104 protein-coding genes and 2 tRNA genes are annotated in these 111,042 nt (G+C 69.7%); 62 read left to right on the plus strand and 44 right to left on the minus strand.

Going from position 1 to position 111,042, the window contains the following annotated elements; all coding sequences use genetic code 11:
• The 4 genes from E8D38_RS12595 to E8D38_RS12610 form a co-directional block, all read left to right on the plus strand.
• A partial coding sequence (locus E8D38_RS12595) for a TRAP transporter large permease subunit (RefSeq protein WP_140630548.1) occupies positions 1-207 on the plus strand: 207 nt, incomplete at its 5' end.
• 25 nt (positions 208-232) lie between these two features.
• Positions 233-1,126, plus strand: coding sequence for a 4-hydroxyphenylpyruvate dioxygenase (locus tag E8D38_RS12600; protein WP_140630551.1), 894 nt, complete (start codon positions 233-235; stop codon positions 1,124-1,126).
• Positions 1,126-2,013 carry a sugar phosphate isomerase/epimerase family protein gene (locus E8D38_RS12605; RefSeq protein ID WP_140630876.1) on the plus strand — a complete coding sequence of 296 codons (888 nt, stop codon included), beginning with the start codon at positions 1,126-1,128 and terminating at the stop codon, positions 2,011-2,013. Before E8D38_RS12600 ends, E8D38_RS12605 begins: the two co-directional genes overlap by 1 nt.
• Positions 2,014-2,285: 272 nt before the next feature.
• Positions 2,286-2,579 carry a hypothetical protein gene (locus E8D38_RS12610; RefSeq protein ID WP_140630556.1) on the plus strand — a complete coding sequence of 98 codons (294 nt, stop codon included), beginning with the start codon at positions 2,286-2,288 and terminating at the stop codon, positions 2,577-2,579.
• Positions 2,580-2,598: 19 nt separating this feature from the next.
• Here E8D38_RS12610 and E8D38_RS12615 read toward each other — a convergent pair whose 3' ends face one another.
• Complete coding sequence (locus tag E8D38_RS12615) at positions 2,599-3,504, minus strand: AraC family transcriptional regulator (RefSeq protein ID WP_140630559.1); 906 nt, start codon at positions 3,502-3,504, stop codon at positions 2,599-2,601.
• A 101-nt stretch (positions 3,505-3,605) separates the two neighbouring features.
• Between E8D38_RS12615 and E8D38_RS12620 the strand changes: the two genes are divergently transcribed.
• Positions 3,606-4,355 (plus strand): SDR family oxidoreductase, encoded by a 750-nt coding sequence (locus E8D38_RS12620; RefSeq protein ID WP_140630883.1) that lies wholly within the window; start codon positions 3,606-3,608, stop codon positions 4,353-4,355.
• Here E8D38_RS12620 and E8D38_RS12625 read toward each other — a convergent pair.
• The 5 genes from E8D38_RS12625 to E8D38_RS12645 all read right to left on the minus strand — a co-directional run bounded on the left by E8D38_RS12625 (position 4,350) and on the right by E8D38_RS12645 (position 7,829).
• Positions 4,350-4,991 (minus strand): tRNA-uridine aminocarboxypropyltransferase, encoded by a 642-nt coding sequence (locus tag E8D38_RS12625; protein WP_140630564.1) that lies wholly within the window; start codon positions 4,989-4,991, stop codon positions 4,350-4,352. The two genes, E8D38_RS12620 and E8D38_RS12625, sit on opposite strands and share 6 nt — an antisense overlap.
• Complete coding sequence (locus E8D38_RS12630; RefSeq protein WP_140630567.1) at positions 4,988-5,590, minus strand: DNA-3-methyladenine glycosylase I; 603 nt, start codon at positions 5,588-5,590, stop codon at positions 4,988-4,990. The genes E8D38_RS12625 and E8D38_RS12630 overlap by 4 nt, the downstream gene beginning before the upstream one ends.
• A gap of 1 nt (position 5,591) precedes the next feature.
• Positions 5,592-5,885 carry a YciI family protein gene (locus tag E8D38_RS12635; protein ID WP_140630570.1) on the minus strand — a complete coding sequence of 98 codons (294 nt, stop codon included), beginning with the start codon at positions 5,883-5,885 and terminating at the stop codon, positions 5,592-5,594.
• 18 nt (positions 5,886-5,903) lie between these two features.
• Positions 5,904-6,491: a TetR/AcrR family transcriptional regulator gene (locus tag E8D38_RS12640; protein ID WP_140630573.1), complete on the minus strand. Its 588-nt coding sequence runs from the start codon at positions 6,489-6,491 to the stop codon at positions 5,904-5,906.
• Between the two features lie 102 nt (positions 6,492-6,593).
• A complete protein-coding gene (locus E8D38_RS12645) occupies positions 6,594-7,829 on the minus strand; it encodes an ROK family transcriptional regulator (protein ID WP_140630576.1) in 1,236 nt (411 codons plus the stop codon).
• 311 nt (positions 7,830-8,140) lie between these two features.
• Here E8D38_RS12645 and xylF point away from each other — a divergent pair, with 311 nt between their 5' ends.
• The 5 genes from xylF to xylA are packed head-to-tail and all read left to right on the plus strand — an operon-like array spanning position 8,141 to position 14,026.
• Positions 8,141-9,160 (plus strand): D-xylose ABC transporter substrate-binding protein, encoded by a 1,020-nt coding sequence (xylF, locus tag E8D38_RS12650; RefSeq protein ID WP_140630580.1) that lies wholly within the window; start codon positions 8,141-8,143, stop codon positions 9,158-9,160.
• The gene (locus E8D38_RS12655; RefSeq protein WP_246099463.1) at positions 9,157-10,380 is read left to right on the plus strand and encodes a sugar ABC transporter permease; all 1,224 of its coding nucleotides are present in this window, start codon (positions 9,157-9,159) and stop codon (positions 10,378-10,380) included. The genes xylF and E8D38_RS12655 overlap by 4 nt, the downstream gene beginning before the upstream one ends.
• The gene (locus tag E8D38_RS12660; RefSeq protein WP_140630586.1) at positions 10,377-11,162 is read left to right on the plus strand and encodes an ATP-binding cassette domain-containing protein; all 786 of its coding nucleotides are present in this window, start codon (positions 10,377-10,379) and stop codon (positions 11,160-11,162) included. The genes E8D38_RS12655 and E8D38_RS12660 overlap by 4 nt, the downstream gene beginning before the upstream one ends.
• Positions 11,159-12,649, plus strand: coding sequence for a xylulokinase (gene xylB, locus E8D38_RS12665; protein WP_140630590.1), 1,491 nt, complete (start codon positions 11,159-11,161; stop codon positions 12,647-12,649). Before E8D38_RS12660 ends, xylB begins: the two co-directional genes overlap by 4 nt.
• A gap of 54 nt (positions 12,650-12,703) precedes the next feature.
• Positions 12,704-14,026 (plus strand): xylose isomerase, encoded by a 1,323-nt coding sequence (gene xylA, locus E8D38_RS12670; protein WP_140630593.1) that lies wholly within the window; start codon positions 12,704-12,706, stop codon positions 14,024-14,026.
• Here the strand turns inward: xylA and E8D38_RS12675 are convergent.
• The 4 genes from E8D38_RS12675 to E8D38_RS12690 all read right to left on the minus strand — a co-directional run bounded on the left by E8D38_RS12675 (position 13,978) and on the right by E8D38_RS12690 (position 20,299).
• Positions 13,978-15,270 (minus strand): HAF repeat-containing PEP-CTERM protein, encoded by a 1,293-nt coding sequence (locus E8D38_RS12675; RefSeq protein ID WP_140630597.1) that lies wholly within the window; start codon positions 15,268-15,270, stop codon positions 13,978-13,980. The genes xylA and E8D38_RS12675 overlap by 49 nt on opposite strands.
• A gap of 116 nt (positions 15,271-15,386) precedes the next feature.
• Positions 15,387-16,349: a glycosyl hydrolase gene (locus E8D38_RS12680; protein ID WP_140630602.1), complete on the minus strand. Its 963-nt coding sequence runs from the start codon at positions 16,347-16,349 to the stop codon at positions 15,387-15,389.
• A gap of 16 nt (positions 16,350-16,365) precedes the next feature.
• Positions 16,366-19,329, minus strand: a complete 2,964-nt coding sequence (locus tag E8D38_RS12685) for a di-heme oxidoredictase family protein (RefSeq protein WP_246099464.1) — start codon at positions 19,327-19,329, stop codon at positions 16,366-16,368.
• Positions 19,330-19,603: 274 nt separating this feature from the next.
• Complete coding sequence (locus tag E8D38_RS12690) at positions 19,604-20,299, minus strand: response regulator transcription factor (protein ID WP_140630611.1); 696 nt, start codon at positions 20,297-20,299, stop codon at positions 19,604-19,606.
• 173 nt (positions 20,300-20,472) lie between these two features.
• Here E8D38_RS12690 and E8D38_RS12695 point away from each other — a divergent pair, with 173 nt between their 5' ends.
• Positions 20,473-21,123, plus strand: coding sequence for a TonB family protein (locus tag E8D38_RS12695; RefSeq protein WP_181179102.1), 651 nt, complete (start codon positions 20,473-20,475; stop codon positions 21,121-21,123).
• A gap of 53 nt (positions 21,124-21,176) precedes the next feature.
• On the opposite strand, the gene E8D38_RS12700 is transcribed toward E8D38_RS12695, so the two are convergent.
• Positions 21,177-22,502 carry a sensor histidine kinase gene (locus E8D38_RS12700; protein ID WP_140630619.1) on the minus strand — a complete coding sequence of 442 codons (1,326 nt, stop codon included), beginning with the start codon at positions 22,500-22,502 and terminating at the stop codon, positions 21,177-21,179.
• Positions 22,499-23,158 carry a response regulator transcription factor gene (locus E8D38_RS12705; protein WP_140630623.1) on the minus strand — a complete coding sequence of 220 codons (660 nt, stop codon included), beginning with the start codon at positions 23,156-23,158 and terminating at the stop codon, positions 22,499-22,501. The genes E8D38_RS12700 and E8D38_RS12705 overlap by 4 nt, the downstream gene beginning before the upstream one ends.
• A gap of 126 nt (positions 23,159-23,284) precedes the next feature.
• On the opposite strand from E8D38_RS12705, the gene E8D38_RS12710 reads away from it, so the two are divergent.
• Together E8D38_RS12710 and E8D38_RS12715 are read left to right on the plus strand one after the other, a co-directional pair.
• Positions 23,285-24,985 (plus strand): phosphoethanolamine transferase, encoded by a 1,701-nt coding sequence (locus E8D38_RS12710; RefSeq protein WP_181179104.1) that lies wholly within the window; start codon positions 23,285-23,287, stop codon positions 24,983-24,985.
• A complete protein-coding gene (locus E8D38_RS12715; RefSeq protein ID WP_140630629.1) occupies positions 24,982-25,692 on the plus strand; it encodes a phosphatase PAP2 family protein in 711 nt (236 codons plus the stop codon). The genes E8D38_RS12710 and E8D38_RS12715 overlap by 4 nt, the downstream gene beginning before the upstream one ends.
• Here the strand turns inward: E8D38_RS12715 and E8D38_RS12720 are convergent.
• The 3 genes from E8D38_RS12720 to E8D38_RS12730 all read right to left on the minus strand — a co-directional run bounded on the left by E8D38_RS12720 (position 25,661) and on the right by E8D38_RS12730 (position 28,656).
• On the minus strand, positions 25,661-27,097 hold the full coding sequence (locus tag E8D38_RS12720; RefSeq protein WP_140630633.1) for an FAD-binding oxidoreductase: 1,437 nt from the start codon (positions 27,095-27,097) through the stop codon (positions 25,661-25,663). The two genes, E8D38_RS12715 and E8D38_RS12720, sit on opposite strands and share 32 nt — an antisense overlap.
• Before the next feature lie 94 nt (positions 27,098-27,191).
• Positions 27,192-27,473 (minus strand): DUF4148 domain-containing protein, encoded by a 282-nt coding sequence (locus E8D38_RS12725; protein WP_140630637.1) that lies wholly within the window; start codon positions 27,471-27,473, stop codon positions 27,192-27,194.
• A gap of 82 nt (positions 27,474-27,555) precedes the next feature.
• Complete coding sequence (locus E8D38_RS12730) at positions 27,556-28,656, minus strand: hypothetical protein (RefSeq protein ID WP_140630640.1); 1,101 nt, start codon at positions 28,654-28,656, stop codon at positions 27,556-27,558.
• A 126-nt stretch (positions 28,657-28,782) separates the two neighbouring features.
• Here E8D38_RS12730 and E8D38_RS12735 point away from each other — a divergent pair, with 126 nt between their 5' ends.
• The 6 genes from E8D38_RS12735 to E8D38_RS12755 all read left to right on the plus strand — a co-directional run bounded on the left by E8D38_RS12735 (position 28,783) and on the right by E8D38_RS12755 (position 35,013).
• Positions 28,783-29,454 carry a response regulator transcription factor gene (locus tag E8D38_RS12735; protein ID WP_140630643.1) on the plus strand — a complete coding sequence of 224 codons (672 nt, stop codon included), beginning with the start codon at positions 28,783-28,785 and terminating at the stop codon, positions 29,452-29,454.
• Complete coding sequence (locus tag E8D38_RS12740) at positions 29,451-31,019, plus strand: ATP-binding protein (protein WP_140630646.1); 1,569 nt, start codon at positions 29,451-29,453, stop codon at positions 31,017-31,019. Before E8D38_RS12735 ends, E8D38_RS12740 begins: the two co-directional genes overlap by 4 nt.
• Positions 31,020-31,054: 35 nt before the next feature.
• Complete coding sequence (locus E8D38_RS28295; protein ID WP_181179106.1) at positions 31,055-31,993, plus strand: hypothetical protein; 939 nt, start codon at positions 31,055-31,057, stop codon at positions 31,991-31,993.
• Between the two features lie 157 nt (positions 31,994-32,150).
• On the plus strand, positions 32,151-32,699 hold the full coding sequence (locus tag E8D38_RS28300) for a Spy/CpxP family protein refolding chaperone (protein WP_181179107.1): 549 nt from the start codon (positions 32,151-32,153) through the stop codon (positions 32,697-32,699).
• Between the two features lie 132 nt (positions 32,700-32,831).
• On the plus strand, positions 32,832-33,548 hold the full coding sequence (locus E8D38_RS12750; RefSeq protein WP_140630654.1) for a winged helix-turn-helix domain-containing protein: 717 nt from the start codon (positions 32,832-32,834) through the stop codon (positions 33,546-33,548).
• Positions 33,549-33,621: 73 nt separating this feature from the next.
• Positions 33,622-35,013, plus strand: coding sequence for a sensor histidine kinase (locus E8D38_RS12755; RefSeq protein ID WP_140630658.1), 1,392 nt, complete (start codon positions 33,622-33,624; stop codon positions 35,011-35,013).
• A gap of 133 nt (positions 35,014-35,146) precedes the next feature.
• Here E8D38_RS12755 and E8D38_RS12760 read toward each other — a convergent pair whose 3' ends face one another.
• From E8D38_RS12760 to modA, 4 genes are read right to left on the minus strand one after another with little or no spacing between them, the layout of a single operon-like run.
• A complete protein-coding gene (locus E8D38_RS12760; RefSeq protein ID WP_246099465.1) occupies positions 35,147-35,968 on the minus strand; it encodes a TOBE domain-containing protein in 822 nt (273 codons plus the stop codon).
• Between the two features lie 14 nt (positions 35,969-35,982).
• Positions 35,983-36,687, minus strand: a complete 705-nt coding sequence (locus tag E8D38_RS12765) for an ATP-binding cassette domain-containing protein (protein WP_140630661.1) — start codon at positions 36,685-36,687, stop codon at positions 35,983-35,985.
• A gap of 4 nt (positions 36,688-36,691) precedes the next feature.
• Positions 36,692-37,381 carry a molybdate ABC transporter permease subunit gene (gene modB / locus E8D38_RS12770; RefSeq protein ID WP_140630665.1) on the minus strand — a complete coding sequence of 230 codons (690 nt, stop codon included), beginning with the start codon at positions 37,379-37,381 and terminating at the stop codon, positions 36,692-36,694.
• A gap of 13 nt (positions 37,382-37,394) precedes the next feature.
• The gene (gene modA / locus E8D38_RS12775; RefSeq protein ID WP_425462769.1) at positions 37,395-38,174 is read right to left on the minus strand and encodes a molybdate ABC transporter substrate-binding protein; all 780 of its coding nucleotides are present in this window, start codon (positions 38,172-38,174) and stop codon (positions 37,395-37,397) included.
• A gap of 330 nt (positions 38,175-38,504) precedes the next feature.
• Between modA and E8D38_RS12780 the strand changes: the two genes are divergently transcribed.
• A complete protein-coding gene (locus E8D38_RS12780) occupies positions 38,505-40,469 on the plus strand; it encodes a TonB-dependent receptor (RefSeq protein ID WP_181179108.1) in 1,965 nt (654 codons plus the stop codon).
• 22 nt (positions 40,470-40,491) lie between these two features.
• Here E8D38_RS12780 and E8D38_RS12785 read toward each other — a convergent pair whose 3' ends face one another.
• The 3 genes from E8D38_RS12785 to E8D38_RS12800 form a co-directional block, all read right to left on the minus strand.
• Positions 40,492-40,899, minus strand: coding sequence for a hypothetical protein (locus tag E8D38_RS12785; protein WP_140630672.1), 408 nt, complete (start codon positions 40,897-40,899; stop codon positions 40,492-40,494).
• An 813-nt stretch (positions 40,900-41,712) separates the two neighbouring features.
• A tRNA-Ser gene (locus E8D38_RS12795) sits at positions 41,713-41,802 on the minus strand.
• Positions 41,803-41,960: 158 nt separating this feature from the next.
• Entirely contained in the window at positions 41,961-42,785 is an 825-nt protein-coding gene (locus tag E8D38_RS12800; RefSeq protein WP_140630679.1) for a symmetrical bis(5'-nucleosyl)-tetraphosphatase, read from the minus strand.
• A gap of 101 nt (positions 42,786-42,886) precedes the next feature.
• On the opposite strand from E8D38_RS12800, the gene E8D38_RS12805 reads away from it, so the two are divergent.
• A complete protein-coding gene (locus E8D38_RS12805) occupies positions 42,887-44,185 on the plus strand; it encodes a hemolysin family protein (RefSeq protein ID WP_140630683.1) in 1,299 nt (432 codons plus the stop codon).
• A complete protein-coding gene (locus tag E8D38_RS12810; protein WP_140630686.1) occupies positions 44,182-44,940 on the plus strand; it encodes a SapC family protein in 759 nt (252 codons plus the stop codon). The genes E8D38_RS12805 and E8D38_RS12810 overlap by 4 nt, the downstream gene beginning before the upstream one ends.
• A 13-nt stretch (positions 44,941-44,953) precedes the next feature.
• Here E8D38_RS12810 and E8D38_RS12815 read toward each other — a convergent pair whose 3' ends face one another.
• Positions 44,954-45,787 carry an IclR family transcriptional regulator gene (locus E8D38_RS12815; protein ID WP_246099466.1) on the minus strand — a complete coding sequence of 278 codons (834 nt, stop codon included), beginning with the start codon at positions 45,785-45,787 and terminating at the stop codon, positions 44,954-44,956.
• A gap of 136 nt (positions 45,788-45,923) precedes the next feature.
• On the opposite strand from E8D38_RS12815, the gene E8D38_RS12820 reads away from it, so the two are divergent.
• From E8D38_RS12820 to E8D38_RS12875, 12 genes are all read left to right on the plus strand, one after another.
• On the plus strand, positions 45,924-46,880 hold the full coding sequence (locus E8D38_RS12820) for an MBL fold metallo-hydrolase (RefSeq protein WP_140630691.1): 957 nt from the start codon (positions 45,924-45,926) through the stop codon (positions 46,878-46,880).
• 8 nt (positions 46,881-46,888) lie between these two features.
• Entirely contained in the window at positions 46,889-48,580 is a 1,692-nt protein-coding gene (locus E8D38_RS12825) for an FAD-dependent oxidoreductase (RefSeq protein ID WP_140630694.1), read from the plus strand.
• A gap of 11 nt (positions 48,581-48,591) precedes the next feature.
• Complete coding sequence (locus E8D38_RS12830) at positions 48,592-48,801, plus strand: DUF2783 domain-containing protein (protein WP_140630891.1); 210 nt, start codon at positions 48,592-48,594, stop codon at positions 48,799-48,801.
• Positions 48,802-48,823: 22 nt separating this feature from the next.
• Positions 48,824-50,110 (plus strand): homogentisate 1,2-dioxygenase, encoded by a 1,287-nt coding sequence (hmgA, locus tag E8D38_RS12835; RefSeq protein ID WP_140630697.1) that lies wholly within the window; start codon positions 48,824-48,826, stop codon positions 50,108-50,110.
• Between the two features lie 18 nt (positions 50,111-50,128).
• Positions 50,129-51,424 carry a fumarylacetoacetase gene (fahA, locus tag E8D38_RS12840; protein WP_140630894.1) on the plus strand — a complete coding sequence of 432 codons (1,296 nt, stop codon included), beginning with the start codon at positions 50,129-50,131 and terminating at the stop codon, positions 51,422-51,424.
• A 156-nt stretch (positions 51,425-51,580) separates the two neighbouring features.
• On the plus strand, positions 51,581-52,612 hold the full coding sequence (locus E8D38_RS12845) for a TRAP transporter substrate-binding protein (RefSeq protein ID WP_140630700.1): 1,032 nt from the start codon (positions 51,581-51,583) through the stop codon (positions 52,610-52,612).
• 67 nt (positions 52,613-52,679) lie between these two features.
• Complete coding sequence (locus E8D38_RS12850) at positions 52,680-53,174, plus strand: TRAP transporter small permease (RefSeq protein ID WP_140630703.1); 495 nt, start codon at positions 52,680-52,682, stop codon at positions 53,172-53,174.
• A complete protein-coding gene (locus tag E8D38_RS12855; protein ID WP_140630707.1) occupies positions 53,171-54,496 on the plus strand; it encodes a TRAP transporter large permease in 1,326 nt (441 codons plus the stop codon). Before E8D38_RS12850 ends, E8D38_RS12855 begins: the two co-directional genes overlap by 4 nt.
• Before the next feature lie 51 nt (positions 54,497-54,547).
• Complete coding sequence (locus E8D38_RS12860) at positions 54,548-54,796, plus strand: hypothetical protein (RefSeq protein ID WP_140630709.1); 249 nt, start codon at positions 54,548-54,550, stop codon at positions 54,794-54,796.
• 33 nt (positions 54,797-54,829) lie between these two features.
• Positions 54,830-56,074, plus strand: a complete 1,245-nt coding sequence (locus E8D38_RS12865; RefSeq protein WP_140630712.1) for a cation:proton antiporter — start codon at positions 54,830-54,832, stop codon at positions 56,072-56,074.
• A 108-nt stretch (positions 56,075-56,182) separates the two neighbouring features.
• Positions 56,183-57,400, plus strand: a complete 1,218-nt coding sequence (locus tag E8D38_RS12870; RefSeq protein ID WP_140630715.1) for a 6-phosphofructokinase — start codon at positions 56,183-56,185, stop codon at positions 57,398-57,400.
• A gap of 107 nt (positions 57,401-57,507) precedes the next feature.
• Complete coding sequence (locus E8D38_RS12875) at positions 57,508-58,542, plus strand: isocitrate/isopropylmalate dehydrogenase family protein (protein ID WP_140630718.1); 1,035 nt, start codon at positions 57,508-57,510, stop codon at positions 58,540-58,542.
• Here E8D38_RS12875 and E8D38_RS12880 read toward each other — a convergent pair.
• Positions 58,529-59,401 (minus strand): TetR family transcriptional regulator, encoded by an 873-nt coding sequence (locus tag E8D38_RS12880; protein WP_181179109.1) that lies wholly within the window; start codon positions 59,399-59,401, stop codon positions 58,529-58,531. The genes E8D38_RS12875 and E8D38_RS12880 overlap by 14 nt on opposite strands.
• A 173-nt stretch (positions 59,402-59,574) precedes the next feature.
• Here E8D38_RS12880 and E8D38_RS12885 point away from each other — a divergent pair, with 173 nt between their 5' ends.
• Positions 59,575-60,888 (plus strand): PEP-CTERM sorting domain-containing protein, encoded by a 1,314-nt coding sequence (locus E8D38_RS12885; RefSeq protein ID WP_181179110.1) that lies wholly within the window; start codon positions 59,575-59,577, stop codon positions 60,886-60,888.
• On the opposite strand, the gene E8D38_RS12890 is transcribed toward E8D38_RS12885, so the two are convergent.
• On the minus strand, positions 60,817-61,569 hold the full coding sequence (locus E8D38_RS12890; RefSeq protein WP_140630724.1) for a ProQ/FINO family protein: 753 nt from the start codon (positions 61,567-61,569) through the stop codon (positions 60,817-60,819). The two genes, E8D38_RS12885 and E8D38_RS12890, sit on opposite strands and share 72 nt — an antisense overlap.
• A 102-nt stretch (positions 61,570-61,671) precedes the next feature.
• Between E8D38_RS12890 and dbpA the strand changes: the two genes are divergently transcribed.
• Positions 61,672-63,102 carry an ATP-dependent RNA helicase DbpA gene (gene dbpA / locus E8D38_RS12895; protein ID WP_140630727.1) on the plus strand — a complete coding sequence of 477 codons (1,431 nt, stop codon included), beginning with the start codon at positions 61,672-61,674 and terminating at the stop codon, positions 63,100-63,102.
• A complete protein-coding gene (locus E8D38_RS12900) occupies positions 63,099-64,358 on the plus strand; it encodes a DEAD/DEAH box helicase (protein ID WP_140630732.1) in 1,260 nt (419 codons plus the stop codon). The genes dbpA and E8D38_RS12900 overlap by 4 nt, the downstream gene beginning before the upstream one ends.
• Before the next feature lie 128 nt (positions 64,359-64,486).
• Here E8D38_RS12900 and E8D38_RS12905 read toward each other — a convergent pair whose 3' ends face one another.
• Positions 64,487-65,164 (minus strand): methyltransferase family protein, encoded by a 678-nt coding sequence (locus E8D38_RS12905; protein WP_140630736.1) that lies wholly within the window; start codon positions 65,162-65,164, stop codon positions 64,487-64,489.
• Positions 65,145-65,384: a DUF2933 domain-containing protein gene (locus E8D38_RS12910; protein WP_140630739.1), complete on the minus strand. Its 240-nt coding sequence runs from the start codon at positions 65,382-65,384 to the stop codon at positions 65,145-65,147. Before E8D38_RS12910 ends, E8D38_RS12905 begins: the two co-directional genes overlap by 20 nt.
• 149 nt (positions 65,385-65,533) lie before the next feature.
• Between E8D38_RS12910 and E8D38_RS12915 the strand changes: the two genes are divergently transcribed.
• The 4 genes from E8D38_RS12915 to E8D38_RS12930 all read left to right on the plus strand — a co-directional run bounded on the left by E8D38_RS12915 (position 65,534) and on the right by E8D38_RS12930 (position 71,884).
• Positions 65,534-65,962 carry a hypothetical protein gene (locus E8D38_RS12915; RefSeq protein WP_246099467.1) on the plus strand — a complete coding sequence of 143 codons (429 nt, stop codon included), beginning with the start codon at positions 65,534-65,536 and terminating at the stop codon, positions 65,960-65,962.
• Positions 65,963-66,039: 77 nt separating this feature from the next.
• Entirely contained in the window at positions 66,040-67,293 is a 1,254-nt protein-coding gene (locus tag E8D38_RS12920) for a TolC family protein (RefSeq protein ID WP_140630742.1), read from the plus strand.
• Positions 67,290-68,765, plus strand: a complete 1,476-nt coding sequence (locus tag E8D38_RS12925; protein ID WP_140630745.1) for an efflux RND transporter periplasmic adaptor subunit — start codon at positions 67,290-67,292, stop codon at positions 68,763-68,765. The genes E8D38_RS12920 and E8D38_RS12925 overlap by 4 nt, the downstream gene beginning before the upstream one ends.
• On the plus strand, positions 68,762-71,884 hold the full coding sequence (locus E8D38_RS12930) for an efflux RND transporter permease subunit (protein ID WP_140630748.1): 3,123 nt from the start codon (positions 68,762-68,764) through the stop codon (positions 71,882-71,884). The genes E8D38_RS12925 and E8D38_RS12930 overlap by 4 nt, the downstream gene beginning before the upstream one ends.
• 77 nt (positions 71,885-71,961) lie before the next feature.
• Here E8D38_RS12930 and E8D38_RS12935 read toward each other — a convergent pair.
• From E8D38_RS12935 to prfB, 4 genes are all read right to left on the minus strand, one after another.
• Positions 71,962-72,037 (minus strand) — tRNA-Thr (locus tag E8D38_RS12935).
• 50 nt (positions 72,038-72,087) lie between these two features.
• Positions 72,088-73,098: a class 1 fructose-bisphosphatase gene (locus E8D38_RS12940; RefSeq protein ID WP_140630753.1), complete on the minus strand. Its 1,011-nt coding sequence runs from the start codon at positions 73,096-73,098 to the stop codon at positions 72,088-72,090.
• A 9-nt stretch (positions 73,099-73,107) separates the two neighbouring features.
• Complete coding sequence (gene pepN, locus E8D38_RS12945) at positions 73,108-75,780, minus strand: aminopeptidase N (RefSeq protein WP_140630756.1); 2,673 nt, start codon at positions 75,778-75,780, stop codon at positions 73,108-73,110.
• A 27-nt stretch (positions 75,781-75,807) separates the two neighbouring features.
• A protein-coding gene (prfB, locus tag E8D38_RS12950; protein ID WP_140630759.1) for a peptide chain release factor 2 occupies positions 75,808-76,912 on the minus strand; the annotation gives its coding sequence in 2 pieces (ribosomal slippage) (positions 75,808-76,830 and positions 76,832-76,912; 1,104 coding nt in all).
• 193 nt (positions 76,913-77,105) lie between these two features.
• Here prfB and E8D38_RS28965 point away from each other — a divergent pair.
• The 9 genes from E8D38_RS28965 (at position 77,106) to E8D38_RS12990 (ending at position 87,585) form a co-directional block, all read left to right on the plus strand.
• Positions 77,106-77,402 (plus strand): hypothetical protein, encoded by a 297-nt coding sequence (locus E8D38_RS28965; protein ID WP_246099468.1) that lies wholly within the window; start codon positions 77,106-77,108, stop codon positions 77,400-77,402.
• Positions 77,393-77,971, plus strand: a complete 579-nt coding sequence (locus tag E8D38_RS28970) for a tetratricopeptide repeat protein (RefSeq protein ID WP_246099469.1) — start codon at positions 77,393-77,395, stop codon at positions 77,969-77,971. The genes E8D38_RS28965 and E8D38_RS28970 overlap by 10 nt, the downstream gene beginning before the upstream one ends.
• Before the next feature lie 101 nt (positions 77,972-78,072).
• Positions 78,073-78,330, plus strand: a complete 258-nt coding sequence (locus E8D38_RS12960; RefSeq protein ID WP_140630766.1) for a DUF4212 domain-containing protein — start codon at positions 78,073-78,075, stop codon at positions 78,328-78,330.
• A 1-nt stretch (position 78,331) separates the two neighbouring features.
• Complete coding sequence (locus tag E8D38_RS12965) at positions 78,332-80,458, plus strand: sodium:solute symporter family protein (RefSeq protein WP_140630769.1); 2,127 nt, start codon at positions 78,332-78,334, stop codon at positions 80,456-80,458.
• Between the two features lie 98 nt (positions 80,459-80,556).
• Positions 80,557-82,056 carry a DUF294 nucleotidyltransferase-like domain-containing protein gene (locus E8D38_RS12970; RefSeq protein ID WP_140630772.1) on the plus strand — a complete coding sequence of 500 codons (1,500 nt, stop codon included), beginning with the start codon at positions 80,557-80,559 and terminating at the stop codon, positions 82,054-82,056.
• A gap of 37 nt (positions 82,057-82,093) precedes the next feature.
• Positions 82,094-82,291 carry a hypothetical protein gene (locus E8D38_RS12975; RefSeq protein ID WP_246099470.1) on the plus strand — a complete coding sequence of 66 codons (198 nt, stop codon included), beginning with the start codon at positions 82,094-82,096 and terminating at the stop codon, positions 82,289-82,291.
• Between the two features lie 2 nt (positions 82,292-82,293).
• Complete coding sequence (locus E8D38_RS12980) at positions 82,294-85,071, plus strand: sensor histidine kinase (RefSeq protein ID WP_140630776.1); 2,778 nt, start codon at positions 82,294-82,296, stop codon at positions 85,069-85,071.
• 7 nt (positions 85,072-85,078) lie between these two features.
• Entirely contained in the window at positions 85,079-85,450 is a 372-nt protein-coding gene (locus tag E8D38_RS12985; RefSeq protein ID WP_140630779.1) for a response regulator transcription factor, read from the plus strand.
• 86 nt (positions 85,451-85,536) lie between these two features.
• The gene (locus E8D38_RS12990; RefSeq protein WP_219851737.1) at positions 85,537-87,585 is read left to right on the plus strand and encodes a 3'-5' exonuclease; all 2,049 of its coding nucleotides are present in this window, start codon (positions 85,537-85,539) and stop codon (positions 87,583-87,585) included.
• A 31-nt stretch (positions 87,586-87,616) separates the two neighbouring features.
• On the opposite strand, the gene E8D38_RS12995 is transcribed toward E8D38_RS12990, so the two are convergent.
• Positions 87,617-88,534 carry an alpha/beta fold hydrolase gene (locus E8D38_RS12995; RefSeq protein ID WP_140630782.1) on the minus strand — a complete coding sequence of 306 codons (918 nt, stop codon included), beginning with the start codon at positions 88,532-88,534 and terminating at the stop codon, positions 87,617-87,619.
• 75 nt (positions 88,535-88,609) lie between these two features.
• Here E8D38_RS12995 and E8D38_RS13000 point away from each other — a divergent pair, with 75 nt between their 5' ends.
• Together E8D38_RS13000 and E8D38_RS13005 are read left to right on the plus strand one after the other, a co-directional pair.
• Positions 88,610-89,104 (plus strand): GNAT family N-acetyltransferase, encoded by a 495-nt coding sequence (locus E8D38_RS13000; protein ID WP_140630785.1) that lies wholly within the window; start codon positions 88,610-88,612, stop codon positions 89,102-89,104.
• Between the two features lie 60 nt (positions 89,105-89,164).
• Positions 89,165-89,953 (plus strand): tetratricopeptide repeat protein, encoded by a 789-nt coding sequence (locus E8D38_RS13005; protein ID WP_140630788.1) that lies wholly within the window; start codon positions 89,165-89,167, stop codon positions 89,951-89,953.
• Here E8D38_RS13005 and E8D38_RS13010 read toward each other — a convergent pair.
• Positions 89,950-90,699: a 2OG-Fe dioxygenase family protein gene (locus tag E8D38_RS13010; protein WP_140630793.1), complete on the minus strand. Its 750-nt coding sequence runs from the start codon at positions 90,697-90,699 to the stop codon at positions 89,950-89,952. The two genes, E8D38_RS13005 and E8D38_RS13010, sit on opposite strands and share 4 nt — an antisense overlap.
• A gap of 86 nt (positions 90,700-90,785) precedes the next feature.
• Here E8D38_RS13010 and E8D38_RS13015 point away from each other — a divergent pair, with 86 nt between their 5' ends.
• A complete protein-coding gene (locus tag E8D38_RS13015; RefSeq protein ID WP_140630910.1) occupies positions 90,786-92,504 on the plus strand; it encodes an acetate--CoA ligase in 1,719 nt (572 codons plus the stop codon).
• 27 nt (positions 92,505-92,531) lie between these two features.
• Here the strand turns inward: E8D38_RS13015 and E8D38_RS13020 are convergent, their stop codons facing one another.
• Together E8D38_RS13020 and E8D38_RS13025 are read right to left on the minus strand one after the other, a co-directional pair.
• Positions 92,532-92,768: a helix-turn-helix domain-containing protein gene (locus E8D38_RS13020; RefSeq protein ID WP_140630798.1), complete on the minus strand. Its 237-nt coding sequence runs from the start codon at positions 92,766-92,768 to the stop codon at positions 92,532-92,534.
• 9 nt (positions 92,769-92,777) lie between these two features.
• Entirely contained in the window at positions 92,778-93,350 is a 573-nt protein-coding gene (locus E8D38_RS13025; RefSeq protein WP_140630801.1) for a DUF2975 domain-containing protein, read from the minus strand.
• 69 nt (positions 93,351-93,419) lie between these two features.
• Between E8D38_RS13025 and E8D38_RS13030 the strand changes: the two genes are divergently transcribed.
• The 6 genes from E8D38_RS13030 (at position 93,420) to E8D38_RS13055 (ending at position 97,529) form a co-directional block, all read left to right on the plus strand.
• Entirely contained in the window at positions 93,420-94,052 is a 633-nt protein-coding gene (locus E8D38_RS13030) for a hypothetical protein (protein ID WP_140630805.1), read from the plus strand.
• Positions 94,053-94,115: 63 nt separating this feature from the next.
• On the plus strand, positions 94,116-95,177 hold the full coding sequence (locus tag E8D38_RS13035) for an aldo/keto reductase (protein WP_140630809.1): 1,062 nt from the start codon (positions 94,116-94,118) through the stop codon (positions 95,175-95,177).
• Positions 95,178-95,182: 5 nt separating this feature from the next.
• Complete coding sequence (ybaK, locus tag E8D38_RS13040) at positions 95,183-95,671, plus strand: Cys-tRNA(Pro) deacylase (RefSeq protein WP_140630813.1); 489 nt, start codon at positions 95,183-95,185, stop codon at positions 95,669-95,671.
• 23 nt (positions 95,672-95,694) lie between these two features.
• A complete protein-coding gene (locus E8D38_RS13045; RefSeq protein WP_140630816.1) occupies positions 95,695-96,468 on the plus strand; it encodes an FRG domain-containing protein in 774 nt (257 codons plus the stop codon).
• A gap of 51 nt (positions 96,469-96,519) precedes the next feature.
• On the plus strand, positions 96,520-97,173 hold the full coding sequence (gene plsY, locus E8D38_RS13050; protein WP_140630819.1) for a glycerol-3-phosphate 1-O-acyltransferase PlsY: 654 nt from the start codon (positions 96,520-96,522) through the stop codon (positions 97,171-97,173).
• Positions 97,173-97,529 (plus strand): RidA family protein, encoded by a 357-nt coding sequence (locus E8D38_RS13055; protein WP_140630823.1) that lies wholly within the window; start codon positions 97,173-97,175, stop codon positions 97,527-97,529. Before plsY ends, E8D38_RS13055 begins: the two co-directional genes overlap by 1 nt.
• Before the next feature lie 11 nt (positions 97,530-97,540).
• Here the strand turns inward: E8D38_RS13055 and E8D38_RS13060 are convergent, their stop codons facing one another.
• From E8D38_RS13060 to E8D38_RS13100, 9 genes are all read right to left on the minus strand, one after another.
• A complete protein-coding gene (locus E8D38_RS13060; protein WP_140630828.1) occupies positions 97,541-98,002 on the minus strand; it encodes an acyl-CoA thioesterase in 462 nt (153 codons plus the stop codon).
• A gap of 8 nt (positions 98,003-98,010) precedes the next feature.
• Positions 98,011-98,646, minus strand: coding sequence for an L-threonylcarbamoyladenylate synthase (locus E8D38_RS13065; protein WP_140630835.1), 636 nt, complete (start codon positions 98,644-98,646; stop codon positions 98,011-98,013).
• A gap of 229 nt (positions 98,647-98,875) precedes the next feature.
• Positions 98,876-99,832, minus strand: a complete 957-nt coding sequence (locus E8D38_RS13070) for a DMT family transporter (RefSeq protein WP_140630839.1) — start codon at positions 99,830-99,832, stop codon at positions 98,876-98,878.
• Entirely contained in the window at positions 99,832-100,710 is an 879-nt protein-coding gene (locus tag E8D38_RS13075) for a 3',5'-nucleoside bisphosphate phosphatase (protein WP_140630842.1), read from the minus strand. Before E8D38_RS13075 ends, E8D38_RS13070 begins: the two co-directional genes overlap by 1 nt.
• A gap of 81 nt (positions 100,711-100,791) precedes the next feature.
• Positions 100,792-102,012 carry a PQQ-dependent sugar dehydrogenase gene (locus E8D38_RS13080; RefSeq protein WP_140630846.1) on the minus strand — a complete coding sequence of 407 codons (1,221 nt, stop codon included), beginning with the start codon at positions 102,010-102,012 and terminating at the stop codon, positions 100,792-100,794.
• 118 nt (positions 102,013-102,130) lie between these two features.
• Positions 102,131-103,276: a PQQ-dependent sugar dehydrogenase gene (locus E8D38_RS13085; protein WP_140630848.1), complete on the minus strand. Its 1,146-nt coding sequence runs from the start codon at positions 103,274-103,276 to the stop codon at positions 102,131-102,133.
• 101 nt (positions 103,277-103,377) lie between these two features.
• Positions 103,378-105,276 carry a DUF6600 domain-containing protein gene (locus tag E8D38_RS13090; protein ID WP_181179112.1) on the minus strand — a complete coding sequence of 633 codons (1,899 nt, stop codon included), beginning with the start codon at positions 105,274-105,276 and terminating at the stop codon, positions 103,378-103,380.
• A gap of 112 nt (positions 105,277-105,388) precedes the next feature.
• The gene (gene recJ, locus E8D38_RS13095; protein ID WP_140630856.1) at positions 105,389-107,107 is read right to left on the minus strand and encodes a single-stranded-DNA-specific exonuclease RecJ; all 1,719 of its coding nucleotides are present in this window, start codon (positions 107,105-107,107) and stop codon (positions 105,389-105,391) included.
• A gap of 18 nt (positions 107,108-107,125) precedes the next feature.
• Positions 107,126-108,055, minus strand: coding sequence for a hypothetical protein (locus E8D38_RS13100; RefSeq protein ID WP_140630859.1), 930 nt, complete (start codon positions 108,053-108,055; stop codon positions 107,126-107,128).
• A 127-nt stretch (positions 108,056-108,182) separates the two neighbouring features.
• On the opposite strand from E8D38_RS13100, the gene E8D38_RS13105 reads away from it, so the two are divergent.
• Genes E8D38_RS13105 through lolD form a run of 3 tightly spaced genes read left to right on the plus strand, consistent with a single transcriptional unit; the run spans position 108,183 to position 110,924 of the window.
• Complete coding sequence (locus E8D38_RS13105) at positions 108,183-108,932, plus strand: hypothetical protein (protein WP_140630863.1); 750 nt, start codon at positions 108,183-108,185, stop codon at positions 108,930-108,932.
• A gap of 32 nt (positions 108,933-108,964) precedes the next feature.
• The gene (locus tag E8D38_RS13110) at positions 108,965-110,221 is read left to right on the plus strand and encodes a lipoprotein-releasing ABC transporter permease subunit (protein ID WP_140630869.1); all 1,257 of its coding nucleotides are present in this window, start codon (positions 108,965-108,967) and stop codon (positions 110,219-110,221) included.
• Positions 110,214-110,924, plus strand: coding sequence for a lipoprotein-releasing ABC transporter ATP-binding protein LolD (gene lolD / locus E8D38_RS13115; RefSeq protein WP_140630873.1), 711 nt, complete (start codon positions 110,214-110,216; stop codon positions 110,922-110,924). Before E8D38_RS13110 ends, lolD begins: the two co-directional genes overlap by 8 nt.
• Positions 110,925-111,042: the final 118 nt, after the last annotated feature.

A 111,042-nucleotide genomic window follows, 5' to 3' on the forward strand; every position in this document is an offset into this window, starting at 1 on the left:
CTGTTCATCATGAACAACGCCATCGGCCTCATCACGCCGCCGGTGGGCACCGTGCTCAACGTGGTGGCCGGCGTGGGCCGCATGAAGATGGACGCCGTCACCCGCGGCGTCCTGCCCTTCATGACCGCTCAGTTCGCCGTCATGTTCCTGCTCGTGTTCTTCCCTTCGCTCGTGCTCGTGCCGCTCAAGTGGCTCACCGGGGGCTGAGCCCATGCCAGAACAGGAGATCTCCATGAGCCCGACTTCCTTGAATCGCGAGGGTCTCGGCGAAACGCCCAACCCGCTCGGCCTGGCCGGCATCGAATACGTGGAATACGTGACGGCCAAGCCGCAGGCGCTGGGGCACACCCTCGAGCGCATGGGCTTCCGGCCCGTGGCCCGGCACCGCTCCCGCGAGGTGCTGCTGTACCGGCAGGGCGGAATGAACATCGTCGTGAATGCGCATCACGGCGTGCTGCGCGGCTCCAGGGAACCGACGGAAACGCCGCGCATCTCGGCGCTGGCCTTGCGTGTGCAGGACGCCCGGGCGGCCTATGAGCGGGTGCTGTCGCTGGGGGCGTGGGACGTGCCGATGCATGCGCAGGTGATGGAGCTCAACATCCCGGGCATCCACGGCCCCTCGGGCGCCCACATCTACTTCGTGGACCGCTGGCGCGACTTCTCCATCTATGACGTGGACTTCGTGCCGATCCCGACGGTGGAACAGCATCCGCCGGCGCTGGCCGGGCTGCGCTGGTTCGGTGTCGTGCAGTACGTGGGTCGCGAACGCACCGACGACTGGGTGAGGTTCTATGGAGACCTGCTCGGCCTCACGCTGCTGCCGGCCGGCCAGCGCTTCGGCATCATGCCCAAGGGCGCGCTGATGAAGAGCCCGTGCGGGCTCTTCTACCTGCAGCTCGTCGAGCCGCACCCGGCGACCCTGGCCTACGACGAGCAGGAGGAATTCGAGCGCATCGGCCTGGGCGCTGCCGACGTGCCGGCCGCCGTGGCTGCGCTGCGCGCGAACGGCGTGGAGTTCGAGGAGTCGCCGAACCTGAAGGTGACGGAGCGTGGCGCCCTGACGCGCCACGTGCTGCAGTCGGTCACATTCGAGCTGGTGCACGACGAGCGGGGGAGCACGCCGTGATGATCGACGAATTCGGCATGGACACGATCTCGCTGGCCGGGCCGCTGGAGGCCAAGCTCCAGGCCATGCGTTCGGCCGGCTTCTCCCAGGTGATGCTCAACGCCCGCGACCTCGTGGGCCACCCCGAAGGCTGGGAGGCGGCCGCGCGTCTGGTGCGCGAGAGCGGCCTGCGGGTCACCGGGTTCCAGGTCCTGCGCGACTTCGAGGGCCTGTCCGGCCGGCTGCACGCCTACAAGGTCGAGATCGCCAAGCACATGATCGAGATGTGCGCCGCGCTCGGCTGCAAGGTGCTGCTCGCCTGTTCGTCCACGTCGTCCCATGCCAGTGCCGATGCGCAGCAGCTCGCAGGCGACCTGCGCAAGCTGGCCATGCTCGCCTTGCCGCACGGCGTGAAGATCGCCTACGAGGCCTTGTCATGGGGCCGGAACATCAACCGGTTCATGCAGGCCTGGGAACTGGTGTGCGAAGCGGATTTTCCGAACCTGGGCATCGGGCTCGACTCGTTCCACCTGCTCGCCGCCAAGGACCCGCTGGAGGACATAGAGCTCCTGAGTTCGTGGCGCATCCACCTCGTGCAGCTGTCGGACTTCATGTGGCGGGAAGCTCCCACCTTCGAGGAACGGATCGCCACAGCGAGGCACTTCCGCGTGTTTCCGGGCGAGGGCGTGCACACCGAGCAACTGGCCGAGCTGGTGACGCGGCTGGACGAGATCGGCTACAGCGGCGACTACAGCTTCGAGGTGTTCAACGACGACTACCAGCAGATCCCGCTGGCGGCCGTGTGCGAGCGGGCCAGGCGCAGCGCGCTGTGGCTGTCGGAGGACGTGCTGCGCCGTTCCACGCCGCTGGCGACGGACGTCACGCGGCGGCCGGCCGCCAGGGGCTGAACGCGGGCGGCGGCGCCGCCGCCGCCGGTGACGTGACCTCCTGCACGTCTCGAAACACGGCGCCATCGTCTCGTCGGGGTTCCGTCATGACCCTCGTGCCTCCTGCCCCCTACATTGCCCCGCGGCCCGGCATCTGCGGGTGCCGCGCGGGAATCATCGGAGGGCTTGATGCCACGGCAACCAGCCCTGTCACAGGTTGCAGGTGCCGTGCGAGCGAACCCTCCCTACACTGCGCCGGAAGCCGGCAGTTGACCGGTTCCAGGGACGGAATTGTGAGAGACAGCATTCTGCAAATCGGCGCTCCGGCGCCGTCGTTTTCACCGGTGTACTTCGAGCCGGCGCGCACGCCGCTGCGGCTCGAGGACTTTCCCGTCGAGTTGCGGCCGCTCGCCCAGCGCAAGTGCCTGGCCGGCGTGGGCAGCGCAGACGCACCGCTCGTGATGGGCTGGCGGGTGAGCGCCGCCGGGCACGCCGGTGTCGACTTGGCCGCCAGGCGCTGGCTGCTGGAGCAGGGCTTCGAGCAGGTCGGCAGCCAGTGGTTTCTGAGCGACCGCTCCGCCAGGTGACTGCGCGAAGGGCGCTTGCTCACAGCGAGCGCGCATACCGGCTCGGCGCCTGCCCCACGTGCCGGCTGAACGCGGTGCTGAAGGTGCTGGCAGAGCCGTAGCCGACCCTTTCGGCGACCTGGCCGATCGCCAGGCCTTCCCGCCGCAAGAGCCTCTTGGCCAGGGCCATGCGCCATGAAAGCAGGTACTCCATCGGCGGCATGCCGACGGCGCGGGTGAAGCGATCGAAGAAGGCCGATCTCGACAACGCGCTCTTGCGCGCCAGCTGCTCCACCGTCCAGGCGCGTGCCGGGTCGCCGTGCATGAGACGGAACGCGGCGGCCAGGCGCTTGTCCGCCATCGCCCGCAGCAGGCCGGCGGGCGCCTGCTCGCCGGGAGCGGTGCGCAGCGCCTCGATCAGCAGGATCTCGACCAGCCGGGTGAGCACCAGCTCCCGGCCCGGCCGCCGCTCGAGGGACTCCTCCCGCACGAGGCGCACCAGCTGGGGCAGCCGCTCGGAGCCGCGGACGTGCAGCACCGCCGGAAGCAGCGCCACCAGCATTGCCGCGTCAGGCGAGCCGAACTGGAAGTAGCCTCCCAGCATCCGCACGTCGGGCCGGACGCCGCGCGTGCCATGCCGGATCTCGGTGCCGCTCACGTCGGCGGCCGCGGCCCGGGCGTCCACGAGCGCAGGCGTGCCGGGCTCCAGGCTCGTCATCGTGAACCCGGGCGTGGCGGGCAGCAGGATGAAGTCACCCTCGGTGAGCGTCAGCGTGCCCTGGCCGTCGATCGAGAGCCGGCAGCTGCCTTGCAGCAGCGCGCAGAAGCTCGGCAGCCCGAACCGGGTGTAGCGCACGCCCCAGCGCCCGGCGCCGCTGATCACCTTCGAGAACACCGCGCTCGGCTGCAGCAACGAAATCACCTCGGCGAGCGGATCGACGGCCATGCCTGGACTCCTGCAAATGTGCAAAGGACTCTGGATTGTGGATCGTCCGGCGGCGCCGGCCTATCGTGGGTGCCTTCCATCACCCAACGAAAGGCAAACCCATGAAGACCGTTCTCGTCACCGGCTGCTCGTCCGGATACGGCCTCGCAACCGCCCGTCATTTCCATGCGCAGGGATGGCAGGTGATCGCGACCATGCGCAGTCCGCGCCCGGATCTCTTCGAGGGATCGGAGCGTCTGCGTGTCCTGGCGCTGGACGTGACGCAGCCGGCCAGCATCGCGGCCGCGCTCCGGGCCGCCGGGCCCATCGACGTGCTGGTGAACAACGCCGGCATCGGCCTGTTCGGCGCCTTCGAGGCGACGCCGATGGCCACCACCCGAGAGGTCTTCGAGACGAACACCTTCGGCGTGATGGCGATGACGCAGGCGGTGATTCCGCAGTTCCGCGAGCGCCGGCAGGGTGTCATCGTGAACGTGACGTCGAGCGCGACGCTCGCGCCCATGCCGCTGGTCGCGGTCTACACCGCCAGCAAGACGGCGATCGAAGGCTTCACGGCCTCGCTCGCGTTCGAGCTGGAGGCCTTCGGCGTGGCGGTGAAGCTCGTCGAACCCGGCTACGCACCGACCACCCGCTTCGCCGAGAACGGCAGCGAGCGCATGCGCGATCTCGTGCCGCCGGCCTACGCGCCCTTTGCTCAATCGGTGTTCGGCATGCTGACCCGGGTGGCGGAAGTGACGAAGGAAATCGACGTTGCGCATGCGGTCTGGCGCGCGGCCCACGATACGGCAGGGCAGCTGCGCTTTCCGGCGGGGGCCGACGCCATGGCGCTGGCGCGGCACGCGGCTTCATGAAGTGGCGGGTGACGACCCGGCCGGTGCCTCGGGCGGGTGCCCCTGCCGGGCCGACACGCCTTCGACGAAGCGGCCGAACGCGTCGAGCAGCGGTGCTGCGTCGAAGGCGGGGCCTTCCAGCATCGCCAGCGCATGCACCGTGGCTTCCAGCGTCGAAACCTGATCGGCGCGTCGCGCCGCGCGGATCGCGCGGTAGCGGGTCGGCGCCGGTGCGTCCAGCGACAGCCTCGGCAGCGCGGCCAGGGCAGGGTGCTCGAGCAGCATCCGCAGGCTCTTGCGCCATGTGGCGTCGAGCACCACGAGCCGCAGCGGCATGCCCGCCGTCGTGTCCGCCGCCGGCGGTGCCGGCGCGGCAGGCACGTCCGGGTAGAGCAATAGCGTCTGGCGCCCGGGGCGATGCAGCAGCCCCTGCAGCATGTCAGGCGCGAAGCGGTCGCCGACCACCAGCTCGCAGGACGCCAGGGACAGCCGCAGCAAGGTCACGCTGTTCTTCACGTGGCGCTGTTCCTGCGGGTGCTGCAGCACCAGCACCTCGGTGCGGTGGGCCGTCGGCCGGGCCAGCGGGCACAGGCAGGCGGCCTGCGGGCGCAGGCAGCGAGCGCAGACCTGGCGGGGGCGGACGGGCGGACTGTTCACGCCGCCATGGCCCGGCGCGCCTGGTCCGCGATCGGCCGCACGACACACCCGCTCGCATGGTCGTTGATCAGACCCATGGCCTGCATGAAGGCATAGACGGTGGTGGGTCCGACGAACTTCCAGCCGAGCTTCTTCAGGTCCTTCGACAACGCTTCCGCGGCCGGGGAGGTCGACGCGGTCTGCGGCTCGGCGAGCTGGTCGGGCGCGGGCTCGTAGCGCCACAGGAACGAAGCGAGCGACCCCTCGCGCTGCACCAGCGCTTCGGCCATGCGCGCGTTGTGGATCACGGCCTCGATCTTCCCGCGATGGCGCACGATGCCGGGGTTGTCGAGCAGGCGCTGGACGTCACGCTCGCCGAAGCGGGCCATGCGGTGGTATTCGAAGTTCTCGAACGCGGCCCGGAAGTTCTCGCGCTTGGCGAGGATGGTTCGCCAGCTCAGGCCGGACTGGAAGCTCTCGAGGCACAACTTCTCGAACAGGCGGCGGTCGTCGGTGACCGGAAAGCCCCATTCGGTGTCGTGATAGTGCAGGAACTCCGGCGCCGCGGCGCACCACCTGCAGCGCGGCCGGCCGTCGGGCCCGGTGATCGTGGCGCCCATCTCAGGTCCCTGCCATCAGGAAGCCGAGGCGCGCATCGGCCTTGCCTGGCGTGACCTGCGTGATCTCGGCCGCCACCACGTCCTCCGCGACGAACGGGTCGAGTGCGACCCGTGCCTGCAGCGCGTCGCGGGTGGTGTTGTGCGCGAGCACCATGCCGCCGTGCTGGTCGGCGAGGCTGCCGGTCAGGAGGAACACGCCGTCATCGAAACCCTCCTGGATCCAGCGCTGGTGCCCTGCCATGTGCTGAGCCGCCTGCGCCTTGTTTCGAGAGAACCTGAGAAACACACAGAACATGAACCTCCCTCGGTTGCGTCAACGTGATCGCCCGGCCGAAGGCGGCCGCACCGGCTTGCATGCTTCGACCCACTGCAGCATCTGCTCCACCTCGTGCTGCAGGAAGTTCCTGTCGCGCAGCGATTGCGCAACGACAGCCACTCCCTGGGTGCGCGAGAGCAGGTGCAAGGCCAGCTTGTCTGCATCTTTCTTGCACCCCATCTGCTCGAACTGGCCGCGCAGCCACGTCTGGAAGAGCTTCATGATCGCGTTGGCATCGGCCTGCTGCGCATGACCGAGCTTGGTGAGCTCGGTGCAGAGGGTGCCCACCGGGCAGCCGTGCCGCATGATCTTCGCCTGGTTGCGCAACAGGATCGACACGAAGAGCCCGATGCGCTCCTCGGGGCTCGCTCCGTCGCGCTCCCACTGTTTCAGCATCGAGCGGGTTCGCTCCAGGCGTGCGTCGATCACCGCGGCGAGGATCTCGTCCTTGCTCTTGAAGTGGTGGTAGAAGTTTCCGCGGGAGATCTGCACCGCGTCGGCGATGTGCGCGAACGACGTGTGTTCGAAGCCCCGTTCGTAGAACAGGGTGTCCGCCGCATCGACGATGTTCTGGCGTGTGGCCATCAATGACTGAGACGTCTGGATTAGGACGACTGACCTAGATTTCGCGCAAGGTTAGGTCAAGTGTCCTAGCGCTGTCAATGACTGGCTTCCTTCCAGGCGAGTTCAACCTTCGGCGTTCACCCGCAAGGCGATGCTGCGGGTGCCATAGGGCCGCAACAGCGAATGCATCGCGAACGCCGCACCGCCCACTGCGGTGGCCAGCTCGCCGTGGCGGGCCACGCGCACCAGCGGCATCGGCATGCCGGCCTGCTCGGCGAAGCCGGACAGGCGTTCGATGGCCGCATCCATGAAATGCGCGCCGCCCAGGGCCACCGTCTCGCCGCCCAGCACGATCGCCTGCGGGTTGAAGATGGTCCAGGCGTTCTGCAGCAGCACGCCCAGCGCGTCACCCGCATGGCGGAACGCCAGGCGCGCCTTCTTCATGCGCGGGTTGGCCAGGTCGGCACGCAGGGCGTCCCGGTCGATCCGCTCCTGCCGGCCCATGTGCCCCGCTTCATGGGCAATGGACTTGAGCCCCACATAGGCTTCGGCACAGCCGCGACGCCCGCACGAACACGGCCGGCCGTCGATCTGCAGGGTGGTGTGGCCCAGCTCACCGGCGGAGCCGGTGGCGCCGGTGAACAGCGCCTCGTTGAGCACGATGCCGGCGCCCACGCCGATGCCGCAGCTGATGTAGATGAGCGGGTCGTCGGCCGGGCGCCTGCCGAACTCGATCTCGCCGATGGCCGCCAGGTCGGCTTCGTTGTGGCAGTACACCGGCACGTCACCGAGCCGGGCGTGCTCGAGCTCGCGCGCCAGCCGCCGGCCCACCTCCACCTCGCGCCAGCCGATGTTGGGAGCGAACTGCAGCACGCCGCTGACCGTGTCCACCGCGCCGGGCAGGCCCACGCCGACGCCAAGCAGGCGCGAGCCGGACTGGGTCACCTTCGCGGCCTGCGCGGTCACCATCTCCACCAGCTGGTGGCAGGCGCCGTCAGGCGCGCGGTCGATCAACGGCGCCTGGTTCACCTCCTGCAGGTCGCCGTGGACGCTGGTGCTCACCACGCTGATGCTGTCCGGACCCAGCTCCGCGCCGATCAGCGTCAGGCCGTGCCCCAGCAGCCGCAGCGGCGTGGGCCGCCGCCCCAGCGCCCCGGTGACCTGCGCGTCGTCCTCCGCCAGCCAGCCTTCGTCGATCAGCTCCTTGGTCAGCAGGCTCACCGTGGACTTGGTGAGGCCGCTGCGCGCCACCAGGTCGGCACGCGAGATGCCGGGGTGCTCCCGCAGCAGGCGCAGCAGCGCGGTGCGGTTGATGTTCTTCACGAAGCGCTGGTCGCCTGTGATCGGGGTGCTGGGCATAGGGGCGCTGTTCTCCTGTGAGCCGATTCTTGCGCATGCCTGGTGCGCACCCGTGGCGAGCGCCACCCAAAAAGAAGCCGCCCGTGGGCGGCCGAAGATGTCACGGCGACAGGATGACGGACGTCGTGACCTTGGTTCGAGCGGCGATGCCGCGCACGGCCACCCATGGCGCCGAAGGTACGAAGAGCCGGCGCTTCCGCCCATAGGGGAAAACATTAGTTCGAATGTCGATCGAACTAGCTACGCTTCCCTTCCGCCAGCCCGAAGGGGAGCTTCTCGGCTGTGCAGGCAAACAACACAGGAGACAACCGATGAGAGCAACGATCACCCTCGCGCTGGCGGGCATGCTGGCTGTAGGCAGTGCGTGGAGCCAGACAGTGGTCGGCGTGAGCTGGTCCAACTTCCAGGAGGAGCGCTGGAAGACCGACGAGGCGGCCATCAAGGAGCAGCTGGCCAAGCTCGGCGCCACCTATGTGAGCGCCGATGCCGGCGGCTCGCCTGAGAAGCAGCTCGCCGACGTGGACGGCCTCATCGCCAAGGGCGCCAAGGCACTCATCGTGCTGGCGATGGACAAGGACGCCATCGTGCCCGCGCTGGCCAAGGCCCGGCAGCGCAACATTCCGGTCGTCGCCTACGACCGCCTGATCGAGCAGCCCGGCGTCTTCTACATCACCTTCGACAACAAGGAAGTCGGCCGCCTGCAGGCGCGCGCGGTGCTGCAGGCCAAGCCCAAGGGCAGCTACGTGATGATCAAGGGTTCGCCCACCGACCCGAATGCCGACTTCCTCCGCGCCGGCCAGCAGGAGGTGCTCGACGCGGCCTTGAAGAAGGGCGACATCCGGATCGTCGGCGAGGAATACACCGAAGGCTGGAAGCCGGAGGTGGCGCAGAAGAACATGGAGCAGATCCTCACCCGCAACGGCAACAAGGTCGACGCGGTGGTGGCCTCCAACGACGGCACCGCCGGCGGCGTGGTGGCGGCGCTGTCGGCGCGCGGGCTGTCGGGCGTGCCGGTTTCCGGCCAGGACGGTGACCAGGCCGCGCTCAACCGCGTGGCCCTGGGCACCCAGACGGTTTCGGTGTGGAAGGACGCACGCGTGCTCGGTCGCGAGGCCGCGGAAGCCGCGGTGCTCATCGCCGCCGGCAAGCCGGTGCCCGGCACGGTGACCTGGGCCGAAGGCGAGCGCAAGGTGGCCATGACGTCCAAGTTCCTGAAGCCGGTGGCCATCACGCGCGACAACCTCGACGTGGTCCTCAACGCGAAATGGATCTCGAAGGACGCGCTGTGCCGCGGCGTGAACGCCGCCAAGGCGCCGGCAGCCTGCAAGTGAAGTCGCAGAGCCTCGAGGCCGGCTTGCCGCCGGCCGACACCTTCTCGTCGCTGCAGGTGTCGGCGCTCGACGTCCGGCTGGGCGTCATGGCCGCCGTGCTGGTGGTCATGGCGCTGCTGTTCCATGCGCTCACCGGCACCTTCCTGACGCCGGAGAACCTCTACAACATCGCGCAGCAGACGGCGGTGGTGGGCATCGTGGCCACCGCCATGGTGCTGGTCGTGGTGGCCCGTCACATCGACCTGTCGGTCGGCTCGGTGATGGGTTTCGTCGGCGTGCTCATCGCCTACCTGCAGTACACCGGCGGCTGGCACTGGCTGGCCGCCTGTGCCGCCGGCCTGGCCGTTTCGCTGGCGGTGGGCCTGTACCAGGGCTGGCTCACCGCCTACGTCGGCGTGCCGTCGTTCGTGGTCACGCTGGGCGGGCTCATGTCGTTCCGGGGCGCCGCCTTCCTGGTGGCCGACGGCAAGACGCAGCCGGTGACCGACGAGACCTTCCTGGTGATCGGCGGCGGCATCGACGGCGCCCTCGGCGTGGCTGGCAGCTGGACGCTGGCGACCGCGCTCGCCGCGCTGATCGTGTGGCGCGTGTGGACCGCGCGGCGGGCCCGTGCCCACCACGGCTTCCCCTTGCGCCCGATGTGGCTGGAGGCGCTGCTGACCGTGGGCCTGCTGCTGCTGCTGGCCGGCTTCACCGCGGCGATGTGCAGCTACCAGCTGCCGGGCAAGGCCAGCGCGCAGGGCGTGCCGGTGCCGGTGGTGATCTGGGCCGCGGTGGTCATGACCATGGCCTTCATCGTGCGGCGCACCCGCTTCGGCCGGTATGTCTATGCCATCGGCGGCAACCCCGAGGCGGCGCGCCTCGTGGGCATCCGGGTGCGGTGGGTCACGCTGCAGCTGTTCGCGCTGCTGGCGGTGCTGGTGGCCATTGCCGCCGCGGTGTCGGTGGCCCGGCTCAACGCCGGCACCAACTCCATGGGCGGCAACATGGAGCTGTACGTCATTGCCGCGGCGGTGATCGGCGGCGTGTCGCTCGCCGGCGGCAGCGGCACGGTGCTCGGCTCGGTGCTCGGCGCGCTGATCGTGCAGTTCCTCGACAGCGGCCTGCTGCTGCTCGACGTCAGCATCGGCAAGCGCATGGTCATCATCGGGCAGGTGCTGATCATCGCGGTGGTGTTCGACGTGCTGTACCGCCGGGCAACCGGGGAGCGAAATTCATGAGCTCAGCGTTGATCGAGCTGCGGCACGTGCACAAGTCCTTCGGCGGCGTGCGGGCGGTGCACGACGTGAGCCTCGCGCTGCATGCCGGCGAGGTGGTGGCGCTGCTGGGCCACAACGGCGCCGGCAAGAGCACCCTGATGAAGGTGCTGGCAGGCGCCAACCCGGCCGATGCCGGCGAGATCCTGGTCAACGGCGAGGCCGTCACCATCGGCACCCCGACCGACTCGCAGGCGCTCGGCATCGAATCCATCCACCAGACGCTGGCGCTGGCCGACAACCTCGACGCCGTGTCCAACCTGTTCCTCGGGCGCGAGCTGATGACGCCCTGGCGCACGCTGGACGACTATGCGATGGAGGCCGCGGCGCGCAAGGTGTTCGCGCGGCTCAACCCGAACTTCCGCAACATCCGCGTGCCGGTGCGCGGGCTGTCGGGCGGCCAGCGCCAGGTGGTGGCCATCTCGCGGGCGCTGTACTTCAATGCCCGCGTGCTGGTGATGGACGAACCGTGTGCCGCCCTCGGCCCCGAAGAGACCCGCATGGTGCATGAGCTGGTGCGCCGCCTGAAGGCGCAGGGCGTGGGCATCTTCCTCATCACCCACGACATGCCCGACGTGTTCGGCCTGTCCGACCGGCTGGCCGTCATGAAGAACGGCGAGCTGGTCGGCACCTACCGGACGCAGGACGTGCAGGAAGACGAAGTGCTGGCAATGATCATCGGCGGGCGGCCCGTCACCCGCGTGCCGCAGTACCACCGCCTGGAAGAGCCGGCGACCACGCCATGAACGCATCTGCCACCACCCTGGGCATCGACCTCGGCACTTCGGAGGTCAAGCTGCTGCTGCTCGACCAGCACGGCACCATCGCGGCCACCGCCGGAGCGCCGCTGTCGGTGCAGCGGCCGCATCCGCATTGGTCCGAGCAGGAGGCGGCGAGCTGGTGGGAGGCCACGCAGCAGGCGGCCCGCCAGTTGCGCGAGCGGGCGCCGCAAGCCTGGCAGCAGGTACAGGCCATCGGCCTGTCGGGCCAGATGCACGGCGCCACGCTGCTCGATGCCGACGACCAGGTGCTGCGCCCGGCCATCCTGTGGAACGACACGCGCAGCGCAGCCGAGTGCGAACAGCTCACCCGGGCCGTGCCGCGCCTGCACCAGATCACCGGCAACCTGGCCATGCCGGGCTTCACCGCGCCCAAGCTGCTGTGGGTGCGGCGGCACGAGCCCGAGCTGTTTTCGCGGGTGCGCAGCGTGCTGCTGCCCAAGGACTACCTGCGCTGGTGCCTCACGCGCGAGAAGTGGTCCGACCCGTCCGACGCCGCCGGCACCTTGTGGCTCGACATGGCGCGGCGCGACTGGTCCGACGAAGTGCTGGCGGCCACCGGACTGGGCCGCGCCCACATGCCGCGGCTGGCCGAAGGCAGCGAGGTGGCCGGTCGCCTGGATGAGGAGGCGGCCCGTGCGCTCGGCTTGCCGTCCGGCATCGCGGTGGCCGCGGGCGGCGGCGACAACGCCGCCAGCGCCGTGGGCATGGGCTGCGTGCAGCCGGGCGACGGCTTCGTGTCGCTGGGCACCAGCGGCGTGCTGTTCGTGGTGACCGACGGCTACCGGGCCAACCCGGCGGCCGCGGTGCACAGCTTCTGCCATGCGCTGCCCGGCCGCTGGCACCAGATGAGCGTCATGCTCTCGGCCGCCAGCTGCCTGCGCTGGGTGACCCGCCTGGTGGGCGAGGCCGACGAAGCCGCGCTGATGTCGCGGGTGCAGCCGCTCGGAGTGCAGGACCGGGCACAGGCGCCGATCTTCCTGCCGTATCTCGGCGGCGAACGCACGCCGCACAACGATGCTCACGCACGCGGCGTGTTCTTCGGCCTCGACCACAACACCGACGCCGCGCGCCTGGGCTACGCAGTGATCGAAGGCGTGTGCTTCGGCCTGTACGACGGGCTGCTGGCCCTGCAGGCGGCGGGCACCTCGGTCGAGCGGCTGGCCCTGGTGGGCGGCGGGGCCCGCAGCGAGGTGTGGGCCCAGCTGCTGGCCGACACGCTGGGCGTGCAGGTGGCCAGGCTCGAAGGTGCCGAAACCGGCGGTGCGCTCGGCGCGGCCCGGCTGGCATGGCTGGCGCTCGGCGCCGACGAGGCCGGTGTCTGCAAGCCGACCCCGGTGCGCGAGGTGTTCCACCCGCAGCCCGAATCGCGTGCGCTGCTGTTGCCGCGGCACCAGCGCTTCCAGGCGCTGTACCAGCACGTCAAGCCCTTGTTCCGCGCGCAGCCGTCGTGACCGGTACGACGCGTCTCGACGCTTCCCCGTTTCCATTCCCCAGGAGTCGCCTACATGTCTGACTATTTCGCCGGCATCGACAAGATCGCGTACGAAGGGCCGCAGTCCCGCAACCCGCTCGCCTTCCGCTGGTACGACAAGGACCGCCTGGTGCTGGGCAAGCGCATGGAGGAGCACCTGCGCTTCGCCGTGTGCTACTGGCACAGCTTCTGCTGGAACGGCTTCGATCCGTTCGGACCCGCGGGCACCTTCGAGCGCCCGTGGCAGCAGATGAGCGACCCGATGGCGGCCGCGCGCGCCAAGGCCGACGCGGCCTTCAGCTTCTTCAGCAAGCTCGGTGTCCCGTTCTACTGCTTCCACGACCGCGACGTCGCTCCCGAAGGCGCCACGCCGCGCGAAAGCGTCGACAACCTGCATCGCATGGTCGATGTGCTGGGCGAGAAGCAGGCCGCCACCGGGGTGCGCCTGCTGTGGGGCACGGCCAACCTGTTCAGCCATCGCCGCTTCATGGGCGGCGCCGCCAGCAACCCCAACCCGGAGATCTTCGCGCTGGCGGCGCTGCAGGTGCGCGAGGCCATGGATGCGACCGTGCGGCTGGGCGGCGAGAACTACGTGCTGTGGGGCGGCCGTGAAGGCTACGAGACCCTGCTCAACACCGACCTCGGGCAGGAGTCGCGGCAGCTCGGCCGCTTCATGCAGATGGTGGTCGAGTACAAGCACAAGATCGGCCTCAAGGGCCACGTGCTGATCGAGCCCAAGCCCCGCGAGCCGACCAAGCACCAGTACGACTTCGACGTTGCCACCGTGTACGGCTTCCTGAAGCAGTACGGCCTCGAGAACGAGATCAAGGTCAACATCGAGGCGAACCATGCCACGCTGTCGGGCCACAGCTTCGAGCATGAGATCGCCACCGCCGTATCGCTCGGCATCCTCGGCTCGCTCGACATGAACCGCGGCGACATGCAGTGCGGCTGGGACACCGACCAGTTCCCGAACAACGTGCCCGACACCGCGCTCGCGCTCTACCACGTGCTGCGCGCCGGCGGCTTCAGCTCGGGCGGGCTCAACTTCGATGCCAAGGTGCGCCGCCAGTCCATAGACCCCGAGGACATGTTCTTCGGCCATGTCGGGGCGATGGACGTGTGCGCCCGCGCGCTGCTCATCGCCGCGAAGATGGTCGAGGAAGGCGAGCTCGCCTCACGGGTGGAGCGGCGCTACGCCGGCTGGAGCGAAGCATTCGGCCGCTCGTTGCTGGCGGGCGAGCTGTCGCTGTCGCAGGTGGCCGACCATGCGCTGCAGCGCAATGTGGACGAGCGCCCGGAAAGCGGTCAGCAGGAGCTGTACGAGAACCTGGTGAACCGGTACTGCGAGACCTGACGCCTGCGCCCGGCGACCGCCAGGGCAGCCGCGCCGGCCAGCAGCAGGGCCCAGGTGGTCGGCTCCGGCACCGGGGTCATCAGGAAGATGTGCGTCTCGCCGGCGATGGACGTGCGCAGCGCGATCTGCCCGGCTTCGTTGAGCCACGCGCCCTCGATGTTGAGGACGTCGTTGAACGATGTCCTCATGTAGTCGGTCAGGTCGATGGCCTGCCCGTTGTCGTAGAAGAACAGGTGGGCCGCTCGTGTGTTGAAGCGGCGGTCGGTCACCATGGCGGTGGCCAGGACCTGGCCCGCGTTGTTGATGCGGGTCGCGAAGCTGCTGTTGCTGTCGGCGAACAACGGGTCGAGGTCGATCATCTGCCCGTCGCGGTACAGGAAGGCATGGGAGTCCTCGCTGCTTTGCGCCGGGTCGAGGTCTGAGTGGCCCACGGCGTGGCCGAGGTCGTTGAGGTCGGCCGAGACGCTGACGGCGCCGCCCAGCGTGCCGAGGTCGGTCATCGTGCCGTTGTCGTAAACGAACGCGTGCCACTCGTTGCCCGTGGACGCCTCCCCGAGGACCTGGCCCCGCTCGTTGAGGTCGCGGGCATTGCTCTGGGAGCCTCCCAGGGTGCCCAGGTCCGTCATCGTTCCGTTGGCGTACAGGAACGCATGCGTCGGCTGAGCGCCGAGCGTGCCGGGCAGGTTGCTGATGCCTGCAACCTGGCCTGACTGGTTCATGGCGATGGCCCAGGTCGCGTGGCCGCCCAGGGTGCCGATGTCCACGAAGCGGCCGTCGGGCTGGATGATCGATGTGCGATACGACTCATCCTGCATCCTGTAGGTGGTGACCATCTGGCCCCGGTCGTTCGGCCCCAACGCCTGGCCGCCGGCCATGGTGGTTTCGCCGGGGGCCACCAGCGGGATGGCGACACCATTGCGATAGACGTATGTGCGCTGCAGCTCGTCGCGGCCGACGCCGCGGATTTCGCCGCGCGCGTTCATGCGGCTGGCCACCAGCGGATCCCCCAGCCCGCCGATGAACCGGATGGTGCCGTGGTCTTCGATGTAGCCGCGAGTCTCATACCCGCCAGGCAACGGGCTGTTGAGGTACACCCGCCCCAGGTCGTCGAGATCGACGACGTAGGCCTCATTGCCGCCGAGCCCGGAAATGGGCCGCACGTCCCAGGCGAAGTTCTGCGCGCCTGCCGCGCCGCCCAGGCACAGGCTGCAACCGAGCAGCCACGATCGCGTCGAGCTTCGCATGGTGATCTCCCTGAAGGCAGCCACTCTTGCGAAGCACTTTAGGCCGCGGCCCGACCTGCATCTGTAAGCTGCAATGCACTCTTACGTTTGCATGCGCGCCGCCGCGCGCAGCTTCGTCATCCGCCGGCTGGCAGGCTCAGGTAGTGGCGCCCCAGTGCGGTGAGCTCGCCGTCGGCACCCAGCAGGGTGGTGAAGCGGTTGTCGAGGTCGGCTCCGCCGCGGCCGGTGAACCACGCGTAGCGGAACACGTCGGCCCGGCTCTCGCACAACGCGACCATCTCGGTCATCTGCACCATCTGCTTCTCGACGGAGTCGATGGCGGCGTTGCCGTCGCCCACATGCCAGTTGGCCATCTCGGTCACCCAGAACGGCTTGCCGTACTTCATCAGCCGGTCGAGCTGGCCGGCGAGGCCGTAGTCGTACCAGTGGAAGCCGAGGTAGTCGATCTGCGGGCTGCGGCCGGCGTTCGCGCCGCGGTAGGCGGCCAGGAAGGCGTCCATCCAGACGACCGGGTCCTGGTAGCCGGCGAGCGTGCCCCAGGTGATCTGCGGCCCGACGATCTTCACACCGGTGGCCTGTGCGATCGCCTCGATGCGCGGCCACAGCTCGGCTGCCTGCTGCGGCGTGCGGGTGGCCTGGCCGATCAGGTTGGGCTCGTTCAGCGCGAGCAGGTAGCCGATGCCGGGGTTGGCCAGCAGCATCTGGGTGATCGACGCGTCGTTGAAGTCCTGGTTCCACAGCATCGGGATGAAGTCCATGCCATGGCGGCTGCGCAGCTCGCTCACGGTGCCGCCCTCGGGGGCGCTGCTCCAGTCGTACCACCAGCTGATGCCGGGTGCGAGCGCGGCGTAGTCGGCCGCGCTGCCGAGGGCATAGGCGATGCCTCGCTTCGCGCTCTTGTTCGAAGGGACAGGCGTGGGCGTGGGCGACGGTGAGGGCGTAGGCGCGGGCGTGGGCGAGGAAGGCGGCGGGCTGGCCGCCGGGCCGCTGCCGCCGCCGCAGGCCGCCACGGCGGCGGCACCGGCCGCCGCCAGCAGCAAGCGGCGGCGCCGAGTGCGTGTCACATCGGGTGACGTCATGCAGGGTCCTCGTGGGTCACAGCGAACGCAGGAAGGCCAGCAGCGCGTCGCGGTCCGCCTTCGGCAAGGCCTGGAAGCGCTGGCGGCTCGCGGTGGCTTCGCCGCCGTGCCAGAGGATCGCTTCGGTGAGGCTGCGGGCGCGGCTGTCGTGCAGGTAGCCGACCGGCACATTCTTGCTGGCCGCCACCAGCTCGGTGTAGCCGATGCCCCACAGCGGCGCGGTGCGCCACATGCTGCCGGTGGCCTGGCCTTCGACGAGGTTGTCGGCCAGGTCCGGGCCCATGTCGTGCAGCAGCAGGTCGGAGTAGGGCCTGATCGTCTGGTTGCGCACCTCGGCCATCTCCGAGCCGGTGCCGGTCTTCATGGCGCTGGTGTGGCAGGCGGTGCAGCGCATGCTCTCGAACACCCTGGCGCCGGCGGCCACCTTCACTGGGTCGACGTCGAGGTAGGACAACGGCGCCACGCCCTTGGGGAAACCGCTCACCAGGCTGCGCTGTGCCGGCACGGCCAGCAGGCGCAGGTAGCGCGTGATGGCGGTGAGCGCCTCTTCAGAGAGCCCCTTCTCGACCTTGGCCTGCGTGCAGTTCGCCGGGCCGGCCAGGCAGTCGCGGTTGGGATAGACCGGCGAAGTGACCGACATGTCGAGCAGCGCGGCCGACGCCGACTGGTGCCGCAGGCTCACCTTCGAAGCCTTCCAGCCGTAGCGCCCCAGCCGCACCGCGCCGGTTTCGGGGTCGTAGGCATAGTTGGCCTGGCCCTTCACGCCGTCGGCGTCCGGCGTGGCGCGAACGCGCGACAGGATTTCCGCGTCAGGCACCGCTTCCAGCAGGCCCATGCCGATCATCGGCTGTGCGCTGCGCAGCGAATACACGGCAGGTGTCGGCCCGTCGAACGAGACCTTGGGCCTGCGCAGTTCGACAGCGGTGCCGTCGGCGAGCGTCACGGTTTTTGCCTCGAAGCCCGCAACGCGAACGCTGGTGCCCCAGTCCTGCGGCTGGCCGGTGGCCAGCGACCGCGTGTTCATCTGCACCGCCAGGCCGTAGGTCGGGTGGGGCAGCTGCTTGCCGGCGGCGTCGAGCGTTGCCGTGCGCACCGCCATCGTGTCGAGCCGCTGGTTCACCGCCGCCGGCGCGACGCCCCGGCCGTTGTTGATGTGGCAGCCGAAACATGACGACTGGTTGAAGCGCGGCCCCTGCAGGCCGACGGCCGCCTGGTTGCGGTCGTTGCCGGCCTCGGTGTGGTCGCCGGTCCACAGGTGGGTGTGGATCCACCGGCGGCCCTCGACGAAGCGCTGCATGTTCTGCATGCCGATGTTGTTGAGCGGTTGCTGGAAGATGAACTGCGCGTTGTCGGCATAGTCGTAGGACACCGAGCCGATGCCGCCCGACAGGGTTTCGAGCGGCAGCGGCGCGTTCATCAGACGCGGCTGCACGCCGTACCAGGGCCGCAGGCCTTCGCCCACCACGTAGGTGAGCTCGTTGGTGTAGTAGCGAACGCCGCCGTTGTCGCCGAGCGCGTCCATCACCGCGCGGGTCGAGAAGAACGAGCTGGTGAACTCGATGACGTCGCCTGCCTTGATGGGGCGGGCCGCAACGCTGCCGCCGTTGGGCACCAGCACGCCGTTGGCATCGGGCACGAGGGCGGTGTGCCCGGGGTAGGTGTCGAAGACCACCGAGCAGCCGTCGTTGGCGCCGACGATGCCGTTGTAGCCGCTGTCGGGGCGGCGCAGCGCGCCTTCGGGCGGCTTCGGCACGACCTCGCAGACGGCGTCGTTGGCGGAGTACTTCGAGTCGTCGAGCAGGTCACCCGGGCTCATCCAGCCGAAGCCGGTCACGCCGGTGCTGTCGAACCGGCGCACGAACGCATGGCCGCCGCCTCGCTGTGCCTGCGTGAAGTACTGGTTGACGATCAGCTTCGGCCGGGTGACGCCGGCGACCTTGCTGTTGTCGATGAACTCGACGCCCCAGGTGCGGTTCTTGAAGTAGTTCGCCACGAAGTTGAGGTGTGCCCCCGGGCCCTTGTCCACCGGCCTGCCGGCGGCGTCGACGGTGTCGTTCGGGCCGTAGCCGGCTTCGTTCCATTCTTCGCCGCGCTCGCGGGCATGGCGCGAGCGGCCGACCATGCCGAAGCGGGTGACCAGCGTGCCGTCGGGCAGCGAGAACTGCACCATCTCCAGCGGCGCCTGCGGCGCCGGCGCGGGCGCCGGCGTTGCGCCGCTCGGCGGGAACTTCTCGGCCGAGGTGGCCAGCACCGGCAGCGAGTTGTCGCTGCCGGGGGACTTGAACTCCACTTCGAACAGCGAGTAGCCGTACTGGGTGCCGCGGGCCACGCCGCGCATGCGGATGTAGCGGCTGTTGGTGTTGAGGTTGAAGAACTCCTCGGTGCCGCCCTTGGCGCCCGTCACGTAGCGCAGCTGGTACCAGGTGTTTCCGTCGTCGGAGGTCTCGATCGCGTACTCCTTGCCGTACGCGGCCTCCCAGGTCAGCTTCAGGTAGCCGAGCGGCGTCTTGGCGCCGAAGTCGAACTGGATCCACTCGTTGCTGGTGTGGGCGCTTTCCCAGCGGCTGGTCGCGCTGCCGTCGATCGCCTTGGCGGCGTTGCTGCCCTGGTTCACCGACGAGGAGGCCGTGGCGGCCACCGGCTTGACCGCGACGCCGGGACGGCTCAGGTCGATGCCGGAAGGCAGCTGCTGCGCTGGCGGCGGCGGTGGGGCGGCCGGCGTGCCGGTGACCGGCAGGTCAGGCGCTGGCGCAGGCGGCGGGACTTCGAGCGCCGGCTCGTCGACGCCGGTGCCCGGGGCAGGGGTGGGTGCCGGCGTGGGAGCAGTGGTGGGGATGGGCGTGGGCGGTGCCGAACCGCTGCTGCCGTCGGGCGCCTTGTCGCTGCCGCCGCAGCCGCCGAGTGCGGCGGCTGCCAGCACCAGCGAGGTCAACGTGAGCACGGCGCGCGAGGGCACCGGTGCAGGAGGGATCTGCCTCATGGTCGGGAACTCCTTGAATTTTTTCTTGGTGAGTGGGCCGAAGTGCCGGCTCGAGGAATCTTCAGCAATCCTCTTCGGCATGCTTTCGTCAGAGGATGGGCGCAGGTTCGATGCCAGCCTGCCCGACCCGGCCCCTGGATGAGCGCAGTTCGCACAAAGCCGAATCCGGCTGTTACAAGTCGGACGCGACCAGATCTCGCGGTGACAAAACTGGTCCGGTGAGAACCGCGCCGCAATGCGCGGCGGTGAAGATCATGAGGATTGAAGCGCGCGGTCAGCGAGGCGATGTGTGCGCCTCGGACGCGAGGCGATAGCCCGAGCCGTAGACCGCATCGACCCGCAGTCGCTGGCCCTCGGCCGGCAGTTGCCGGAGCTTGCGCCTCAGCTGGTAGACATGCTGATTGAGCGAGCGGACTGCAGCCGCATCGCTGGCCCCGCAGAGGGCAAAGCACAGCCGATCGAGCGCGACGATGCGGCCGGCGTTTTCGAACAGCAGCCGGGCGAGGACCGTCTCGCGCATGGTCAGGCGCACGCGTTCGCCCGCGGCTCCGATCTCGCGTGCAACCGCATCGAGTTCGAAGCTGCCGACCCGCACGACCGGTTGCCGGTTGCGCAGCACCCGCACCCCGATGCGGCCGACGATGCGTTGCGTGGCCCGCTCGACGTTGCCGTCATCGAAGACGTAGTCATCGGCCCCGTGCACGAGGGCATGGGTGATCGCAGCCGCGCTGCCCTTGCCCACCACGATGATGGCCGTCCGAGCCTGGGCCTGTCGCTGCAACAAAGACAGGCAGTGCGCCAGGTGGTCCGGCTGGTCTTCGAGCAGGATGGCGTCGAACTCCAGCCAGTGGAACCCGGCCGCCAGTTGCTCGAACGTCATGAAGCCGTGCACCTCGATGCCTTGACCGGTGAGCGCATTGCGGATCAACGCGAGCGCACGATCGTTCCTGGACAGCAGAGCGACTCTCATGGGTTCTTCTTGGCTTGCAGGCCCTTGCCGCGTCGAGGAACAATCGCCGAGGAATGCAAGGCCGGGGCCGCCATATACGCAATAGGCATGCCGAGCTCGACACGCGCGTCCGTGTCACTGTTCCTTCATCGTTCTCCTTGCTCGTCCATCAAGCACGTCCATCAAGCACGTCCATGTTCCGCTTCCTCGTACTGCCGCTCGCAGGCCTCGTCGTCGCTGGCTGCGCGCAGCCGCCCATGCGGGCTCCGGCTGTCCCCCCGTCCGTGCCGGTCATCCGCGAAGCGAGCCTCCAGCCGGGTTGCCTGCTGCCTTCGCCCGAGGTGATCGATGCGGCTGCCGCCGGCTCGGTCGAACTGCTGGTGGAGGTGTCGCCGACCGGCGCGCCGGTGAAGGCCACGGTCGTCCGGTCCACCGGCCAGGCAGAGCGGGACCGCGCGTTCCAGCAAGCCGCCACGGCCTGCAACTTCAACCCTGCGAGTTCGTACACGCCCGCCACCGGCGAGCGCAAGACCATCGACGGCAAGTACACGCTGGCCTTTGCCTGGACGGCCCGGCAGCAGTTCATCGGCACGTCGAGGTGCTTTCCGCCCGATTACCCCGAGGCCGCGCGCCGCGTCGAGGAAGAGGCCGAGGTGCAGGTCTACTTTCGCCGGCCGACGCCTGAGGCGCCCTTCGAGTTTCGGGTGACCAGCTCGCGGCCCGCCCGCCTGCTGACTCAAGCCTCGCTGGCGGCCACCGAGCGTTGCCTGGCGCATCCCGAAGTGCAGGCCGGCGTGCTGGCCGGCCCGTGGTACCTGGCGCCTTTCAGCTGGCGCCTCGAGTAAGCGCCACGCTCGGCGTGGCGGCGAGCGCGGCTGCGCATCTGCCGCAGCCGGTCTCAACCGCGAAACCACGCCATGCCGTGGTCCGTCGCCGCCGGCTGCGCCAGCTCCATTTCGACGGCGAATCCGGCGGTCGTTTCCAGCAGCCGCAACCGTCCGCCGTGGGCGCGGGCCACGCGGTCGGCAAGCATGAGGCCCAGTCCGGTGACGCCCTCGGTGGCCTGCAGGTCGAGCGCATCCTGCAGCTGCCGGCGGCGTTGCGCTGTGATGCCCGGCCCGTCGTCGCGAAGGCGCAGCGTGTGAGGCGAGGGTGTGTCCACCCACACGTTCGCCGCCCCATGGCGCTGGGCGTTGTCGACGAGGTTGAGCAGCGCGGCGGCCAGCAGGTCGGCGTCACCGTCGATGCGAGCCCCCGGGGCCACGTGCAGCTGCACGCCGGGGGCCGGCAGGCGCTGCAGCATCTGGGCCACGTCGATGGTCACGCGCTGCTGGGCCTGCGCGCCGGTGCGGAACAGCCCGAGCAGCGCCACCACCACGCCCTGCAGCCGGCTGGCGGCGCCGCGCACGCGCTGCAGCCGCTCCTGCAGCGGCGCGGGGCATTCGCGCAGCGCCACGGCGAGCTGGGTGTCGATGCCGGCCAGCGGGGTGCGCAGCGCATGCGCTGCATGGGCCGAAAACGCCTGCTCGCTGGCAATGCGCGCCAACAGGCGCGTGGTGAGCGCTTCCAGCGCCTCGTGCACCGGCTGCAGCTCGCGGCGCTCGGCCGGACCCAGCGTCGACGCGGTGCCGCGCGCCGGATCGAGGTCCCAGTGGGCCAGTCGGTCCGACAGCGTCTGCAGCGGCTGCAGTTCGGCACGCACCCGCGAGCGCAGCCAGAGGTGGCCCAGCATGCCCACGGCCAGGGCGGACAGCACCGCCCCCAGGGCCACTTCGGCACGCGCCTCGCGGCGCTCGTCGCGGGTCTGCGCCGCATACAGCATGCGGCCGTCGGCCCCCAGCGGCAGGCCGTAAAGGCGCCAGTGCTCCGCATCGCCGAAGCCGGCGGTCGGTGTGTTGCGCCACGGTGTGTCCGGGGCGCGCGGCGAGCGCAGTTCCAGCCGGCCGTCGCGCGCCACCACCTGCCATGCGAAACGTTCCGCGCCATTGCCGCCGGCGGCCAGCTCGACCGTGCCGCCCGGCAGGCCGCGGGCTTGCGGTGTACGGACCAGCACGCTGACCAGCTCGGCCGAAGACTGCAGCGCATCGTCCAGCAACTCGTCCACCTCGTGTGCCGCGGCCAGCCACACGGCGGCCCCGACCGACAAGCCCCAGACCACCGACCACACGGTCAGCGCGTTGGCCAACCGCGCGCGGATGGAGGGCGCAGCTTCGCGTAGGCTCATGCTGCCGCCTCCACGCGGTAGCCCAGGCCCCGCACCGTCTCGATGAACTCGCGGCCGAGCTTGCGGCGCAGCGCCGACACGTGCACCTCCAGCGCGTTGCTTGCCACCTCGGAGTCGAAGCCCAGCACCAGCCGCTCGAGGTCGGCCTTGGGCACGATGCGGCCGGCGCGCAGCACCAGCGCCTCGAGTACCGCCCACTCCCGGGCGGTGAGTTCGACCCGCCGGCCGTCAACGCGCACCAGCCTCGCGGCAAGGTCCACTTCCACGCCGCCCAGGCGCTTCACCGACGTGGCGCCGCTCGCGAGCCGGCGCTGCATGACGCGCAGCCGTGCGGCCAGTTCCTCCGCCGCGAACGGCTTCACCAGGTAGTCGTCGGCGCCGCCGTCCAGCCCCTCGATGCGATGCTGCAGCAGATCGCGTGCGGTGAGCATCAGTGCCGGCGTGGCATCGCCGCGGCTGCGGCGCCCACGCAGCCACTCCAGGCCGGACCCGTCGGGCAGCTGCCAGTCCGCCAGCAGCACGTCGAAGGGTTCATCCCGCAGCGCCTGTGCCTCGTTGAGCGTGCGACACCAGTCCACCACGTGGCCTTCCAGGCGCAGGAAGTCGCGCAGGCCTTCGCCGAGCAGTTCGTCGTCCTCGAGCAGCAGCAACCTCATGCGCCGTCTCTCCTGGTGGGTGGTGGCAGATGCAAATGGCCGCAACCGTACCACCGCCGCGCTTCAGCCTGGCTTCAGGTTCGCTTCAGGCTGACTTCAGCCGGCTGCGGCGCAATGCGTGGTGTGATGAATCATTCCGAATCAACGACATGGTCAAGGCTGCACAGCGGCTGGAGGGCCGGGCGCATCGACGCGACGGTGGAGCAGCTGGTGCTGTGGGCGAGCCTGTTCTGGGCGCTGGCGGTGAACCGGCCGCTGCATGCCGCGGCGCTGCGCGGGCGAGACTGGTCGGAGCCGGCCACCTGGGGCTTTGCGGCCGCGATCTTCACGCTGGTGGTCGCGCTGCATGCGCTGCTGCTGCTGGCGGTGGCGAACCGCTGGACCGTCAAGCCGCTGCTGGCCGTGCTGGCCGTGACCAACGCTGCGGCGGCGTACTACATGGGCGCCTTCGGCGTGGTGCTCGATCCGTCGATGCTGCGCAACGTGCTGCGCACCGACACGGCCGAAGCCGGCGAGCTGCTCAATGCCGACCTTGCCTGGCACCTGCTCCTGTACGCCGGGCTGCCCTGGCTGCTGCTGTGGCGGGTGCGGGTGGTTCGCAAGCCGTGGCTGCCGGCGGTCGGCCGTCGCCTCGCCTGGCTCGTGATGCTCACGGTGGTGCTGGCCGGCACGATGCTTTCGGTGTTCCAGCCGCTCGCGGCGCTGCTGCGCAACCACCACGAGGTGCGCTATCTCGTCACGCCGGGCAACTACCTGTGGTCGGCCGGTTCGGTGCTGGCGGCTGACGCGCGCAAGGCGGCGAAGCCCCGCCAGCCCATCGGGCTCGATGCAGCAACCGGTGCTTCGTGGGCCGCCCGGCGCAAGCCGATGGTGGTCGTGCTGGTGGTGGGCGAGACCACGCGTGCCGCCAACTGGGGGCTGTCCGGCTATGCGCGCCAGACCACGCCGCAGCTCGCGCAACTGCCGGTGGTCAACTTTGCGCAGGTGAGCTCGTGCGGCACCAACACCGAGGTCTCGGTGCCGTGCATGTTCGCGCCGGTGGGCCGGCGCGACTACGACGAAGACCGCATCCGCGGCCAGCAGTCGCTGTTGCACGTGGTCGACCGTGCGGGGGTGCGGGTGCATTGGCGCGACAACCAGAGCGGCTGCAAGGGCGTGTGCGACGGCCTGCCCGGTGACACGGTGTCATCTCGCAACGCCCCGGGGCTCTGCGGCGAAGAGCACTGCCTCGACGAGGGCCTGCTGCACGACATGGACGAACGTCTGCAGCAGGCGCAGGGCACGCAACTGTGGGTCTTCCATATGCTGGGCAGCCACGGCCCGTCGTACTTCCGGCGCTACCCGCCCGCATTCGCCCAGTTCCAGCCCGACTGCCGCGACGATGACCTGCGCCGCTGCAGCGCCGAGGAAGTGGCCAATGCCTACGACAACTCGGTGCTCTACACCGACCACGTGCTCGCCGGCGCGATTGCCAAGCTGCGAGCGCATGCCGGCGAGGTCGACTCGGCACTCGTCTACGTATCCGACCATGGCGAGTCGCTCGGCGAGCACGGACTCTTCCTGCACGGCATGCCGTACGCCGTGGCGCCCGAGGTGCAAAAGCGCGTGCCGATGATCGCGTGGACCAGCAGCGGCTTCGAAGCTGCAGCCGGGCTGAGCCGCGGCTGCCTGCTGCCGGCGCTGCAGCGCCGTGCCAGCCAGCCGGTGAGCCACGACCACCTGTTCCACACGCTGCTCGGGCTGCTGGATGTGCGCACCTCTGTGCATGAAGCGGCGTTCGACCTGACGCAGGCCTGCCGCCCGGCCGGCGTGGCCGACCCGGCATGAGGCTTGCGCTCAAGGTGGTGCGCGGCGAAGTGCTGGCCGCGGTGGTGACGCTGCTGGCCTTGCTCCTGTGGGAAGCCGGCCGCTGGGACCTGCCGCTGTCCCATCTCTATGGCGGCCCCCATGGCTTCGCGCTGCGCGACGCCTGGTGGACCCGCGGACTGCTGCACGAAGGGGGGCGCTGGCTGGCCGCGTGCGCGCTCGCGTTGCAGGCCTGGGATGCCGCCCGCCCGATCGTGCCGGGGCCCACCCGGGCGCAACGCGCGTACTGGCTGCTGGTGACCGCCGCCTCGATGCTGCTGGTGCCGCTGCTCAAGCACTTCAGTGCCACGAGCTGCCCCTGGGATCTGGCCGAGTTCGGCGGCGGGGCGGTGTACGTGCCGCACTGGCTGCCCGGCGTGGCCGACATGGGGCCGGGTCGCTGCTTCCCGTCGGGCCATGCGGTGAGCGGATTTGCGTTCTTCGGCCTGTACTTCCTGTGGCGCCCGTATCGCCCCTGTGCCGCCTGGATCGTGCTGGCGGCCACCCTCGCGGCCGGCGCCGCGGCCGGCTGGGTCCAGGTCGTGCGGGGGGCGCACTTCCCCAGCCATGCCTTGTGGTCGGGCTGGCTGTGCTGGAGCCTGGCAATGGTCGCCCAGGCTGCTTGGTCCGGCGAGGAAGCGGTGCGGCGACGAGGCCTCAGAGGTAGTTGCGCCAGAGCTCGTTGCTGAACTTGCCCTCGGGGTCCACGTGGTGCTTGAGGCTTCGCAGCCGCGCCGCCTCCGGATAGGCCTGCTCGAACTGCTCCCGGGTTGCGTGCAACTGGTAGGGCAGGTAGTAGCGGCCTTCATGGCGCAGGGCCAGGTCGATCAGCGCCCGCGTCCAGCGCCGCACGGTCTCCTGGGCCTTGGCGGTCTTGCGCTGCTTGAAGTAGACGACGAAACAGAACACGTCCTCGCGCGCCCAGGGCAGCAGCGAAACACGGTCGGCGGGTGCATGCCGGATCGAGACGTTCAAGGCTTCGACGTCATCGTCCTGCAGCACGCGGCCCATCGCCTGCGCGAAGGAAAGGAAGTGCCGCGGCGGAATGAAGTACTCCTGCAGCACGTAGGTGGAGATGGCACGCGTGCGCGGCTCGAGCTCGGCCACGTCTAGGCTGGCCTCATGGTTCAGCCACTTGACCGCGGGCTTGCTGTTCAGCATCGGGTGGACCACCGACTTGCGCAGGGTACGGCCGCCGGGCAGCTCGGTCATGACCCAGATGGCGTTCTGCTCAAGCCCGTATCTCGCGTCGCGGGGCACCAGCCGCGCCGATTCGGTGAGCGGCCTGTCGCCCGCCGCGCGTCGCCAGGTGACGCTCACCGGCGTGTCGAAGGCGGGCGGCAGCAGGTCGGCGTTGTGCAGCACCGACTGCGGATCGGCGAGAACCCGGGCGTTGAAGTGCTCCACATAGTGCTCGAGCGGCACTTGCTCGACGCTGCGTTCGATGCGCACATTGCCGGCCAGGTCGAGCTCCACCTCGGTGATGACCCCCACTGCACCATAGCCTCCGATGGCCGCGCGGAACAGTTCCGCACGGTGCTCGCGGCTGGCCTCGGTGACGGTGCCGTCGGCCAGCACGAGCTGCAGTGCCCGTACCGTGTTGGCGATCGGCCCGTGCCCGACGTAGCGCCCGTGCGCGTTCACCGAAACCGAGCCGCCCACGGTGAAGTTCGAATAGCTCTGCATCGTCTTCACCGCCAGAGCCAGCGGATCGATGAGCGCCTGCAGTTCGCGCCAGCGCATGCCGGCTTCCACCCGCACGGCCCGGTCGTCGGGGCGCAGCCAGACGAGGCGGTTCATGCGGCGCATGTCGATGTGCAGGCCGCCCTGCACCCCGATCTGGCCGCCCATGCTGTAGCGTCCGCCGCCCACCGCCACGCGGCCGGGCCAGGCGGTCACCAAGGTCGATATCTCGGCCGCGGTGCGCGGCGCCTCGATGCGAACCACTTCCACCGCATGCAGGTCGGTGACGTTGCCCACCACCAGCACCGGCGCGGCCATCGGCGCCGCCGGCGCCAGCGTCAGGAGACCGGTGGCGGCGAGGGTCTGTGCAAGGAAGGTGCGGCGGTTGGCCGCCGGGGAGGGAGTGCTCATGCGGCCGGAATTCTGCTTCGGGCCCGCCGGGGCAACAAAAAGGCCCCGTCAAGCGGGGCCCAAGGTTCAACCTGGAGACAAGAAACGGGTTGGCCTACTGCCGGGGAGCCTGGGCCTGCTTCTGGCCCTGCTCGGCCGCCTTGGCGGCGCGCCAGGCTTCCCAGCTGGTGTAGACAGGCTGCGGACCGCGGCCCAGCGGGTCGGGCGTGTCGGCATGCAGCATGTCGTATTCACCGCTGGCGCGGGCGCGCTGAAGTTCGGCGACCACTTCCGCCCGGGTGAGCGGTTTCGCCGCGGGTTTGGTCTCCTGGGCCTGGGCAGCCAGCGGCAGCAGCGTGGCTGCGGCCAGTGCCGTGGTGACAAACAGCTTGTTCATGACTTTCCTTTCTTTCGCTGAGGGGGCGAGGACTCAAGGGGGCAAACGAGAACAACAACATGGACGCCGTAGACCGCGGCGTTCACAGACTCAGGAGCGCCGCCGGCGCGCGGCCGGAGTGCACCTGGGCTGTCGGATGGGCGAGCGGCAGCGCGTGTTGGCGCTCGCCGCTCGCGGCAAACAGGGCGTTGGCCAGCGCCGGCGCCACCGCAGGCAGCGCGGTCTCGTGCTGCTCGCAAGCCGGCGCGCTGCTGCGCACGAAATGCAGGTCGATGGCGGGGCGCAGGGCCGGCGGCACCGGGTGGGCCAGCGCGGCGTCGAGGCCCATCAGCAAGGCCACCTCGGCCTGCAGTGCGCCGGAGGCCTGAGGCTCGGTGTCGCCGTTGTCTAGCACCGCGGTGATGCGATGCACGAGCAGGCGGCCGCGCTCGTCGAGCGACGCTTCCACCACCTCGGCAGCCAGTGCGCCTTCGCTTTCGACCAGCGCGATGCCGCGGCCACGACCGGCTGCCAGCGGCGTGCCCCATCCGGCGCGGCGTGCCGCCTCCTCGAGCACGCGGCGCTGGCGCGAGCCGGCGGGCAGCAGGCCGCGCCGGTACTCGAACGGGTCGGCGTCGGCAACGACGGCGAGGTCGTCGATGAAGGTCTCGGCAAAGAAGGCCTGCAGCGCATGCTGAGCGGCGCGGCCGCGGCGGCGGTCGGTGTCGATCGCATGCACCGAGAGGTTCGGTATGGCGTAGGGCAGTCGATAGGCCTTGCTGCCGCGCAGGGGCAGGCCCACATGACGCTGCCACCAGGCCCGCGGCTTCCCGTCGGCGCCCAGCATGGCGCGCAGCTCGCCGCCGGCCGGGAAGAAGCGCTGCACCACGCGTTCGCGCGATGCTTCCCACAACAGCTCTTCGGCGTCGCCCACCTGCACCACCTGATGCGCCTTGCCGGCCTTCATGGCCACGAGGTGCAGGTTGTGCAGGGTTTCATGCGTGTGGCTGCCGTCCGGCGCTGCCGGCGGCACGTTGTCGAGCGGCTTCGTCGTGAGCTCGGCAGGGTCTTGCCCGGCCGGCCACGGCGCGAGCACGGCTCGTGCGCCGGGTTGTGTCTGCCGATCGTTCACCGATGAGTTGAGCATCTGCGCCTCCGCTTTGCGGGTGATGGGCTCGTGTGTCGAGCCGTCGTTGCGGCGCATTCTTCGGGCCTGCGTTTAAGAACTCTTTGCCGTGTGCTTAAGAACTCTTTAAACGCGCAAATTCACACTTCGCAGCGTGCCGGCAGCGGCCGCACAATCACGTCTGCAAAGAAAAGTAGAGGCACGATGAACCTGTTGCTGGTCGAGGACGACGAGATGCTGGCGCAAGCGGTGAAGGCCGGTCTGCATCGCGACGGCTACCGTGTCGATTGGGTCAACGATGCCGGCGCGGCTCGCCTAGCCCTGAGCAGCGAGCATGGTTTCGGCGCGGTGCTGCTCGACCTCGGCCTGCCCAACGGTTCGGGCATCGGCGTGCTCCAGGCCATGCGAGCCCGCTACGACGCGACGCCGGTGCTCATCGTCACGGCACGCGACCAGCTCAGCGACCGCATCGCGGGGCTCGATGCCGGTGCAGACGACTACGTGGTCAAGCCGTTCCAGCTCGACGAGCTGAGTGCGCGGCTGCGTGCCGTGGTGCGGCGCAGCCAGGGCCGCGTGTCGCCGATGCTGACGCAGGGCGACGTGGTGGTCGATCCGGCGCGTCGCAGCGTGACGCGCGCGGGCGAGCCGGTCACGCTGAGCGTCAACGAATACCGCACGCTGCTCGCGCTGATGGAGCGGCGCGGCTGGGTGGTCACCCGTGCCCAGCTCGAAGACGCGGTGTATGGCGGTACCAGCAACATCGAAAGCAACACCATCGCGGTGTACGTGCACCAGCTGCGCCGCAAGCTCGGCGACGAGCTGATCGCCACCGTGCATGGTTTCGGCTATCGCATCGGCGAGGAGCGCCCGGCATGAAGAGTCGCGACCCTGCTGCCGCCAGCGAATCCTGTCCCGGTTCCATGCTGCTGCGCTGGATGCCCCGCTCGCTGCGCGGCCGGCTGCTGGTGGCGCTGCTGGTGGTGCTGCTGTCGTTCTGGGCCGTGTGGTTCGGTTGCCAGAGCATGATGCTCAACCGGCAGCAGACGGGCTGGTGGGACAGCTCCCTGCGCCTGATCGCGCAGCAGATCCTGCTGTCGCTGCCCGACAACGTGGACCAGGTCACCACCGCGTCTCGGTCGTTCCGCCTGCCGCCCGGCGAGAAGAGCGCGGCCGACACGCCGCTGCGGCGGATGAGCCTGGCCGAGCGTGCATTCCGCGGCGAGAAGGCGAGCTTCCAGGTCTGGACGCGCTCCGGCCAGAGCGCCTTCCGCTCGCCCGGAGCGCCCACGGTGCCGTTGCGGGCCGACTTCCAGGATGGTTTTGCCGATGCCGAGATCGACGGCCACTCGTGGCGCGTCTACAGCATCGGCGACTCGAGCGGCCGCATCGTCGTGCAGGTCGGGCGCACGCACGAGCAGCTGCATGCAGAGCTGGCGCGCTGGATCAAGCTGAGCCTGGTCGCGGCACTGCTGGTCGGTGGCCTGCTGGCGGCGGTGCTCTGGTTCGTGATCTGCTGGTCGCTGCGCCCGGTCACCAAGGTGCAGGACGCCATCCAGCAGCGCCATGCGCTCGATCTCAAGCCGCTGCCCAGCGTCGACCTGCCCGAGGAGGTGGCGCCCCTGGTGGAGTCGTTCAACCGGCTGATGCAGCGGCTCGACACCTCGGTGCAGGGCGAGCGGCGCTTCATCGCCGATGCCGCGCACGAGCTGCGCACGCCGCTGGCGGCGCTGCTGGCGCACACGCAGCTCGCGCTTGACGCCAAGGACCCGCAGGACGGCCGCGATGCGCTGATCCGCCTGAACGCGGTGGTGCAGCGCAGCGCCCGGCTGGCCGAGCAGCTGCTCGACCTGGCCCGGCTCGACCAGGGCCGCACGCTCGACAGCGAGCGCCGCATCGGCTTGTACGAGGTGATCGAGGTGGTGGTGCGCGACTTCGAGCTGTCGGCCCAGCAGAAGCAGCAGCGCATCGCGCTCGACCTGGAGGTGTGCGAAATCGTCGGCGACATCGATTCGCTGGGCATCCTGGTGCGCAACCTCGTGGACAACGCCTTGCGCTACAGCGGCGTGGGCGGCCGCGTGCAGGTGTCGTGCGGGTCGCAGGACGGCGAGGTCCTGCTCAAGGTGGCCGACGACGGCCCGGGCGTGCCCGAAGCCGAATACGAGCGCATCTTCGACCGCTTCTACCGGGTGCCCGGCGCCGGCGGGCGGGGCAGCGGCGTGGGGCTTTCGCTGGTGTCGCGCATCGCCCAGCTGCACGGTGCCCGCATCGAGGTCGGTCGCGGCCTCGGCGGTCGTGGCTTCAGCGTGGTGTTGCGCTTCGCCGCGCCGCCGCCGGCCGGCGCGGCCGCTAGCGCGCGCCATGCCGGCGTCGAGCCGGCTGCCGCCGATGCGGTGCGCTCAGCCGGCGTCCTGTCGCCCCGGCCGGTGGACGACCCGGCCTGAGCGGGGCCGTCGGCGCTGCCGGCACAATCGCGCGCGTGCTGCCGGCTTCTCCCTTCCTTCTGCTTGCCTGCGCCGGCCTCCTGGCCGGCTGCGCCGTGCGCTCCGACCAGGTGGCGCCCGCGCCCACGGCCGTGCAGCCGCTCCTGGCCCTGTCATGCAACCAGCTGCGAGGCGCGCTCGACGGCGTGGAGCAGCAGGTCGAGGACCTGGCGTTCGCGGTGGACGCGCAGCGCGGCAACAACTTCATTGCCCTGGGCCTGGGCGTCATGGCCTTCTGGCCGGCGCTGATGGTCATGCGCGGCAACGAGCAGCAGGCCGCCGAGCTGGCCCTGCTCAAGGGGGAGCACGAGGCCTTGCTGCAGGCGATGGCGAGCAAGCCATGCGCTCGCGACGAGGCACCCGACGTGCCGAAGCTGCCGGACGACGGCGTGCACCGAGGCCTGCCGGCTGCCGGGGACCGCTACACCTACCAGGACTTCGAGCCGATCTCCGGCCAGCCCGCCGGCCGCATCGAGTGGCGGCTGCGCAAGGTGAAGCCGGGCCGCCTGGAATACGTGAGCGGCGACGAGACGATGCGGTGGACCACCGATGCCGCCGGCAACTGGCGCTCGGGTGCGGTCATGGGCTTGCGCCTGCTGCGCTTCCTGCGGGCCGATGCGGTGCCGGGGCAGCAGCTCGAAGGCGAGGTCGGCACTGGTGACGTGCAGGACGGCGTCGGCCGCATCGAAGGGCGCGTCACCGCCTTGTTGACGCATGAGCTGGAAGGCCGCCGCTTCGAGGCGGCGCGCATCGAACTGCAGGGCCATGTGCCCTCGAATGTGCGGGACACGCAAACCCCGGCCGCGGGCAGCGAGGGCATCGAAGGCTGGCTCGTGGTCGAGCGCCGCACCGGGCAGGTGCTGCAGGCGGAAGTGCGCAGCGGCAACCCGGCCTTCGCCTGGCGCCGCAGGCTGGTGCGGTTCGTCAGAGGCTGAGCGAATCTCGACCGCGGGCAATGCAGGGAACCGCCTGAGGGCCGCCGGCGGGGGGCTCCACCTACACAGTTCTTTACCGCCACCCCACACCGGCGATACCCCCCTGGCCGACAGTGAACGCCATGGACAGACCCTGTCCGCTACCCAAGGAGTTCACATGACCTCTTCTCCAATGCAACCGAAGTCCGGCATGCGTCGTTATGTCGCGGCCGTGGTCATCGGGCTGGCGGGTTCCATCGGCCTGGCGGCCTGGGCCCATGGCGGCGGCCATCACGGACCGGGCATGGCCGGCTTTGGCGGCCCCGGCATGTTCGCCGGCTCGCCCGAGCGCGTTAGCCGTCTGGTCGACCACATGCTGCGCGACGTGAATGCCACCGAGGCGCAACGCACCCAGGTCAAGCAGATCGTCACCGCGGCCGCCGCCGACCTGAAGGCTCAACGGGAAGCCGGCCAGGGCCTGCGCGACCGTGCCGCCGCGCTGTTCACCAGCCCGACGGTCGACGCCAACGCCGCCGAGTCTCTGCGCCAGCAGATGCTCGGCCAGCACGACCAGGCGTCCCGGCGGGTGATGCAGGCCATGCTCGACATCAGCCGGGTGCTCACGCCCGAGCAGCGCACGCAGCTGGCCGAGCGCATGAAGCAGCGGCGCGACATGATGCAGCGCCACATGCGCGAGCGTCAGGATCTCGACCGCCCGACCCGCTGACCTGGGCCACGCAGGCCGCGTGCCGCAAGGCATGCGGCCTTTGCCGCTTCTTCCTCGCTTATGCTTGACTCCAGCTTTCCGCCCCGCGTCATTCCGGCCCCGGGGCGCGTTTTTTCAGCCACGGTTCCGCCCATGACTGCACGTGTCCTGCTGATCGACGACGACCTGCGCCTGACCGGCATGGTGGGCGACTACCTGCGAGGCGCGGGCTTCGACGTCGACGTGGCGCCCTCGCTGGCCGCCGGCCGCGAGAGGCTGGCGCGCGACACCTTCGATGCGCTGCTGCTCGACCTGATGCTGCCCGACGGCGACGGCCTCGACCTCACCCGCGAGCTGCGCGCCAGCCCGCGCACCCGGCACCTGCCGCTGCTCATGCTCACCGCGCGGGGCGAGCCGATGGACCGCATCGTGGGCCTCGAGCTCGGGGCCGACGACTACCTGCCCAAGCCCTTCGAGCCGCGCGAGCTGCTGGCGCGGCTGAAGGCGCTGCTGCGGCGCGCGTCGCCGGCGCAGGGCGACGACGACGTGCTGCGTTTCGGCCGGCTCGAGATCGACCTCGGCGAGCGCCAGGCCCGCCTGGCCGGCAAGCCCTGCGAGCTGACGAGCTACCAGTTCGACCTGCTGCTCGTGCTGGCGCAAAGCCCCGGCCGCGTGCTGAGCCGCGACCAGATCATGGATGCGCTCAAGGGCCACCCGCTCGAAGCCTTCGACCGCTCGATCGACGTGCATGTCTCGCGCATCCGCGCCGCCATCGAGGACGACCCGAAGAACCCGCGGCGCATCCTGACCGTGCGCGGCGTGGGCTACGTGTTCGCCAAGAAGCAGGACAGCGAGGCCGCCGAGGCATGACGGCTGCGCTGCTGGTCGGCCTGGTGGCCGGCGCCTTCTTCTCGTCGGCGGTCGACGTGGCGCCTGCTGCGGCATGAACTCGCTGTACCTGCGCATCTACATCACCGTCGTGGCGGTGCTGCTGGCGTTTGCGCTGGTGGCCGGCTGGGTGGTCAAGCGCAACATCGAGCAGGAGCGCGAGACCTTCCAGAGCCAGGTGTCCGAACGCACGGCGGCCTGGGCGGCGCTCATCGAAAACAGCCTGCCGCCCGCCGACGCGCCCGAAGCGGAGCAGCGGGCCGCGGTGCTCGAATGGTCGCAGCGGCTGCGCATGGCACTGGCGCTCGACAACGAACAAGGCAAGCGCATCGCCACCTCCGAGCTGTTCTCGCGGCGCGAGGCCGAGCTGGGCGGCATGCCCAGGCGCGCGCAGCGCATCGCGCTGTCCGACGGGCGGGCCTTGTGGATCTGGCGCGGCGGGCCGCGCATCATGCGCGAAGCCGGCCCGCAACCGCAGCCCCCCGGGGGTCGCCCGCCGTTCGACGGCGACCGCCCGCCGGAGCCGCAGCGCGACGCGGGCGGCTCCGGCTTCCCGCTGCCGCCCATCCTGTTCGGCGGCGGGGCGGGCCTCGTGGTGACGCTGATCGTGCTGTTCGTGGCGGTGGCGGCCGGTGCCTACCCGGTGGTGCGCCGCCTCACCCGCCGGCTCGAGGCCCTGAAGCGCGGCGTGCAGACCTTCGGTGCCGGCCAACTGAGCCACCGAGTGCCGGTGGACGGCCGCGACGAGGTGGCCGAGGTGGCTGCCAGCTTCAACGACGCCGCCGAACGCGTGGAGCAGCTGGTGCGGGCCAACCGCTCGCTGCTGGCCAACGCCAGCCATGAGTTGCGGTCTCCGCTGGCACGGCTCAAGATGGCCGTCGGCATGATGGACGGCGCCCCGCCCGAGCGGCGGGACAAGCTCAGGCAGGAGATCGATCGCGACATCCGCGAACTCGACGTGCTGATCGACGAAGTGCTGCTGGCCAGCCGGCTCGACGCGCGTACGGGCGTGGAGCGTGAGCCGGTCGACCTGCTGGGCCTGGCCGCAGAGGAGGCCGCGCGGGTGGATGCGGTGCTCGACGGCGAGGCAGTGCTGGTGCAAGGGGAGGAGCGGCTGCTGCGCCGGGCCCTGCGCAACCTGCTCGAGAACGCCCGCCGCTACGGCGGCAGCGAGGCGCCCGAGATCACGGTGCGGCGGGCCGGCGCCGGCCAGGTGGAGCTCCGCGTGAGCGACCGCGGGCCAGGCGTGCCGGCGGACCAGCGCGAGCGGATCTTCGAGCCGTTCTACCGCCTGCCCGGCCATGCCGAACACGCCGGCGGCGTGGGGCTGGGCTTGAGCCTCGTGCGGCAGATCGCCGACCGGCATGGCGGGCACGTGCGCTGCGAGGCGCGCCAGCCGGCGCCGGGCAGCTGCTTCGTGCTGAGCCTACCCGCCGCCGCGGCCTGAACGTTCGGCAGGCATCTCTGCCGCAGCGCTTGATGCTGTACGAACATACAGTATGATGCGCAGCCAGTCCACACGACCCTTGAAGCCAGCGGCGTCTTGCCGCTGGCATTTTTTTGCCTGAAGCCGGCCCGGGTCAGGCCATGGCGCCCAGGATCACGCTCGACGCCTTGAAGAGCGCGGTGGCGGCCATGCCAGCCTCCAGCCGCATGGCCTGCAGGCTGGCCAGGGTGACCACCGCGGCGATGCTGTTGCCGCCGCCGATGTCGATCACCACGTCGGCATTCACCGCGCCGGGGTGCACCGCGAGCACCGTGCCGGCGAGCTGATTGCGGGCCGACAGCCGGGCGCCGCCGAGTTCGGTGGCCACGATGATCGACGACGCCTTGATGAGCGCAAAGGCGCTGGCGCCCAGCGTGAGCCCGAGCTGCTCGGTGCTTTCGCGGGTCATGATCGCCACGATGCGGGCGCCGCCGGGCAGGGTGAGCTCGACCTCGTCGTTCACCGAGCCGGCACGGTAGCCGCTCACCGTGCCGGCGAACTGGTTGCGTGCGCTGGTCTTCATGTTCAACATCCTCAGCAGGTTGAAGTCCTGCGACAGGTCGGTCGCCTCGCTGCTGAGCAGTTGCACGAAACGCCGGTGGGCCGACTCGATCTGCACGAAGCGTTCGGCCAGCTGCCTGCCGCGCTCGGTGAGCCGCGAGCCGCCGCCGCGGCCTCCGGTGCTGCAGCGCTCCACCAGCGGCACGCCCGCGAGGTTGTTCATCGCGTCGACCGCATCCCAGGCGGCCTTGTAGCTCATGCCCACCGCCCGCGCAGCCTGGGTGATGGAGCCGTGTTCGCCGATGGCGCGCAGCAGCTCGATGCGGCTGCTGCCTCCCAGCGTCTGGCCGCCCATGTTCATCCACACCGAACCCTGCAGCTCGATCGCTTCGCCCTTGGACTTCTTGCGTGCCACGGTGCCGTCCCTCGTCAAGCCGAAGCATGCGACGGCAACTCGTGCCGGCCGCCCTGGCCGACCACCTGCCCGTCGCGCATCTCGAGCACGTCGTCGCCCAGCCGCCGCACGTCGGCCTCGTCGTGGGAGATGAGCACCAGCGGGATGTCGAGCGCCGCCTGCAGGTCGGCCAGTTCGTCGCGCAGGCGGGCGCGCAGGGCCGGGTCGAGGGCGGCGAAAGGTTCGTCCAGCAGCAGGGCGCGCGGCCTGGCCACCAGCGCGCGGGCCAGTGCGGTGCGCTGGCGCTGCCCGCCCGACAGCTGCTCGGGGTAGTGGTGCGCCACCGGCTCGAGCTCGAAGGTGCGCAGCCAGCGCTGTACCGCCTCGTGGTGCTCGTGCCGGCGCGCGTTGAACCAGCCGAGGTGCACGCCGAAGGCGATGTTCTGCAGCACGGTGAGGTGCGGAAAGAGCGCGTAGTCCTGGAACACATAGGCCAGCCGGCGATGCCGCGCCGGCACGTCGATGCCGCGCCCGCGGTCGACCAGCACCTCGCCGTTCAGGCGCACATGGCCGGTGTCCGGCTCGGTGAGGCCGGCGATGATCTTCAGCGTCTGGCTCTTGCCGGCGCCCGACGCGCCGAACAGCACCAGCCGCTGCGCGGCACTCGCGAAGGCCACGTGCAGATCGAAGCGGCGCTTGCCGTGCTCGAACCGCCGCTGCACGTCGACATGCCACACCATCGCGCTACCTCCTCGACCGCCCGGTGTCGGCCGCCACGCGGCCGGGCGCCAGCCAGCCGGCGGCCAGCAGCACGGCCACGCAGGTGACCGAAGTGACCAGCACCAGGAAGTTGGCCACGTCGTCCTGGCCGGCCTGCACCGCCTCGTACACGGCCACCGCGAGCGTCTGCGTCTTGCCGGGGATGCTGCCCGCCACCATGAGCGTGGCGCCGAACTCGCCGGTGGCCCGCGCGAAGGCCAGCAGCGCGCCTGCCAATACGCCGCGCCAGGCCAGCGGCAGCGTGACGCGGAAGAACACTGCCATCTCGCCCAGGCCCAGCACGCGCGCGGCCTGCTCCAGTTGCGGATCCACCGCCTCGAAGGCCGCGCGCGCCGACTTGAAGATCAGCGGGAAGGCCACGATGGTGGCGGCGATCACCGCGCCCTGCCAGGTGAAGATGAGGTTGATGCCGAAGGTCGAATGCAGCCAGCCGCCGATGGCGCCGCGCTTGCCGATCAGCACCAGCAGGTAGTAGCCCAGCACCGTGGGCGGCAGCACCATCGGCAGGGTGAGCAGGGCGTCGATCACGTCGCGCCCGCGCAGGCGTGCCCGGGCCAGCCACCAGCCCACGGCCACGCCGAGCACGAGGTTGATGAGGGTGGCCCAGCCGGCCACCTTGAGCGTCAGTGCGAGTGCGGCCCAGGCGCCTTCCATCGGGGAGGGCCGCTCAGGGCTTGCCGAAGCCGTGCCGCGCCAGCACGGCCTGCGCGGGCGGCGACAGCATGAAGGCCACGAAGCTGCGCGCCTGCGCTGCCTGGGCGCTGCCGGCCACCGGCGCAATGGGGTAGAGCACCGGCACCTCGGTTGGCACGGTGAGCGCGACCTTCACCCTGCCGGGCAGCGCCGCCGCATCGGTGCCGTACACGAAGCCCGCATCGACCTCGCCGCGCGCCACGTAGTCGAGCGCCTGCCGCACGTTCTGGGCGCCGATCACCTTCGGCTCGATGGCGCCCCACAGCCCGGCTCGTTCGAGCAGGCCTTTCGTGTAGCGCCCCACCGGCACGCTGGCGGGCAGGCCGATGGCGATGCGGGCATAGGCCGGCTGCACGAGCTCGCTCACGCTCCGCGGCGCGGCCTTGGCATCCGCCGGCACGACCACCACCAGCGTGTTCGACACGAAGTTGCGCCGCTCGGACGCGGCAATGAGCGACTGGCCCTGAGCCTGGTCCATGGTCTCCTGGTCGGCGCTGGCGAACACGTCGGCCGGCGCACCCTTGGCGATCTGCTGCAGCAATGCACCCGAGGCGCCGAAGTTCAGCAGCACGCGGGTGCCGGGGTTCTGCGCCTCGTACAGCGGCGCCAGTTCGCGAAAGGCGTTGGTGAGGCTCGCGGCTGCCGAGACGGTGAGGTCGGCGGCCTGGGCATGGCAGCACAGCAGCAGGACGCAGGCGGCGGTGAAGACAGGGCGTGGCAACTTGCGCATGGAGCAGGGCGCTTGGCTCTTCATGTACGGCTCTATATCGAAAAGAGCCGAAACCAGAAAATGCAGGGGGGAGCGAGCGCCGCAGTTTATATGTGTTGCTTCCTATATTGAAAATCTTCGGCCTCAGTCGCGCCTGCAAATGACAATGATTCGCATGTGCAGATAAGATCACGCCCCTTTGCATGGCGTGATCCAAGGAGGGGTGTGGTGAGGATGCTTCGGGCCCGTTTGAACCGTTTGACGTGGGCGTGCCTGTGCGCCGCCGCGGCTTTGCCGGCAGCAGCGCAGGAGGCGGCCGCCCCGACCCCGGAAGCCGCCGAACGCCCGGCGCCTGCCAGGCTGGATCAGGTGGTCGTGACCGGTGAAAAGATCCGCCGGCCTCTGGACAAGACGCTGACCAGCGTGGCCGTGGCCACCGAGAAGGACATGCAGGAGCACGGCGACCAGACGCTCACGGACGTCATGGCCCGCACGCCGGGCGTCTCGACCGCGCCGAACAACCAGACCTTCAGCATCCGCGGCGCGCCGGTGGCCGGGTTGGGCGAGCAGGGGCCCAACGACCTGATCTCGGTCTATGTGGATGGCGCCGTTCAGCCTCGCCAGACGGTGACGCTCGGCACGCTGTCGGTGTGGGACATGGAGCAGGTGGAGATCCTGCGCGGGCCGCAGTCCACCGTGCAGGGCCGCAATGCGATGGCCGGTGCGATCGTGCTGAAGAGCAAGGACCCGACCCACGAGCCGACCTTCGCGGCGCAAGCCCGGCTGGGCAACTACAACGAGCGCGGTGCCGCCTTCGTGGTCGGGGGCAGCGCGATCCCCGACACGGTGGCCTTGCGCCTGGCCGTCGAACACCAGGAGGACGACGGCTACATCCACAACGAGACGCTGAACAAGGATGCCAATCCCCGTCGCAGTCTCGTGGCGCGGGGCAAGCTGCTGTGGCAACCCGTCGAGTCGCTCGATGTGCTGGTCACGCTGGCGCATACCGATCACCGCCGGGGCAATCCGGTGGTGACCTACACCGCCGACGACGAGTTGCTCTTCTACCGCGTGCGCACCAATGCCGATGCGTGGGATCGCATGCGGCAGAACACGCTCAGCGCGCAGGTCGAATACCGGCTGCTGCCCGACTGGACGCTGCACAGCACCACCGCGCTGACGCACGCCCAATACGACGCCGTGCTCGACTTCGACCAGACCGACACCGCGCCGGTCGACGAGGTCTTCCGCGACCACCAGCGGCAGCTGGATTCACAGGAATTCCGCCTGGCGTACGACGGCAAGGTGCTGAAGGGGCACGCCGGCCTCTATTTCGGCGACAGCCGGGAGGACCGCAAGGACCGCCTGCTGTTCGACGGCACGCCGGCCATCGCTCTCTTCGGCGACACGCGGGTGCGCAACCACGCGCTGTTCGGCGAGCTGACATGGGCCTTTGCGCCGGCGTGGGAACTCATCGCCGGCCTGCGCCACGACCGCGAGCGCAACCGCACCGCCTCGCGCTTCGATGCCGATCCCGATACCGTGACCGAAAACTCCTATGGCGCGCTGCTGCCCAAGCTGGGCCTTTCGTACCAGTGGAGCGCCGAGCATCTGGTCGGCGCGGTGGTGCAGCGCGGCTACCGCGGCGGCGGCTCGGCCTTCAACATCGCCGAGCAGACGGCCGTGCCTTTCGATCCCGAGTACTCGGTCAACTACGAGCTCAGCTACCGCGGCCGCTGGCTGGACCGTCGCCTGCAGGTGATGGCCAACCTCTACCAGACCGACTGGCGCGACCAGCAGGTCACCTACCTCACGATGCTCGGCAACGACAACAGCGCGCAGGTGGCCAATGCCGGCCGCAGCCGGCTGCGCGGCGGCGAGCTGTCGCTCGGCTATGACGTGGACCAGTCCTGGCGCCTCTACGCCGGCCTCGCGCACAACGATTCGCGCTACCTGCATTTCGTGACCGCGACCCAGGACCTGAGCGGCCAGCCGTTCGAGCGTGCGCCGCGCAACCAGGTCAACCTCGGCAGCCGCTGGCGCCACCACAGCGGGTTCGCCCTGAACCTGGAGGCGGTGCACCAGGCTGCGAGCAATTCGCAGTACCTGACCGATGGTGACCCTGCTTCGCCGACCTACCGCCAGGTGGTGGGTGTGCGGCGCGGCGACTCGGCCACGCTGTTCAACGTGACCGCTCAGTACCGCATCGGCCGCTGGCTGGCCGGGGCCTGGGTGAAGAACCTGTTCGACGAGACCTATGCGGTGAGCCGTCCCACCGGCACGGTGGCCACCGCGGGGGCGCCGCGCACGTTGGGCGTCAGCTTGCGGTACGGCAGCTAGTGGGCGGGGCGGTCAGCCGTTCTTATGCAAGCCGACCGCCCGCGCCCAGACAGTCAAGCTTTGGTGAGTCGGGCAGCACTTTCACGGCTATGCCGTCACCGGTGGGGCTGGTCACACGCCAAGGAAGTGGCCCCTTGAAGCGCTGCTCTGCCTGCAAGTTGATGATCGCGTCAGCCCCGAGCTTTCGCGCCTCTCGAGCCATCACTGGCAGCAACTCGTCGGTACCTCCGTAGGTCCGCTTTGTGGCCTTGATCCGTCCGAGCGCGACGACCTTCACATCGGAGGGTGGTGCGCCTGCCAGCAGACATACCTTGTTGTTGTGAGCGGAGTGAACGGGTGCCGTTCTGTCGGCCTCCACCTTCGCCCGCGTGCCGCAGCCAACCATGGCGATGCAAAGGATCACGGGTACGAGTCTCTTCATGCCTGTCATTGCGCGCCTCCTCTCACAAGGCCTTGCGTTATGCAGCCTAGCGGCTGCTCCTGGAGTCCCCAAAAAGGGGGGCACGCACCTCTGGTATGGCTCCGCGTGAAGGAATGCCGCCTGAATCCCCCATCGTGGTGGTGCACGGCACGACTGCCCGGCGCATCCTGCGGCGACGACATCGGTGGGGGTGATGATGCGTGCTCGACTCGTGGCAACGGTGTGCGCGGAAGCGATGCGGTTCCTGGAGGCTCATCTGCGGACGAGGCGTCTCGCGAGAGCGGCCCAGCAGGAGGGCAACCGCCAGATGAGCCGCGTCAGCGTCTGCGTGGCGGCCACGCTCTGCGCCATTGCATTGACCGCGACGGCCGAGGTGCCTCGTTGCGAGACCTCGTCAGCGCTTGACCACGGCGGTGGACTGAACGCTTGCGGTTGCCACTTCAACCGCAAGACCGGTGAATGCCATTGCCATCAGCCAAGAGCCTGCGGCTGTTCGTGTCAGCCGGCTTCCTGTCCGCGGTAATGGCTGTCTTGCGCCCACGCAGCGCAGCCAGGGCAAGATGCTCGACGTCAGTGATGAGCAGGTCGGCGACTCGACACAGGCGGCACGGCAGAAGGCCCGTGTGCAGGCCTGCATGAGGGCCGCGGCTCGCCTGAACCGGCGCGCTACGGCGAATGCCTAGCTCCGTGTCGCTCAATCGCGGCGAGGCTCAGTGCGGTCAGGTAGTCGGCGTATCGCGATCAAAGCACGTCCCGATAAAGGTGCTCTTTGCCGGATGCGAGGCGGCGTCGGCCCGGCGCGCCGCTGAAATGCTCGTTTCCTGGCGGAAGCGGTGAGATTCGAACTCACGGAGGGCTTCCGCCCTCGCCGGTTTTCAAGACCGGTGCCTTAAACCGCTCGGCCACGCTTCCAACATGCATCGCTCCGGCGAAACCGCCGGTTTTGGTCTTCGCTCACATCGCTGCGCGATATGAGCTCCGCCCCAACGCCTGAAGGCGTTGACCAAGACCGGTGCCTTGAACCGCTCGGCCACGCTTCCAGAAGAGGCGGCGATTGTAGGCCACGCCCCTCACAGCGGCGACTGCGCCTCCTCGCACCGCACCTGGATCACCTCGCGTTCGCCGCCGTCCACCCGCACCGCGGTGAGCCGCCCGCCCCACACGCAGCCGGTGTCGATGGCCAGCAGCTCGCTCTGGTTGATGAGGCCGAGGGTGGACCAGTGGCCGAATGCAATCGGCACGCCGGCGGTGCGGCGGCCCGGCGCCTGGAACCACGGCACGTAGCCCAGCGGCGCGCTGTCCAGCCCCTCCTTGCTTTCGAACTCCAGCGCACCGTCGGTCGCACGGCAGAAGCGGATGCGCGTGAGCGCGTTGACCGCAAAGCGCCAGCGGTCGGCGCCGAGCAGGTCGTCTTTCCACTGGGAAGGCTCGTTGCCGTACATCACTCGCAGAAAGCCTTCGAGCTCGCCGCCGCGCAGCAGCGTCTCCACCTCGCCGGCGAGCCGCAGGGTGAGGTCGAGGTCCCACTGCGGCGCCACGCCGGCATGCACCATGAGCCAGCCGTGCTCGTACACGGCCAGTCGGTGCTCGCGCAGCCAGGCGATCCAGGCATCGCGGTCGGGCGCTTCGAGGATGTCGCGCGTGGTGTCCTTGCGGTGGGGCTGGCGCAGTCCCGCAGCCACTGCCAGCAGGTGCAGGTCATGGTTGCCGAGCAGGCACACGGCCGCATCGCCGAAACCGCGCAGCGTGCGCAGCACGCCCAGCGAGTCCGGGCCGCGGTTGACGAGATCGCCCAGCATGTAGAGCCGGTCGCGCGAAGGAGAGAAGCCGATCTCGGCGAGCAGGCGGTCCAGTGCGTCGCAGCAGCCCTGGACGTCGCCGATCAGGTAATTCATGGGGCAGGCCCGGTCGGGAAATTCGAGCGATTCTGCTACGCTTGGCGCCCCAAATACCGAAGGCCCGCCGCGCGCTCCCTCCCGCGGCACGGGCCTCCCCGATGGACGTCGCGCTTCTCATCTTCCTGATCCTGCTCAACGGCGTATTTGCCATGTCTGAAATGGCGCTGGCCGCCAGCCGCAAGGCCCGGCTGCAGGTCATGGTCGAAAGCGGCGAGTCGGGGGCCAGCACGGCGATGGAGCTGCACGACAACCCGACGCAGTTCCTGTCCACGGTGCAGATCGGCATCACGTCCATCGGCATCCTGAACGGCATCGTCGGCGAGGCGGCCTTTTCGGCGCCGCTGTCGACCTGGCTCAAGCGCAGCTTCAGCGTGCCGGAGCAGGTGGCCGACATCGGCTCGCTCGCCTTGGTGGTGGTGATCATCACCTACCTGACCATCATCTTCGGCGAGCTGGTACCCAAGCGCATCGGCCAGCTCTACCCCGAGGCGGTGGCGCGCATCGTGGCGCCGCCGATGCACTGGCTGTCCAGACTCGCGCGGCCGTTCGTGCGCCTGTTGTCCGGCAGCACCGTGGCCATGCTGAGCCTGCTGGGCATCCGCGAGAACTCGGCCCGCGGCGTCACCGAAGAAGAGATTGCCGCCAGCCTCGAAGAAGGGCTGGACGCCGGCGTCATCGAGGCGCACGAGCACCAGATGGTGCGCAACGTGTTCCGGCTCGACGAACGCCAGATCGGCTCGATGATGATTCCGCGCGGCGACATCGTCTGGCTCGACCTGGAGGACCCGATCGCCACCACGCTGGCGCGCATGGCCGAACACGACCACTCGCGCTACCCGGTGTGCCGCGGCGGCCTCGACGACATCGTCGGTGTCATCGCGGCACAGCACTTGCTGCACCAGCTCACGCAAGGCAAGAGCGTGTCGCTCGAAGAGAAGCTGCAGCCGCCGGTGTTCGTGCCCGAAACGCTCACCGGCATGGAGTTGCTGGAGCACTTCCGCGGCTCGGGCACCCAGATGGTCTTCGTGGTCGACGAATACGGTGAAGTGCAGGGCGTGATCACGCTGCGCGACGTGCTGGAGGCGATCACCGGCGAGTTCGCCAGCGGCGTGCCCGAAGATGCCTGGGCCGTGCAGCGCGACGACGGCTCCTGGCTCATCGACGGGCTGATCCCCATTCCCGAACTGAAGGATCGGCTCGAGCTCAAGGACCTGCCCGACGAAGACCGCGGGCGCTACAACACCCTGGCCGGCTTCGTGATGCTGCTGCTGGGCCGGCTGCCCCGCACCGCCGACGTGGTGGAGTGGGGCGGCTGGCGTTTCGAGGTCGTCGACCTCGATGGCAAGCGCGTCGACAAGGTGCTGGCTTCGCCCATTCCTGCTGGAGACCACGAATGAATTTCCCTTCCGCCCTCTACAAGGACCCGGTGCTGCTCGACCGCAACGAACACCGCGGCAAGCGCATCAGCAAGCTCACCGACTTTTCGGTGGCTGCCGAGATGAACGCGATGTTCGTCAACGTGGTCGAGTTCGCCGAGGCCGCGAAGGAATACCCGGTGGCCTTCCTGCCGGTGCCCGAGTCTTCGCAGGACAAGCCGGTCGTGAGCCCGGTGGTGCTGCTGGGCCTGCGTGACCGCGAGAACCTGTACGTCAACGAAGGCAAGTGGGACGCACGCTACATCCCGGGCTACCTGCGCCGCTATCCCCTGGCCTATGCCAAGAGCGGAGACGAGCGCGTGAGCGTCGTGATCGATCAGGCCTGGTCCGGCTTCAACGACGCCGAAGGCGAGCTGCTGGTCGAGCCGTCCGGGGAGGCCGCGCCGTACCTGAAGCAGATGATGGAATTCCTCGACGCCTTCGAGCGCGAGGGGGGCCGCACCCGGGCCTTCTGCGAACGCCTCGTGCAGCTCGACCTGCTGCGCGGCGGCACGGTCGACGGCCAGCTGCCTGACGGCTCGCCGCTGCGGGTCGAAGGCTTTTTCGCGGTGGACGAGCAGAAGCTGCTCGGCCTGCCCGATGCCGACCTGCTGGAGCTCGTCAAGAGCGGCGCAATGGGCTTGATCCATGCGCACATGCTGTCGATGTCGAACGTGCAGCGGCTGTTCGAGAAGCTGGGGCAGCGGCTGGGCAAGGTTTCCGCGCCGCTGCAATAACCGTTCGGCGTTCTCAGGCGGAGCGCGCGGACGGCAGCGCTCCCAGCCGCTGCGACACCTCGCCGGCGCAGGCCACCAGCGCTCGCGCGAGGGCGCCTTCGGGGTGCACGTCGAACAAGGCCGTCGGCCCGATGGCCGTCACGCTCATCACGATGTCGCCGCTGTGCTTGAACACGGGCGCGGCCATCGCGCTCACGCCGGGCACCAGTTCGTCCACCGTGTGGCCGTAGCCCTGGCGCCGCACGCCTTCGAGCGTCGCCTCGAAATCCACCCATCTGGGCCGCGGCCGCGGCGGGCTTGACGCCAGCCGCTGCTCGCGGGCCTGTTCCTCGTCGAACGCCGCGCGCACTTGCGCGCGCGGCAGGAAGGCCGCGAACAGCCGGCCCGAGGCCGTGTCGGTGAGCGACATCACCGTGCCGTGCCGCATGTTGACCCGCACCGCGGTGGGCGCTTCCTCCACCTGCACGATGGTCGGCCCGTAGGTGCCCCAGATGCCCAGCGCCACCGTGTGGCCGATGCGTTGCGCCAGCTCGGGCAGCAGTGGAGTGGCCACCCGCACCGGGTCGGCCTGCTGCAGGCTGATGAGGCCCAGCTGCAAGGCCAGCGGTCCCAGGCCGTAGCGGCCGCTGCTCGGGTCCTGCTCGATGAGCCCCAGCTTGCCGAAGCTCACCAGGTAGGGATGGGCCTTGGCCGGTGCCATGCCGGCTTCGCGGGCCAGGTCCTTCAGGGCCATGGGCCGGCCCTGGTGCACCAGGGCCCGCAGCAATTGGCCGCCCACTTCCACGCTCTGGATGCCGCGGCGGTCGCGTTCGGCCGGCTCTTCCGGCCCTGCTGATTCGTCGGTCACGGGTTAACCCTTATGAAACTCATTAGACATTAACGAACTAATTGCCTAAGATCAAGTCAAGTTCAGAAATGGCAAACAAGTTCGTCTAAATCAAACTCCGGCGAGATTCTGCCCGCCCCTACCGAGGACCGCGAACATGAGCACCAAGGCCTTTGCCTCACAAGCCGACCTGGAAGAAAAGCGGGTCAGCTTCACCCGGCTGTCCGAGCACGCCTACGCCTACACCGCCGAAGGCGACCCCAACACCGGCATCGTGATCGGCGACGACGCGGTGATGGTGATCGACACCCAGGCCACGCCTGCGATGGCGCAGGACGTGATCCGCCGCATCCGCGAAGTGACCGACAAGCCCATCCGCTACGTGGTGCTGTCGCACTACCACGCGGTGCGCGTGCTGGGCGCTTCGGCCTATCAGCCGCAGCAGGTCATCGCGAGCCAGGACACCTACGACCTCATCGTCGAGCGTGGCGAGCAGGACAAGGCCAGCGAGATCGGCCGTTTCCCGCGCCTGTTCCGCAATGTGGAGACGGTGCCGCCCGGCCTCACCTGGCCGACGCTCACCTTCACCGGCCGCATGACGCTGTGGCTGGGCAAGCTGGAAGTCCAGCTGCTGCAGCTGGGCCGCGGGCACACCAAGGGCGACACGGTGGTGTGGCTGCCGCAGGACCGGGTGCTGTTCTCTGGCGACCTGGTCGAGTTCGACGCCACGCCCTATGCCGGTGACGCCTATTTCCAGGACTGGCCGAAGACGCTGGACAACATCGCCGCGCTGAAGCCCCACGCCCTGGTGCCGGGCCGTGGTGCGGCGCTGCAGAACGAGGCCGCGGTGGCCCAGGGGCTGGCCGGCACCCGTGCCTTCGTCTCGGAGCTGTTTGCCAGCGTGCAGGCGGGGGCACGGGCTGGCAAGGACCTGAAGGCCGTCTACCGCGAGACCTACGACCGGCTCAAGCCCAGCTACGGGCAGTGGGTGATCTTCGACCACTGCCTGCCGTTCGACGTGACGCGTGCCTATGACGAAGCCACGCAGTATGCCGACCCGCGCATCTGGACGGCCGAGCGCGACCAGCAGATGTGGCAGTCGCTCGAAGGCTGAGGGGCGCGATGAAGCCGCTCGAACTGCCCGCAGCCGTGACCGGGGCGCAAGTCCAGGCGCTGGAGTTCGCCTATGAGCGCTCGCCCGACCAGGGCGCTGCGCAACCGGTGCGGCATGCGGTCGTCGTGGTCGGCGCCGGCCCGGTGGGCCTGTCGCTCGCCATCGACCTCGCCCAGCGCGGGCAGAAGGTGCTGCTGCTCGACAACGACAACCGCCTGTCCACCGGCTCGCGCGCCATCTGCTTCGCCAAGCGCACGCTGGAGATCTGGGACCGCCTGGGTGTGGGCGATCGCATGGTGGCCAAGGGCGTGGGCTGGAACGTCGGCAAGGTGTTCTTCCGCGACGAGCTGCTCTACCGGTTCGACCTGCTGCCCGAAGAGGGCCATGAACGGCCGGCCTTCATCAACCTGCAGCAGTACTACGCCGAGGCCTATCTCGTCGAGCGCGCCAGCGCATTGCCCAACCTCGAGATCCGCTGGAAGAACAACGTGGTCGCGCTGGAGCAGGGTGAGCGCGGCACCAGGCTCGGAATCGACACGCCCGACGGCCGCTATGAGCTGCTGGCCGACTGGGTGGTGGCCTGCGACGGTTCGCGTTCGCCGCTGCGGGCCTTGGTGGGCGAAGCAAGCCACGGGCGGGTGTTCAAGGACCGCTTCCTGATCGCCGACGTGCGCATGGAAGCGCCGCCCCGCGCGCTGGGCGGGCCGCGCACAGGCGAAGGCGCCAGTGTGGGGCATGACGCTCCTGCGGCCGAACGCTGGTTCTGGTTCGACCCGCCGTTCCATCGCAACCAGAGCGTGCTGCTGCACATGCAGCCCGACGGTGTGTGGCGTATCGACTTCCAGCTCGGCTGGGACGCCGACCCCGAAGAAGAGAAGAAGCCCGGGAACATCATCCCGCGGGTGAAGGCGCTGCTCGGCGACGACGCGAAGTTCGAGCTCGAGTGGGCCAGCGTCTACACCTTCGCCTGCCAGCGCATGGACCGCTTTCGCCTGGGGCGGGTGCTGTTCGCCGGCGACTCGGCCCACGGCGTGTCGCCGTTCGGTGCCCGTGGCGCCAACTCCGGCGTGCAGGACGCGGAAAACCTCGCCTGGAAGCTCGACCTCGTGCTGCGCGGCGACGCGCCCGACGCCTTGCTCGACAGCTATGCGAGCGAGCGCGAATACGCGGCCGACGAGAACATCCGCAACTCCACCCGGGCCACCGACTTCATCACGCCCAAGAGCGAGGTGTCGCGCCTGTTCCGCGATGCAGTGCTCGACCTGGCGCGCCAGCACCCGTTCGCGCGCAAGCTGGTCAACAGCGGCAGGCTGTCGGTGCCGGCCACCCTGCACGACTCATCGCTCAACACGCCCGACACGGACAGCTTCGAAGGCGCCATGGTGCCGGGCGCGCCGGCCGCCGATGCACCGCTGTCGATCGACGGCCGCCGGACCTGGCTGCTGCGCGAGCTGGCACAGGGCTTCACCCTGCTGGTGTGGGACGCGTTGCCTGCATGGGCCGACGGGCTGCCGCTGAAGCGGCTCGTGTTGTCGCCGGCGCAGGACCCGCAAGGCTGCCTGGCCCGGCGCTACGACCTGCAGCCGGGCACCGCCTACCTGCTGCGACCCGACCAGCATGTGTGCGCACGCTGGCGCCAGCCCGCCGAAGCCGTCGTGCGGGCGGCACTGGCCCGCGCCTGCGCGCTGCCGCCGCCATGAGGACACGCACCATGCCGCTCATCACCGAACCCCACCTCGAAGCGCCCGACGACTTCTACGAAGCCTTGATCGACGCCCACAAGGACCTCGACGCAGCCGAAAGCCATGCGCTCAACGCCCGCCTCGTGCTGCTGCTGGCCAATCACATCGGATCGCTCGACGTGCTGAAGGAGGCGCTCGCCGCCGCACGCGCACGGTCCGTGGCCCCCGCATCGAATTGAACCGACCGAAAGCAAACTGCTCATGAACCCACGTCAATACCAATCAGGATTCGGCAACCAGTTCTCCACCGAGGCGGTCGAAGGCGCGCTGCCGCGCGGCCGCAACAGCCCGCAGAAGGTCTCCCTCGGCCTGTATGCCGAGCTGGTGTCGGGCAGTGCCTTCACCGCGCCGCGCGCCGAGAACCACCGCAGCTGGCTGTACCGACGCCAGCCCTCGGTGGTGACGAGCGGCTATGCGCCGTACGCGCAGCCCTTTCTCAAGACCGGCGCGAAGGCCGGCGTGGCGATGCCGCCCGACCCGTTGCGCTGGCACCCCGCGCCGATCCCCGAAACGCCGCTGGACTTCGTGGACGGCCTGCGCACCGTCGTCGTCAATGGCGACCCGGATGCGCAATGCGGCATGGCCGCGCACCTGTACCTCGCCAACCGGTCGATGCAGCGGCGGGCCTTCGTCAATGCCGACGGCGAGATGCTGCTGGTGCCGCAGGAGGGCGAGATCACCATCACCACCGAGCTGGGCGTGCTGGACGTGAAGCCGGGCGAGGTGGCCCTGCTGCCGCGCGGCATCGCGTTCAAGGTCACGGTGGCCGGCCCCTCGCGCGGTTATGTCTGCGAAAACTACGGCGCGCCGTTCCGCCTGCCGGAGCTGGGGCCCATCGGCAGCAACGGCCTCGCGAACCCGCGCGACTTCCTGGCGCCGGTGGCTGCGTTCGAAGACGCGCAGGGCGACTACGAGATCGTCAAGAAGTACGGCGGGGCCCTGTGGCGCGCGACGCAGAAGCACACGCCGTTCAACGTCGTGGCCTGGCACGGCAACCTCGCGCCGCTGAAGTACGACACCGCCAACTTCATGACCATCGGCTCGATCAGCTTCGACCATCCGGATCCGTCGATCTTCACCGTGCTCACCTCGCCGTCGGACACGCCGGGCACGGCCAACTGCGACTTCGTGATCTTCCCGCCGCGCTGGATGGTGGCCGAGGACACCTTCCGGCCGCCGTGGTACCACCGAAACCTGATGAGCGAGTTCATGGGCCTGGTGTACGGGCAGTACGACGCCAAGCCCGAAGGCTTCAAGCCCGGCGGCATGAGCCTGCACAACTGCATGGTGCCGCACGGCCCCGACACCGAAGCCTTCGACAAGGCGAGCAACGCGCCGCTGGCGCCGCACAAGCTCGACAACACGCTGGCCTTCATGTTCGAAAGCCGCTGGCGCTTCCACCCGACCGAGTTCGCGCTGAACGAGGCGCCGCTGGACAAGGCCTATGCCGACTGCTGGGCCGGGCTGGGTGATCACTTCAAGGCCTGAGAGCACATGAGCGAGAACATGAACGACATCGACTTCACCCACGACCCGGCACAACGAAGCTGGGTCACCTCGGCCAATGCCGACGCCACCGACTTCCCCCTCCAGAACCTGCCCTTCGGCCGCTTTCGCCGCGCGGGCGAGGCATGGCGGCTCGGCGTCGCCATTGGCGACCAGGTGCTCGACCTGCGCGCCGCCATGGCAGCCGGCTTGCCGCTCGATGCAACCCTCGGCAGCGACGTGCTCAACGACTTCATGGCGCTCGGCAAGGCGGCGCGTGTGCAGGCGAGGGCGCTGCTCTCACGGGCGCTCGCTGCCGGCAGTGCCGAAGAAGCCCGCCTGCGCAGCTGCCTCGTGCCGCAGCGCGAGGCCGAAATGAGCCTGCCCTGCCGCATCGGCGACTACACCGACTTCTACACCGGCATCCATCACGCCACCACGGTGGGCAAGCTGTTCCGCCCGGACAACCCGCTACTGCCGAACTACAAGTGGGTGCCCATCGGCTACCACGGCCGTGTGTCGAGCCTCGGGGTCTCGGGCCAGCAGTTCCGCCGCCCCTTGGGGCAGTTCAAAGGCGAGGGCGACGAGCCGCAGTTCGGCCCGGCGAGGCGGCTCGACTACGAGCTCGAGGTGGGCGTGTTCGTCGGACGCGGCAATGCCCAGGGCGAGCCCAAGCCCATGGACGAGGCCGAGGACGACTGGTTCGGCATGGTGCTGCTCAACGACTGGTCGGCGCGCGACGTGCAGGCCTGGGAATACCAGCCGCTCGGGCCCTTCCTTTCCAAGAGCTTCGCCACCACCCTCTCGCCGTGGGTGGTGACGCGCGAGGCGCTGGAGCCGTTCCGCGTGCCGTTCGTGCGCCCGGCGGGCGATCCGCAACCCTTGCCCTATCTCGATTCGCCGGCCAACCGCGAACGCGGCGGCATCGACATCACGCTCGAGGTGTGGCTCAAGACCGCTTCGATGAGCGAGCCGCAGCGCCTCACCGAAAGCAACTTCCGCGACGCCTACTGGACGGTGGCGCAGATGCTCGCCCACCACTCGAGCAACGGCTGCAACCTGCAGCCCGGCGACCTGCTGGGCAGCGGCACGCAGTCCGGCGCGCAGCCCGGGCAGGGCGGCTCGCTGCTGGAGCTCACCGGTGGCGGCAAGCAGCCGCTTTCGCTCGCCGGCGGTGAAACGCGCACCTTCCTCGACGATGGCGACACGGTGGAGCTGCGCGCCCATTGCCAGCGTGCCGGGGCTCGCCGCATCGGCTTCGGCGTGTGTGCGGCTACCGTGCTGCCCCCGCAGTCGGCTCCGGTGCAGTCCCATTGACGCCAGGCAAGCCGGTCACTAGAGTTTGTTCATTATCTGACCACCGGTTCGCAATAAGAACACGTTGCGAGCCGGTGACCCAAGGTTTGTCTTGATCCCAACGACAGGCGAAGCGGCGAGACTCGCTGCCATTCGCTTGCAACCCAGGAGACTCGAATGACCCGATTCCTCAAGCAGGGCCTGGTGGCCGCGCTCGCCCTGGCGGGCGCTGCGGCGGCCGGCGCCCAGGAAGTGACCCTCAAGTTCAACCACATCTGGAATCCCACCGCGATGGCGTCGGTGCGGGTGATCCAGCCGTGGTGCGACAAGGTCGCCGCCGAATCGGCCGGCAAGATGAAGTGCCAGGTGTTCCCGGCCATGTCGCTGGGCGGCACGCCGCCCCAGCTGGTCGACCAGGTGCGTGACGGCGTGGCCGACCTCGTGATCACGCTGCCGGGCTACACCGCCGGCCGCTTCCCGGTGATGGAGGTCTTCGAGCTGCCCTTCATGACCAGCTCGGCCGAGGCCGGCGCGCAGGCGGCCTGGGACTTCCACCACAAGTACGCCGCCAAGGAATTCCCAGGCACCAAGCTGCTGGCCATGTGGGTCCATGACGAAGGCTACGTGCACACCCGCGACAAGCCGGTCAAGACCATGGCCGACTTCAAGGGCCTGAAGATGCGCGCGCCCACGCGGCAGACCAACAAGCTGCTCACCGCCCTGGGCGCCACGCCGGTGGGCATGCCGCTGCCGGCGATTCCCGACGCGGTGAGCAAGGGCACGATCGACGGCTTCCTGCTGCCGTGGGAAGTGATCCCGTCGGTGAAGCTGCAGGAGATGGTGAAGTACCACAGCGAGACCGACCCGTCCCGCCCGGCGCTGTACAGCGCGGTGTTCATCTTCGGCATGAACCAGGCCAAGTACGACAGCCTGCCGCCCGACCTCAAGAAGGTGATCGACAACAACAGCGGCCCGCAGCTCACGAAGCAGATCGGCAAGATCTGGGACGAGAGCGCCGCACCGGGCCGCAAGAGCGCCACCGACCGAGGCAACAACTTCTACATGATCCCCGCGGCCGAACTCGACAACTGGATCAAGGCCAGCGCACCGCTGTACGACGACTGGGTGGCCGACATGAACAAGCGCGGCCTGCCGGGCAAGCAGATGCTCGACGACGCCCGCGCCCTGCTGGCCAAGTACAAGAAGTAAGCGACACGCGCAGCAGGGAGCAGGGGGCGCGGCCTGGGCCGCGCCCTTCGTTGAGGAGAGAGTCTTCATGCCGGTCTTCTTGCGCCGCCTCGCGGTGCTGTTTGCCATCGCGGGCTGCCTGGTGGCCTGCGCAACGGCGCTGACGACGGTGACCAGCGTCACCGGCCGCGCCACGATGTCGGCGCCCATCCAGGGCGACGTCGAGCTCACCCAGCTGGGCATCGCACTCGCCATCGCGCTGTGCCTGCCATGGGCGCAGCTGCGCGGCAGCAACATCATCGTGGACTTCTTCACCCAGGCAGCGCGCGAACGCACGCTGCGCTGGCTCGATGCCCTGGGCGCCTTCCTGCTTGCTCTGATGGTGGGCGTGCTCGCCTGGCGCACCGCCGCCGGCGCGCTGGCCGTGCACGAAGCCCAGGAGACCACCATGATCCTCGGCCTGCCCATGTGGTGGAGCTACGCGGTGCTGGCGCCGGGCTTTGCGCTCACTGCGGTGATCGCGCTCGTGCAGGTGGTGCTGCACCTCACGGGCCGCGAGATCCATCCCGGGGCGCATTCATGAGCGGAGGAACGATCGGCCTCGTGATGTTCGGCGCCATGCTCGCGCTGATGGCCATTCGCGTGCCCATTGCCGCGGCGATGTTCATTCCCGGTGCCGTCGGCTACTGGGCCATGACCAACGACCTCGCGCTGCTCAACGCGCTCAAGGGTTCGGCGGTGGCGCGGCTCACGGTCTACGACCTGAGCGTGATTCCGCTGTTCCTGCTGATGGGGCAGTTCGCCACGCAGGGCGGCTTGTCGCGGGCCTTGTTCAAGGCGGCCGCGGCCTTCGTCGGCCACATCCGCGGCGGGCTGGCCATGGCGGCCATCCTGGCGGCGGCAGCCTTCGGCGCCGTGTGCGGCTCCTCGGTGGCCACCTCGGCCACCATCACGCAGGTGGCCTACCCGGAGATGAAGGCCCACGGCTACCACGGCCGCCTCTCCACCGCCGCGCTGGCCACCGGCGGCACGCTGGGCATCCTCATTCCGCCGTCCGTGCCGCTGGTGGTGTACGCCATCCTCACCGAACAGAACATCGCCAAGCTGTTTGCCGCGGCCATGGTGCCCGGGCTCATCGCCACGCTGGGCTACGTGGTCGTGATCAGCCTGTACTGCCGCGTGCGCCCCGAGCTTGCCACCCCGAGCGAGCCGCTGCCCTGGAGCGAGCGCATGCGCGCGCTGCTGGGCGTGTGGCCCATTGCACTGATCTTCGTCGTCGTGTTCGGCGGCATCTACGGCGGCGTGTTCTCGCCCACCGAAGGCGCGGCGGTCGGCGCGGTGAGCACCTTCGTGCTCGGCCTCGCCAAACGCGAACTCACGCTCGAAGGCGTGAAGCGCAGCTTCCTCGGCACGGCCGAAACCTCGGCCATGGTGTTCATGATCTTCCTGGGCGCCGACATGATGAACTCGTCGCTCGCCCTCACGCAGATGCCCGCGCGGCTGGCCGAGTGGGTGGGCCACCTGCAGGTCGACCCGCTGCTCATCGTGGCCAGCGTGCTCGTGTTCTACGTGGTCCTCGGCTGCGTGATGGACGAGCTGTCCATGCTGCTGCTCACCATCCCGGTGATCTTTCCGACCGTGATGGCGCTCGACCTGTGGGGCCTGGCGCCCGAAGCCAAGGCCATCTGGTTCGGCGTGCTGGTGCTGTGCACGGTCGGCGTCGGGCTCATCGCGCCGCCGGTGGGGCTCAACGTCTACGTGGTCAACAGCATGGCGCGCGAAGTGCCCATGAGCGAAACCTACAAGGGAGTCTTTCCCTTCCTCGCCAGCGACACGGTGCGTGTGGTGCTGATGCTCTTCTTCCCGGCCATCTCGTTGTGGCTGGTGAACGTGCTGTTCAAGTAGTCCGCAGGTCGTCGTGGTGCCCATGGGCACGGGGCTTGCCGGTTCAGCCGCATGAAGCCCCGCCCGCACAAGCCCGGCCCCGGCGCCGGCAACTCCGCTTCCGACTCCGCGGCCGTGTCACCCGGCCGGGCCGCGCAGTCGCGGCCCGGTGCCGACGAAGGCGCGGCACAAGGTTCCGACTGGCTGCAGGAGCGCAGGCACGACGGCACGCCGCCGCCGCCGGGCGTCGACGTGTCCAGCGAAGCCGAGCAGGCCCGCAACAAGGCGCGCGTGCGCGAGTCGAAACGCGGTTCGTACTGACGCACCGGCGCCGCGGCGCTGCGGGGTGACGCCATGCTCGTCTGGTGGTTCGTCATCGTCGGCGCGCTGTTGATCCTGATGGCGCTGCTGGCGGCCTATGTGGAACGGCTGCCGCTCAATGCCGCGGTGATCTATCTGGCCATCGGCTATGCGCTCGGCCTGCCGGCCGCCGGCATGCTGCAGGTCGACGCGCTGGCCGATGCCCGCACGCTCGAACTCGCGTTCGAGGTCACGGTGCTGATCTCGCTGTTCACCGTGGGGCTCAAGCTGCGGGTGCCCTTCGCCTACACCTTGTGGCTGCTGCCCATTCGCCTGGCCACCGTGTCGATGCTGCTGACCATCGCGCTGGTCGCGGCCGCCGCCTGGTGGCTGGCGGGCTTGCGCTGGGAGCTCGCGCTGCTGCTGGGCGCAGTGCTCGCGCCCACCGACCCGGTGCTCGCCTCCGACGTGCAGATGCGCGACCCGGCCGACAAGGACCGGGCGCGCTTCAGCCTCACCGCGGAGGGCGGCCTCAACGACGGCACCGCCTTTCCGGTCGTGATGCTCGCGCTGTACCTGCTGCAGACGCAGGACGAGGGCGGCGGTGCCTTGCTGCTGCGCTGGTTCGCGTTCGACGTGGTGTGGGCGGTCGCCTGCGGCCTGGCGGTCGGCTGGGGGCTGGCGCAGGCGGTCGGGCGGCTGGTGCTGCGGCTGCGCAGCCATGTCGCTGCACCAGAAGGGCTGGAGATGTTCCTGTCGCTCGGGCTCATCGCCTTCAGCTACGGCGTGGCGCAACTGCTCGACGGCCTGGGCTTCCTGGCCGTGCTGGCCGCGGGCGTGTCGATGCGGCGCTTCGAGGTGCGCGCACGCGAGCGCGGGGTGGCGGCTTCGGACCGGCGGGCCCCGGTGGAAATGGTCAACGAGGTGGTGGGCATCAACGAGCGCATCGAGCGGCTGGCCGAGCTGGGCGCCGTGCTGCTGATCGGCGGCCTGCTGGCCGCCGGCAACTTCAGCTGGTTGGGGCTGGCCCTGGCCGCGCTGCTGTTCTTCGTGGCCCGGCCGCTGTCGGTGTGGGCGGTGCTGCGCAGCGAGCGCACCTCGCGCGCGCAGCGCTGGATGGTGGCCTGGTTCGGCGTGCGCGGCGTGGGCTCGATGTACTACCTGATGTATGCCGCCGGTCATGGCATCGACGCGGCGGCTGCCCGGGAGCTATCGGCCATCGTGGTCACGGTGGTGGCGGCCTCCATCGTGGTGTACGGCATCACTGCCACCCCGCTGATGCAGCGCTACCGGCCTTAGCGCGTCGTTACCGGCCCCGGGCTCCTAGCGCCACTGCCTATTGGTCGAAGCGTCCCCCGTGGGCAGAATGCCTCGCGTCGCGTTCACCCAATCCCGAAAGGACCCGCAATGGCATCCGGCAGCAAGATCCTCGTGGCCCAGGGCGGCGGCCCCACGGCGGTGATCAACCAGTCCCTCGTGGGCGTGGTGCAGGAGGCGCGGCGCTTTGCCGGCATCGACCGCGTGTACGGCGCGCGGCACGGCGTGCGCGGCATCGTCGACGAGGAGTTCTGGGACCTCACCCAGGAAACCCACCACAACCTCGAACTGGTGGCGGCCACGCCGGCCTCGGCGCTGGGCTCCACCCGCGACAAGCCCGACCTGAAGTACTGCCAGGAGATCTTCAAGGTCCTGAAGGCGCACGAGATCGGCCACTTCTTCTACATCGGCGGCAACGACTCGTCGGACACGGTGCGCATCGTGAGCGAAGAGGCGGCCAAGGCCGGCTACCCGCTGCGCTCCATCCACATTCCCAAGACCATCGACAACGACCTCGTCGGCAACGACCACACGCCGGGCTTTCCGTCGGCGGCACGCTTCGTCGCGCAGGCCTTCGCCGGCGCCAACCTCGACAACGCCGCGCTGCCGGGCGTCTACGTGGGCGTGGTGATGGGCCGGCATGCCGGCTTCTTGACCGCCGCGGCGGCGCTGGCGCGCAAGTTCCCGGACGACGGGCCGCACCTCGTGTACCTGCCGGAGCGCACCTTCGTGCTGGAGGACTTCCTGACCGACGTGAAGGCGGTGTACGAACGGCTGGGCCGCTGCGTGATCGCGGTCTCCGAAGGCATCCACGACGCCTCGGGCGAGGCCATCGCCACCCGGCTCGCCGGCACGGTGGAGCGCGACGCCCACGGCAACGTGCAGCTGTCGGGCACCGGCGCGCTGGCCGACCTGTTGTGCGACGAGATCAAGGACAAGCTCAAGATCAAGCGCGTGCGCGGCGACACCTTCGGCTACCTGCAGCGTTCCTTCCTCGGCTGCGTGTCCGACGTGGACCAGCGCGAAGCCCGCGAGGTGGGCGAAAAGGCGGTGCAGTACGCCATGTGGGCCGGCCAGGACGGCTCGGTGGCCATCCGGCGCAACGGCTTCTATTCGGTGGCCTACGAACTGCAGCCGCTCGCCGCCGTGGCCGGCAAGACCCGCACGATGGAAGACGACTTCATCACGCCCGAGGGCAACGACGTGACCGACCTGTTCCGGCTCTACCTGCGGCCGCTGCTCGGCTCGGGCATGCCCGATGCCCACCGGCTGAGCGGGCATGCGGTGGCCAAGGTGCTCAAGCGCTAGGCCCCCCGGACGCATCGGTCCGGTAAGGGATTACCGAAAGGTGACTGACAGGCGCTGGCCCTAAGCTTGCTGGTCTTTTGCGATCAACCACCACAGCGACGCCTGTCATGTCCAACAAAACCATTCCTGCCACGCTGATCCCTGGAGACGGGATCGGCCCCGAAATCGTCGATGCCACGCTGGCCGCGCTCGATGCGCTGGGCTCGCCCTTCGAATGGGACCGGCAGGTCGCCGGCCTGGGCGGCATCCAGGCGGCTGGCGACCCGCTGCCGCCTGACACGCTGGCCAGCATCCGCCGCACGCGCCTGGCGCTGAAGGGCCCGCTCGAAACGCCTTCGGGCGGTGGTTATCGCAGCTCCAACGTGCGCCTGCGCGAGGAGTTCAAGCTCTACGCCAACCTGCGCCCGGCCCACACCATCATCCCCGGCGGCCGCTTCGACAACATCGACCTGGTGGTGGTGCGCGAGAACCTCGAAGGCCTGTACATCGGCCATGAGCACTACGTGCAGATCGACGACGACCCGCATGCGGTGGCCATGGCCACCGGCGTGAACACCCGCAAGGGCGGCATGCGGCTGCTCGAGTTCGCGTTCGAGCATGCCCTCGCCACCGGCCGCAAGAAGGTGACGATCGTGCACAAGGCCAACATCATGAAGGCGCTCACCGGCATCTTCCTGGAGTCGGCCCAGCAGCTCTACGAGAAGAAGTACAAGGGCCGCATCGAGATGGACTCGGTGATCATCGACGCCTGCGCGATGAAGCTGGTGCTCAACCCCTGGCAGTTCGACGTGCTGGTCACCACCAACCTGTTCGGCGACATCCTCTCGGACCTGGTGGCCGGCCTGGTGGGCGGCCTGGGCATGGCGCCGGGCGCCAACATCGGCGCCGACGCGGCCATCTTCGAGGCGGTGCACGGCTCGGCGCCCGACATCGCCGGCAAGGGCATCGCCAACCCGACCGCGCTGCTGCTGGCCGCCGCGATGATGCTCGACCACGTGAAGATGCAGGACAAGGCCACGCGCCTGCGCCAGGCCATCAGCGACACGCTCAACGTCGACAAGGTGCGCACCGGCGACCTGGGCGGCAGCGCGAAGACGGCCGAGTTCACCCAGGCCCTGGTGGCGCGCATCAAGAACGCGTGAGGCCCTCGCGCGGCTGGATCGGCCCGCCGCGATGCGGCGTGCCCGGTGCGCTGCGGCCGGGCCAGTAGGCCCCGGCATAGCCGCGGTAGGGGTTGCCGTACACCGGGCGCCCCGCGGCACGGTGCTCGGCCATGAAGGCCTCCACCGTCTCGGGCGTGCCGCCCTTGAACATCTCCTTCAGCACGCCTTCGGGCAGCAGCGCGCGGTAGCGCACCGGCAGGCCGGCATAGGCCGCGCCTTCAGCCAGGTCCAGCGGCGCCTCGGTCGGGTCGAGGAAGCGGCTTTCGCCGAACTCGCTGTCATGGTGGGCCCGCACGCGCTTGGCCGCATCGAGGATGCCCTCGACCACGTCGCTCAGGGTGCGCCCGCTCATCTTGGCCTGCCATGAGGCGCGCAGGAACAGCAAGTCGTGCGGGTCCACACCCGGGCAGCGGCCCTGGTAGGCGGCGGTGAGGCAGTGGTCGCTGGCGGCCAGCAGCCGCTGGGTATCGGTGGGCTCGCGCTCCAGCAGCATGAGTACCTGGCCGAGCGAGGAGCCCTGCAGGTAGTCCTCGGGCGCCGCTTCGTAGCCCGGGTCGCCGGGGTTGTGGTGGTCCACGCGGGCCATCGGGTCCCAGTCGCCGAGCTGGCATTCGACGAACACCGTCGGCGCCTTGGGCGGCAGCACCCGCGGCCGCGGAATCTTGTCGAGCCCCACCTGTACCACGCCATCGGCGCTGTAGGCATTGGCGGCGGTGCAGCGCCGGCCCTTGCGGGCCGCATGCATCCACGGCCGGTGCTCCGCATCGAGCACGCGCTCGATCTCGCGCATCTCGGGGTCCTGCGCGCCGAGGATGAAGGTCCAGTCCTTGTCGATCATGGCTTGATGGCTTGTCCAGGTCGGAGCCGCGGCGCGGCATGGCGGTTCCACGGGCTGCAAGGTGGAGGTTTTCGAAGCAACGGTAACAGTGTCTTTCCCGTCGTCACCTCGGGCTCACCGGCTTCCTATAGTCGCCCTGGGGCATGGGGCAGCTCTGCTCACGGGAGAGAACCATGAAAACCGATTGCCGGCGCTGGTGCCGGTCGACGATGTATGCCCTGGTGGCGCTGGGTGGCGGCCTGCATGCCGCAGCGCAGGCGCAGCCCGCCGGCCTGCATTGGGAGGGCGTACGCATCGAGGCGGCCGGTTCCTCCCGCGTGTACGGCGCCGCGCTCAACAACCTGGGCCAGGTGGTCGGCGACGTCTACTACGGCTCGGGCAGTGCGCAGCCCTTCGTCTGGCAGAACGGCCAGATGCAGATGCTGCAGCCGTTCGGCAGCGGCTACGCCAGCGCCACCGGCATCAACGACCGCGGGCAGGTGGTGGGCTGGTACATCCCGGTGGGCTCCGAGGTCAACCCTGATGTCATCAACAACCAGGGGTTCCGCTACGACGGCAGCAGCGGCGGCTACACGCAGGTAGGTCCGGTCGGGGCCCGCTATGTCACGCCGGCGCGCATCAACGAACGCGGCGACATCCTCGGCTACACATCCAACCCCTCGCTCGACCCCAACGCCGGCGGCCGCGGCCTGGGCTTCGTGCAGCGCCCGGACGGCCAGGTGTCGCTCATCCGCCACGGCGACGTGGGCATCGTGCCCCTGGACATGAACCAGCACGGCGTGTCGGTGGGCTACCACGAGGGCAACGTCGGAGAGGGCTACGTGTTCGGCGCGAACGGGACCTTCACCACCATCGGCGGGCCCTACAGCCGGGCCAATGCCATCAACGATGCCGGCCAGATCGTGGGCCAGACCGACGCGCAGGACGGCAACTTCGGCCAGCGAGCCTGGGTCTACAACGAGGGCTCGGGCCTCACCAACCTGGGCACGCTCGGCGGCGGCAGCTCGTGGGCGCTGGACATCAACAACGCAGGCCAGATCGTCGGCGCCTCCACCGTGGGTGCGACGGGCGGCTCGCATGCCTTCCTGTGGGACAACGGAACGATGACCGACCTGGGCACGCTGGGCGGCGAAAGCAGCGAGGCCTTCGCCATCAATGCCCGCGGCCATGTGCTCGGCCGCTCGCAGGTGGCCGGCGGCGACTGGCACCTGTTCTTCTATGCCGACGGCCGCATGAGCGACCTCACCGCCTGGCTGGGCGAAAGCTTCAACGACCTGATGGAGGTCCACACGCACGTGGCGTTTCTCAACGACATGGGCCAGGTGCTCGCGCTCGGCTCGCTGGACACCAACAACATGACGCTGGTGTCCACGCTCATCACGCCGGTGCCCGAGCCCGAGGCCTATGCGCTGCTGCTAGCGGGCCTGCTTGCCCTTGTGGCCTTGCGCAGGCGAGGGCCGGTCGTCGCCGCCCCGGCCGCCGCCTGACGACGACGGCTTGTCCTGGCCGGGCCGCCGGTCGGCGCGCCGCTCCTGCGGAGGGCTGCCGGGCCGGCTGCGCGGGCCGCGCCGATCGTCGAAGGCGCGGCGTGGCTCCATCGGCGGGCGTTCCTGCGCTTCGCGGCGTGCCAGCTCGAGCAGGCCGTCGAGTTCTTCGGGGGCCACGCCCTTGAGCGCGCAGAAGTTGGCCGGCGTGAGGGTGGTGCGCTCGAAGTCGCGCAGCAGCGCGGCGCGGTTGCGGCGCTGCTCCTCTTCGAGCTGATCGCGCGCCTGGCGGTTGGCGCGGCGGCGCGCCAGTTCGTCGGCGGCCACCTTGCGGTGCTCCTCGGTGATCTCGCCGGCCGGGTTGCCGTCGAGGTCGAAGCGGTGCCGTGCCTTGGTCAGCGCCACCAGGTAGCTGGTGCCGCCGGTGTATCGGCGCAGGAAGGCCGACAGCGCCTGCTTGGTGAAGACGCCCGGTGCGCGCTCCTGGATGTCGGCCTGGATGCGCAGCTTCAAGGGCTTGGCGCCGCCGCCGAAGAGGGCAGGGAAGGTCTGCTTGAGCAGTGCGGCCGCGTCCGCCGGCGCTTCGCGCTGTTGCGAGGCAGGTGCGGCAGCTGCGAGCGGCTCTTGTTGTTCGTCTTGCTGCACCTGCGGTTGCGGTTGCGGCTCGTTGGGAGAAGTGGACATGGACGGCGGACCGGGGAAAAAAGAGCCCGTATTGTCTGCGCGTCGCGGCCTTTGCTCCAGTGGCCGGAAATCACGCCAGGGGCGAAGCCCGACAATCGGCGCATGACCGCATCCTCCGACGGCGCTTCCTTCACCGGCCCCGCCTTTTCGACCCTCCCCCTCGCAGACCATGTGCTGGCCAACCTGCAGCGCCTGGGCTACGAGCAGATGACTCCCATCCAGGCGGCGAGCCTGCCGCTGGCGCTGGCCGGCAAGGACCTGATCGCGCAGGCCAAGACCGGCAGCGGCAAGACGGCGGCCTTCGCGCTGCCGCTGCTGGCCAACCTCAACCCGCGGCGCTTCGCGGTGCAGGCCCTGGTGCTGTGCCCCACGAGGGAGCTCGCCGAGCAGGTGTCGCAGGAGGTCCGGCGCCTCGCGAAGGCCGAAGACAACATCAAGGTGCTGACGCTGTGCGGCGGTGCGACCATGCGTCCGCAGCTGGCGAGCCTCGAGCACGGCGCGCATGTGGTGGTGGGCACGCCCGGCCGCGTGCTCGACCATCTCGAGCGCGGGTCGCTGGCGCTGGACGCGCTCAACACGCTGGTGCTCGACGAAGCCGACCGCATGCTGGACATGGGCTTTGCCGACGACATCGCGGCCATCGCCCGGCACTGCCCGCCCACCACGCAGCGGCAGACCCTGCTGTTCTCGGCCACCTACCCGGACGACGTTGCCCGGCTCGCCGCCCGCTACCTGCGCGACCCGCAGGAGGTGAAGCTTGCCGAGCGCCACGACGCCAGCCGGATCCGCGAGCGCTTCTACGAAGTGAAGGAGAGCGAGCGGTTGCATGCGGTGGGCCTGCTGCTCAACCACTTCAGGCCCGAGAGCACCCTGGCTTTCTGCAACACCAAGCAGCAGTGCCGCGACCTGGTGGCCGTGCTGCAGGCCGAGGGCATCGTCGCGCTCGAGCTGCACGGCGACCTCGACCAGCGCGAGCGCGACCAGGTGCTGGTGCAGTTCGCCAACCGCAGCTGCAGCGTGCTGGTGGCCACCGACGTGGCCGCGCGCGGGCTCGACATCGCGCGCCTCGAAGCCGTCATCAACGTCGACATCACGCCCGAGGTCCAGGTGCACACCCATCGGGTGGGCCGCACCGGCCGTGCCGGCGAGTCGGGCCTGGTGTTCAGCCTCGCCAGCATGGAAGAGATGGGCCGGGTGGGCCGCATCGAGGAGATGCAGGGCCGCGAAAGCGTGTGGCATCCGCTGGCCGAGCTGACCGCGGCCGCGGCACAGGACGACGCCTCTCCGGGGCCGCTGCGGCCGCCCATGGTCACGCTGCAGATCCTGGGCGGACGCAAGGAAAAGATCCGCAAGGGCGACGTGCTGGGCGCGCTCACCAAGGACCTCGGCTTCGACGCCGCCTGCATCGGCAGGATCGACGTCAACGACTTCTCCACCTACGTGGCGGTGCGGCGCGACGTGGCCGATGCCGCCCTGCGCGGGTTGAATGGCGGCAAGGTGAAGGGCCGCTCCGTGAAGGTGAGGCGCCTGTGACGTCGGTTCCCGAGAACTCGCCGTTCGCCGCACTCGGCCTGTCGGCGGCGCTCGTTGGGGCCGCCGTCGAGCGTGGTTATGGCGAGCCCACGCCCATCCAGGCGGCCGCCATTCCGCTCGCCTTGCAAGGGCGCGACGTGATCGGCTGCGCCCGCACCGGTTCCGGCAAGACGGCCGCCTTCGCGCTGCCCCTGCTGCATCGGCTCGACACCCGGCGACCCGCGTGGCGGCGCACCTATGCCCTCGTGCTCGTGCCGACCCGCGAGCTCGCCATGCAGGTGGGCGAGACGATCCAGGCCTTGTCCCGGCGCATGGCCCATCCGGTGAAAGTGGCCGTCCTCCATGGCGGCGTCTCGATCAACCCGCAGATGCTCGGGCTGCGCGGCGGCGCCGAGGTGGTGGTGGCCACGCCGGGTCGGCTGCTCGATCTCGTCGACCGCCATGCGGTCAAGCTCGACGACGTCAACCTGCTCGTGCTCGATGAGGCCGACCGGCTGCTCGACGAGGGTTTCGCCGACGAACTCTCACGGCTCACGGCGCTGCTGCCGGCGCGCCGGCAAGGGCTGTTCTTTTCGGCCACCTTCGCGCCGGCGGTGCAGGCGCTGGCCGATGCGTTGCTGCGCGATCCGGTGCGCGTGGATGCGCCCGCAGCGCCCGACGCCGGGCCGGCCGCCATCGAGCAGCATGCGGTGGAGGTGGACCCGGCGCAGCGCACGCCGCTGCTGCGGCATCTCATCGAGCAGGGCCGGTGGTCGCGTGTGCTCGTGTTCGTGGCCACGCGCTATGCCAGCGATCATGTGGCCGACAAGCTGCGCCGCACCGGCATCGCGGCTGCCGCCTTCCACGGCGACCTCAGCCAGGGCGCTCGCAACCGCGTGCTGGCCGACCTGCGCAGCGGCGCGTTGCGGGTGATGGTGGCCACCGACATGGCAGCGCGCGGCCTGCACATCCCGGACCTCGGCGTGGTGGTCAACTACGACCTGCCCCGATCGCCGGTCGACTACACGCACCGCATCGGCCGCACCGGCCGGGCCGGTGCCACCGGCCTGGCGGTGAGCTTCGTCAGCGCCGCGACGGAGGCTCACTTCCGGCTCATCGAGAAGCGGCAGCGGCAGCGCGTCACGCGCGAGCGCATCGCGGGCTTCGAGCCGCGAGAGGCATCACCGCCTGCACCGGCGCCATCCAACGGCGGCATCAAGGGCCGGCGCAAGAGCAAGAAGGACAAGCTGCGCGAAGCGGCGGCCGGCGGCGGCTGAAACGGCGCGCACCGGAAGGCGCGCGCATCCGGCTAACGAGCGATGGCAAAGGCCACCACCAGCCAGAGCCCCAGCGCCGCGAGGCATGCGCAGCGCCCAGCACGATCGCGCCCAGTCCGGCGGCGAGCTCAGCGCCCCGTGCGGCTGCCGAGCGGCCGTGCATGGTCGTCGTCCTTCGCGAAGCGGGGAAGGAAGCGCGGTGTTGCCTGCGCGTACTCGCGCCACGCGTCGCCGAAGGCCTGCTCGGAATCGTGCTCCTCGGCGATGGCCAGCCGCACGTACATCGCCACCAGCACCGGGAACATCGCCAGCGTCAGCAGCGTGGGCCACTGCAGCAGGAAGCCGAACATGATGGCGACGAAGCCGATGTACTGTGGATGCCGCACGTGCCGGTACGGCCCTGAACGGGCCAGCTGGTGAAGCCGCTGCGCGTGGTACAGCACATGCCAGGACTTCGACAGCAGCGCGAAGCCGGCGAACAGGAACACGAAGCTGAGCAGGTGCAGCACGCCGAAATGCGGGTCGCCCTGCCGGCCCGAGGCCAGCCACCACAGGTGCCCGGCCTCGTGCCCGAACAGGTTGACTCCGGGGAACTTCGAGCCCAGCCAGCCAGAGAGCAGGTAGATGGTCAGCGGAAAGCCGTACATCTCGGCGAACAGCGCGACGACGAACGCGCTGTAGGCGCCGAAGCTGCGCCAGTCGCGCAGGTTCAGCGGCCTGAAGAAGCTGTAGGCGAAGCCGATGAAGATGAACGAGTTGATGGCCACCAGACCCCACAGGCCGTAGTCATTGCCGGTGTTGTTCATCGTCGCTGCTCCGATGTGGTCCGTGCCGGTGACCGTGGCCGTGATGCATGAACACATGCATCAGCGGGCAGGCCAAGAGCAGCAGGTAGGGCAAGGCCCCGAACAGGTGCGCGGTGTGCTCGGTGGCGAGGTAGAAGCCGCCAACGGCTGCGGCGACCAGCAGGGCCGCGCCGGCGGGAGACCTCCAGAACGAAGGGGCTTGCTGTGGGGCAGGGGCCATGGTGTGTCCTCCAGGCTGTGTCGCGTGTCAGCTTCGCAGCAAGCGCACCGGGCTGGATTGACGACCGTCAAACGAGCAGGCCGGCACGGTCCTTCGCATCGGCATTGATGCAGCGCAGGCGGGCGCGTGGCCGGCGCCTGCATGACCTGATGCGCAACCGCAGCCCGAGCCACACCGCTAAACTGGGCGCCTTCATGGCCCGCCGTTTCACCCATCGCCTGACCGCCGCGTTCATCGTGGTGCTGTCGCTGCTGTTCTCGCAGCTGGCGCTCGCCAGCTACGTCTGCCCCGAGCAGCAGGATGCCGCCGCCATGGCCGAGATGGCGGTCTCGGGCGAGCCCTGTGAAGGCATGGACGCGGACCAGCCGGCCCTCTGTGCAGAGCACTCGTCGGGGGCGCCCCAGTCCTTCGAGCCCGTCAAGCTGCCGAGCGTTTCTGCACCCATGGTCGTGCAGGTGATCGAGCTGCCGCTCGAGCTCGATGCGGCCGCTGTGCGCGCCATGCCCGTGGCGGCCACGCCGGAGGCCCAGGCGCCTGCGGATCCGTTGTTCCTCTCGACCCTGCGACTGCGGGTCTGACCCGCTCCATCGACTGACCGGTGCTGGCGCGGCGTGTCCGCCGCCAGCTGAGTACCCGCCCGTCTTCGGAGCCTTCGATGTCCCCACACGTTCTGCGTGCAGCCGCACTGGCTGCCGCACTGGCCGCCACGCTCTGGCCGGCCGCCCGGGCCGCCGCGGCCCCGCTTTCGCTCGACCAGGCGATCGACCTGGCGGTACAGCGTTCGCAGTCGGTCCGGTCGGCGCGCGCCAGCGCGCACGGCGCGGCCGAGATGGCCCGGGCGGCGGGGCAGCAGCCCGACCCCATGCTCTTCGGCGGCATCGACAACCTGCCGGCGAGCGGCCCCAACCGGTTCAGCACCGGTGCCGAGGACATGACGATGAAGCGTGCCGGCATTTCGCAGGAATGGATCGCCGCCGACAAGCGGGCCGCGCGCGAGGCGGTGGCCCATGCGATGGCCGAGCGGGAGGCGGCGGGTGAGCGCATGGCTGCGGCAGAAGCGCGCCTGCAGACGGCGATGGCCTTCATCGACGCCTACTACGCGGGCGAGGCGGCGAAGCTCGCCAGCCTCAACGAGAAGCACGCCCGCGAAGACCTCGCCGCCGGCAAGGGCCGGCAGGCCGCTGCCGCCGGCAGCAGCGCCGAGGTGCTGGGTCTGACCGGCGCCCTCGGCTCGGCCGAGGACGCATCGGCCGACCTGCGCCAGCAGCAGGCAGCCGCCGCCGCCGGCCTGCAGCGCTGGACGGGCGCGAGCGTCGATGAACTGGCCATGCCGCCGCTGGCACTGGCCGATGCGCCGGGCCAGGACGACTTTGTGGCCGGCCACCCCGTTGTCGTGGCCAGGCAGCGGGACATCGAGGTCGCTCGCCAGGAGCTCGAGGTCGCGCGGCTGAACCGCAGGCCCAACTGGACCTACGAGCTGTCGTACGGGCAACGCCAGGGCCGGCCGGACATGGTTTCCTTCAGTGTGAGCATTCCGCTGCCGGTGGCGCCCGCGTCACGGCAGGACCGGGAGCGCGCAGCCAGGATGGCCCTGCTCGACAAGGCGCAGGCCGAGCTGGAGGAGGCGCGCCGGGCCGCGGCCGGCGAGTACGCGGCCCTCTCGGGCGATGCCGTGCGCCTGCAGGCGCGCATCCAGCGCTACGAGAGCAGCGTGATCGAGCCGCTCGGGCAGCGCACCGTCGCCGCGCTCGCCGCCTACCGCGCCAACCAGGCCGGCCTCGCGATGGTGTTCGAGTCGCGGCATGCCGAACTCGAGGCACGGCGCAAGCTGCTCGACCTGCAACGCGACCTGGCCAAGGCCCGGGCGCAACTCGTTTTCAAGCCGATCGTTCAAGGAGCCGCGCAATGAACCGCGTCCAGCTTTCCGCCGTGGTGCTCGCTGCCGTGCTGGCAACGGCCGGCGGCGCCTTCTACCTGGGCCGCACGACGGCCGGAGGCCCCGCGCCCGCTGCGCCTGCGCCCGCAGGCGAACGCAAGGTCCTGTACTGGCACGACCCCATGGTGCCGGGCCACAGGTTCGACAAGCCGGGCAAGTCGCCCTTCATGGACATGCAGCTGCAGCCGGTCTATGCCGACGAGGCCGGCGGCACCGACGTGAAGGTGAGTCCGCAGGTGCAGCAGAACCTCGGCATCCGCACCGCGATCGTGAAGCGGGCGCCGGTGAGCGAATCGTTCGATGCGGTGGGCACGGTGCAGTTCGACGAGCGCCTGGGCGTGGCCGTGCAGACGCGCACCGCCGGCTACCTGGAGCGGCTGGCGGTGCGTGCGCCCATGCAGCGTGTGGCCAAGGGGCAGGCGCTCGGCACCGTGTTCGCGCCCGAATGGCTGGGCGCCCTCAACGAGATCGTCGCGCTGAAGCGCGCCGGCGCCTCCGCCGAGCTGCTGGCCGCGGCACGCGAACGCACCCGTGCGATGTCGATCCCGCCCGAGCTGGTGCGCAAGGCCGAGGAGGGCGGCACGGTGGACGCCCGCTACACGCTGCTCGCGCCGGCCGGCGGCGTGGTCGTCGAGCTGGGAGCGCGCGAGGGCGTTGCGGTGTCGCCCGGCATGACGCTGTTTCGCATCGCCGGGCTCGACAAGGTGTGGGCCGTCGCCGAAGTGCCCGAAGCGCAGGCGGTGCGCCTCGCACGGGGCCGCAAGGTGAAGGCGGCCCTGCAGGCCGACCCGAGCCAGACCTTCGACGGGACGATGCAGGAGATCCTGCCCCAGGTGAATGCGGCCACCCGCACGCTGCAGGCGCGGTTCGAGGTCGACAACAAGGGCGGCCGGCTGGTGCCGGGCATGCTGCTGCGCCTGCAGGTCGAAGGTCCGGCGACGTCGCGCCTGGTGGTTCCGGCCGAGGCGGTGATCCGCACCGGCACCCGCGCGGTGGCCATCGTGCGCAAGGAGGGCGGTACGTTCGAGCCGCGCGAGGTCAAGCTCGGCGTGGAGCTGGGCGACCAGATCGAGGTGGCCGAAGGCCTGGCCGAAGGCGAACAGGTGGTGGCCAGCGGCCAGTTCCTGGTGGACTCGGAAGCGCGCCTGCGCTCGGTGCTGGGCAGCATGGCACCGGCGCCTGCAGCAGCGGCTTCCGCGCCCGCACCGGCATCGGCAACCCATTCGGCCCAGGGCACGATCGAAAGCATCGATGCGCAGGCCATCACGCTGAGCCACGGCCCCGTGCCGGAGCTCCGGTGGCCGGCCATGACCATGGGCTTCGCGAAACCGGGCCCGGATGCGTTCCCCGACATGAAGCCCGGCGACACGGTGCGCTTCGAGTTCAGGAAGAAGGGCGACGACTACGAGCTCGTCACGGTTCAGCGCACCGGAGCCGCCAAGTGATCGCCGCACTGATCCGCTGGTCGGTGGCCAACCGCTTCCTGGTGCTGGTGGCCACAAGCTTCCTGGTGGCCGCGGCGCTCTTCTCGGTCGCCGGCACGCCGGTCGATGCGCTGCCTGACCTGTCCGACACGCAGGTCATCGTGCGCACGAGCTACCCGGGCAAGCCGCCGCAGGTGGTCGAGGACCTGGTGACCTATCCGCTGACCACCACCATGCTCAGCGTGCCCGGCGCGAAGACGGTGCGCGGCTATTCCTTCTTCGGCGATTCGTTCGTCTACATCCTGTTCGACGACCGGACCGACCCCTATTGGGCCCGCTCGCGCGTGGTGGAGTACCTCAACCAGGTGCAGGGCCGCCTGCCGGCGGGCGCCACCGCCGCGCTGGGTCCTGATGCCACCGGCGTCGGCTGGGTCTACGAATACGCGCTGGTCGACCGCACCGGCAAGGCCGACATCGGCCAGCTGCGCGCGCTCAACGACTGGTTCCTGAAGTTCGAGCTCAAGACGGTGCAGGACGTGGCCGAGGTGGCGAGCATCGGAGGCATGGTGCGCCAGTACCAGGTGGTGCTGGATCCGGACCGGATGCGCCAGCTCGGCATCAGCCAGGGCGCGGTGGTGCAGGCGCTGCAGAAGGCCAACCAGTCGTCGGGCGGCTCGGTGGTCGAGCTGGCCGAGACCGAGTACATGGTGCGCTCGCGCGCCTTCCTGAAATCGCTGGACGACTTCCGCGACATTCCCATCGCGGTGTCCGGCGCCACGCCGGTGCTGCTGCGCGACGTCGCCTTCGTGCAGGTGGGCCCGGAAATGCGGCGCGGCATTGCCGAGCTCGACGGCGAGGGCGAGGTGGCCGGCGGCGTGGTGGTGATGCGATCCGGCAAGAACGCGCGGTCCACCATCGAGGCCGTCAAGGCCCGGCTGCGGCAACTGCAGCCCAGTCTGCCCGAAGGGGTGGAGGTGGTGGACACCTACGACCGGTCGAAGCTCATCGACCGTTCCATCGACAACCTGCGGCTCAAGCTCACCGAGGAGTTCATCGCGGTGGCGGTGGTCTGCGCCGTCTTCCTGTTCCACCTGCGCTCGGCCCTGGTGGCCGTGATCTCGCTGCCCATCGCCGTGGGCATCGCCTTCGTGGTGATGCGCTGGCAGGGCTTGAATGCCAACATCCTGAGCCTGGCGGGCATTGCGCTGGCATGCGGCGCCGCGCTCGACGGCGTGGTCGTGCTGCTGGAGGCGGCCCACAAGCACATCGAGGGCTTCGAGCACGTGCACGGGCGGCGGCCCACGGCCGAGGAGCGCTGGGCCCTGGTCACCTCGGCCGCGGTCGAGGTGGGCCCGGCGCTGTTCTTTTCGCTGCTGGTCATCACGCTGTCCTTCCTGCCGGTGTTCACGCTGGAAGCGCAGGAAGGGCGGCTCTTCTCGCCGCTGGCCTTCACCAAGACCTACACGATGGCGGCCGCAGCGGCGCTGTCGGTCACCCTGGTGCCGGTGCTGATGGGCCTGCTGGTGCGCGGGCGCATCCCGCACGAGAACGCCAACCCGCTCAACCGCTGGCTGATGCGGGCCTACCGCCCGGCGCTGGAGGCGGTGCTGCGTTTCCCCAAGGCCACGCTGGTGGCCGCCGGCATCGTGCTGGCGCTGACGGTGGTGCCGGCCCTGCGCCTGGGCGGCGAGTTCATGCCGCCGCTGGACGAGGGAGACCTGCTGTACATGCCGTCGGCGCTGCCGGGCCTGCCGGTCTCGAAGGCGGCCGAGCTGCTGCAGCAGACCGACCGGCTGATCAAGACCGTGCCCGAGGTCGAGCGGGTGTTCGGCAAGGCCGGGCGTGCCGACAGCGCCACCGACCCGGCGCCGCTGGAGATGTTCGAGACCACCATCCAGTTCAAGCCGCGCGACCAGTGGCGTGCGGGCATGACGCCGGACCGGCTGGTCGAGGAGCTCGACCGCGCGGTGAAGGTGCCGGGCCTGTCCAACATCTGGGTGCCGCCGATCCGCAACCGCATCGACATGCTGGCCACCGGCATCAAGAGCCCGGTCGGCATCAAGGTCGCAGGCTCCGACCTTGCCACCCTCGACCGGCTGGCGGTGCAGATCGAGTCGGTGGTGAAGGATGTGCCGGGGGTTTCGTCGGCGCTGGCCGAGCGGCTGACCGGCGGCCGCTACATCGATGTCGACGTGGACCGTGTGGCCGCCGCGCGATACGGCCTGTCGGTGGCCGACGTGCAGGCGGTCGTGGCCACCGCGATCGGCGGCGAGAACGTCGGCGAGGTGGTGAGCGGCCGCGAGCGGTTCCCGATCAACGTCCGCTACCCGCGCGAGATCCGCGACTCGCTGGAGCGGCTGCGTGCCCTGCCGTTCGTGACGGAACGGGGGGCCCAGCTGCTGCTGCGCGACGTGGCTCGGGTGCGCCTGGAGGAAGGGCCGCCGATGCTGCGCAGCGAAAACGCGCGCCTGTCGGGCTGGGTCTATGTGGACGTGCGGGGCCGCGACCTCCGCTCGGTGGTGCGCGACATGCAGGCCGCAGTGGCAAGGGAGGTGGCGATGCCCGCCGGTTATGCCCTTTCGTGGTCGGGCCAGTTCGAATACCTGGAGCGTGCCACCGAACGCATGAAGGTGGTGGTACCGGCAACGCTGGCGGTGATCTTCGTGCTGCTGTACCTGCTGTTTCGCAAGGCGAGCGATGCGCTGCTGGTCATGGCGGCGGTGCCGTTCTCGCTGGTGGGCGGCTTCTGGCTGGTCTGGCTGCTGGGCCATTCCGTCTCGGTGGCCACCGCGGTGGGTTTCATCGCGCTCGCCGGCGTGGCGGCCGAGTTCGGCGTGGTCATGCTGGTCTACCTCGAGAACGCCCGCGAGCGCCGCCTGAAGGCCGGCGAGCCGGACGACGAGGCGACGCTGCTGGCGGCCATTCGCGAGGGTGCGGTGCTGCGGGTCCGCCCGAAGGCCATGACGGTGGCGATCGTGATGGCGGGGCTCGTTCCGATGATGTGGGGCGAGGGGACCGGCTCCGAGATCATGGCCCGCATCGCGGCGCCCATGGTGGGCGGCATGGTGACCGCGCCGCTGCTGTCGATGCTGGTGGTGCCAGCGGCCTGGTACCTGCTGCACCGCCGGCGCTTGCGATGAGGTCTTGCGAGGCCGCGGGTTCGAGCGCCGGGCGGAAAGAGAAAAGGGCCCGCAGGAGCGGGCCCTTTTTTCAGGTCTGGTGCCGGTGACCGGATTCGAACTGGTGACCTTCGCATTACGAATGCGCTGCTCTACCAACTGAGCTACACCGGCGGAAGCCCGCGATTATAGCGGAGGTTTTGTGCGATGCCTCGCCAGAGGCCTCACGCGGCGTCGCGGTGGTACGCGGTCACGCGCTCGACCTCGTTCTTCGAGCCCAGCACCACGCTCACCCGCTCGTGCAGCTTGGAAGGTTGCAGCTCCATGATGCGCTGCAGCCCGTTGGTGGCGGCGCCACCGGCCTGCTCGACGATGAAGGCCATCGGGTTGGCTTCATACATGAGGCGAAGCTTGCCGGGCTTGTCGGGCTCGCGCTTGTCCCAGGGGTACATGAACACGCCGCCGCGGGTGAGGATGCGGTGCACGTCGGCCACCATCGAGGCGACCCAGCGCATGTTGAAGTCCTTGCCGCGCGGGCCGTCCTTGCCTTCGAGGCACTCGTCGATGTAGCGCGTCACCGGGGCGGCCCAGTGGCGCTTGTTGCTCATGTTGATCGCGAATTCCTTGGTGTCGGCCGGGATCTGCAGGTTCTCGCCGGTGAGCACCCACGAGCCCTGCTCGCGGTCGAGCGTAAACATCGCCACGCCGTCGCCCACCGTGAGCACCAGCGTGGTCTGCGGGCCGTAGATGCAGTAGCCGGCCGCGGCCTGCGCCTTGCCCGATTGCAGGAAGTCCTCTTCGCTCACGCCGTGGTGGTGGCCGACCTTGCGCAGCACCGAGAAGATGGTGCCGATGCTCACGTTCACGTCGATGTTGCTGGAGCCGTCGAGCGGGTCGAACAGCAGCAGGTATTCGCCCTGCGGATAGCGGTTCGGAATGACGTGGATGCTGTCCATTTCTTCCGAGGCCATGGCGGCCAGCGCGCCGCCCCATTCGTTGGCCTCGATCAGCACCTCGTTGGCGATGATGTCGAGCTTCTTCTGCACCTCGCCCTGCACGTTCTCGGTGTTGGCGCTGCCCAGCACGTCGCCCAGTGCGCCCTTGTTGACGCTGATGGCGATGCGCTTGCAGGCGCGGGCCACCACCTCGATCAGCAGGCGCAGCTGGCCGGGGATGCGGCCATGCTCGCGCTGCTGCTCGACAAGGTACTGGGTCAGGCTGACTCGTCGGGTCATGGAGGGTCCTTAGTCTTGGAGGGCTCGGGTGACGATCTCGCGAACGTCGGGCGACAGGTCCGGCTTGGCCGCCACGCGGCTGATCGCTTCACGCGCGGCGCTGCGGTAGGGCTCGGCCAGCTGCTTCCAGCGGTCGAGCGCGCGCGCCAGCCGCGAGGCGAGCTGCGGGTTGATGGAATCGATCTCGATCACGCGGTCGGCCCAGAACACGTAGCCGGCGGCGTCGGTGCGGTGGAACGCCGCCGGGTTGTTGAGGCACAGCGGCATCAGCAGGCTGCGCGCGCGGTTGGGGTTGCGCAGCGAGAAGTCCGGGTGCGCCAGCAGCGCCTTGGCGCGGGCGAACACGCTGCCGTCGCGCTCGGGGGCGCCGGCCTGCAGGGCGAACCACTTGTCGATGACCAGCGGCTCGTCCTTGAAGTGCGCATGGAAACGCTGCAGTGCCGGCGCGGCCAGCTCGGCATGGGCGTTCACCAGCGCGGCCAGCGCGCCGAAGCGGTCGGTCATGTTGCCGGCGTCCTTGAAGCGCTGCAGCGCCTTGCCCGGCCACACGGCGTCGCCGCGCAGGGCGGCGTCCTGTACCAGGTTGGCCAGCGCCAGGTTGGCCAGCGCACGGCGGCCCGAAGACACCGGGTCGGGCGAATAGCCGCCGCTCACCTGGTGTGCCTCGAAAGCCCAGGCCCAGTCGTCGCGCAGCGCCTGCGCGAGCTGCTGCTTCATCGATTCGCGCACCGCGTGGATGCGCTGCGGGTCGACCACGTCGAGCTGCTCGGCCAGATAGCCTTCGCCGGGCAGGGTGAGCACCAGCTCCTTGAAGGCGGCGTCGAGCTCGGGGTGGCGCAGCACGCTGCGCATCGCACCCACGAAGGCTTCGTCGACGCTCAGTTCGCCGCCGGCCTGCACCGCGGCCAGCAGGCGGTTGAGCGCCAGGCGCTGGCCGGCTTCCCAGCGGTTGAAGGGATCGGGGTCGTGCGCCAGCAGCGTCAGCAGGTCGTCGTCGGCGAGCGGAGCTTCCAGCGTCACCGGCGCCGAGAAGCCGCGCAGCAGCGAAGGCACGGGCTCGCTGTCGACGTTGACGAAGGTGAAGAACTGGCGCGCCTCGGCGAGCACCAGCACGCGGTCGGTGCCCACCGGTGCGGCTTCGCCCTCCAGCTGCAGCGGCAGCGGACGGCCCTCGCGGGACACCAGGCCCATCGCCACCGGGATGACGTAGGGTTCCTTCGACGGCTGGCCGGTCGAGGGCAGGCTGTGCTGCTCGAGCAGCAGGGTGTAGGTGCGGCTCGGCGCGTCGTAGCGGCCCAGCGCCTTCACCCGCGGCGTGCCGGCCTGCGAATACCAGCGCTTGAACTGCGGCAGCCGCGCGGCCAGTTCGCTGCCCGGGTTGGCATCGGCAATGGCCTGGGCGAAGTCGTCGCAGGTGACGGCCTGGCCGTCGTGGCGCTGGAAGTACAGCGCCATGCCCTTGGCGAAACCTTCGCGGCCGACCAGGGTGTGCTGCATGCGCACCACCTCCGCGCCTTTTTCATAGACGGTGGCGGTGTAGAAGTTGTCGATCGCCTGGTAGCTGTCGGGCCGCACCGGGTGGGCCATGGGGCCGGCGTCCTCGGGGAACTGGAACTGCCGCAGCGCCCGCACGTCGTCGATGCGCTTGACCGCCCGCGCGCTCGGGCTGCCGGCGAGGTCCTGGCTGAATTCCTGGTCGCGGAAGACGGTGAGGCCTTCCTTCAGGCTGAGCTGGAACCAGTCCCGGCAGGTGACCCGGTTGCCGGTCCAGTTGTGGAAGTACTCGTGCCCCACCACGCTCTCGATGCCGGCGTAGTCCACGTCGGTGGCGGTGGCCGGGTTGGCCAGGACGTACTTCGTGTTGAAGATGTTCAGTCCCTTGTTTTCCATCGCGCCCATGTTGAAGTCGCTCACGGCCACCACCATGAAGCGCTCCAGGTCGAGCGACAGGCCGAAGCGGGCTTCGTCCCAGGCCACCGAGGCGATGAGCGAGTTCATCGCGTGTTCGGTCTTGTCGAGGTCGCCGGCGCGCACATAGACCTGCAGCAGGTGGTCGCGGCCCGAGCGCGAACGGATCTTCTGCTCGCGGGCCACCAGGTTCGCGGCGACAAGGGCGAACAGGTAGCTGGGCTTGGGGAAGGGGTCGTGCCACTTGGCCATGTGGCGCCCGTTGGGCAGCTCGGCCTGCTCCAGCAGATTGCCGTTGGACAGCAGCACCGGGTACTTCGCCTTGTCGGCCTTCAGCGTGACGGTGAAGACGGCCATCACGTCGGGCCGGTCCAGGAAGTAGGTGATGCGTCGGAAGCCCTGCGCCTCGCACTGGGTGAAGAAGCCGCCGCCCGAGGTGTACAGGCCCGACAGCTGGGTGTTCTTCTCGGGCGCGCAGGTGGTGCGGATCTCCAGCGAGAAACTGCCGTCGGGCAGCGTGTCGAGCACCAGCTGGTCGTTCTCGACACGGAAGGACACCGACTCGCCGTTGACCAGCACCCGGGTGAGGTTGAGGTCCTCGCCGTCGAGCCGCATCGGCTCGGCCGGCCGGTCGGCGTTGCGCTCGACGGTCATCTTGTTGATGACCAGCGTCTTGGCCGGGTCGAGCTCGAAGCAGAGGTCCACGGTGCGGATCCAGTAGGCGGGCGCGGTGTAGTCCTCGCGGCGAACGACGGTGTTGGTGCCTTCACGCATGGTGTGCGGTCTCCGGTCTTTGTGTTGTCAGATGCCCTGTTTCAGGCTGGCCTCGATAAAGGCGTCGAGGTCGCCGTCCAGCACCTTCTGGGTGTTGGAGATCTCGACGTTGGTGCGCAGGTCCTTGATGCGGCTCTGGTCGAGCACGTACGAGCGGATCTGGTGGCCCCAGCCCACGTCGGTCTTGCTGTCCTCGAGCTTCTGCTGCTGCTCGCGCTGCTTGCGCATCTCGTGCTCGTACAGGCGCGCGCGCAGCATCTGCCAGGCCTCGTCGCGGTTGCGGTGCTGCGAGCGGTCGTTCTGGCACTGCACCACGATGCCGGTCGGCATGTGCGTCAGGCGCACCGCCGAGTCGGTCTTGTTGATGTGCTGGCCACCCGCACCCGAAGCGCGGAAGGTGTCGGTGCGCACGTCGGCCGGGTTGATCTCGATCTCGATGGAGTCGTCCACCTCGGGGTAGACGAACACGCTCGCGAACGAGGTGTGGCGGCCGCCCGACGAGTCGAACGGGCTCTTGCGCACCAGCCGGTGCACACCGGTCTCGCTGCGCAGGAAGCCGAAGGCGTATTCACCTTCGATCTTGATGGTGGCGCTGCGGATGCCGGCGACGTCGCCTTCGGTCTCTTCCATCACGTCGGCCTTGAAGCCCTTGCGCTCGGCATAGCGCAGGTACTGGCGCAGCAGCATGCTGGCCCAGTCGCAGGCCTCGGTGCCGCCAGCGCCGGCCTGGATGTCGAGGAAGCAGTTCAGCGGGTCGGCAGGGTTGCCGAACATGCGGCGGAACTCGAGGTCGGCCACGATGGCGGCCAGCCCCTGCACTTCGGCCTCGATGGCCTGGATGCCGTCGATGTCGTTGTCTTCCTTCGACAGCTCGTACAGCTCGGTGTTGTCGGCCAGTTCCTGCGTCAGCTTGTCCAGCGTGACGACGACGGCGTCGAGGGACTTCTTCTCGCGGCCCAGCTCCTGGGCGCGTTTCGGCTCGTTCCAGACGTTCGGGTCTTCGAGCGCGGCGTTGACTTCCCTCAGGCGGTTTGCTTTGACTTCGTAGTCAAAGATACCCCCGTAGGTCTTGGGTGCGCTGGCTCAGATCGGCAAGCTGGGCGCCCAGGGCGTTGATGTGTTCGATGTCCATGGAAAAACGTCCTCTTCAAAGGGCGTGCATTTTCGCATGGGGCCTGGAGCGTCCCTGGTCGGGCCAAGAGGGCGGGGCGGCGGCCGACCAAGGGTATCCACGGGTCGGGTTACCGCCGGGTACCGGCAAATTGTCAGAAACCTGTAAGGGATGTGGCGCGAAAGTCGGGTCCGTTCCTTTACACGGCGCTTACATGCTCTTGGCAGTGACCTCGATCAAGCTGGTGGCGGAAATTGCCCTCATGGCCTTCGTGGGCCAGTGGGTGCTCGGCCTGCTGGCCGGCAGCCGGCGCGACTCCAACTTTTTCTACCAGCTGCTGGCGGTGCTGACGCGGCCCTTCGTGAGGGGCGTGCGCCTGATCACGCCGCGCGTCGTGCTCGACCGGCACATCCCGCTGGCCGCCTTCGTGCTGCTGGCCATGCTGTGGGTGGTGGTCACCCTCGTGCGCATCCAGACCTGCCTGGAGATCGGAGTGCACCTGTGTCGCTGAACGGCCAAGGTTTCGGCTACTGGCGCCTGAAGCTGCGCGCCATCGCCTGGCTGCTGCTGGGCCGCAGCCAGGCGGCCGAGGGCGAGTTCTCCGCCATCCTTGCGCGCTGGCCGGGCGACGCCTATGCCCTGGCCAGCCGCGCCCATGTGCGCTCGCAGCTGCGTCGGCGCAGCGAAGCCATCGAAGATGCGCGCGCCCTGGTGGCGGCCCACCCGAAGCGCAGCGCCGCCGACTGGTTCAACCTGGCCTTCCTGCTCGAAGACGCCGGTGAGCTGGTGCCGGCCGAACAGGCCTTCCGCGAGGCGCTGGCGCTGGATCCGAAACTCGACCGTGCGTGGTACGGCCTGGGCCTCACGCTGATCCGCCAGCAGCGCTTCGACGACGCCGTCGCCGCGCTGCGGCGCAACACCGAACTGCAACCCATGAGCCCCTACGGCTGGTACCAGCTGGCCCGCGTGCACATGGACCGCCACGAACCCGAGGAAACGCGAAAGATCATCCGCCACCTCAAGGGCTTCGAGCCCAAGGTGGCCGCACAGCTGGAGCGCGAAACCGGGCTGGTTCCGTGAGCGGAACGCGAGTTCCGGGCAGTAGGTAGTACGAGCCGCAAGAGGCGGCCGATCATCGGTGCCGGGGTTTCCCCGGAGGGACAACGTTGGAGGCAACTGCGATGCAATTGACGGAGAGACACCGGCATTACTGGCAGAAGAACCTTCGCATCACCAGCGTGCTGCTGGCGATCTGGTTCTTCGTGACGTTCGTGATCGGGTACTTCGCCCGCGACCTTAGCTTCAGCTTCTTCGGCTGGCCGTTCAGCTGGTGGGTGGCGGGCCAGGGGGCCCTGATCGTGTACGTGCTCATCATCTGGTACTACGCGCGGTACATGAACCGCCTGGACCAGGAACACGGCGTCGCCGAGGAGGAATGACATGGCTGGCGTAGGCGTTCAAACCAGTCGGGGCGGCGGCGCCGCCTCGGCCAATCAGGCGTTCCGCAAGCAGCTCAACAAGGTGTACGGCTGGTACACCGGCGGCTTCATCGCGTTCATCGTCGTGCTGGCGGTGCTCGAGCAGATGGGGCTGCCGCGCAACTGGATCGGCTTCATCTTCCTGCTCGCCACGGTGGCCCTGTATGCCGGCATCGGCATCATGAGCCGCACCACCGACGCCGCCGAGTACTACGTGGCCGGCCGCCGGGTGCCCGCCATCTACAACGGCATGGCCACCGGCGCCGACTGGATGAGCGCCGCGTCCTTCATCGGCATGGCCGGCACGCTCTACCTCACCGGCTACGGCGGGCTGGCCTTCATCATGGGCTGGACCGGCGGCTACTGCCTGGTGGCGCTGTTCCTGGCGCCCTACCTGCGCAAGTTCGGGCAGTTCACGATTCCCGACTTCCTCGGGGCGCGCTACGAAGGCAACCTGCCGCGGCTGATCGGCATCCTTGCCGCCATCCTGTGCTCGTTCACCTACGTGGTGGCGCAGATCTACGGCGTGGGCCTCATCACCACCCGCCTGTCGGGCCTGGCATTCGAGGTCGGCATCTTCGTGGGCCTGGGCGGCATCCTGGTGTGTTCGTTCCTGGGCGGCATGCGCGCGGTGACGTGGACGCAGGTGGCGCAGTACATCATCCTGATCATTGCCTACCTGGTGCCGGTGGTGTGGCTGTCGGTCAAGCAGACCAGCGTGCCGGTGCCGCAGGCCGTCTACGGCATGCAACTGCAGAAGGTCACCGAAGCCGAGAACCGGCTGAAGAACGACCCGAAGGAGCAGGAGGTCATCGCGATCTTCAAGCAGCGCGCCGCGGAGTTCGACGCCAAGCTGAAGGACATCCCGGCCGCCATGGCAGCCGACAAGGCTGCCGCCGAGAAGAAGCTCGCCGACCTGAAGGCCGCCAACGCGCCGGCCGCCGAGATCCAGGCGGCCGAGAAGGCGGTGGCCGGGCTGCCGAAGGACATGGTCGAAGCCAAGAAGGCCTACACCGCCGGCAAGACCAGCAATGAAGGGCGGGCCAAGCCGCTGGCCGGCATGCCGGCGCATGCCCAGATCTACGCGGGCGACCCCAACGGCGACGCAGCGGCGAAGAAGACCTACGACGAGTCGAGGCGCAACTTCCTCGCGCTGGTGTTCTGCCTGATGGTGGGCACGGCCGCGCTGCCGCACATCCTGATGCGCTACTACACCACGCCGTCGGTGAAGGAAGCGCGGGAGTCGGTGACCTGGTCGCTGTTCTTCATCTTCCTGCTGTACTTCACCGCGCCGGCACTGGCGGTGCTCGTGAAGTACGAGATCTTCACCGTGCTGGTGGGCACGCCGTTCGACAAGCTGCCGGAGTGGATATCCGCCTGGAACAAGGTCGATCCGACGCTGCTCACGGTGGCCGACGTCAACAAGGACGGCATCTTCCAGCTGGGTGAGATGCGCATCGGCGGCGACATCATCGTGCTGGCGACGCCGGCCATCGGCGGGCTGCCGTACGTCATCTCCGGCATGGTGGCGGCCGGCGGCCTGGCTGCGGCGCTGTCCACCGCGGACGGCCTGCTGCTGACCATCGCCAACGCGCTGTCGCACGACCTGTACTACAAGATGATCGACCCGAACGCGCCCACGGCGCGCCGCGTCACCATCTCGAAGGCGCTGCTGGTGGTCGTGGCCCTGATGGCCGCCTTCGTGGCATCGCAGAAGCCGGCGGACATCCTGTTCCTGGTCTCCGCGGCGTTCTCGTTCGCGGCCGCGGCCTTCTTCCCGGCCCTGGTGCTCGGCATCTTCTGGAAGCGCGCCAACAAGTGGGGCGCCACGCTGGGCATGGTGGCCGGTCTGGGCGTCACCTTCTACTACATGGTGACCACCCAGGTCTGGCTGCGCGGCATCTTCGGCGTCACGTCGCCGATCGAGCTGTGGTGGGGCATCCAGCCCATCTCGGCCGGCCTGTTCGGCGTGCCGGTGGGCTTCGCGGTGATCGTCATCGTGAGCCTGCTGACCGGCGCACCGAAGAAGGAAACGCAGGAGCTCGTCGAGCACGTGCGCTACCCAGACCTCAAGCTCGGCAGGGCCTGATCCCGGTCCGTGCCACGAAGCCCCGCTCGCCCGAGCGGGGCTTTTTCTTTGTCGGCGCGCATTGCGGCCCCTGCAGCCGGCTCCTAACATCGGCGGCCATGGCACACGACGACGCCGCGCCGATCCCGGCCGACCCGGCTGCCTCGCAGCGTGCGCTGCAGTCGAGCTACGCCTGGCGGCAGCTCGCCGAGCAGAGCCTCGAATCCCCGCTGCGCACGATCGCCCGGCGGCCGCCGGCCGGCGTCGGCCCCGGCTCGACGGTGGGGCAGGCGCTGCACCTGATGCACGAGCGCCACATCGGCTCGGTGCTGGTGCTGGACGCGAGCGGCACCGCCCTGGGGATCCTCACGCGGCACGACGTGTTGGGCCGCGTGACGCTCGCCCGCCTGCCGATGGACAGCCCCATCGAGCAGGTGATGAGCACGCCGGTGCACACGCTCACGGCCGAGCACACCGCGCAGGACGCAGCGCTGCTGATGGCGCGCCATGGCATCCGCCATCTGCCGGTCACCGAGAGCGGGCGTGTGGTGGGCATCGTGTCGCAGCGCGACCTGTTCGCGATGCAGCGCCTGTCGCTCAAGCATGTGAGCCTGGCGATCCGTGCGGCGCGCGACGTGCCCGCGCTGGCCGGCGCGGCGCGCGACATCCGGCGCCTCGCGCGCGGCCTGCTCGCGCAGGGCGTGGCGGCCAGGCAGCTCACCGAGCTCGTGAGCCACCTCAACGACGTGCTGACCGGGCACCTGGTGGAGCTGCTGGCGGCCGAGGTCGGCATGGACCTGCACCGCGCCTGCTGGCTGGCGTTCGGCTCCGAAGGGCGCAGCGAGCAGACCATTGCGACGGACCAGGACAACGGCCTCGTGTTCGAAAGCGATGTGCCCGAGCGCGAGCGCGCCTCGTGGCTGGCCTTCGGCCGGCGCGTGAACGACGCCCTCGACGCCTGCGGCTACCCGTTGTGCAAGGGCGGTGTGATGGCCTCCAACCCCGAGTGCTGCCTCACGCCGGCCGAATGGCGCGAGCGCTTCGCGCACTGGATGGAACATGGCGCCCCGCAGGATCTGCTGGCGGCCAGCATCTACTTCGACCTGCGGCCGATCGCCGGCCGCGCCGAGCTGGCCCTGCCGCTGCGCGACGCCGTCACCGGCGGTGCGCAGCGCCTGCCGCGCTTCATGAAGCAGCTGGCCGACAACGCCTTGTCGCACGGCCCCCCGCTCACCTGGCTGGGCGGCATCGACGGCCACCGCATCGACCTCAAGCTGCAGGGCACCGCGCTGTTCGTGGACGCCGCCCGCCTCCTCGCGCTCGCGCACGGGGTGCCGTTCACCGGCACGCGGCGGCGCTTCGAGGCGCTCGCCGCCGCCGGCCAGGTGCCGGCGGCCGAGGCCGAGGTCTGGATCGCCGCGTTCGAGTTCCTTCAGATGCTGCGCCTGCGCGTGCAGGTCGGGCAGGGCGCCGACGAGGCCGGAGCCGGCGCCCCCCGCGGCAACCCAAACCTGCTCGACACGGCCGCGCTCAACGAGCTGGACCGGCATGTGCTGAAGGAAGTGCTGCGTGTGGCGCGCTCGCTGCAGCAGCGGCTTGCGCTGGACTATCAGCGCTGAGCGGCTCATCATCGGCGCTCGACCAAGGGGGTAGACGATGATGCATCGCCCAGTGCAGGCGCAGCGGCTGGTCGCACTGTTCGTGCTCGGGTGGCTCCTGTTCAGCTTCCCGCTGCTTGCGCTGTTCAACACCGGCGGCTCGGTGTTCGGCATTCCGCTGCTGTACGCCTACCTCTTCGGTGCCTGGGTCCTGCTCATCGTGCTGATGGTCCTGGTGGTCGAGCGCTGGAAGTAGGCATGCTGCACGGCGGCGTCATCCTGCTCACCTCGTTTGCCTACCTGGGCATCCTGTTCGCGATCGCCTACTGGGGCGACAAGCGGGCCGACGCCGGCCGCTCCATCATCGCCAACCCGTACATCTACGCGCTGTCGATGGCGGTGTACGCCACCTCCTGGACCTTCTACGGCAGCGTGGGCCGCGCGGCGGCCACCGGCGTGGGCTTCCTGCCGATCTACCTGGGCCCGACGCTGGTGGCGGCGCTGTGGTGGCTGGTGCTGCGCAAGATGATCCGCATCAGCAAGCGCAACCGCATCACCTCGATCGCCGACTTCATCGCGGCGCGCTACGGCAAGAGCGCCCTGCTGGGCGGGCTGGTCACGGTGATCGCGGTGATCGGCATCATCCCGTACATCGCGCTGCAGCTGAAGGCGGTGTCGGCCAGCTTCGGCATCCTGCTGCAGTACCCCGAGGTGTCGATGCCGGCGCGCCGCGAGGCCGGGCACCTGCTCGACGACACCGCGCTGTACGTGGCGCTGTTGCTGGCGGCATTCACCGTCGTGTTCGGCACCCGCCACCTCGATGCCACCGAGCGCCATGAAGGCATGGTGGCCGCGGTGGCCTTCGAATCGCTGGTGAAACTGCTGGCCTTCCTGGCCGTGGGGGCCTTCGTCACCTTCGGCCTCTACGGCGGCTTCGGCGACATCTTCGAGCGCGCCGCGCAGCTGCCCGACGTGGAGAAGCTGCTCACGCTGGGCAGCTCGGCCGGCACCTACGGCTCGTGGGGCTGGCTCATCTTCCTGTCGATGCTGTCCATCCTGTTCCTGCCGCGGCAGTTCCAGATCAGCGTGGTCGAGAACGTCAACGAGAACCACCTCACCAAGGCGATCTGGCTGTTCCCGGTGTACCTGCTGGCCATCAACGTGTTCGTGCTGCCCATCACCTTCGCCGGGCTCATGCAGTTCCCGCCCGGCCAGGTGGATGCCGACACCTTCGTGCTCACGCTGCCCATGGCGCATCGCCAGGAGGCGCTGGCGCTGTTCGTCTTCATCGGCGGCCTGTCTGCGGCCACCGGCATGGTGATCGTCGAGACCATCGCGCTGTCCACCATGATCTGCAACGACCTGGCGATGCCGGTGCTGCTGCGCTGGAAGGCCCTGGCGCTGTCGCAGCGTAGCGACCTCTCCGGCCTGCTGCTGGGCATACGCCGCGGCGCCATCGTGCTGCTGATGATGCTGGGCTACGTGTACTACCGCGCGGCGGGCGAGGCCTATGCCCTGGTGTCCATCGGCCTGGTGTCGTTTGCGGCGGTGGCGCAGTTCGCGCCCGCCATGCTGGGCGGCATGTACTGGAAGCAGGGCAGCCGCGCAGGCGCGCTCACCGGCCTGTCGCTGGGTTTCCTGGTGTGGGGCTACACGCTGCTGCTGCCGTCGTTCGCGCGCTCGGGCTGGGGCCTGGACATCTCGTTCATCGAGCAGGGGCCCTTCGGCATCGGCTGGCTGAAGCCGCAGGGCCTGTTCGGCCTCCAGGGCATCGACAACATCAGCCACTCGCTGTTCTGGAGCATGCTGGCCAACGCCGGCGGATACGCGGCGGTGTCGCTGCTGGGCCGCCAGGGGGTGCGCGAGCAGGCGCAGGCGGTGTTGTTCGTCGACGTCTTCAAGAGCACGCCGCGCACCGCCCGCCTTTGGCGCGGCCGCGCCTCGGTGGCCGAGGTGCTGGTCCTGGTCGGACGCTTCATCGGGCGCGAGCGGGCGGAGGCAGCGTTCGCGCAGTACGCGCAGCGCACCGGCGCGGGCGAAGTGGCCCGGCTTGAACCCGATGCCGAGCTGGTGCACTTCGCCGAGAACCTGCTGGCCGGCGCCATCGGCGCGGCGTCTGCCCGCGTGATGATCGCCTCAGTGGTCCACGAGGAGCCGCTGTCGATGGACGAACTGTTCGACATCCTCGACGAGGCCTCGCAGGTCATCGCCTACAGCCGCCAGCTGGAGCAGCAGTCGCGCGAGCTGGAGGCGGCCACCTCCGAACTGCGGGCCGCGAACGAGCGGCTCAAGGAACTCGACCGCCTGAAGGACGACTTCATCTCGATGGTGACGCACGAGCTGCGCACCCCGCTCACGTCGATCCGCGCCTTCTCCGAGATCCTGCAGGCCGATCCCAAGCTCGACCTCGAAAAGCGCCGCCAGTTCCTGGGCATCCTGGTCAAGGAAAGTGAACGCCTCACGCGGCTGATCAACCAGGTGCTCGACCTGGCCAAGCTCGAGTCGGGCACCGCCGAGTGGCATTCCACCGAGCTCGACCTGAAGGACGTGATCGAGGAGGCGGTGTCGGCCACCAGCACGCTGGTGGCCGAACGCGGCGCCCGGCTCAGCGCCGAGCTGCCGGCCGGTCTGCCCACCGTGCGCGCAGACCGCGACCGGCTGATGCAGGTGCTGATCAACCTGATCGCCAATGCGGTGAAGTTCTGCGACCGCGACCAGGGCCGCATCCACATCCGCCTGGGCATCGAAGGTGCGGCGCTGCGGGTGGACGTGCGCGACAACGGCATCGGCGTCGCGACCGCCGACCAGCAGACCATCTTCGAGAAGTTCCACCAGGTGGGCAACACCCTGACCGACAAGCCGCGCGGCACCGGCCTCGGCTTGCCCATCAGCCGCCAGATCGTGCAGCATTCCGGCGGGGAGCTGTGGGTCGAGAGCATGCTGGGGCAGGGTGCGACCTTCTCGTTCACGCTGCCGCTGGATGCCCGCCCGCGCCACGGGGCACCGGCCGAGGCGGCACAAGCCACTGCGAAGTGACCTTCACATGACCAAGAAGACCATCCTGATCGCCGACGACGAGCCCAACATCGTGATCTCGCTCGAGTACATGCTGCAGCAAAGCGGCTACGACGTGATGGTGGCGCACGACGGGCAGGAGGCCGTGGAGGCGATCGCCAGGCGCGTGCCCGACCTGCTGCTGCTCGACATCATGATGCCCAGGCTGTCCGGCTACGACGTGTGCCAGAGGATCCGCGAGAGCGAAGCCTGGCGGGACATCCGCATCGTCATGCTGTCGGCCAAGGGGCGGGAGGTCGAGATCGCCAAGGGCCTTGCGCTCGGCGCCGATGCCTACGTCACCAAGCCGTTTTCCACCCGGGAGCTGCTGACGCAGATCCATGCGCTGCTGGGGGACTGATGGGGCCGGGAGGCGGCAGGTTCGCGCTCTGGCTGGCGGCGTGCTGTGCCTTTGTCTTCGCCGTACTGCTGCTGGCGGGCGCGGCCTTGTGGCTTGACCTCGACGAGCCGGAGCGGCAGGCGCTTGCGGCCATGCTGCGGCCGCGCCTCATGCTCTTCACCCTGCTGGCGCTGCTGCTGCCGTTTGCGGTGGGGGCCGCGCTGCGCTGGTGGTTCATGGCCTACCCCGGTGCCGCCGCGCGGCTGGCGGCGGAGCTGCGCATCATCCACACGGTGAACCCGGCGCATCGAGTGGGCGCCGAAGGCGGGCCGGAGATGCAGCGGCTCGCGTCGGCCGTCAATGCCTTCGCGCAGGACCATGAGGCGCTGCGCACCGAGGTGGAGACGCGCATCGCGTTGTCGGGCGCCCACCTGCTGCAGGAAAAGAACCGCCTGGCGGCGTTGATGTCCGAGCTCGCGCAAAGCGTGATCGTGTGCAACGCCGAGGGCCGGGTGCTGCTCTACAACGCGCAGGCCGCGCGCCTGCTGGCGCCGGGCGGCCCGGCGTCGAGCGCTTCGCCGGTGGGCCTCGGGCGCTCCATCTTCGGCATCCTCGACAAGGGAGTGGTCGTGCATGCGCTGGAGCAGGTGACTCACCGCCTCGAGCAGCAGGTGCCGCGCGCAGTGGCCCACTTCGTCACGCTGCGCGACGGGCAGCTGCTGCGCGCCACGATGGCGCCGGTGCTCGGCGCCGAGCGCAAGCTCGACGGCTTCGTGCTGGTGCTCGAGGACATCACGCGGGCGGTGGAGGCCGACGGCCGGCGCGACCAGCTGCTGCGCCAGCTCACCGAGGGCACTCGCGCGCCGCTGGCCAACATCCGCGCGGCGGCGGAAACCATCGAGCAGTACCCGGACATGGACGCCGCGCATCGCGAGCGCTTCACCGCGGTGATCCTCGACGAAGCCGAGCGGCTGTCGCTGCGGCTCGACGAGTCGGCCGCGGTGGCGGCGGACTCGCTGGCTTACTGGCCGCTCGAGGACATGCAGGCCGGCGACCTGGCCTTTGCGCTGCAGCGCAACTTCAAGAACAGCGTCGGCGTGGCGGCCCATGTGCGCGAGCCGCAGCCGCCGCTGTGGCTCACCGTCGACAGTCATGCGCTGGTGCAGGCACTCACCCACGTGATGGGCAACATCACGTCGGCCCACCATGTGCGCCATGTCGAGATCGACATGGCCGCCGAGGGGCGGCATGTGCGCCTGTCGCTGCGCTGGAAGGGACCGGCGCTCGCCTCCGAGGCGCTGCGGGCCTGGGAAATGCAGCCGTTCTCCATCGAGCAGCCGGCCGCCACGCTGAAGGAGGTGCTTGCACGGCACGGCGGCGAATGGTGGTGCCGCAGCGACCCGGCCCGGGGCGAGAACCAGCTGTGCGTGCAGCTGCCCGCGCTTCCGCCCGAGAGTGCCGCCCCGGCCGCTGCGCCGCCGGTCCAGGAGCGGCCGGTGTACTACGACTTCGACCTCTTCAGCCAGCCGGGGCAGACGCCCGAGCTCGACGGGCAGCCGCTGTCGGCGCTCGCGTACACCGTGTTCGACACCGAGACCACCGGCCTCGACCCGTCGGGCGGCGACGAGATCATCTCCATCGGCGCGGTGCGCATCGTCAACGGCCGGCTGCTCCGGCACGAGACCTTCGAGCAGCTGGTGAACCCGCGCCGGCCGGTACGTGCCGAGTCGCAGCGGGTGCATGGCATCTCGTCGGCCATGCTCGCCGGGCAGCCGGTCATCGAGCAGGTGCTGCCGGCCTTCCACCGCTTCGCCGAAGACACCGTGCTGGTGGCGCACAACGCCGCCTTCGACATGCGCTTCCTGCAACTGAAGGAGGCGCAGACCGGCGTGCGCTTCGTGCAGCCGGTGCTGGACACGCTGATGCTCTCGGCGCTGGTGCACCCCGGCCATGCCGATGCCGAGCACCGTCTCGAGGAGATCGCCCGCCGCCTGGGCGTGGAGGTGATGGGGCGCCACACCGCGCAGGGCGATGCCCTGGTGACCGCCGAGGTGTTCGTGAAGCTGCTGCCGCTGCTGGCCGAGCGCGGCATCCGCACGCTCGGGCAGGCGCGCGAGGCGTCGCGCAAGACGGTGTACGCCAAGCTCGCGTATTGACCGCGAGCGTATTGACCGCGAGCGGATCCGGTCAGGCGAGGAACGCTTCCAGCCGCCGCGCCAGCACTTCCGGCTGGTCGTGATGCAGCATGTGGCCGGCGTCGGCCAGCACGTGCCGCTCGACGCGGCGCACCACCGCCAGCCGTTCGTCGAACTCGCTGCGCGGGTATCGGTTGCCCCACCACTTGCTCACGTCGGTGGCATCGCCCTCCACCCACAGCACCGGCGCCTGGATCTGCGCCCAGCAGGCGAGCACTTCCTCCACGCGGTAGAGCACCGGGTTGGTCCGTTTGTGCGCCGGGTCGCCGAGGATGCTCCAGCGGCCGCCTTCCTCCTCGCGCGACCAGTGCGGGGCCAGCCAGGCGGCCCGTTGCGGCGACAGCCGCGGGTTGTTCTGCCGCAGCCGCTCGGCCACGGCGGCCAGGCTGTCGTAGTCGCGCAGGCGCTGCGGTTCCTTCAGCTCGTCGAGCCATTGCGCATAGCGCCGCGGCGCCTCGGCCGGCCGGGTCTGCGGCATGCCGAAGCCTTCGAGGTTGACCAGCCTGCGGATGCGTGCCGGCCGGATGCCGGCATACATCATCGCCACGTTGCCCCCCATGCTGTGGCCCAGCAGGTCGATGGCCTGATGCCCGGGCAGCAACGCGTCGAGCAGGGCTTCGAGGTCGCCCAGGTAGTCGGGGAACCAGTAGCTGTCGGCGGCCGGCGCCTCTGTGAGGCCGAAGCCGCGCCAGTCCGGCGCGATGACGTGGCGGTCCTGCGCCAGGGCATCCACCACGAACTGGAACGAGGCGGCCACGTCCATCCAGCCGTGCAGCATGACCAGCGGCGGCCGCTCGGGGGGGGCCCGTTCCGGCGCGCCCCAGGTCAGCACGTGGTAGCGCAGGCCCCGCACGGGCACGAATCGCGAGGCCGCGCGGCGGTGGGCGGTGTAGGTGGGCTCGGACTGCATGCGGCGACTATAGGGGTGTGGTGCGTTTTTTGTGTCCCGCCGGCGTCACCAGCGGCGGTCCGCCAGAATGCACGCATGACCCAAGCAACCGACTACACCCTGCGCGCCGCCGAGCCGCGCGACCTGCCGGACCTGGTGTGCCTGATCGCCGCGCTGGCCGACTATGAAAAGCTCACCCACCTGTTCGACGCCACGCCCGAGAAGCTGGCGCTGCACCTGTTCGGCGACAAGCCGGTGGTCGAGGCGATGGTTGCCGAAGTGGCCGACGGATCGGTGGTCGCCTTCGCGCTGTACTTCACCAACTTCTCGACCTTCCTGTGCCGGCCGGGCCTGTACCTCGAAGACCTGTTCGTGCTGCCCCAGCACCGCCAGCTCGGCATCGGCCGCGCGATGCTGCAGGCGCTGGCCAGGCTTGCCGTCGAACGCGGCTGCGGCCGTTTCGAATGGAGCGTGCTCGACTGGAACGAGCCGGCGATCCGCTTCTACGAAAAGATGGGCGCCACGGTGCTGCCCGACTGGCGCATCTGCCGCATGACGGGCGAGACGCTGGACGCTTTTGCACGCGGGTGAGCGGTGAAGGCAGCCGCTTTCGCCGCTTGTTTGCTGGCTGCCGTGGGAGGAGGACGGGCAATGGCGCTGGACGTGAACTCGATGTGGGACTACGAGCGGCCCGGGCTGAGCGAACAGCGGTTTCGCGAGGCGCTGGCGGAGGCCTCGGGCGACGACGTGCTGGTGCTGCGCACCCAGATCGCGCGCACCTTCAGCCTGCGCGGCCGCATCGACGAGGCCCATGCCGAACTCGATGCCATCGAGCCGCAGCTGGCCGCGGCCGGTGCCGAAGCGAAGGTGCGGGCGCTGCTCGAACGCGGCCGCACGCTGCGCTCGGCCAAGCAGCCGGCGCTGGCGCGTCCGCTGTTCATGCAGGCCTTCGAAAGGGCCGATGCGGCCGGGCTCGAATACCTGGCGGGCGACGCGCTGCACATGGTCGCGCTGGTCGAAAGCAGCCTCGAAGGTCAGGTGGAGTGGAACCGCCGCACCGCGCAGTACGCGAGCGGGGCCGGCGACCCGGCCGCCCGGCACTGGGAGGCCGGGGCCTGGAACAACCTGGGCGTGGCCTTGAACGAAGCCGGCCGCCATGCCGAGGCGCTGGCCGCATTCGAGCAGGCGCTGGCCGCCCACGAGCGCACGGGCAAGCCCAACACCGTCCGCATCGCGCGATGGATGGTGGCGCACACGCTGCGCCTGCTGGGGCGCACCGATGAAGCATTGGCGCGGCAGCTGGAGCTCGAGGCCCAGTGGCAGGCGGCGGGCGAAACCGACCCCTATGTGTACGAGGAGCTGGCGGCGCTGTACGAGGCCAGGGGAGATGCGACGCGCGCGGCCCGCTACCGCGGCATGCTCGAACAGGCCAAGCGTTAGGAGCCGGGCGTCTGGAAGCCACCCGCCCGGTAGGTGAGCACCAGCGTGTCGCGCCAGCCGCGCTCGCCTTCCGGCTGGATCGGCGTGCTCTCATGGATCACCCGGGTGTCGTCGAGCAGCAGTGCCGTCCAGGGCTGCTCCAGCGTGAAGCGCACGCCCATCGGGCCTTGTGCATCGAACACGCGGGATTCGCCGCCGCGCACGCCGTGCCGGCCGATCAGCACCACCGCCACGAAGTCGACACCGTCGCGGTGTGCGCCTTCCGGCGTGGGCCGGCCAACGCCGTCGGTCGTGTCGATGCGGAACGGGTGCGCCTCGATGAACCAGCGGTCCTGACCCGACACCTGGGCGAACAAGGCCCCCAGGCTCTGCACCAGCCGCTGCCAGGCCGGCATGGCCGACAGCGCCGGGTCCATGGGCTCGAACCAGCGCTCCATGCCGCCATGCAGCGCGTTGTAGGTGGTGGGCTGCCAATGCGCGCGGTGCGGCGTCTGTGCAAGGGCGGTCGGCGCGATGTCCTGCACGAAGCAGCTGTGGCGGCGGTAGCGGTAGCGGCCGCCGTCCTTCAGGTGCGCATCGGGCGGCAGGTCGTCCCAGAAGGGCTTCATCGCGTCCAGTTCGGCCGGCGGCACCGCGGCCAGGCTGCTCAGGGCGGCCGGGGTGAGGGTGCAGAAACCCTGCTCGCGCAGGCGCTCGATGGCGGTGTCGCGGCGCAGCGGCGCGCCCAGGTCCACGTGCAGGGGCATATAGGGAAACTTTCAGGTTCTTGGAAGCCACGCGAGGCTAGCATGCAGCCGAGGAGACAGCCTTGAACGACAACAAGACCGCCGCGATGCCGCAGCAGCCCGACCACCATGCCCGCATGCACCGCGACTACCGCTGGCATGTGCCGGCCCTGTTCAACATGGCCGACGCCTGCTGCGGCCGCTGGGCCCGCGATGCGAAGTCGGCGCGCGCCACCGCCGTGTTCTACGAGCACGAAGACGGGCGCACCGCGAGCATCACCTATGGCGAGCTGCAGGCGCAGGCCAGCCGGCTGTCGCATGCGCTCGAGCGGCTGGGCGTGGAGCGCGGCGACCGGGTGGCCATCGTGATGCCGCAACGCATCGAGACCGCGGTGGCGCACATCGCCATCCACCAGATGGGCGCGGTATCGATGCCGCTGTCGATGCTGTTCGGCCCCGATGCACTGGAGTACCGGCTGCAGAACAGCGAGGCGGTGGTGGCCATCGCCGACGAGACCTCCATCGACAACCTGCGTGCGGCGCGGGCCCGCTGCCCGGCCCTCGCACAGGTCATTGCGGTGGGCGGCGCCGCTGGGCGGGGCGACGCGGACTGGACCACGCTGCTTGCGCGCGAGCCGGCCTTCTATGCCGGGGTGGACACCCGGGCCGACGAGGGGGCGGTGCTCATCTACACCAGCGGCACCACCGGGCCGCCGAAGGGCGCGCTCATTCCGCACCGCGCGCTCATCGGCAACCTGCCGGGTTTCGTGTGTTCACAGAACTGGTATCCGCAGGAGGACGCGGTGTTCTGGAGCCCGGCCGACTGGGCCTGGACCGGCGGGCTGATGGATGCGCTGCTGCCGGTGCTCTATTTCGGCAAGCCCATCGTGGCCTACCAGGGGCGCTTCGATGCGCAGCGCGCCTTCGACCTGATGCAGCGCCACGGCGTGACGCACAGCTTCCTGTTCCCCACCGCGCTCAAGGCCATGATGAAAGCCGTGCCCGAGCCGCGCAGGCGCTACGACTTGAAGTTGCGTGCCCTGATGAGCGCCGGCGAGGCGGTGGGTGATGCGGTGTTCGACTGGTGCCGCGCGCAGCTCGGCATCACCGTGAACGAGATGTTCGGCCAGACCGAGATGAACTACATCGTCGGCAACTGCGCGATGAACGGCGACGGCTCGCGGGGCGTCGGCTGGCCGGCCCGCCCCGGCAGCATGGGGCGTCCCTATCCCGGCCACCGGGTGGCGGTGATCGACGACGACGGCAACGAATGCCCGCGCGGGACGCCGGGCGACGTGGCGCTGCACCGGCTCGACGTGCATGGCGAACCTGATCCGATCTTTTTCGTGGGCTACTGGAAGAACGAAGGCGCCACCGCGGCCAAGTTCACAGGCGACCCGAGGAACTCCTGGTGCCGCACCGGCGACACGGCGGTGATGGATGAAGACGGCTATCTCTGGTACCAGGGCCGCAGCGACGACGTCTTCAAGGCGGCGGGCTACCGCATCGGGCCCAGCGAGATCGAGAACTGCCTGGTCAGGCACCCCGCGGTGGCCAATGCGGCGGTGGTGCCCAAGCCCGACAGGGAGCGCGGCGCCCTGGTCAAGGCCTATGTGGTGCTGTCGCCGGGCTTCACCGGCACGCAGCAGCTGGTCGAAGAGCTGCAGCAGCATGTGCGCGGCAAGCTCGCGCCTTACGAGTACCCGAAGGAGATCGAGTTCATCGACGCCCTGCCGATGACGACCACCGGCAAGGTGCTGCGGCGGGTGCTGCGCCAGCAGGAAGAAGCGCGCGCGGCGGCGGCCGCCGGCACGGCGCACGCCTGAGGGCAGCACAAGAGCCAAGCCAGGCGCTCAGGCGTCGGTGTCCGGCGCGGCCGGCTGCGGGCCGGGGCGATATTCCAGCAGGTCGCCCGGCTGGCATTGCAGCACTTCGCAGATGCGCGCCAGCGTGTCGAAGCGCACGCCGCGCACCTTGCCGCTCTTGAGCAGCGAAACGTTCTGCTCGGTGATGCCGATCTGCTCGGCCAGCTCGCGCGATCGCATCTTGCGGCGGGCCAGCATCACGTCGAGATTCACCACGATGGGCATGGCGGTCGCTCAGACGAACTCGGCGTTCTCGGCCGCCAGCCGCACCGCTTCCCGCATGACGCTGGCGATCGCCAGCAGCACCGCACCCATCAGCAGCGTCAGGTAGTCGTCGCTCGACAGGCCCACGGCGAGCAGGCGCTGCCCCGGCGGGCTGTTGAAGGTGAGGGCCACCGACATGAGCGCGCCGGTGAGCGGCTTCACCAGGCACAGCGACATCAGCACCAGCGCAAGGCGCCGCAGGCGCAGCGCGGCGGCGGTGGTGAACACCTCGCCGCGCGCATAGCCGCCGAACAGCTGCCACACCTGCCACAGCCCGAACCAGGACACGAGCAGCACCGGCAGCAGGGCCGCCGCCGCGAGGGAGCGGGTGGCCGGCGTGGGGTCGACCGTGCGGTGCTCGAGCCCGGGCACGCGCAGGGCCACCAGCGCCAGGAAGTCCGGGCTCATCAACAAGGCGGCGGGCAGTGCCACGAGTGCCAATGCGGCCCAGGCCACCAGCAGCCGCACACCCAGCGCAGTGCGGCGCATGTGCAGCAGGCCGGCGGGGGCGGCCGGGGCGGATAGGGGGGCGGCTGTGTTCATGGCGAGTGTTGCTGTACTTCAGACAAAAATTAATGTAAAACGATAAAAACTGATCGTCAAGGAAGATTCGTGGACAAGTCAGAAATCCGCCGTGCCGTGGCCTTGCTGTGCCTGGCGATGACCCTGGCCGTGCTGCTGCTGGCCGCCGGCTGCACCCAGTTGCCGCTGCGTTCGCTTTGGGCCTTGCGGCAGTTCGACATGGAAACCTTCGACCCCGCCCAGCTGCGGGCCGCGGCGCTGCTGCCGCAGGGGGTGCAGCTCGAGGGCGAGGGCGTGGCCCTCGACCTGAAGCTCGAGCGCGGTGCCACCGGCGAGGTGCTCGAGCAGCGCCTGTGGATGCGGCCGGTGCCGCCGGCGGGTGCCGCGCTGCCGCCGGCGGGCGGCCGGCAGGGCCACTGGGTGGCGCTGCGGTTGTCGGATGCCGACGTTGCGCGGGTGCGGGCCTTGCGCGAGCAGGCCCGGGCCTGGAAGCAGCAGCAGCCGGCGTCGGCGGGCCAGGGGGGCAAGAAGAACAGCCTGACGCTGAAGCTGCATCCCCAGCTGTGCCGCGACGGCGTTGTCGGTTCGAAGCGCCTGCGGGTCTCGGCCTGGCTGCGCTGGGCTGCCGACCCGGGCGACGTGCTCATGCTCGACGAGGCCGACATCGACGAGATGTGGAAGGACCTGCCGAAACCTCTGCCCGCCTGCGGCAACCCCGGCTGAGCGCCGACCCGCGCCGGGCGCTTGCGGCAAACTCTGCGCCGCAACCCTCCACTCCTCCCTTCCATGGACCACACCACTCTGGGCGCGAGCGACCTCAAGGTCAGCCGCATCTGCTTGGGCACCATGACCTTCGGCGAACAGGTGGCCGAAGCGCAGGCCCACGAGCTGCTTTCGCATGCGGTCGATCGCGGCATCAACTTCATCGACACCGCCGAGATGTACTCGGTGCCGGCGCGGGCCGAGACCTATGGCGCCACAGAGGCCATCATCGGCAACTGGTTCGCCCGCAATCCCGGCCGGCGCGAGCAGGTGGTGCTCGCCAGCAAGGTGGCCGGCCCGGCACGCGGACTGAACTGGGTGCGCGGCGGCGCCAGCAACGTGACCGCCACCGACATCGTGGCCGCCTGCGACGCCAGCCTGAAGCGCCTGCAGACCGACCGCATCGACCTCTACCAGATCCACTGGCCGGTGCGCAACGCGCCCAGCTTCGGCGCGCTGTATTTCGACCCGTCCAAGGATTCCGAATACACCTCGGTGCACGAGCAGCTCGAGGCGCTGGCCACGCTGGTGAAGGCCGGCAAGGTGCGCCACATCGGCCTGTCCAACGAAACGCCCTACGGCCTGCTGGAATTCGTGCGGGTGGCCGAGCAGCATGGCCTGCCCCGGGTGGTGAGCGTGCAGAACGCCTACTGCCTCATCAACCGTGTGGTGGACAACGGCCTCGACGAGGCGCTGTATCGCTCGCACGTATCGCTGCTCGCGTATTCGCCGCTGGGCTTCGGCCTGCTGACCGGCAAGTACGACGACGTCGGTCTCGACACGCCCGGGCAGCAGCCCGGACGCATGGCCCTGTTCGAGCAGTTCAGGAAGCAGCGCTGGGGCCGGGCGGAATCGCTGGCCGCGGCGCGGCGCTACAACGCCCTGGCGCGCGAGCACGGCCTCACGCCGGCGCGTATGGCGCTGGCCTTCTGCTACACGCGCTGGAGCGTGGCCAGCACCATCATCGGCGTCACCGGCCGGGCCCAGCTCGACGAGAACATCCAGGCCTGGGGCACGAAGCTGTCGCCCGAGCTGCTGGCCGGCATCGACGCGATCCGCTGGCAGCACCGCGACCCAGCCCAGTGAGCGCCATGGCCCGGAAAGACCACGCCAGCGAAACCCCCGCCACGCAGTTGCTGCGCCGCGAGAAGGTGGCCTTCACCGAGCACCTCTACGACTACGTCGATCGCGGCGGCACGGCCGAGTCGTCGCGCCAGCTCGGGGTGGACGAGCATCACGTGGTGAAGACGCTCGTGATGCAAGACGAGAGCGCCAGGCCGCTCATCGTGCTCATGCACGGCGATTGCCAGGTGAGCCTGAAGAACCTCGCGCGCGAGATCGGCTGCAAGAAGGTGGAGCCGTGCGCGCCCGAGGTGGCGCAGCGGCACAGCGGCTACCTGGTGGGCGGCACCTCGCCCTTCGGCACCCGCAAGGAGATGCCGGTGTATGTGGAACACAGCGTGCTCGAACTCGAGAAGATCTACATCAACGGCGGCCGCCGCGGCTACCTCGTGGGCCTGGCGCCGCAGGTGCTGAGCACGCTGCTCGGCGCGCGTGCGGTGCGCTGCGCGGCGTCCTGAACCACACCACAGGAGTGCGGACCATGGAAGTCATCACCGTCGAAAGCTGGGAAGACTTCCAGTCGTGCACCGACGAGCTCGACGGCTGGGCCTTCCGCGGCCAGACGCATGCCGACTGGCCGCTGGTGAGCTCGCTCACCCGAAGGCTGCAGGCGTTCTGTCCTGACGAGGACCAGTGGCCGCAGCGCGAGGAGCGCGCGGTGCGCATCTTCCGTCGCAAGGCTCACAACTACCTGAGCGACCGCGAGGTGGTGACAGACACGCTGCGCTGCCTGGCGCTGATGCAGCACCATGGCGCGCCGACGCGCCTGCTGGACTTCACCAAGTCGCCCTTCGTCGCCTCCTTCTTCGCGCTGGAGCGCGCCATGCAGGACGCCTGCGTGTTCGCGCTCAACACCCGCGCGTTGTGGAGCGCCACGCCGGGCTTCGATGCGAGCCTCACCCGCGACAAGATCGACCCGCGCGTGGGCCGCAACTTCGAGCGCTACTTCGCCCCCAACGTGCACCCGGTGCTGTGGTTCGGCGAGCCGGCCGAGATGGACCGCCGGCTGGTCGCGCAGGCCGGCCTGTTCGTCGTGCCGGGGCGGCTCGACCTCACGCTCGACGAGGTGCTCAGCCACTACGGCCCGCCGGCGGCGCTGCTGAAGAAGATCGTGCTGCCCAAGGGCCTGCGCGAGCGCGCGATGCACGCGCTCTACCGCATGAACATCACCTATGCCACGGTGTTCCCCGACCTCGACGGGCTGGCCGCGTCGATGGGCTACGAGCTCGAGGTGATGTGGGGAACTTCCCCGTGAGGCGCGCGGAGCGCCGGCAGTAAACTGCCGCGCCTTCTTCGCGATCGCGCCATGAACGAAACCCTGCTTTCCCTGCTGGCGGTGCTGGCCGCCTACCTGATCGGCTCGCTGTCGTTTGCCGTCATCGTGAGCCGCGTGTTCGGCCTGGCCGATCCGCGCAGCTATGGTTCCAAGAACCCCGGCGCGACCAACGTGCTGCGCTCGGGCAACAAGAAAGCGGCCATCCTGACGCTGGTGTTCGATGCCTTGAAGGGTGTCGTGCCGGTGCTGCTGGTGCAGTTCTACGGGCCGCGTTTCGGGCTGGGCGAGGGCACCGTGGCCATGGTCGGACTGGCGGCCTTCCTGGGCCACCTGTGGCCGGTGTTCTTCAAGTTCGAAGGCGGCAAGGGTGTGGCCACGGCGGCCGGCGTGCTGCTCGCCTTCAATGTGTGGCTGGGCCTCGCGACGCTGGCCACCTGGATCGTCGTGGCCTTCGTCTTCCGCTATTCGTCGCTCGCCGCCCTGGCGGCGGCCGCGCTCGCGCCGCTCTATCAGCTGCTGATCTGGGGCGCGGGCCCCCTGGCCGCGGCCATCGTGGTGATGAGCCTGCTGCTCATCTGGCGCCACTCGGCCAACATCCAGAAGCTGCTGGCGGGCACCGAAAGCAAGCTGGGGCAGAAGGCGCACGGCGCCGCGCCCGGCACCAAGACCAAGGGAGCCAAGTGATGAGCAAGAGCGCAGTGCAACGCTTCGACGTGGGCGCGCGGCTGTCGGAAATGGCGGTGCACAACGGCGTGGCCTACCTCGCCGGGCAGGTGCCCGAAGACGCCACGCAGGACATCCGCGGCCAGACGGCCCAGGTGCTGGCCTGCGTCGACGCGCTGCTGGCGCGCGCCGGCACCGACAAGACCCGGCTGCTGATGGTGCAGATCTTCCTGGCCGACCTGGCCGACTTCGAAGGCATGAATGCCGTGTGGGACGCCTGGGTCGCCCCCGGCCACACGCCGCCGCGGGCCACGGTGCAGGCCCGCCTCGGCAAGCCCGACTGGAAGATCGAGGTGGTGGCGACGGCGGCCGTCTGACGGCCTGTGCTTCAGCTGCCGCGCGAAGCGGCCAGCTGTGCCTTCACCTTCTCGGCCAGCGCCTGAGCTTCGGGCGACTCGGGCGCGAAGGGCTCCACCGGCAGCGGCCGGCCGTGCGAATCGACCGACACGAAGACGATCAGGCATTCGGTGGTGGTGTGCAGCCCGCCGCCTTTCATGTCGCCCGAGCGCACCTCGACGGCGATGTTCATGCTGGTGCTGCCGGTGCACACGAGCCTGGCTTCCACCTCGACCAGGTCGCCGATCATGATGGGCCGGTGGAAGCGGATGCCGCCCACGTAGACCGTCACGCAGTAGCGCTTGGCCCAGCTGGTGGCGCAGGCATAGCCGGCTTCGTCGATCCACTTCATGACGGTGCCGCCATGCACCTTGCCGCCGAAGTTGACGGTGCTCGGTTCGGCAAGGAAGCGCAGGGTGATCGACGCGTTGTTGTTGTTGCTGCTGCTGGGCATCGGGCAGGTCATTCAGTGGAACCAAGCCCGAGTGTCGCAGGATCGCCCCGGCCCAGGCGCACCAGCACCGGCTCGTCGTGCGTGAGATCCACCACGGTGGTGGGCTCCATCGGGCAGGCACCGGCATCGACGACCGCCTGGATCTGCTTCTCGAACCGGGCCCGGATCTCGACCGGGTCGTTCATCGGCTCTTCCTCGCCCGGGCCGATCAGTGTGGTGGCCAGCAGCGGCTGCCCGAACAGCGCGAGCAGCTCCTGCGTGACACGGTGGTCGGGCACCCGAAGGCCGATGGTGCGGCGCGACGGATGCGACACGCGGCGGGGCACTTCCTTCGTGGCCTCGAGGATGAAGGTGTAGGGCCCCGGTGTGGCGTGCTTCAGCAGCCGGTACTGGCGGTTGTCGACCCGCGCGTAGCTGGCCAGTTCGGACAGGTCGCGGCACAGCAGCGTGAGATGGTGCTTCTCGTCGACCTGGCGCAACTGCCGCAGCCGCTCGGCCGCTCCCTTGTCGTCGATGTGGCACACCAGCGCATAGCTCGAATCAGTGGGGATGGCGACGATGCCGCCGCCGTGCAGGATCTGCCCAGCCTGCTTCAGCAGCCGGCCTTGCGGGTTGTCGGGGTGGACTTCGAAGAACTGGGCCATGGAGGCATTTTCGCTGCGGCGTTTGCGGCGCCATTTGGGCAGCCCGAACCCAGCCTCCACCCCCGCGGGCAGCGGCAGGGCCGGCGCGGGGCCGGCGGGAACGAGGGTCGGGCTGAACATGGCACTTCAGGTGCAAGCAAACGGAATACCCGGATTCGGCGCTCATCGCGCAAGGAATGCAACGACCCTGGCGGGACGCAGAGACTTTGGTCACCGGCGGGGGCGGGTGTCAGTCCCCGACCGCCGCGTCGGCGGCCACCACCGAGTCGGGCGCACGGCGGGCTGCCGCCTCGCGCACGTTGAGCCACACCGAGGCGGCGCCGCAGGCGGCGATGACCAGCATGCCCAGCAGCGCGAAGCCGTCGGGCACGTGGCGGAACACCAGCCAGCTCACGCCCATGGCGCAGGCGATTTGCGTATAGGTGAACGGCATCAGCACCGACATGGGAGCCACGCCGAGCGCCAGGATGAGGAAGAGGTGCCCCACCGTGCCCATGGCGCCGATGAGCACCAGCAGCGCCCATTGCAGGCTGCTGGCCTGCCGCAGCGGCGGCAGGATGTCCACCGGGCTCAGCCACAGCGCGAGCGAGAGCGCCACGGTGCCCACGAGCCCGGTGTAGAAGTGGGTGGTCAGCGGATGCTCCAGCGACGCGAGCCGGCTGGTGAGCACCTGGAACACGCCGTAGGCGCAGGCCAGCGCCAGCGGAAAGGCCGCCGCCCAGCCGAACAGGCCGCTGCCGGGGCGGATGATGATCAGGGCGCCGCCGAACCCGCCCAGCACCAGGGCCCAGCGGGGCAGCGACACGTGCTCGCGCATCACTGCGGCGGCCAGCAGCGTCACCACCACCGGCGTGAGCATGGCCACCGCGGTGAACTCGGCCACCGGCATGTGCTGCAGCCCGTAGAACGACAGGGAACTGGTCGACAGCAGCAGCGCGCCGCGCACCGCCTGGAACTTCGGGTGGGCGGCGCGGAACAGGTGCTCGCCGCTGCGCAGCCGCTTCCATGCGAGCCACACGCCCATCACCAGTGCCTGGAATGCGTAGCGGGACCACAGGATCACGAGCACCGGCAGGAAGGCGCCGAGGTACTTCACGCTGGTGTCCAGCGTGGCGAAGCACAGCGCCATCATGAGGATCAGCGCGATGCCCAGCGCCGGGCGCGAGCGCCGCCAGCCCGGGTGCATCACGGACGCGCGATGCGCTCGGCGAGCGCTTCCCACACGGGGGTGAGCTGTGCGGGCAGCGGAGGGAGGGTGCCGAGGTCGATTCGGCTTTCGGTGGGTGCGTGGAAGTCCGAGCCGCGCGAGGCCAGCAGGTCGAACTCGAGCGCGGTGCCGGTGTACTTCGCCGCATCGGCGCTGCTGTGGCTGCCGGTCACCACCTCGACGCCGCGGCCGCCGTGGGCCTTGAACTCGGTGAAGAGGGCGTATTCCTCGGTGGGGGTGAACTTGTAGCGCCCCGGGTGGGCCACCACCGCCAGGCCGCCCGACTGGGTGATCCAGCGCACCGCATCGCCCAGGCCGGCCCAGCGGTGGGGCACGAAGCCGGGCTTGCCTTCGGTGAGGTAGCGCCTGAACACCTCCGGCGTCGAATCGCACACGCCGATCTCGACCAGGTAGCGGGCGAAGTGGGTGCGCGAAATGAGGTCGGGGTTGCCCACGTACTTGAGGGCGCCTGCATAGGTGCCGGGAATGCCGGCCTTGGCAAGGCTTTCGGCCATTTCGCGCGCCCGGCGCTCGCGCCCGCCGCGGGTGGCATCGAGGCCGCTGGCCAGCTGCGGGTCGTCGATGTCGATGCCAAGTCCGACGATGTGCACCGTCTCGCCGGCGAAGGTGACCGAGATCTCCACGCCGCTCAGGTAGCTCATGCCCAGGGCCAGCGCGGCTTCACGGGCGGCATGCTGGCCGCCGATCTCGTCGTGGTCGGTCAAGGCCCACAGCTGCACGCCGTTGGCGGCCGCGCGCGCCGCCACTTGCTGCGGACTCAGCGTGCCGTCCGACACGTTGGAATGGCAGTGCAGGTCTGCGTTGAGGGGGGAGGCGAGGGGAGCGGGGGCGTTCACGCATGCATTCTAGGAGCCGGCCCCCGGGCGCGGCGCCCTGGGGGCACTGCCTCGCCGGGAGGCCGGACAGGCAGGCGGCTGCTATCGATCGATGCGGATCAGCTTGCCGCTGTCGGTGAGCAGGTAGATCCAGCCGTCCGGGCCCTGCTTCACGCAGCGGATGCGTTCGCCCAGGCTGGCGAACAGCTCCTCACGCGAGGCTTCTGCGTTGCCGTTGAGCGCCACCCGCCACAGCGCGGTGCCGGCCAGGGCACCGAACATCGCGTTGCCCTCCCATTCGGGGAACTTGTCGCCGGTGTAGAAGATGAGCCCCGCCGGCGCTATCGAGGTGGGCACCCAGTACGACACCGGCTCGGCGAACTGCGGCGCATGGGTGCCGCCGCCGATGGCGCAGGCGGTGCCTACCGGGTCGCCGTAGTTGCAGCCGTAGCTGCGCAGCGGCCAGCCGTAGTTGAGGCCGGGCTGCACCCGGTTGAGCTCGTCGCCGCCTTGCGGGCCGTGTTCGTTGATCCACAGCTCGCCGGTGGTGGGGTGGATGGCCGCGCCTTGCGGATTGCGGTGGCCGTAGCTCCAGATCTCGGGCCGTGCCTGGGTGCCGAGGTTCGGGTTGCCGGTCGGCACGGTGCCGTCGCGGTTGATGCGCACCACCTTGCCGAGCAGGCCGGTGAGGTCCACCGCCGGCGCCCCGAGCTGGCGCTCGCCGAGCGTGACGAACAGGGTGCCGTCGCCCCGGAAGGCGAGGCGGCTGCCGAAATGGGCGTCGCCTTCGACCTTGGGCACCTGCTGGAAGATGCGCTCGAGGTTCTGCAACTCGTTGTTGACCAGCCGCGCCCGCGCCACCGCGGTGCCGGCCTTGCCGGCATCGGCGCCGGTGCCGGCTTCCGAGTAGGTGATGTAGACGAGCTGGTTGGTCGCGAAGTCCGGGTCGAGCGCCACGTCGAGCAGCCCTCCCTGGCCGGCCGACACCACCGCCGGCACGCCGGTCACGGTGGCCGACTGGCTGGTGCCATCGGCGCTCAGGATCACCATGCTGCCGGCCTTCTGTGTGACGAGCATCCGCCCGTCGGGCAGGAAGGCCATGCCCCACGGGCTCGAGAGGCTGCCGTAGAGGGTGGTGGCCTTGGGCGGGCCGGGGGGCGGTGGCGGCGGGTTGGGCGAGGGCGGCGAGGGCGCCGGGCTGTCGTCTCCACCGCCTCCGCAGGCGGCCAGCACGCTGCTCGTGGCCAGCCACAAGCCGAACAGACGCTGCAGGCTGGCGCGTCGCTGCGCCAGTGCCGTACGAGGCATGTCGTTGTCGTTCATGGACTTCACCGTGTCATCACGTCGTGGTTGCCCCGGCTCCGCTGTTACAGGACTCTAGGCGTTTCGATGTTCACCCGGTGATGACAGACCCTGTGAGGTCAGCAACTCATTGCAACCTTCAGGTATCCAGGCGCAACAGGCGTCCATCGTCGCTGTCGGTCAGCAGATAGAGCCAGCCGTCCGGCCCCTGCCGCACGTCGCGGATGCGCTCGCCCAGGCCGGTGAGCAGGCGCTCCTGCCGGACCACCTTGCGGCCCTCGAGCTGAAGGCGCGCCAGCAACTGGCCGCGCAGTGCCCCGACCACGAGGCTGGCCTGCCAGCCGGGGTAGCGGTTGCCGGTGACGAAGGCCATGCCGGACGGCGCGATCGACGGCACCCAGTAGGTGAGCGGCTGTTCCATGCCAGCCCTGTGGGTGCCTTCGCCGATCTTGCGGCCGCTGCCGTATTCGGCGCCGTAGGTGATGACCGGCCAGCCGTAGTTCTTGCCGGCCTCGGCCACGTTGACCTCGTCGCCGCCCTGCGGGCCGTGCTCATGGGTCCACAGCTCGCCCGTGGCGGGGTGCAGGGCGGCACCCTGCACGTTGCGGTGACCCAGGCTCCAGATCTCGGGGCGGGCATCGGCCTGGCCGACGAAGGGGTTGTCGCGCGGCACGCTGCCGTCGGCCTCGATGCGCACGATCTTGCCGTGGTGGTTGGACAGCACCTGGGCGTCGTCGCGGCGGGAATTGCGGTCGCCCAGGGTGACGAAGAGGCGGCCGTCGCGGGCGAACACGAGGCGCGAACCGAAGTGGTAGGTGCTCGCGAACTTCGGGGCCTGGCGGAAGACCACCTGCACGTCGCGCAGCCGGGTCCCGTCGAGCCGCCCGCGGGCCACCGCGGTGCTGTTGCCCCCCAGCGCATCGGGCTCGGCATAGCTCCAGTAGACCCAGGCGTTGTCGGCGAACTGCGGATGCAGCACCACGTCGAGCAGACCGCCCTGTCCGCGCGCGTCCACCGGCGGCAGGCCTTCGAGCGCGCTGCCCGTGCCGTTGCGGATGTCGAGCAGGCGCATGCGGCCTGACCGCTCGGTCACCAGCACCCGGCCGTCGCGCGCAAAAGAGGGCAGGAAGGCCATGCCCCACGGGTGGTCGAGACCCCGCGCGACGGTGGCGACCTTGGCTGCCTGAGCGCCGGCAGTGGGCGCGAAGCCAAGCGCAAAGGACGCGGTACTGAGCGCGGCAAGGGCGGTGCGGCGTGTGACGGAGGACTCAGGTGTCGATGGCATGGCGCAACCCGTCTCTGGTTGTGGGCGGAAAAGCCGAGTCTCAGAAAGCACAAAGGCCCGACGTGGCGTTCGGGCCTTTGAGCGTGGCGCGCGGCGCAGGTTCAGCGCCGCATCTCGGAGCCGCGTTCGCCGCGCTCACCCCGATCGCCGCGATCGCCGCGCATTCGGAAGTCCTTGTCGGGCTGGCCTTGCTGCGGCGGTTGCTGCACCTGCGGCGGGCGGGCCTGCGGCTGGGGAGGCGGCTGCATCTGCGGTGGAGGCATCCCCCGCGCCGGGGGCTGGGCCTGGAGCGGCGGGTTCTGGTTGAGCGGATTGCCGCGCGGCGGCATCTGCGGTTGCGGCACCGGCTGGGGCTGCATCTGCGGCTGCGGCTGCACGGGCCGCGGCATCGTCATCTCCGGCTCAGAGCGGTCGCGCCAGACACGTCCGTTGCGCCAACCGGCGCCGTCCGGTTGCTGCCCCCGCGGATCGGGCACCGGCATGGCGCGCGGCGGCTGCACGCGCCCCGGGTGCGGCTCGAGCGGATTGCCGCGTGGCTGGGGTTGCGGCAGCGGCTGGATCTGCGGCTGAGGCTGAGGCTGCTGCGGCGGTGGCTGTTGCGGTAGCTGCACGATGCCGGCCGACTGACCGGGCTGACGTTCGGGCATGCGGATGTCGCGGTCGAACTGCGGCCGGGGCGGGCGCTGCTCGCCCGGGCCGCGCACGATGCGGGCAGGCGGGGCCACCGGCTGCAGTTCGCGCACCGGGGTCACCTGGTCCAGCGGCGCGCCGCCGCGGCGGATCGGGTCGCGGAAGCCGCGGCCCGGCACGGCCGTGCCGCCACGCTCGATGTTGGTGTTGATCGACACCCCGGCGGGCGGCCGGTTGATGATCCCCTGGTTGAGGCTGGCGTTGTAGCGCACGCTGCTGATGTAGCGCGGCTGGTAGGCGTGCCAGGGCGCCAGCGGGTACCAGCCCACGTAGCCCGGCGAACCCACGTTGACCGAGACGCTCCAGCCCGGGCGGCCGACCCAGCCCACCAGGGCCGGTGCGTAGACCGGACGTGCGACATACGCGCCCGGCCACCAGCACCAGCGGGTGCCGACGTACACCCAGCGGCCATAGTGGAACGGGGCAAAGCCCCATGGCGCCTCGTCCACCCAGGTCCAGCCCCAGGGGGACACCCAGCGCCAACGGCCGTGGCGGTAGGGCGCCCAGCCGGCGACCACCACGCGCGGCACCCACACGGTGCCGTAGGTGGGGTCGCTGACCCAGTCGCCGTGGGCATCGAGGTCCTCGTAGCCGGTCATGTAGGGCGACACGTACCGCGTGGAGGCGGCGTCGCGCAGGCGTTCATCGCGGCGCAGCGACCACTCGTCGAAGGCGGTGGCCACCGCGTCGCCGTAGTTGAGCTGCCCGCCGTCGGGGCTGATGTCGAGCGAGCGACCTTCGCGCAGCGACAGCGAATTGCCGCCGGCGTAGACCATCGCTTCGCCGCGGAAGCTCGTGACCCGGATGGGTCCGCCTTCGCTGCCTTCGAGCCGGTAGCGGCCCGGCGAACGCAGCTCCACGTTGCGGCCGCCGCTCTGCACGGTGAGCGTGTCCTTGAACTCGTTGTTGTGCAGCCGCACGGTGAGCGTGCCGCGCTCGAGGCGTACGGTGGTGTGATGGTCGTCGAGCTGCTCGAACACCAGCTCGGAATGTTCGTCCAGGCGCAGTGCATGCGGGCCGAAGCGCACTTCGGCGCGGCCATCGTTGCCGGTGCGCAGCTGCGAATGGGAGGTCACCACGTCATTGACGTCGGCGTCGTCCCAGTCGGTGTCGCCGTCCTCGTCGGTGCGCCAGATCAGCACGTCGCCCTGAGCCACCGACAGGCGCCCGGCGATGCTGGGAACCTCGCGCACTTCGGGGGCGCGCTGGCTGCTGCCCGGCGGGTAGTGAGGCTGTGCCTGAGGTGCACGCGGGGCGACCACGCAGCCGGTCAGCAGGACGCCGGCGGCAAGCCACGCAACATGGCGCATCAATGTCTCCAAATGCGGTTTGCTCCGCTTCATTCTGAACGCCGCAGCACCACTCGTGTTGACAGGGTGAGCCTCGGCGCGCCGTGCAAAGAATTGTTTCGCGCGTGACCTGTCACGAATCGGCGACACCTTCGATCACCATCTGCAATCGCTGCTGGCCGTTGAATTCATCGAGGCTCAGGCGGTAGGCGACGCGGGCGCGGCCGGGCAGCGGCTCAGAGCGGCCGAACCAGATGCCTTCGCGCAGCTGGCCGTTGTGGCGCAGCGTCAGCTTGAGATGCCGTTCGCCCACCAGTCGCTGGCTGACGACATCGACGGTGTCGCAAAACAGCGGCGGATCGAACGACGGCCCCCACACGGCAGCTTCGAGCGCCTGCACCACCGGCGGCGCGAACCACTGCGCGTCGAGCGGGCCGTCGGTGGCCAGCGTGCGGGTCAGCGTGGCAGCGTCGAGCCACTCGCGCGCCACCGCATCGAAGGCCTGCTCGAAGAGGTCGAAGTCCTCCTCGGCCAGCGTGGCGCCGGCGGCCATGGCATGGCCGCCGAACTTGCGCAGCAGCTGCGGATGGCGCTTGCTCACGAGGTCGAGCGCGTCGCGCAGGTGAAAGCCGGGGATGGAGCGGCCGGAGCCCTTGAGCAGCCCGTCGCGGCCGAGCGCGAACACGAAGGTCGGGCGGTGCAGCCGGTCCTTGAGGCGCGACGCGACGATGCCGACCACGCCCTCGTGGAACTCGGGGTCGAAGATGGCCACGGCCGCCGGCGGCTCACCCTCGGGCATCAGCATCTCGACCATGGCCTCGGCCTGCTCGCGCATGCCCGCTTCCACCTCGCGCCGCTCACGGTTGATGGCGTCGAGCTGCAGCGCGAGTTCGCGCGCCCGCTCCTCGTCGTCGGTGAGCAGGCATTCAATGCCCAGCGTCATCTGCTCGAGCCGGCCGGCCGCGTTGATGCGCGGCCCCAGCGCGAAGCCGAAGTCGAAGCTCACGGCACGCGACGGATCGCGCCCGGCGGCACTGAACAGCGCGCGCACGCCCGGCTGCATGCGGCCCGAGCGGATCCGCTTCAAGCCCTGCGCCACGAGGCGGCGGTTGTTGGCATCGAGCTTGACCACGTCGGCCACCGTGCCCAGCGCCACCAGGTCGAGCAGCGTGTCCAGGCGCGGTTGCGCGTCCGCCGCGAAGGCGCCGCGCTCGCGCAGCTCGGCGCGCAGGGCCAGCAGCACGTAGAACATCACGCCGACACCGGCGATGCACTTGCTCTCGAAGCCGCAGTCCGGCTGGTTCGGGTTCACGATCACGTCGGCTGCAGGCAGCGTGATGCTGTCGTTCACCAGCGCGGGCAGGTGGTGGTCGGTGACCAGCACCTTCATGCCCGCCGCCCGGGCGTGCAGGACGCCCTCCAGGCTCGCGATGCCGTTGTCCACGGTCACCAGCACGTCGGGGCGGTGCTCGCGCGCGAGGTCCACGATGGCCGGCGTGAGGCCGTAGCCGTGGATGGCGCGGTCGGGCACCACGTAGCTCAGGGTTCCCGGCCGGGCGCCCAGCAGCTTGAGCCCGCGCAGGGCCACGGCGCAAGCGGTGGCGCCGTCGCAGTCGTAGTCGGCCACCACGCAGATGCGACCGCCGGCGGCCAGTGTGTCGGCCAGCAGCCTGGCGGCCGCCTGCGCGCCATGCAGCGTGGTTGGCTGCAGCAGCAGGGCCAGCGAGTCGTCGAGCTGGTCGGCCTGGGCAATGCCGCGGGCGGCGAACAGGCGCGCCAGCAGGGGATGCACGCCGGCCTGTTCGAGCGCCCAGGCGTTGCGCGGCGGCACGTCGCGGATGGTGATCTTCATGGGTTCGTTGTGATCCGGTCAGATTGCTTGCAGGGCTTCGGCCACCGACGGGCGCTTGAAGCGCGCCGCCAGCCCGGCCAGCCAGGAGCGCGGCGAGCCCTCGTAGCGCTGGGCGTGGCGTTCGCCGGCCAGGGTGAGCTGCACGTTTTCGCCGCGCCGGGCGCGCAGCAGCAGATCGCGCAGCGGGCCGGCGTCGACGGCCTGCCAGGCCTGGGCCCAGGCGGTCCAGTCGTCCTGCAGGGCCGGCGTGCGCAGGCTGTCGACGAGCACCGGCTCGGCTTGGCTTTCAGGCTGTCGCATGCCGCAGCCGCTCAGCCAGATGCTGTTGACGGCGGGCAGGCCCGCGGCCTCGCGCGTTTCGTTGACCGGGTGCTGGTAGAGCAGCATCTGCACCTCGCTCATCAGGCGGCGCAGCGTGGCCGCTTCCGGGCGGTCGGGCATCCACAGGTCGGGGTTGCGGCCGATCACGCGGTCGAGCGATGCGGTGGGCAGCTCGGCCAGCGACTCGTGGGCCACGTACCAGCGCGTCGGCGCGCCCCACACCAGCACCCAGCCGTCGCCTTCGAAGAGCGGCCGCAGCGCTTCCATCAGCTCGCGCGACACCGCTTCGTCGAGACGAAGCGCCTGCGGGTCACCCATCGTGATGTGGTCCGGGCCCACGTGCCAGTGAAGCGGGCTCAGCAGGCCCCAGGCCAGGTCGCCGGTGACGATGCCGTCCTGCGCGGCGGCACGTGCGGCCCAGGGCAGCTGGCCATCGCCGCCGGCCAAGCCCAGAGCCGCAGCCAGCGCGCATTCATGCGGGGTGGAGAGGCTGTATTCATCGCCTTCCGTGCGCTGGGTGGGCGCCAGCAGCGCCAGCAGGCGCTCGAGGTGCGGCAGCGAAGGCTCCTGCAGCGCCTGCCGGTTCGGCGCCGCTGCCGACGACGCGAAGGGAATCATCAGGTGCATGGGCGGCGATTATCCGGGCGCCCCGCCTTTCGGGGGGCCGGCCGGACCAGCCGGCCGCGTCAGAATGCCGAGTCCGGAGCACCGGCGGCTCCAGAACCAAGAACATTGCTTTCACGAAAACCGAGTCATGCGAAACCTGCTTGTCGCTGTCGTTGCAACACTGTGCCTTTCGAGCGCGAGCCTGGCGGCAACGCTCGAAGAGGACGTGCAGCGCTACCTGCGCGTCTTCGAGGGCGACCAGTCGCTGCATGCTGACGCAGCGGCTTCGCTGGCGTGGATGGGTTTGTCCGACCCGCGCCTGTTCGACCTGCTCGAACGCCGAGTCCTTGAGGACTACCCGGCGGGCAATTCGGACCGCCTGCAGCGCGAGCGCGTGGCGCGGTACATGCGTGCGCTGGGCTGCTCGGGGCAGGCCAAGTACGCCGGCACCCTTTCCATGTTGCTGCAGGAGCCCATGTACAGGCGGTACGCAAGCGACGCCCTGGCCGACCTGGAGCGCTATGAGCGTTGGAATCCCCTGATCTCCGACCGCGGAAGCTTTCGCCCCGAATACTCCGACGAAACCAACCGCTTGCTGAACATGTTGCGCAGCGACGATCTGAGGCTGCTGCGGATCGCGGCCAAGCGGATCCACTTTACCGAGGACTTCGAGCCAGTCGTGCTTGACAGGTTGGCGCAGCGTTTGCGCGCAGTGGTTCCCCAGGCCGGAAGCAGCCGCGAGAACGACGACGCGGTTGCGTGGATGGTCAAGGCGCTCGGGAGCTCGAAGGACGCGCGCTTCAGGCCGCTGCTCGAGGAGGTGATCGATGTCTCCCGGTCCGGCACGGCAACCCACAGTCATGCCACCCGCGTGCTGCAGCGGCTGCCGGTCCGCTGAAGTTGGCGACCCTCGGTTAGCATGCTTGCCCCATGAACCTTCCCTACGAGCTGCGCGTCGGCTGGCGCTACACCCGCGCCGGCCGCACCGGGCGCCGCAACGGCTTCATCTCCTTCATCTCGGGCGTGTCCATGCTGGGCATCGCGCTCGGCGTGGCCGCGCTCATCATCGTGCTGTCGGTGATGAACGGCTTCCAGAAGGAAGTGCGCGATCGCATGCTGTCGGTGATCGCCCACATCGAGGTGTTCGATGCGCAGGGCGGTGCGCTGCCCGACTGGCGCGCCACGGCCGCCGCCGCTCGCCTCAATCCGCAGGTGGTGGGCGCGGCGCCGTTCGTCGCGGCGCAGGCCCTCATCGCCCGCGGCGACGACATGCGCGGCGCCGTAGTGCGCGGCATCTCCCCCGACGATGAAGCCACCGTGACCGCGCTGGCTGCGCAGCTGAAGGACACCACGCTCGCCCGCCTGACCCCGGGGAGCTGGGGCGTGGTGCTGGGCGGCGAACTGGCACGCGGCCTGGGAGTGCGCGAAGGCGACCAGGTCACCATCGTCACGCCCAGCGGCCAGGTCACGCCGGCCGGCGTGGTGCCCCGGCTCAAGCAGATGACGGTGGTGGGCACCTTCGAGGCCGGCCACTACGAATACGACAACGGCCTGGTGCTCATGCACCTGGACGACGCGGCGCGGCTTTTCCGCGTCGGCGGGCCGACGGGCGTGCAGCTCAAGCTGTCCGACCAGCAGCAGGCGCGCACCGTGGCTGAGGAACTGCAGGTGTCGCTCGGCCGCAGCGTTTGGGTGCGCGACTGGACGCGCACCAACCGCAACTGGTTCGAGGCGGTCAAGATCGAGAAGACGATGATGTTCATCATCCTCACCCTGATCGTGGCGGTGGCGGCGTTCAACCTCGTGTCCACGCTGGTGATGACGGTGACCGACAAGCGCGCCGACATCGCCATCCTGCGCACGCTGGGCGCGAGCCCGCGGTCCATCATGGGCATCTTCATGGTGCAGGGCGCAGCCTCCGGAATCATCGGCACGCTGGGCGGCCTGGCGCTGGGCCTGGCGGTGGCATTCAACATCGACGTCATCGTGCCGGCCCTGGAGCGGCTGCTCAACGCCAGCTTCCTGCCCAGCAGCGTCTACCTCATCAGCAAGATGCCCAGCGACCCGCAAAGCAGCGACATCGTGCCCATCACCATCATTTCGCTGCTGCTGGCCTTCGTGGCCACGCTGTATCCGAGCTGGCGTGCGAGCCGCGTGCAGCCGGCGGAGGCGCTGCGCTATGAGTGACGACAACACCGCGCGCGACGTCGTCCTGCAAGGGCAGGGCCTGACCCGCCGCTTCCACGAAGGCGGCCGCGACGGGCTCGACGTGACCGTGCTGCAGGGCGTGGACCTCGCCGTGACGCGCGGCGAGACGCTGGCCATCGTCGGCGCCTCTGGTTCCGGCAAGAGCACGCTGCTGCACCTGCTGGGCGGGCTGGATGCGCCCACTGCCGGCCGCGTGCAGCTGATGGGCCGCGACTTCGCGAGCATGAACCCCGCCGAGCAGGGCGTGTGGCGCAACCGGCACCTGGGCTTCATCTATCAGTTCCACCACCTGCTGCCGGAGTTCACCGCGCTCGACAACGTGGCGATGCCGCTGATGATCCGGCGCATGACGCGGCATGACGCACGACAGCAGGCGGCGCAGATGCTGCAGGCCGTGGGCCTGGCGCGGCGCCTGATGCACCGGCCGGCCGAGCTTTCAGGCGGCGAGCGTCAGCGGGTGGCCATTGCGCGGGCGCTGGTGGCCCAGCCGGCCTGCGTGCTGGCCGACGAGCCCACCGGCAACCTCGACCGCGAGACCGCGCACACCGTCTTCGAGCTGATGCTGCAGCTGGCGCGCGAACGCGGCACCGCGTTCATCGTGGTGACGCACGACACCGCGCTGGCCGCGCGCTGCGGGCGCATGCGCAAGCTCAACGGCGGGGTGCTGCAGGCGCAGCCCTAGGTGTGATGTTCCACAAGGTTGTTCATCCGTCCCTGCTCTGGGATGCTGGTGTTTCCACACGCCCAGCAACTCGGATCAGGAGAACGGATGAACAGCCACAAGCATGCGAGATTGACGC

It is taken from the genome of Methylibium rhizosphaerae (genome assembly GCF_006386545.1).
In the GTDB taxonomy this organism is placed as follows: domain Bacteria; phylum Pseudomonadota; class Gammaproteobacteria; order Burkholderiales; family Burkholderiaceae_C; genus Pseudorivibacter; species Pseudorivibacter rhizosphaerae.

What these genes read in the sequence shown, in the direction of transcription:
- E8D38_RS12905 (WP_140630736.1), bottom strand. Translation starts at nt 65,164, where the DNA reads ATGAACAACACCGGCAATGACTACGGCCTGTGGGGTCTGGTGGCCATC.
- E8D38_RS12970 (WP_140630772.1), top strand. Translation starts at nt 80,557, where the DNA reads ATGGCACACGACGACGCCGCGCCGATCCCGGCCGACCCGGCTGCCTCG.
- modA (WP_425462769.1), bottom strand. Translation starts at nt 38,174, where the DNA reads ATGAAGAGCCAAGCGCCCTGCTCCATGCGCAAGTTGCCACGCCCTGTC.
- E8D38_RS12985 (WP_140630779.1), top strand. Translation starts at nt 85,079, where the DNA reads ATGACCAAGAAGACCATCCTGATCGCCGACGACGAGCCCAACATCGTG.
- E8D38_RS13080 (WP_140630846.1), bottom strand. Translation starts at nt 102,012, where the DNA reads ATGAACGACAACGACATGCCTCGTACGGCACTGGCGCAGCGACGCGCC.
- E8D38_RS13055 (WP_140630823.1), top strand. Translation starts at nt 97,173, where the DNA reads ATGAGCAAGAGCGCAGTGCAACGCTTCGACGTGGGCGCGCGGCTGTCG.
- E8D38_RS12600 (WP_140630551.1), top strand. Translation starts at nt 233, where the DNA reads ATGAGCCCGACTTCCTTGAATCGCGAGGGTCTCGGCGAAACGCCCAAC.
- E8D38_RS12715 (WP_140630629.1), top strand. Translation starts at nt 24,982, where the DNA reads ATGAGGCTTGCGCTCAAGGTGGTGCGCGGCGAAGTGCTGGCCGCGGTG.
- fahA (WP_140630894.1), top strand. Translation starts at nt 50,129, where the DNA reads ATGAACGACATCGACTTCACCCACGACCCGGCACAACGAAGCTGGGTC.
- E8D38_RS28300 (WP_181179107.1), top strand. Translation starts at nt 32,151, where the DNA reads ATGACCTCTTCTCCAATGCAACCGAAGTCCGGCATGCGTCGTTATGTC.
- E8D38_RS12860 (WP_140630709.1), top strand. Translation starts at nt 54,548, where the DNA reads ATGAAGCCCCGCCCGCACAAGCCCGGCCCCGGCGCCGGCAACTCCGCT.
- E8D38_RS12750 (WP_140630654.1), top strand. Translation starts at nt 32,832, where the DNA reads ATGACTGCACGTGTCCTGCTGATCGACGACGACCTGCGCCTGACCGGC.
- E8D38_RS12705 (WP_140630623.1), bottom strand. Translation starts at nt 23,158, where the DNA reads ATGAGGTTGCTGCTGCTCGAGGACGACGAACTGCTCGGCGAAGGCCTG.
- E8D38_RS12685 (WP_246099464.1), bottom strand. Translation starts at nt 19,329, where the DNA reads ATGAGGCAGATCCCTCCTGCACCGGTGCCCTCGCGCGCCGTGCTCACG.
- E8D38_RS12710 (WP_181179104.1), top strand. Translation starts at nt 23,285, where the DNA reads ATGAATCATTCCGAATCAACGACATGGTCAAGGCTGCACAGCGGCTGG.
- E8D38_RS12910 (WP_140630739.1), bottom strand. Translation starts at nt 65,384, where the DNA reads ATGGCCCCTGCCCCACAGCAAGCCCCTTCGTTCTGGAGGTCTCCCGCC.
- E8D38_RS12680 (WP_140630602.1), bottom strand. Translation starts at nt 16,349, where the DNA reads ATGACGTCACCCGATGTGACACGCACTCGGCGCCGCCGCTTGCTGCTG.
- E8D38_RS12630 (WP_140630567.1), bottom strand. Translation starts at nt 5,590, where the DNA reads ATGGGCGCCACGATCACCGGGCCCGACGGCCGGCCGCGCTGCAGGTGG.
- E8D38_RS13045 (WP_140630816.1), top strand. Translation starts at nt 95,695, where the DNA reads ATGGAAGTCATCACCGTCGAAAGCTGGGAAGACTTCCAGTCGTGCACC.
- ybaK (WP_140630813.1), top strand. Translation starts at nt 95,183, where the DNA reads ATGGCCCGGAAAGACCACGCCAGCGAAACCCCCGCCACGCAGTTGCTG.
- E8D38_RS12800 (WP_140630679.1), bottom strand. Translation starts at nt 42,785, where the DNA reads ATGAATTACCTGATCGGCGACGTCCAGGGCTGCTGCGACGCACTGGAC.
- xylA (WP_140630593.1), top strand. Translation starts at nt 12,704, where the DNA reads ATGTCTGACTATTTCGCCGGCATCGACAAGATCGCGTACGAAGGGCCG.
- E8D38_RS13005 (WP_140630788.1), top strand. Translation starts at nt 89,165, where the DNA reads ATGGCGCTGGACGTGAACTCGATGTGGGACTACGAGCGGCCCGGGCTG.
- E8D38_RS12805 (WP_140630683.1), top strand. Translation starts at nt 42,887, where the DNA reads ATGGACGTCGCGCTTCTCATCTTCCTGATCCTGCTCAACGGCGTATTT.
- E8D38_RS12925 (WP_140630745.1), top strand. Translation starts at nt 67,290, where the DNA reads ATGAACCGCGTCCAGCTTTCCGCCGTGGTGCTCGCTGCCGTGCTGGCA.
- E8D38_RS12620 (WP_140630883.1), top strand. Translation starts at nt 3,606, where the DNA reads ATGAAGACCGTTCTCGTCACCGGCTGCTCGTCCGGATACGGCCTCGCA.
- E8D38_RS12725 (WP_140630637.1), bottom strand. Translation starts at nt 27,473, where the DNA reads ATGAACAAGCTGTTTGTCACCACGGCACTGGCCGCAGCCACGCTGCTG.
- E8D38_RS12605 (WP_140630876.1), top strand. Translation starts at nt 1,126, where the DNA reads ATGATCGACGAATTCGGCATGGACACGATCTCGCTGGCCGGGCCGCTG.
- E8D38_RS12875 (WP_140630718.1), top strand. Translation starts at nt 57,508, where the DNA reads ATGTCCAACAAAACCATTCCTGCCACGCTGATCCCTGGAGACGGGATC.
- plsY (WP_140630819.1), top strand. Translation starts at nt 96,520, where the DNA reads ATGAACGAAACCCTGCTTTCCCTGCTGGCGGTGCTGGCCGCCTACCTG.
- E8D38_RS13020 (WP_140630798.1), bottom strand. Translation starts at nt 92,768, where the DNA reads ATGCCCATCGTGGTGAATCTCGACGTGATGCTGGCCCGCCGCAAGATG.
- E8D38_RS12730 (WP_140630640.1), bottom strand. Translation starts at nt 28,656, where the DNA reads ATGCGCCGCAACGACGGCTCGACACACGAGCCCATCACCCGCAAAGCG.
- E8D38_RS12915 (WP_246099467.1), top strand. Translation starts at nt 65,534, where the DNA reads ATGCGCAACCGCAGCCCGAGCCACACCGCTAAACTGGGCGCCTTCATG.
- E8D38_RS13035 (WP_140630809.1), top strand. Translation starts at nt 94,116, where the DNA reads ATGGACCACACCACTCTGGGCGCGAGCGACCTCAAGGTCAGCCGCATC.
- E8D38_RS12845 (WP_140630700.1), top strand. Translation starts at nt 51,581, where the DNA reads ATGACCCGATTCCTCAAGCAGGGCCTGGTGGCCGCGCTCGCCCTGGCG.
- E8D38_RS12920 (WP_140630742.1), top strand. Translation starts at nt 66,040, where the DNA reads ATGTCCCCACACGTTCTGCGTGCAGCCGCACTGGCTGCCGCACTGGCC.
- E8D38_RS13085 (WP_140630848.1), bottom strand. Translation starts at nt 103,276, where the DNA reads ATGCCATCGACACCTGAGTCCTCCGTCACACGCCGCACCGCCCTTGCC.
- E8D38_RS13015 (WP_140630910.1), top strand. Translation starts at nt 90,786, where the DNA reads ATGCCGCAGCAGCCCGACCACCATGCCCGCATGCACCGCGACTACCGC.
- xylB (WP_140630590.1), top strand. Translation starts at nt 11,159, where the DNA reads ATGAACGCATCTGCCACCACCCTGGGCATCGACCTCGGCACTTCGGAG.
- E8D38_RS12690 (WP_140630611.1), bottom strand. Translation starts at nt 20,299, where the DNA reads ATGAGAGTCGCTCTGCTGTCCAGGAACGATCGTGCGCTCGCGTTGATC.
- E8D38_RS12820 (WP_140630691.1), top strand. Translation starts at nt 45,924, where the DNA reads ATGAGCACCAAGGCCTTTGCCTCACAAGCCGACCTGGAAGAAAAGCGG.
- E8D38_RS13105 (WP_140630863.1), top strand. Translation starts at nt 108,183, where the DNA reads ATGCGAAACCTGCTTGTCGCTGTCGTTGCAACACTGTGCCTTTCGAGC.
- E8D38_RS13065 (WP_140630835.1), bottom strand. Translation starts at nt 98,646, where the DNA reads ATGGCCCAGTTCTTCGAAGTCCACCCCGACAACCCGCAAGGCCGGCTG.
- xylF (WP_140630580.1), top strand. Translation starts at nt 8,141, where the DNA reads ATGAGAGCAACGATCACCCTCGCGCTGGCGGGCATGCTGGCTGTAGGC.
- lolD (WP_140630873.1), top strand. Translation starts at nt 110,214, where the DNA reads ATGAGTGACGACAACACCGCGCGCGACGTCGTCCTGCAAGGGCAGGGC.
- E8D38_RS12870 (WP_140630715.1), top strand. Translation starts at nt 56,183, where the DNA reads ATGGCATCCGGCAGCAAGATCCTCGTGGCCCAGGGCGGCGGCCCCACG.
- E8D38_RS12645 (WP_140630576.1), bottom strand. Translation starts at nt 7,829, where the DNA reads ATGCCCAGCACCCCGATCACAGGCGACCAGCGCTTCGTGAAGAACATC.
- E8D38_RS28965 (WP_246099468.1), top strand. Translation starts at nt 77,106, where the DNA reads ATGCTCTTGGCAGTGACCTCGATCAAGCTGGTGGCGGAAATTGCCCTC.
- modB (WP_140630665.1), bottom strand. Translation starts at nt 37,381, where the DNA reads ATGGAAGGCGCCTGGGCCGCACTCGCACTGACGCTCAAGGTGGCCGGC.
- E8D38_RS12695 (WP_181179102.1), top strand. Translation starts at nt 20,473, where the DNA reads ATGTTCCGCTTCCTCGTACTGCCGCTCGCAGGCCTCGTCGTCGCTGGC.
- E8D38_RS12830 (WP_140630891.1), top strand. Translation starts at nt 48,592, where the DNA reads ATGCCGCTCATCACCGAACCCCACCTCGAAGCGCCCGACGACTTCTAC.
- E8D38_RS12660 (WP_140630586.1), top strand. Translation starts at nt 10,377, where the DNA reads ATGAGCTCAGCGTTGATCGAGCTGCGGCACGTGCACAAGTCCTTCGGC.
- E8D38_RS12740 (WP_140630646.1), top strand. Translation starts at nt 29,451, where the DNA reads ATGAAGAGTCGCGACCCTGCTGCCGCCAGCGAATCCTGTCCCGGTTCC.
- E8D38_RS12995 (WP_140630782.1), bottom strand. Translation starts at nt 88,534, where the DNA reads ATGCAGTCCGAGCCCACCTACACCGCCCACCGCCGCGCGGCCTCGCGA.
- E8D38_RS12960 (WP_140630766.1), top strand. Translation starts at nt 78,073, where the DNA reads ATGCAATTGACGGAGAGACACCGGCATTACTGGCAGAAGAACCTTCGC.
- E8D38_RS12850 (WP_140630703.1), top strand. Translation starts at nt 52,680, where the DNA reads ATGCCGGTCTTCTTGCGCCGCCTCGCGGTGCTGTTTGCCATCGCGGGC.
- E8D38_RS12700 (WP_140630619.1), bottom strand. Translation starts at nt 22,502, where the DNA reads ATGAGCCTACGCGAAGCTGCGCCCTCCATCCGCGCGCGGTTGGCCAAC.
- E8D38_RS12615 (WP_140630559.1), bottom strand. Translation starts at nt 3,504, where the DNA reads ATGGCCGTCGATCCGCTCGCCGAGGTGATTTCGTTGCTGCAGCCGAGC.
- E8D38_RS13010 (WP_140630793.1), bottom strand. Translation starts at nt 90,699, where the DNA reads ATGCCCCTGCACGTGGACCTGGGCGCGCCGCTGCGCCGCGACACCGCC.
- hmgA (WP_140630697.1), top strand. Translation starts at nt 48,824, where the DNA reads ATGAACCCACGTCAATACCAATCAGGATTCGGCAACCAGTTCTCCACC.
- E8D38_RS12640 (WP_140630573.1), bottom strand. Translation starts at nt 6,491, where the DNA reads ATGGCCACACGCCAGAACATCGTCGATGCGGCGGACACCCTGTTCTAC.
- E8D38_RS13090 (WP_181179112.1), bottom strand. Translation starts at nt 105,276, where the DNA reads ATGCGCCATGTTGCGTGGCTTGCCGCCGGCGTCCTGCTGACCGGCTGC.
- E8D38_RS13000 (WP_140630785.1), top strand. Translation starts at nt 88,610, where the DNA reads ATGACCCAAGCAACCGACTACACCCTGCGCGCCGCCGAGCCGCGCGAC.
- E8D38_RS12965 (WP_140630769.1), top strand. Translation starts at nt 78,332, where the DNA reads ATGGCTGGCGTAGGCGTTCAAACCAGTCGGGGCGGCGGCGCCGCCTCG.
- E8D38_RS12810 (WP_140630686.1), top strand. Translation starts at nt 44,182, where the DNA reads ATGAATTTCCCTTCCGCCCTCTACAAGGACCCGGTGCTGCTCGACCGC.
- dbpA (WP_140630727.1), top strand. Translation starts at nt 61,672, where the DNA reads ATGACCGCATCCTCCGACGGCGCTTCCTTCACCGGCCCCGCCTTTTCG.
- E8D38_RS12885 (WP_181179110.1), top strand. Translation starts at nt 59,575, where the DNA reads ATGAAAACCGATTGCCGGCGCTGGTGCCGGTCGACGATGTATGCCCTG.
- recJ (WP_140630856.1), bottom strand. Translation starts at nt 107,107, where the DNA reads ATGAAGATCACCATCCGCGACGTGCCGCCGCGCAACGCCTGGGCGCTC.
- E8D38_RS12940 (WP_140630753.1), bottom strand. Translation starts at nt 73,098, where the DNA reads ATGACCCGACGAGTCAGCCTGACCCAGTACCTTGTCGAGCAGCAGCGC.
- E8D38_RS12865 (WP_140630712.1), top strand. Translation starts at nt 54,830, where the DNA reads ATGCTCGTCTGGTGGTTCGTCATCGTCGGCGCGCTGTTGATCCTGATG.
- E8D38_RS12675 (WP_140630597.1), bottom strand. Translation starts at nt 15,270, where the DNA reads ATGCGAAGCTCGACGCGATCGTGGCTGCTCGGTTGCAGCCTGTGCCTG.
- pepN (WP_140630756.1), bottom strand. Translation starts at nt 75,780, where the DNA reads ATGCGTGAAGGCACCAACACCGTCGTTCGCCGCGAGGACTACACCGCG.
- E8D38_RS12890 (WP_140630724.1), bottom strand. Translation starts at nt 61,569, where the DNA reads ATGTCCACTTCTCCCAACGAGCCGCAACCGCAACCGCAGGTGCAGCAA.
- E8D38_RS12880 (WP_181179109.1), bottom strand. Translation starts at nt 59,401, where the DNA reads ATGATCGACAAGGACTGGACCTTCATCCTCGGCGCGCAGGACCCCGAG.
- E8D38_RS12785 (WP_140630672.1), bottom strand. Translation starts at nt 40,899, where the DNA reads ATGACAGGCATGAAGAGACTCGTACCCGTGATCCTTTGCATCGCCATG.
- E8D38_RS13100 (WP_140630859.1), bottom strand. Translation starts at nt 108,055, where the DNA reads ATGCACCTGATGATTCCCTTCGCGTCGTCGGCAGCGGCGCCGAACCGG.
- E8D38_RS12765 (WP_140630661.1), bottom strand. Translation starts at nt 36,687, where the DNA reads ATGGTGTGGCATGTCGACGTGCAGCGGCGGTTCGAGCACGGCAAGCGC.
- E8D38_RS12635 (WP_140630570.1), bottom strand. Translation starts at nt 5,885, where the DNA reads ATGTTCTGTGTGTTTCTCAGGTTCTCTCGAAACAAGGCGCAGGCGGCT.
- E8D38_RS12975 (WP_246099470.1), top strand. Translation starts at nt 82,094, where the DNA reads ATGATGCATCGCCCAGTGCAGGCGCAGCGGCTGGTCGCACTGTTCGTG.
- E8D38_RS12755 (WP_140630658.1), top strand. Translation starts at nt 33,622, where the DNA reads ATGAACTCGCTGTACCTGCGCATCTACATCACCGTCGTGGCGGTGCTG.
- E8D38_RS12980 (WP_140630776.1), top strand. Translation starts at nt 82,294, where the DNA reads ATGCTGCACGGCGGCGTCATCCTGCTCACCTCGTTTGCCTACCTGGGC.
- E8D38_RS12855 (WP_140630707.1), top strand. Translation starts at nt 53,171, where the DNA reads ATGAGCGGAGGAACGATCGGCCTCGTGATGTTCGGCGCCATGCTCGCG.
- E8D38_RS13060 (WP_140630828.1), bottom strand. Translation starts at nt 98,002, where the DNA reads ATGCCCAGCAGCAGCAACAACAACAACGCGTCGATCACCCTGCGCTTC.
- E8D38_RS12720 (WP_140630633.1), bottom strand. Translation starts at nt 27,097, where the DNA reads ATGAGCACTCCCTCCCCGGCGGCCAACCGCCGCACCTTCCTTGCACAG.
- E8D38_RS12825 (WP_140630694.1), top strand. Translation starts at nt 46,889, where the DNA reads ATGAAGCCGCTCGAACTGCCCGCAGCCGTGACCGGGGCGCAAGTCCAG.
- E8D38_RS12735 (WP_140630643.1), top strand. Translation starts at nt 28,783, where the DNA reads ATGAACCTGTTGCTGGTCGAGGACGACGAGATGCTGGCGCAAGCGGTG.
- E8D38_RS13025 (WP_140630801.1), bottom strand. Translation starts at nt 93,350, where the DNA reads ATGAACACAGCCGCCCCCCTATCCGCCCCGGCCGCCCCCGCCGGCCTG.
- E8D38_RS13070 (WP_140630839.1), bottom strand. Translation starts at nt 99,832, where the DNA reads ATGCACCCGGGCTGGCGGCGCTCGCGCCCGGCGCTGGGCATCGCGCTG.
- E8D38_RS13110 (WP_140630869.1), top strand. Translation starts at nt 108,965, where the DNA reads ATGAACCTTCCCTACGAGCTGCGCGTCGGCTGGCGCTACACCCGCGCC.